Origin of the sequence: Lelliottia sp. F153 (assembly GCF_002870005.1) — a bacterium.
GTDB lineage: Bacteria > Pseudomonadota > Gammaproteobacteria > Enterobacterales > Enterobacteriaceae > Enterobacter > Enterobacter nimipressuralis.
Window position 1 is genome coordinate 287,075 of record NZ_PKFT01000001.1, and the last position, 114,669, is coordinate 401,743.

Consider the following 114,669-nt stretch of genomic DNA (forward strand, 5'->3'; position numbering starts at 1 on the left):
TAAATACTATGAAGGACAAAAAGCCGGGTATCACTACCCGGCTTTTTTTTAACGCACGACTGCGTTTTCGACTTTCTCGTCGGCTTTCCAGACGCGGTATTTCACGTCGATATTCTCGGGCGTGTAAACCACAATCGGTAATTTGCTGTTGTAGCGCAGCAGGCTGTTATCGCCAAGATACGCTGTCACGAACTGCTGCGTTTTTTTCCCGTCCGGGCAGGCCATCATCGTGGAAACAGGAGACGTCACGTTATCGAAGACGTAATAGTCGTAGCCCCAGCCTTCCAGGGTTTTGCTTTCCAGTTTGCCGCCAAGGCGATGACGATTGCAGTCCACTTCCAGGTTCTGTCCAATCAGCAGCTCTACTTTAAACGCAGACTCATCTTCCTGAGCCGGGAGCTGGATAACCTGACGCTTCATGCCTTTTTCCGCCTGCGGGTATGGCGCAATCTTTTCCAGAGGCTGCGCTTTCGGCGTTTCGCTTGCGAAGGCGCTGGTGCTCATGCAGGCAGCAGCCAGAAGGGCGATGGCAAATTTAGGTGTGTTTTTCACAGTCATTCCTTTTATGTCAAACAATCGATGCAAGATTAGCATAGTGCAGACGGCTGCCTGGTGGGATTTACCTATATTTTGATTTCACTCGGTTGATCACACTGCTTTTGTGGTTGTATGGCAGAGATAAATGCTGATATGGAATGAAAGGGGAGATCGTGTTAGGGTTAGCGCTAAATAATGTTATTCATCTGTAAAGGAAAGAGAGACATGGTCCGCGCAAAGCTTAAAACCCCCGAAGGCAGGAAGTTTTTACTGGCGCTGTTTGTGGTGTTTCTGATTGCCGCCGCAGGCGTCGGACGGGCAACAATCGTCGGTGTGATTGAGCAGTACAATATTCCGCTCTCACAGTGGACGACCAGCATGTACGTTCTGCAGTCGGCGATGATTTTTGTTTACAGCATGGTCTTCACCATTTTACTGGCGATTCCGCTGGGGATCTTTTTCCTCGGTGGCCCTGATAAGCATTGAATAATCGCCCATGATAAATAAGCCAACCTTCGGGTTGGTTTTTTTATGCCTGAATCGTTCTGAAAATGTTAAAACGTTACGTTTGCGTTAACCTCATGCATGTCAAAAATATCATTAATTAACACGTATTATGTATACATTAAATAAAGTCAATCCTATAAAAAACTTTCATTGATTGTATTAGAGTGCATAATTGCTTTCCTTTATTAATATCTATAGCCTTTGTCACACAAATTTAATTCTGTTTCGTAAAAGATTAAATGTAAACATTTCTGGCTTCGAAAATAATCATAAACCCGTAACGCTAATTAAAGGCGGGGTTTACTGTTGAATAAATTTAGTGAGTGATGTGATGAAAAAAACAATTATTTCTCTGGTGGTCCTGTATTCTTTTTCTGTTTCAGCTCATGCGATGACAGTTGATGAGGCGAAGGCTGAAGTCGCTCAAGCTGAGCATGCCGTGGAGTCAGCCCACGATCAGGTTATTCACAATAACCACAGTGTGACTCACACTACAATGCAAGACGATCGTGATCTGATGAATGTTGCGGGCCAAATGCGCGCGGAGGCTTATGCCGATCAGCGCGCAGCAGAGCAAGAAGCGCAGAACCAAAAAGATGCTGCGGAGAAAGCGCAGGCCAATGCTGAACGTGATGCGAAAATCGCTGAAGCGCGTTTAAATTCTCCGTCTGCCACTGCCAGCCACAGCAAGGGCTGGGTAATGGCACCGGGCATCATTAAAGAGTCTAATCCTGCGGGTTATCCAACGCATCAGATTGGGCCTGCGACGCATCTGGACAGCAGTGTCGCGGATCAGCAGGCGGCAGCGGTGGCGAAAGCGGAGATGGCACAGCACGAAGCGGAGCTGTCGAATTACGGTGTAAAACGCTCCGGAACGGCCACCTATTCGGAACCAGCGCGTGTAATCAGCTATTCTGGTCCGTCGACGCGCCCAAACACTGGCGCAACCATTACTGGCGCAACCATTAACGTCGCGGCAAATACCCTGAAACCAGATACTCAGGTCCAGATTACGGATACGGCAGGCCATAAAAGTGTGGTTAAGGCTTCGACGCTGACCCCATCCACTCAGGTAAGTATCCCGTTCCACAGTGCTTTCCAGCATGCGAAGAAAGGCGGTAATAACCGTAATACGGCTTCTTCCCAATCCGAACATGGAACCGGAACCGGTGCGGACAATGCGCATGACCACGCCTTTGGCGGGCATGTGGGTGCGGGCGGTGGCTTCCATATGTAACGGGAATCAATGTAAATTAAAAGGCCATCGATTGATGGCCTTTTTAATGACAGAAAACAATAAATAAGGGCTAACGAGGGGTGTCGTTAATAAACGTCAATACACCTCGCTGAATACCGATGATATTTTCGCTTTTCATTTCAGCCAGAATACTCATTACGCCACTGCGGGAAAGCCCTGTTTTTTCCATAATATATTTGCATGAGTTTGTTTTCAGCCGGTATTGCTCACTTTCGTTCATTAAGTCAACCAGACAGTCACGGATAATCTCCCGCGAGCGTAGCCCTATACTGTAATGACTCAAGGCAGAGTGCAGGCCCATAATGTAGAGAAGATAGTTACTGTAATCTTCCCACATTTTCTGCTCTTTAATGATCGTCATGGCGGTTTTGTAAGGCAAAATCGCGACATTCACCGCGGTGACGCTCATCAATCGAAACGCATTCCCCATATATTCTGGATGCGATATTCCGGCCACAAAGGGCGCTTTCAGCGTTCCTTTAAGCGTTCCGTTATCAATACGAGAAATATCCACCAACCCTTCGAGGAGAATTAAGCACAGACGCTCACCCTGGCTATCGAGATGCAGGATACGGTGTGCGGAAAATTGTTTAAGCTGTGCGTGGGGAAGAAAGCGATGGATCAATCGGTCAATCTGCGCGTGCGGTTTAAAACGCGTCAGTGTGTGGATTGGCATGGCAGCTTTGGGATTCATGATGGTGCCCGGCATTTTTAAGTAATTATCGCAGAAGCTGTGAAACGCGCAATCACATGCTCACACTGCGACATAAAACAACTATACGAATGGTGAGCATTGTTTAATGAACCCTGGGATGAGTCGCCAGGGGTCATAGTCGTAAGAAAGAAGTGCAGGGGGGTTACTCAGAAACCATCCACATATCCGCTTCTTCAAACATCTCTTCCAGCATGCGGTTGAGTTTCTCGCGATCGCTTTTGCTGGCATCGCTGTTCAAACCGTTCGCCTGCATAGGTTTCACTTTCACCACTGCCTCCGGGAAGATCCGGTGCACGCGTTTTGTTAATTCATTCAGGATGATGTCACTGGCGCCCGGTAAACCTGCAACGTTGCGCTTGTCATAAACGAGTTCAACAAACATAACTGCCTCATGATAACTGTTTTTATATACAGCATCTTCGCGGTTACGCCCTTAAGAGTCAAGCAGTCCGGATGTTCAGGCAAAAAAAAACCAACCGTAAAAGGTTGGTTTTTTTTACTATTTTGGTCGGCACGGAGAGATTTGAACTCTCGACCCTCGCCACCCCATGACGATGCGCTACCAGGCTGCGCTACGTGCCGACGTATGAAAAAGATACTACCTGTTTGCATTCTGAATGCAAGAGTGTACCACGCTAACTGATTTAAAATTAATCAGTTAGCGATAAACCGTTTCTCGTCAGTGAGCACCTGTAGCAACAGGCTCAGCTGCGGTTTTTGGTCGTGAATTTTCTCACCCTGCAGGTTATACGTCTGGTAATTGCCGTTGCTGTTGAGCACCAGCGTCAGTGCTGGCGTAGTCACTGCCAGGGTGTTGTTGCTGGCTGCCGTCACCCAGTTATGGCGACGCGTAGCGCTGAACAGATCCTGACCCTGAGAATACTCATTCGCCGGTGTGCTGACGTGCAGCAGACGTTGCATCAGCGTGGTCATCACATCTTTGTGATCTGTCAGCATATTGATGCGCTGCGCCGGTGTGCCCGGCCAGTGTACGACCAGCGGAACGTGCAGGTTAGGGCGCGACCAGTTCATGTCCGTCGCTTCATCGCCCAGCGGCACGCCGTGGCCCGCAGTGATAATCACCACGGTATTATCCAGCTTGCCGGATTCGCGCAGGGCGTTAATCACGCGCGCAATCTGATCATCGACATTGCCGGCCGCGCGGCTGTAGCGGCGGACAAAGCCTTTTTGATTGCTGTCATCAAGGTTAGTGCCGTTGAAGGCCACCCATGAGAACCAGCGATTATCTTCTTGCGCGTAACGATTGAGCCAGTTTACCCACTGACCGGCAGTCTGTTCGTCAGTCTGATTTTGCGCAGGCGGCAGTGAGAAATCAGACAGCAGTGCCTGGCGATAGAGCGGGCTACTGAAACCGTCAGAGGAGAACAGTCCCAGCTGGTAACCCTGTTGGTTCAGGGAGGTAATCAGCGCCGCAGGCGTTCGGGCGGAAAGCACGCCGTCCATATAGCCGGCGGATATGCCGTAGAACAGACCAAAAATACCGGCGTCGGTGTTATTTCCCGAGCTCATATGCTGGGTGAAGTTGATGTTCTGCTCGGCAAACTGTGCAAGCGCAGGCATCTGCTTCTCGTAACGGGAGTAGTTCAGACCGTCGACGGTAATAAGCAGAACGTTCTGGCCCTGACCCATATCGCGATAACGTAACTCGCTCAGCGGATACTGGACCGACACGGCTTCCGGATTACCTTGTTCCACCAGACGGCGCTGATATTCCTGCGCATCCAGCAGGCCGTGTTTCTCCAGGAAGCGGCGTGCCGTCATCGGATAGGAGAGCGGCAGGTTGGCGCGCTGCATTGTAATCGGGCGATAGAAGTTCGCATCCGCCCAGATGTACATAATATGGGAGCTGATAAACGCGACGAAAAACAGCGCCGCAACGGGCTGGGCATAGTGGCGACGGCGGGTGAGGCTTCGCAGTTTTTGCCAGCTCCAGGTGGCAAACAGCATCTCAATCAGCAGGATAATCGGCACGCTGATAAACATCAGCTGCCAGTCACGCGCGGTTTCGTTCTGGTCGGGATTGATCACCAGTTCCCAGACGATGGGATTGAGATGGAGGTGAAAACGGGTGAAAACTTCGCTGTCGATCAGCAGCAGGGTCATGCCGACAGTGGCGAGTATTGCGGATAAAAACCGCATCAGCCTCTGCGACATCACGACAAACGTCAGAGGGAACAGAATCAGCAGATAAGTGGCGAAGACCAAAAAGCTAAAGTGCCCGACAACGCTTATCCAGGAGTAAATGCGCCCGGTTAAGGTCGTCGGCCAGTCGGCCACTAACAGATAACGGCTGCCGAGTACCATGGCCAACAGAATGTTGAACAAGGCAAACCAGTGCCCCCAGCTAACCATCTGGGAGACTTTTTCACGGTAGCGCTGACGATTCGTCACCATAGACTGTCGTTCGTTTCCCTTAATGCGCCTGGTCGTCGCTGACGGAGGACTGCAACGCGTGGGCGAATGATTTTGCGATCGCCTGACGTTGGGCCGGAGCAACGCTGGTATTGATAAGGTTGGTGACCATATTTCCCAGAACCATCAGGGAGAGATCGGTCGGCGTTTTATGTTTTTCAAGTACGTTGACCAGCTCACTGAGCAGTTGTTCAACGTGTTCATCACTATAGCGGGAATGTTGTGGCATAAATCGAAATCAGTTTGTTGATGAGAGGGCAACATATTACCGTAGCAACAGCTTTTTTTCCCCTTTTTTATCTTCTATTGCACACATGCGTGGGTGGTGGTTGAATACCGCCCGGTCTTAAAGGAGAGTTTATCATGAGTCTGGATATCAACCAGATTGCCTTGCACCAGCTTATCAAGCGTGATGAGCAAACCCTGGAGCTGGTGCTTCGCGATTCGTTACTGGAACCAACGCCTACCGTTACGGAAATGATGGCGGAGCTACACCGCGTCTACAGCGCTAAAAATAAAGCCTATGGCATGTTCAACGACGAGAGTGAGCTGGCCGAAAGCCTGCGTCTGCAACGCCAGGGCGAAGAGGATTTTCTGGCGTTCAGCCGCGCGGCAACTGGGCGTCTGCGTGACGAGCTGGCAAAATATCCGTTCGCTGACGGCGGTATCGTACTGTTTTGTCAGTACCGCTATCTCGCCGTGGAGTACCTGCTGGTCACGGTGCTCAGCAATCTGAGCAGCATGCGCGTCAACGAGCAGATGGATATCAGCTCCACACATTATCTGGATATCAACCACGCCGATATCGTGGCGCGAATCGATCTGACCGAATGGGAAACCAACCCGGAATCAACGCGATATCTGACGTTCCTGAAAGGGCGCGTGGGCCGTAAAGTCGCCGATTTCTTCATGGACTTCCTCGGCGCCAGCGAAGGTCTGAACGCGAAAGCACAGAACAAAGGGCTGCTGCAGGCCGTGGATGATTTCACCGCGGAAGCGCAGCTCGATAAATCCGAGCGTCAGAACGTGCGTCAGCAGGTTTACAGCTACTGCAACGAACAGCTGCAGGCGGGCGAAGAGATTGAGCTGGAGTCGCTATCCAAAGAGCTTTCTGGCGTCAGCGAGGTCAGCTTCCACGAGTTTACGGCGGATAAAGGCTACGAACTGGAAGAGAGCTTCCCGGCGGATCGCAGCACCCTGCGTCAGCTCACCAAATTTGCCGGTAGCGGCGGCGGGTTAACGGTGAACTTCGATGCTATGCTGCTGGGCGAGCGCATTTTCTGGGACCCGGCGACGGACACCTTAACCATCAAAGGTACACCGCCGAACCTGCGCGACCAGCTGCAACGCCGTACGTCTGGCGGTAAATAACAGCCATAAAAAAACCCCGCAATGCGGGGTTTTTCTCAACTTGTTGGCGATTAAGCGCGAACGAAGTCGACGTGAGACAGTTTTGGCTTGAACGGGTGACGCTGAACAGCCTGAACTTTCACTTTTTCTTCTTTGCCATCGATAACGATAGTCAGAACTTCGGTGTAGAAACCTTCTTTAGTCTGCTGGTTCCAGACTTTGTCCTGGTCCATCTCGATTGCTACTGGAGCAGCATCGCCACCATAGATGATAGCCGGGAATTTGTTAGCTGCGCGCAGGCGGCGGCTCGCACCCTTACCCTGCACAGAACGTACTTCTGCATTGATAGTAAACATTGATTTCTCTCTGTAAATAAGTCCTGCTACAGGCGACCCAGCAGCAGGTGAGTGTTCTGCCTCACGGATGTGAAGCGGGCGGCATTTTATACTCAAACGCCCGTCACATCAATCAAAAGTGCCCTTAACCGCGCAATTCATTGGCCCGACGGAAACGCCCTTCGTAATCGAAGACCTTCTCACGCACCTGCCAGAACTGGCCTTTTTTGCGCGCGACGACAAAATCCGGGTGGCGCAACAATACCTGCTGATGGACGATGTCGGCGACCGTTATCCAGCGCAATGGCACACCTGGCGTGCGGGTATGCGGGCGAATAAACAGCTGTTCAAAAGCCGTGCGCTGGGCGGGCGTATGCAGACGAAAACGCTCGCTGACGTCTGCGCCGTCCTCATCGTAATAGGTGATTTTCAGCCATTCGCCTTTCTCGTCGGCGCCGGGCTGTAGCGCCATGCCCGAGCAGCGTAGCACCAGCGCGTCTTTCAGCTTCAGCGCGGCTTTTAGCATGTCATCGGGATCGACCAGCACCGTGTCACATTCGCGACAGCGCCGCGCGGCAATATCATTTTCGGCGTTACACTGCGGGCAGTTTTTAAAGCGAAAACGGTAATCGCACTGTTCGCGATGACCGTCATCATCCTCAAACCAGCCCTGGCAGCGGCGGCCAAAATGCTCAATCAGGGTTCCGTCGGCAGTGGTTTTTCCCCAGAAGGTATTGGCGAAACCGCAGCCGGGACAGAAAACCTGCACCGGGACGTTCCCGCTTTTGCCCTTTGGCGTACCCACTTCCGGTGAATAGAGATCGTGCGGGTTCCCCGCGTAATCAAGAATCAGACAGTCGGTCTTGCCGGGAGACAGCCGCAGCCCACGGCCAACAATCTGCTGATAGAGGCTGACGGATTCGGTCGGGCGCAAAATCGCAATCAGATCCACGTGCGGGGCGTCAAACCCGGTGGTCAGCACCGAGACATTCACCAGATAGCGGAACTGCTGTGCTTTAAAGGCGTCGATCAGCGTGTCGCGCTCCGGTCCTGGCGTTTCACCGGTGATCAGCGCCGCGTCGTCGGCCGGAAGCAGGCCGGTTATCTCTCTGGCGTGCTCGACGGTGGCCGCGAAAATCATCACCCCTTTGCGCGTCTGGGCGAACTCTTCGATCTGGCTGATGATATGCGGGGTGATGCGCTGCTGTTTTTTCAGCTCCAGGTTCATATCCGCTTCGCTAAACAGCCCGTTACTCTGGGCCTTCAAGCGGCTGAAATCATACTGCACGACCGGCATGTCCAGCCGTTCGGGTGGTGTCAGATAACCGTGCTTAATCATGTAGCGCAGGGGCAGCTCATAGATGCAATCGCGAAACAGGGCTTTTTCGTCGCCACGCACCATGCCGTGATAATGGAACTGATAGATCCAGCCTTTGCCCAGGCGGAAGGGCGTAGCGGTCAGCCCCAGCAGGCGAACCTGCGGGTTTACTGTTTTCAGATGATTAAGGATTTGCTGATACTGGCTCTCATCGTCATCGCTGATCCGATGACACTCGTCGACAATCAATAGCGAGAATTCATTGCGAAAATGCACCATGTTTCGTGCGACCGACTGCACGCTGCCAAACACCACTTTGCCGTGGCTCTCTTTGCGTTTCAGCCCGGCGGCGAAGATATCGGCCTCAAGACCCAAAGCACAGTATTTGGCATGGTTTTGCGCTACCAGCTCTTTGACGTGGGCCAGTACCAACACCCGGCCACGCGCCAGCCGTGCCAGTTCGGCAATTACCAGGCTTTTGCCCGCTCCAGTGGGCAGGACGATGGCGGCAGGTTCAGTGTGCTTGCGAAACCAGGCGAGGGTGGCGTCAACGGCTTCCTGCTGATAGGGGCGAAGTGTAAAAGTCATGAGCTCTCGATTTTGTTATCACGCACATAGTATGCCACGAAACTTTTTCCCTTGAGTGGCGCAACCAGACCGCTATACTGGACCGTTCTTGACTGCTTCTTTTTCGGACATGTTGTCCGACTTCCAGCACCATAAAGGCTATAAGATTTCATGCGACTTGATAAGTTTATCGCTCAGCAACTCGGCGTAAGCCGCGCTATTGCCGGGCGTGAAATTCGCGCCAGCCGCGTTACCGTGGATGGCGATATTGTGAAAGAGAGCGCTTTCAAACTCCAGCCAGAACATGAGGTGGAGTACGACGGCAACACGCTGACCCAGCAGAATGGCCCGCGCTATTTCATGCTCAATAAGCCGGAAGGGTACGTGTGCTCGACGGATGACCCGGATCACCCGACGGTGCTCTATTTCCTGGATGAACCTGTCGCGCACAAGCTGCATGCGGCGGGGCGTCTGGACATTGATACCACCGGTCTGGTGCTGATGACCGACGACGGCCAGTGGTCGCACCGCATTACGTCTCCGCGTCATCACTGCGAAAAAACCTATCTGGTTACGCTCGAATCACCGGTGTCTGACGATACCGCCGAGCAGTTTACCAAAGGCGTGCAGCTGCATAATGAAAAAGATCTGACCAAACCCGCGCAGCTGGACGTGATCACCCCGACCGAAGTGCGTCTGACCATCAGCGAAGGCCGTTACCATCAGGTGAAGCGTATGTTCGCCGCCGTCGGCAACCGTGTGGTTGGGCTGCACCGCGAACGCATTGGTGAAATCGCCCTCGATCCCGAGCTTGAACCCGGTGAATACCGCCCGTTAACGGAAGAAGAGATTGCCAGCGTTGGCATGCCTTCCCGCTAATTTCAGGAGCACACTGTGACCACCAGGCCACACTCGTCAATTAGCATCGTATTTATCCTTGGCCTGCTGGCCATGCTGATGCCGCTGTCGATCGATATGTACCTGCCCGCACTGCCGGTGATTTCCGCGCAGTTTGGCGTTCCGGCAGGCAGCGCGCAAATGACGCTCAGTACCTATATCCTCGGTTTCGCCGTCGGGCAGTTATTGTACGGCCCGATGGCAGACAGCATTGGCCGTAAGCCGGTGATCCTCGGGGGAACGCTGGTGTTTGCAGGGGCGGCGGTGGCCTGTGCGCTGGCGCAGACCATCGATCATCTGATAATCATGCGATTCTTCCACGGCCTGGCGGCTGCGGCGGCGAGCGTGGTGATTAACGCCCTGATGCGCGATATCTATCCGAAAGAAGAGTTCTCGCGCATGATGTCCTTCGTCATGCTGGTCACTACCATCGCGCCACTACTGGCGCCGATGATCGGTGGCGCGGTGCTGGTGTGGTTTAGCTGGCACGCCATCTTCTGGATCCTGGCGATCGCAGCGCTGCTGGCGTCGGCGATGATCTTCTTCTTTATCGACGAAACCTTGCCGGTGGAACGTCGGCAGAAGTTTCATATTCGCACCACCATCGGCAACTTCGCCTCACTGTTTCGCCATAAACGTGTGCTGAGCTATATGCTGGCGAGCGGTTTCAGCTTTGCGGGGATGTTCTCATTCCTGAGCGCCGGGCCGTTTGTTTACATCGAGATCAACCACGTTTCGCCGCAGCATTTTGGCTACTACTTCGCCCTGAACATCGTGTTCCTGTTTGTGATGACCATCATTAACAGCCGCTTTGTTCGCCGGGCAGGGGCGCTGAATATGTTCCGCGCCGGGCTGTGGATCCAGTTTGTGATGGCTGTCTGGATGGTGCTCAGCGCCTTCTTTGGCGTCGGTTTCTGGGCGCTGGTGGTCGGCGTGGCGGCGTTTGTTGGCTGCGTGTCAATGGTGTCATCCAATGCGATGGCCGTTATCCTTGATGAGTTTCCGCATATGGCGGGGACGGCCTCATCGCTGGCGGGAACCTTCCGCTTCGGGATTGGTGCGATTGTCGGGGCGCTGCTCTCCATGGCGACCTTTAACACCGCCTGGCCGATGATTTGGTCAATCGCGTTTTGCGCGACCTGCTCCATTCTCTTCTATCTCTACGCCAGTCGGCCGCGAAAAACGGCAAGCTGATAACAGAAAAGGGGCCAATGCGGCCCCTTTTTTTGATACGCGTCAACCAAACCTGCGTTTGTTTACCCCTTGTTTGTTTCTTTTATGTAAAATCTATTTATGTAAAAAGTCACATCGTTGTAGTTAAAAAGGTTGAGTTAGATCGCAGAAACGGGTACATATACCGCCAAAGCGAGCCTGTAACTCACTAAATAATGCCCTGAAAAATGAGACGCTAAAGCCCGTAACATACGGCTGTGAACGGTTTTTCAGGAAAATAACGGCAGGTTAGCAACGATGTGTTACTATAAATGTAAATAAATTGTGAAGGCTTTTTTGGCTTCCGGGGAAAGAACGTGAATACATTACAACTCTCCATAGTCCATCGCTTGCCCCAGAGCTATCGCTGGTCGGCGGGTTTTGCAGGTTCGAAAGTTGAACCGATTCCGCAAAGTGGAAAAGAGGGCGATAACTGTCTGGTGGCGCTGAAATTGCTCAGCCCGGACGATGAAAACGCATGGCCGGTGATGGAGCGTTTGAGCCAGGCACTGACCGATATCGAAGTCGTCAGCTCCGTGCTGGAGTGTGAAGGCGAACCCTGCCTGTTTGTTAACAGCCAGGATGAATTTGCGGCGACCTGCCGCCTGAAAAACTTTGGCGTCGCGATCGCCGAGCCGTTCTCCGGCCAGCATCCTTTCTGAGCGTCAGCGCAGCGCTAACAGCTGACGCGTGTAGTCATGCGTCGGCGCGGCAAACACGCGCTGACAATCCCCTTGCTCGACCACCTCTCCCTGTCGCAGCACTATCACCTGATGGCATAACGCCCGCACCACCTGCAGATCGTGGCTGATAAAGATATAGGCCAGGCGATGCTTTTCCTGGAGTCCCTTCAATAGCGCCAGAATCTGCGCCTGCACGGTGCGGTCCAGGGACGATGTCGGCTCATCCAGAATAATCAGCTCCGGTTTCAGGATCAGGGCTCTTGAGATGGCGATGCGTTGGCGTTGACCACCGGAAAAAGCCGCCGGGTAGCGATAGCGCGTTTCCGGATCCAGCCCCACCTCCTGCATCACCCGAATCACTTCCTCTTCCCGCTGGCGGGCGCTCAGCGCAGGCTGATGAACGCGCAACCCCTCCTCGATGATTTGCAGTACGTTCAGCCGCGGATTGAGAGACGAGTTCGGGTCCTGAAACACCACCTGCATCCGTGGGCGAACGGGCAACATCTGGCGACGATTCCAGCTGTGCAACGGTTTGCCGTCGAACAGAATCGTCCCCTGAGAATTGATCAGGCGTAACAGCGCCAGACCGATAGTGCTTTTCCCCGAACCCGATTCCCCCACCAGCCCCAGCGTTTCGCCTGGGCGCAGAGAAAAGCTGACGTTCTTCAGCACCGTATTCTCCGCCACCACGCGGCGGAAAATGCCTTTACGCACCGGGAACGCGACGGCCAGGTTTTCGACGTTCAGCAGCGGTTTGCTGCCCGCGGTCAGCGGGACGGGATCGCCCGACGGCTCGCTGTCGAGCAAACGCTGTGTGTAAGGGTGCTGCGGCGCGTGGAACAGGGCGGTCGCCGTGTTCTGCTCCACACAGCGACCGTTTTGCATCACCGCCACGTTATCCGCGAGTTTCTTCACGATGCTGAGGTTATGAGTGATAAACAGCAGGCTCATATTCAGCTCTTCGCGCAGTTCGCGCAAAAGCTGCAGGATTTGCGCCTGCACGGTGACATCCAGCGCAGTCGTCGGCTCATCGGCAATCAGTAGCTCCGGGCGCGTCAGCAGCGCCATCGCAATCATCACACGCTGGCGCTCACCGCCCGACAGCTGATGCGGGAAATCGGTCAGGCGTCTGGCGGCGTTACGGATCCCGGTACGCTCAAGGCAGTCCAGAATCTCGCCGCGTGCGGCCTCTTTACGCATTCCCCGGTGCAGGGATAGTACCTCATAGAGCTGTTTTTCCAGAGTATGCAGCGGGTTGAGGGAGACCATCGGCTCCTGGAAGATCATCGCGATTTTGTTCCCGCGCACGCCGCGAAGAGTGTGTTCATCGGCGTGAAGCAGTGACTGGCCGTGAAACAGAATATCGCCCTGCGGATAGACCACCGGCGGGGAGGGGAGCAGGCGCAGAACAGACAGCGCCGAGACGCTTTTGCCAGAGCCGGATTCGCCCACCAGCGCCAGCGTCTCGCCCGCCTGGATTTGCAGGGATAAATCGCTCACCACTTCGCGCGTTTCACCTTGCTGAGTGAATGCGATGGAGAGATTTTCGATGCTAAGCAGAGGCTGCGTCATCTTATACCGCCTTATTAGGATCAAAGGCATCGCGGACCGCTTCGCCAATAAAAATCAGTAACGAGAGCAGTATGGCCACCGACAGAAACGCCGTAATGCCAAGCCAGGGCGCCTGGAGATTGTTTTTCCCCTGCAGCAACAGCTCGCCCAGTGACGGTGAGCCAAGCGGCAAGCCGAAACCGAGAAAATCAAGAGAGGTGAGGGTGGTTATCGAACTGCACAGAATAAAGGGCAGGAAGGTCAGGGTCGCGACCACCGCGTTGGGCAGCATGTGGCGGAAAATGATGCTGCGATCGCTCACCCCTAGCGCCTGCGCCGCACGAATGTAATCAAAGTTACGGGTGCGCAAAAACTCGGCGCGCACCACGCCCACCAGCGCCATCCAGCCAAACAGCACAGTGATACCGAGCAGCCACCAGAAGTTGGGCTGTAACACGCTCGAGAGCAATATAATCAAAAACAGCGTCGGCATGCCCGACCAGACCTCGATAAAACGCTGGCCCCAGAGATCGATTTTACCGCCGTAATAACCCTGTACCGCGCCCGCGACAACTCCCATTACGCTCGAAAACAGCGTCAGCATCAGGCCGAAGAGAATGGATATCCGCGTGCCGTAAAGGATGCGTGCCAGCACATCGCCGCCGTTGGCATCCGTCCCCAGCCAGTTTTGCGCGGAGGGCGCAGAAGGGAAGGGAGTAGAGGTGGAGAAGTTGATACTGTTCGAGCCAAAGCGAATGGGCGCCCACAACACCCAGCCGTGATTGTCGAGCTGATCGCGCAGCCACGGGTCCTGATAGTCAGCCGGTGTGGCAAAGGGCCCGCCAAAATCACTTTCGCTGTAGTTGGTGAGTACCGGCGTGTACCAGCGATCGTTGAAATGCACCAGCAGCGGTTTGTCGTTGGCAATCAGCTCTGAACAGAGGCTCAGGATAAACAGGATGGCGAAGATCCACAGCGACCAGTAGCCGCGACGATTGTGGCGAAAACGTGCCCAGCGGGCCTGGTTGACGGGGCTTAAATGCGGCATCAGCGGCCCTCAAAATCAATACGAGGATCGACCAGCGTATAGCTGATATCGCTGACAATATTCAGCAGCAGGCCAATCAGGGTGAAAATGTAGAGTGTGCCAAACATCACGGGATAGTCGCGCGACACGGTGGCTTCATAGCCGAGCAGGCCGAGGCCATTGAGGGAGAACATCACCTCAATCAGCAGCGAGCCGGTGAAAAACATGCTGATAAAAGTGGCCGGAAAACCGGCGATGACCAGCAGCATGGCGTTGCGGAACACATGTTTCCACATGATCTGTTTTTCGCTTACCCCTTTAGCCCGCGCGGTTACCACATACTGTTTGCGGATCTCATCCAGAAAGGCGTTTTTGGTCAGCATCGTCAGGGCGGCAAACCCGCCAATCACCGTCGCCAGCACCGGCAGGGTGATATGCCAGAGATAATCGGTGATTTTCTGATACCAGGGCAGCGAGCTGAAATCAGCTGACACCAGTCCACGCAGAGGGAAGAGGTCGAAATAGCTGCCGCCAGCGAAAAAGACAATCAACAGCACGGCGAACAGAAACGCCGGGATCGCGTACCCGATAATGATGAAGGTGCTGCTCCAGATATCGAAACGGCTGCCGTTGTGCACCGCTTTGCGGATCCCAAGCGGAATCGACACCAGGTAGATAATCAGCGTCCCCCACAATCCGAGGGTGATCGACACCGGCAGGCTGTCTTTAATGAGCTGGATCACCGAGGCGCTGCGGAACAGGCTGTCGCCGAAATCGAAGCGGATATAGTCCCAGAGCATTTTGAAATAGCGCTCGTGAATGGGTTTGTCGAAACCGTAGCGGTGGGTGATCTCAGCGATCACCTCAGGATCTAAGCCGCGTCCCCCCCGATAATGGCTTTCACTGATATTTCCGGTGCCGGTTTGTGCGTGGCTGGCGCGCAGGCCTTCGCCTCCGCCGCCCGGTAGGCCGCTGCTGTTGCCAAACTCAATGGCGGCAATGGCCTGATCGACCGGGCCGCCCGGCGCAATCTGCACAATGAAAAAGTTAATGGTGATAATCGCCCACAGGGTGGGGATTATCAGCAGTAAACGGCGAATCAGGTAAGCACCCATCTGTATTCCTTAACGCCGTTCAGCGGGCAGTTTGGCGGCTTTATTGACGTCATACCACCAGTTATCTAGCCCCAGGGAATAGATTGGACGAATGGATGGCTGAGAGAATTTGTCCCAGTAGGCCAGTCGATCTTCCCCCATAAACCACATCGGCAGCATGTAGTAGTTCCAGGTCAGGACGCGATCGAGCGCACGGCCCAGAGGGACCAGCTTCGTCTTATCGCCCTGCGCGGCAATGATTTGGTTTATCAGGTTGTCGATGACCGGGCTTTTAACGCCCGGCGCGTTGTAGGTCGAGTTGATGTATTCCGACGCCCACGAGATACGAAGATTGGTGTTTGGCCACGGCTGTGCCTGCCAGACGCGCGGCATCATGTCGTAATCGCGGTTGCGCATTCGGTTGGTGATTTGCGCGTTATCAACCTGACGAATCTCCACGGTGACGCCCAAACGCTCCAGATTGTGCTGGAACGGCAATACCCACTGATTATTACCGGCGGAGGAGAGCAGCAGCTCAAAGCTGAGGGGTTTACCGGTCTGCGTATTTACCCGTTTCTGGTTTTTAAGCACCCAGCCCGCGTCGTCGAGCAGTTTGCTGGCTTTAAGCAAGTTGTCACGGTCGTAGCCATCCCCTTTTGAGGTTGGTGGCTCAAAGATACTGGTGAAAACCTCCGGCGGTATTTCAGCTTTTAGCGGCGCAAGCAGGGTCAGCTCGGCGGCATCGGGATACTGGCGGGCTGCGTATTCCGTATTCTGGAAATAGCTGTTGGTGCGGCTGTAAGCCCCGTAAAACAGCGCCTTGTTCATCCACTCAAAGTCAAACGCCAGCGTGATTGCCTGACGCACGCGCCGGTCGGCAAAGACCGGACGCTGAATATTGAATGCCAGCCAGCGCGTGTCCTGCGCGGATTCATTTTTTTGCTCGTCTTTGACGATGAAATGGTTAGAAAAATTCTTGCCTATATAGCGCGTCGCCCAGTTTTTCGGGCTGACTTCTGCGCGCAGGTCAAATGCCCCGGCTTTAAACGCCTCGAAGGCGACATTGTCGTCCAGATAGTAGTCGTAGCGAATCATATCGAAATTCCAGCGCCCCCGGTTGACCGGCAAATTAGCCGCCCAGTAGTCTTTGACGCGGGAATAGACCAGATATTGCCCCATCTTCCAGCGGGTGATGCGGTAAGGGCCACCCGCCAGCGGAGGCGTGGCGATCGGGTCGCTCAGCTTATGATTTTTCCAGAACGATTCAGGCATTACCGGGAGTGAGAAAAGACTCAGCATGCTCTCTTTACCCGGCTCTGCCAATTCGATGCGCACGGTCAGCGGGGCGATGGCTTTGACGGTCGCGCCCTTGAATACCAGGCGGAACTGCGGCACCCCTTCAGTCATAAACTTATGGAAGGTAAAGGCCACATCACTGGCTTTTACCGGGGAACCGTCGTGAAAACGGGCGCGTGGGTTGAGGGTGACTTCCGCCCAAGAAAAATCATCCGCGTAGCGCGCGGAATCAGCGATCAGCGGGTAGTAACTGCCTGGCTCATCATCCGAGGTGACAAACAGCGTGTCATACAGGGCATCGGTGCGTTCGGCGGCGACACCGCGCAGGGCGAAACGGTTAAAGTTATCAAACGTCCCGAGGGCGGAGAGGGTGATGGTACCGCCTTTGGGAGCCGCAGGATTGACGTAATCGAAGTGGGTAAAGTTCGCTTCATACTTCGGCTCGCCGAGCACGGCGAACGCGTAGCTCTCTTTAATACTCTGCGCCTGGCAGGTCACGCTGAATAACGCCATTAACAGCAAAACAAAGCGCATAGTCATTGGCAGCGTATCCCTCTTTTATTCTGGCTCACCCATAGTGAGGCGTCTGGTGTAGCTGAATCATAAGTGACGAAACGGTCATTGTGAAATTATTCACTGTCCTTGACGAAATCGGGCTGCCATTTCAGGAATTGTGCCAGCGGCATTGGGCGGCTGATCCAGTAGCCCTGCAGGTAGTTTACCCCATGCTGGCGTAGCCAGGCGGCCTGCTCCGGCGTTTCGACACCTTCAGCAACGGTGACCATGTTCAGCCGTCGGGCGAGCGTCAGCACGGCATCCAGCACCGGAGACGTGACCGTTTCCGTACCAATGGCGTTCACAAAACCGCGATCGATTTTCAGGTAATCCATCGTGAACCGCTCCAGATAAATCAGCGCACTGTGGCCGGTACCAAAATCATCTATCGCGATTTCAAAGCCTTCGTGATGCAACCACTCGAATAACGGGGCCGCTTCGAGCTGATTAATCATGTCGCGTTCGGTAATTTCCAGAACCACCTGGAAGTGGTCTGGCGGCAGCGACGCCGCGAAGTTGCGCATGTCATCTTTAAAACTGTCCGAATGCAGATGGCCCGGCGCGATGTTAATGCCCAGCTTGGCGCCCGGCGGCAGCACGGTTTGCAGCAGCGCCGCGTCGCGGATGATCAGATCGAAAAGATGCAGCGTCAGCGGGACAATCAGTCTTTGCGCTTCTGCGAAGTTGATAAAGGCGTCCGGCGGAATTTCACCCATCGTCGGGTGTTTCCAGCGCATCAGCACTTCGCAGCCCTGCATCTTCAGCTCTTTTGTATCAACAACCGGCTGATACACCACAGAGAACTGACCGTGTTTGATGGCCGAAAGGATCTCTTTTCCGGGATGCAAACGGATGGTGAGAATATAAAAAGAGAGGGTTCCCGCCGCAATACCGCATATCAGGCCGAAGAGCAGGGCGAACAGAATTTCATAGGGCGTCCACTTCTGCGCATACACCTTGATGGTGAGCGGAACCGTTTTCAGCATGGCGGTGCGGATAGCGGTTTCATGCATATCCTGGACGTTCAGCAGATGGTTCGAGAAGGTGGATAACGCTTTATTGCCAATCATCACCGCAATACCGGCAAACTCATCCTGACGTGAGGTATAGAGCAAATAGGGCGTTAAATTGATGTTGATTGACGTAAATACCCCGTCGCCTTTGACCAGCGGGTTTTGATACCAGATGGCGATAGCGGGCTTGTCTGGCAGCATTGGCGTACCGGGCAGCAGCACCATATCAACGGATTTGGTGGTATCCAGATCGGGTATCAGCTCCTTCATCGTGACACGCATTGGCCCGGTGGCGGAAGAACAAAATGCGGTGTTATCGCGGACCAGTAAAAATGCGCGAACGTTAACGCTAAAGGCGGCGCGGGACGTTAGCTCCGCACTCACATCCTGGCAACTGCTCAGCGTGAAGGGTTGGAGGGTATCAATCGAGGTTTTCAGCTCAGAGAAATAGCTCTCCATGTAGACCCGAAGGTCAACGATCAGGGTATCGAATTTCGCTTCCCGCTTATGATAGCTCAGAAAAAACTGCAACATTCCACAGAGTAGGGCAACGATAATGCCCGCGAGGATGCTGCCTGTCAGAACTTTGCGGCTGGTGGAAAAGAAACGAGTGAGCATAAACGTCATTGTTCCTGGATCGTCGTGATTCCGGCAGGACGACTAATCTTACGTATTTACAAGACTATAGCCTGGTTTTTTGCAACCAGTCATCTGTGAAGGCAGAGCGCACGGGGTTAAACGGGCAAAAAAAAACACTGCCGAAGCAGTGCTTATTTTTTATTGTGTTGCCAGCCAAGGGATAACCAACAACACAACAGATTAACTGCGACTCAGTACACGGCGCGCTTCGTTGTAGCGCTTCTTCCAGTAGGGTTCATTCATGCTGGAAATCGTGACACCGCTGCTGGTGGAGGCATGAACAAACTGGTCGTTGCCGATGTAGATACCGACGTGTCGGCCGGTAGAACCTGCACGGAACAGAACCAAATCACCGGTACGCAATTTTGTACGCGAGATGGATTTACCCATTTCCTGCTGTTCGTAAGTCGAACGAGGCAGATCTAAGCCAAACTGCTCGCGGAATGTACGCTGTACAAAACCGGAACAATCGATACCTTTTTTGGTGCTGCCGCCAAGACGATAGCGCACGCCTTTCCAGTCAGCATACTGGTCCATAATGCGGGACTTCACGTCCAGATTACGTACCATGTTCTCAAATTCATCCTGAGAGGCTTGCAGTGACGAGGCATCTTCCATGCCCACAACACGCGTCTCAGGATGCATATTCTTCGCGGTGTTTGTCGAACTACATGCAGACAGCAGTACCGCAACTGCTATTGCCGGGATTCCCCGCAAGATATATCTCAAAATCGGTTGAGATTTGACCATTTTGATTATTTTCCCTTGAAGTCCTTAACGATAAATATCGTTATAAAAATGCCAAACGTGACGAGACTAAATACCTGCGCACAATGAGACAATTCTTTATGGTCAAATCTGTGCTCTAACGCACAAACTTATTCACCCTGAGAATAATTATCTCTGTGAGGCAAAACGAGTTCGAGATTACCCGATCGCCTTAGTCAATGCGAGCAAAAATATCCGATTTTTTATAAGAAATTGTGATAGAGAAAGTGATTAACCGGGATTGCATAAAATAGCGCCAGTTTAGGTTAAAACTCACGCAACGCATTCATTTAGCTGATGAATGATATTACGAGAAGATGACAAAATAGGGCGGTGGCGGCGGGAAAAACATCAGGGATCGAAAATGATCCCTGATGGATAATGTTAATTTAGGTTGGTTATTTGTTTTCTGTTTGTTGCATTTTGCCCGGAAGATAGCGATCAAATAGCGCAATCAGACGGTCGCTGAGTGGTGTCAATAAGACCCACGGTACACCAATCAGCACAGCAGAAAGTGAACCGACGACAATATCCGTTAGCCAGTGAGCGCCGATCATTACGCGCGGGAAGGCAAAAACCACAACAATAATCAGGGCAACCGCAAAGGCTTTTTTGCCAAAATAGCGCAGCATGAAAGAGGCAAAAATAAGCAGCATCATTCCGTGATCGCCAGGGAAACTGTCTTTCGATGCGTCTTTGGTCGAGATATTCAGTAATTCACTCACCCGATGAATATTTGGGAAGAAGAGTGAAGGACTGGAACGCTTGACCGGCATCAGCCCCTGCGCCAGCTGGTTAATCACCACGGCGGTGAGCAGCATCACCAGGCCAATCAGGATGATTCGGCGGCGTCCTGTCGCATCTTCTTTCAGCCAGAATGAGAGCATTAAGCAGCCCATCGCCAGCAGAGAACAGCCATCGAAGGCGCGATTGTTGGTGATTGCCACCAGCCACAGGATCACCTTGCTTTTCACCAGCTGTTCATTGAAGAAGTGGAAAATCCCGGAATCCACCGGGAACCAGAAACCATGGTTCACTGGCAAATACCAGGATAAGAAGAGCGCCAGACCGGCGGCGTTAAGCAGTAATATCAGGGGGATTTTTTTAATCATCGTCATATGCATAGCAGTTAAGTCCCGGCAACGTTAGTGGCTCGAACTTAAACGAAGCTTCAACAAGCTGGCCTGAAGTGCGTTCCAGTCAGTATTAACCGCACTAATTAACTCTATTCGGCTGTCGGGCGGGGCGACATTTTGCGTTTCAATGAAAAAATCGGCGCCCTGACGGTTAATGCGCACCAGCCCGTCCGGTGTGCGCATCACGCCTTTCACGCGATCCACCGGCGCGAGGCGTGCCCATTCCAGAATGCCAATGGTGTCAAAGCAGGTATCGGCATCAAAAATCCAGCCACAGGCTTGATAACCCTGCCCGCTGTTGAGGCTGCGACGCCAGCGCTGATGTTCTGGCAGGCTCAGGGCTGCCAGCCCTTTTTGCGCCACATGCGCGTGTGAGTGCGCGGCACTGGCAGGCAATTCTGTCAAATTCCGACGCGGCAGGTCGAGCAGGGTATTATCAATTTTCCCCTGGGTGGCCAGCACGAACTGGCGATCGTGACCAAAATTCTGCCACCAGAAGTCAAAGGCGTCACGGCTCTCCTGGGATGCGCGATCCTCTTTATTCGCCACAATGACATCGGCGGCAGCCAGCTGGTCGCGGAAGTTTTCATTGCGTACTACTTTCTCTTCCAGTAGCTGGCGTGGGTCGAGGATACACAGCGTCGCACGCAGATCGATCCAGGGCTCATACACCGGAGCAGTAAGCAGATCGAGAATTTGTTTGGGATGGCCTAAACCGGTCGGCTCAATGATCAACCGGTCCGGTTTGCCCTGACGCAGCAGGGTGTTGAGACCGACCTGCATCGGCAAGCCGTTGACGCAACACATGCATCCACCGGGGATCTCTTTGACCAGCGCGCCCGAGTCAGCCAGCAGTGCGCCGTCAATCCCAATCTCGCCGAATTCGTTAACCAGTATGGCCCATTTCTCCGCCGGATTTTTGTTAGCCAGCAGATGAAGGATTGAGGTGGTTTTACCGCTGCCGAGAAAGCCGGTTACCAGGTTAGTTTTGGTCACGTGAACTCCAGGAGATAATCATCATGCACGAACAATGATTATTATCCTGGCGAAAAAAGAGAGTATTGGGAAGGGCAGGAGCGAACGGAGTGTTCCCCGTCCGCTTTAAGCGCATGAACGGTTAAATCGTCACGGCGTCCATCACAGCCTGGCGCGCCCCCTGCTGAGCAATACGTTGATACGCCTTACGAATGGCCTCGAGGAACTGCGGATGCTGGGGCAGATCGGTGCCAAAAATTTCACCCAACGTCAGCAGGGCGTTGACGCGCTCCTCTTCGCTACTGGTTTCTACGAGTGCACGAATTTTATCGCTGAGAGGATCGCGAATATCAATGGCGTTGCCGTTGTCATCCACACCGCTGACGTAGCACATCCAGCCCGCGATACCCAGCGCCAGCAGCGGCCAGCCGCTCTCACGTGCTAAATGAACCCGTACGCCCTCAAGCATACGCTGCGGCAATTTCTGGCTGCCATCCATCGCGATCTGCCAGGTGCGATGCTGCAGAGCAGGGTTGGCAAAGCGGTCGATCAGGCTGTCGGCATATCCCGTCAGGTCAACGTCAGTAATCCGCAGAGTGGGAGCCTGTTCATCCAGCATCAGGCGGCGCGCGGCTTTGCGGAACGCGTCGTCCTCCATGCACTCATTAATGTGAGCATAACCGGCAAGATAACCAAGATACGCCAGGAAGGAGTGGCTGCCGTTAAGCATACGCAGCTTCATCTGTTCCCAGGGTAAAACGTCCTGCACCATCTGCACGCCTGCCAGTTCCCACTCCGGACGACCGGCAACGAAGTTATCTTCCACCACCCACTGGATAAACGGCTCGCAGCTGATGGAACAAGGATCTTCCACGCCCAGTTCCTGGGTGATTTCAGCCAGCGATGCGTCGGTGGCGGCAGGAACAATGCGGTCAACCATGGTACCGGGGAAGCTGACGTGCTCAGCAATCCAGGCGGCAAGTTCAGGCGAGCGTTTCTCCGCCATCCCCAGCACCGCGTTTTTCACGACATGACCGTTGTCGGGAATGTTGTCGCAGGAGAGCACGGTAAAGGGTGCCAGTCCGCGCGCGTGGCGACGGTATAAGGCTTCAACCAGAATCCCCGGCGCCGAGTGCGGCTCAGACGGATTTTCCAGATCGTGGACGATGCGCGCATTTTGCGTATCCAGTCGGCCCGTCGCCGGATCGATGCAATAGCCTTTTTCGGTGATGGTGAGCGACACAATCGCCACCTGCGGCTCGCAGAACTTTTCAATAATGGCTGCCAGCGAATCGAGTTTGGCATTGAGGCACTCATGCACCGCCCCGACGATAATCGGCTGATTACCCTCGGCCCCTTTCTCCAGCACCGTAAACAGATGATCCTGGGCGCGCAGCTGGCTCATCAGCGTATCGCCGCTGAACAGGCTAATTTCACAGATCCCCCAGTCGCCCCCTTTGGCGTTAAGCACGCGGTTTGTTAACAACGCCTGATGCGCGCGATGGAAGGCACCAAAACCGAAATGAACGATGCGGGAGCGCAGCTGCTGACGATTGAACTGCGGCAGTTGCACATGAGAAGGGAGCGCGGTGGAGGCAATTGTCTTCATGAAATACACACCTGATTAACCATTAATTAACAATGGCAGTGTAAAGTTATATGACAGCAAATTGAATTGGTAAGCCGTAAATATCCAGATTCTGTGAGTTCGATCAATCAATGCGGCCGCCTGTATTGACCGTCTGAAACAAACATGTATGGTAGTCGTCATTGCAACAATCATATTGGTATAACAACTTTAGAGGGTGAGGCAATGGAACAAACCTGGCGTTGGTACGGGCCGAATGATCCGGTTTCTCTTGATGATGTGCGTCAGGCTGGCGCAACGGGTGTTGTCACGGCACTGCACCATATTCCGAACGGTCAGGTCTGGCCGCTGGAAGAGATTAAAAAACGGCAGGCTTTGCTGGCGGAAAAAGGGCTGACCTGGTCAGTCGTTGAAAGTATCCCGGTGCACGAAGACATCAAAACCCATTCCGGCGAGTTTGACACTTGGATTGCCAACTATCAGCAAAGCATCCGCAATCTGGCGGCCTGCGGTATTGATACCGTGTGCTACAACTTTATGCCGATTCTGGACTGGACGCGTACCGACCTTGAGTACCAGATGCCAGACGGCTCTAAAGCCCTGCGTTTCGACCAAATTGCTTTTGCCGCTTTTGAGCTGCACATCCTCAAGCGTCCGGGCGCCGACGCGGACTATTCCGCCGAAGAGCAGCAGCAGGCGCTGAAATGGTTTAACGAGGCGACGGAAGCGGATATCGAGAAGCTGACCCGCAATATCATTGCCGGCCTGCCGGGTGCGGAAGAGGGTTACACGCTGGATCAGTTCCGCGCACGTCTGGCGGAATACGGCGACATCGACAAAAATCAGCTGCGCGAAAACATGGCCTACTTCCTGCGCGCGATTGTGCCGGTGGCAGAAGCCTGCGGTTTACGTCTGGCGGTTCATCCGGACGATCCACCGCGCCCAATCCTCGGCCTGCCGCGCATCGTCTCAACCATTGAAGATATGCAATGGCTGAAAGAGACCGTCGACAGCATTAACAATGGTTTCACCATGTGCACCGGTTCTTACGGCGTACGCGCGGATAACGATCTTGTACGCATGATTGAAACATTCGGCGACCGCATTCACTTCACCCACTTGCGCGCGACCTGTCGCGAAGATAACCCGAAAACCTTCCACGAAGCGGCGCATCTTGGCGGTGACGTGAATATGGTGGCGGTGGTTGATGCGATTCTGGGTGAAGAGCAGCGTCGTAAGAAAGCGGGTGATTTGCGTCCGATTCCGTTCCGTCCAGACCACGGACATCAGATGCTGGACGATCTGCGGAAGAAAACCAACCCCGGCTATTCGGCGATTGGTCGCCTGAAAGGCATGGCGGAAGTGCGCGGCGTGGAACTGGCGCTGAAGATGACGAAGTACCCTGAGCTGTTGTAACTGGCATTAATGCCCGGCGGCGCTACGCTGAACGGGCCTACAAAAAAACCGGCGAATTCGCCGGTTTTTTTATGCGTTTTTTATTTAAGCCGGATAAGACGAAGCCGCCATCCGGCAAAACATAATTAGTCAGCACGACCCATATAGCGTTTTTCTTCGATATGGATGCGGATCTTCTCGCCGGCAGACAGATATTCCGGAACCTGTACCACCAGACCCGTAGTCAGCGTCGCAGGTTTGTTACGTGCGCTGGCAGAGGCCCCTTTAATGCCCGGTGACGTTTCCACGATTTCGAGATCCACGGTCTGCGGCAGTTCGAGTGCCAGCAGCTGGCCATCCCAGGTCAGAACCTGCATATCCGGCATTCCGCCTTCAGGAATAAACTGCAGCTCGTCTTCAATCTGGTCTTTAGTGAAGATATACGGCGTATAGTCTTCTTTATCCATGAACACGTATTCGTTGCCGTCGATGTAGGAGAAATCAACGAAACGGCGGGTCAGAGTCACGGTATCAACGATATCGTCGCCTTTGAAACGCTCTTCGACTTTCAGACCGGTACGCACATCGGCAAAGCGCATTTTGTACAGTGTGGCTGCGCCACGGGCGCTTGGGGACTGAACATCGATATCTTTTACAATCAGCAGTTTGCTGTTGTAGTTCAGTACCATACCTTTCTTAATTTCGTTCGCTCTTGGCATTGCAATAATCCTGTCTACTGGGAGGTAAAAAATATCGCGCCAAATTACTCGCGCGCAGCCTTTCAGGCAAGCGGAATTAGTGGCTTTTGCTATCAATACACAAAAGGTGTTACTGTGCGCGCCACGCCCGACCATACGGGCATCCGCCACTGACAGAGAGGGTTTATGGATTGTCGTCCAGACTGTGGCGCGTGCTGCACCGCGCCGTCCATCTCAAGCCCGATCCCAGGCATGCCAGAGGGCAAGCCTGCCAACACCCGCTGCGTTCAGCTTTCTGACACCAATCTGTGCAATATCTTTGGCTCGCCGCTGCGCCCGAAAGTCTGCGGTGCGCTTCAGCCGTTAAAAGAGATGTGCGGCAGCACGCGCGAGCAGGCGATGATCTATTTGATTGAGCTGGAAGCGCTCACTGCGCCCTAAACATCTTTAATTCGCGTCAGGCAGCCGGTGGTAATGATGCACATCACCAGCGCAATCCAGAACACCGTGTGATAGCTCCAAATTTCCGCCACAACCCCTGCCAGCGAGCCCGCAATGATCCAGCCCACGCGGGTGGTATTAGTATAAAGTGTTGTCGCTGCCCCTGCCTGGCCAGGCATTAAGTCCTGGAAATAGAGCATGCCGATCCCCGCGAGAATGCCAATATAGATGGCGTTCAGCAGCTGCAACGCCAGCAGCAACGCCGGGGTGTGCACTGTCAGCATTCCGATGTAAAACAGCAAACCGGCCACGGCCGCAATCCGCATCAAAAAACGCTTTCCGAAACGCTTCGCGTAATAACCGGCGATCAGCATTGTCGGGATTTCCAGGCCTGCCGCTGTACCCATCATGATGCCTGCCAGTTTTTCCGGCAGATGCAGCTCGTCAATAATAAACAGCGGCATATTGATGATATAGAGGCTGTTGGTGCCCCACATCAGCGTGCAGACAATAAATAGAAGAAGGGCATCGCGGCGGTTGCGACGCGGCGCTTCCAGCGTGCCGGTCGACAGTTTTGGCTCCTTGCGCATGGTGGGCAGGAAAAACCAGACCATGATCCCACACACGACAAACGCCACGGCGGCGCTCAGATACATCACCGTAAAACCAAAGCCCATCGCCAGCGCGTAAGCCAGCGGCGGGCCGATTACCCACGCCAGCGACACCTGGGCGCGCAGTATCGAGCTGAACATTACCGCTTCGCGCCCCGTGTGATCCGCGTGTTCCCGTGCAAGGGCAAACATCTGCGGGTTCGCGGTGGAACCAAAGCTACTCAAGAACACGCCGACAAACAGCAGGATAAAATAGTTGCGGTTCCAGGCGAACAGCACGCAGGCAAACACGCCGAGCAGGCAGCAGAAAACAATCAGGCTTTTGCGATCGCCTTTTCGGTCGGAGCGGCCTGCCAGAAACTGGCTGACGAGAATGCCGATAATGGCACTGCCGGTAAAGAAGAAGCCAACCATCGCCGGACGGGCATGAACTTCGTTGGTCAGGAACAGGCTCAGCGTTGGCGTCTGTAACGCGCCGGCGATACCGGTGAGAAAGGCAACAATCAAAAACGCCGATGACGTCAAATCAAAGGGTTTTTGTGAGGCGGCAGCGGGGGAGTTGTGCATGGTTCGCTATCGGTAATGTGAAGAGTCGCGGAGTTTACGCCGCTTGTCAGAAAATAAACAGGTGGTGCGGTCAAATTCCCCACGAAAAATCAAAATGGCATTTCAAAATTAATGTGGCTGAAGTGTGCTGAAGCTGAAGGATGTACGTGACTGTCACGTCAGCAAATGTGGGAGAAATGTGCTGCACTTCTAAATTCTGAAACAGGAAACACGACTTTTCTTGCAAGGCTGAACATTAAGCGTAAGACTTCTTGAAACGTTTCAGCGCTATCTTGTTTTAACTGACGGAGCAGGTTAGCGCATTTTTTCTCATTAAGGCTGAAACGATTCAATTCAGCGAGAGAGGAGAACTATGTTCCAGTTATCAGTGCAAGATATTCATCCGGGCGAACAGGCCGGTAATAAAGAAGAGGCCATTCGCAAGATTGCCGCTGCCCTCGTGCAGGCAGGCAACGTGGCGGACGGCTATGTAGACGGCATGCTGGCGCGCGAACAGCAAACCTCCACCTTCCTCGGCAATGGCATTGCCATTCCACACGGTACAACGGATACCCGCGACCAGGTGCTGAAAACCGGCGTTCAGGTTTATCAGTTCCCGCAGGGGATTTTGTGGGGCGAAGGGCAGGTGGCGTACGTGGCCATCGGGATTGCCGCCAGCAGCGATGAGCACCTGGGCCTGCTGCGTCAGCTGACGCACGTGCTGAGCGATGACTCCGTGGCTGAACAGCTGCAATCTGCCACCACCGCAGAAGAGCTGCGTGCGCTGCTGATGGGTGAAAAACAGAGCGATGCGCTGAAGCTGGATAACGACACGCTGACGCTGGACGTGGTGGCCACCGATCTGGTGACCCTACAGGCGCTGAACGCCGGTCGTCTGAAAGAGGCGGGTGCTGTTGACACCGCCTTCGTTGCCCGCGTGATTAATGATAAGCCGCTGAACCTGGGTCAGGGCGTCTGGCTGAACGACAGTGCGGAAGGTAACCTGCGCAGCGCGATTGCTGTAAGCCGTGCCGCGAGCGCATTTGAAACCGATGGTGAACAGGCCGCGCTGCTGGTGACGGTTGCGATGGCCGATGAACAGCCGGTTGCCGTGCTGAAGCGCCTGAGCGATCTGCTGCTGAACAACAAAGCTGAACATTTGCTGAAAGCGGATGCCGCCACGTTGCTGGCGCTGCTGACCAGTGATGACGCACTGACCGACGACCTGCTGAGCGCTGAGTTTGTGGTGCGTAACGAACATGGCCTGCACGCCCGTCCTGGCACTCTGCTGGTCAACACCATCAAGCAATTCGAAAGTGATATTACCGTGACCAACCTCGATGGGTCCGGCAAACCCGCCAATGGCCGCAGCCTGATGAAAGTCGTCGCGCTGGGTGTGAAAAAAGGCCACCGCCTGCGCTTTACCGCTCAGGGTGCGGATGCTGAACAGGCGCTGAAAGCGATTGGCGAAGCCATCGCGGCAGGTCTGGGGGAGGGCGCATAATGAGCAGACGTGTCGCCACTATTACGCTGAACCCGGCTTACGATCTCGTCGGTTTTTGCCCTGAAATTGAGCGCGGTGAGGTCAACCTCGTGCGCACCACCGGCCTGCACGCAGCCGGTAAAGGCATCAACGTTGCGAAAGTGCTGAAAGACTTAGGCATTGACGTGACCGTGGGCGGTTTCCTTGGGAAAGACAACCAGGACGGCTTTCAGCAGCTGTTCAGCGAGCTGGGCATCGCCAACCGTTTCCAGGTCGTTCAGGGCCGTACCCGTATTAACGTCAAGCTGACGGAAAAAGACGGTGAAGTTACCGACCTGAACTTTTCCGGTTTTGAAGTCACCGGCGCAGACTGGGAGCGTTTCGTGAATGACTCCTTGAGCTGGCTGGGTCAGTTCGACATGGTCTGCGTCAGCGGCAGTCTGCCGTCAGGCGTCAGCCCGGAAGCCTTCACCGACTGGATGCTGCGTCTGCGTAGCCAGTGCCCGTGCATTATTTTCGACAGCAGCCGTGAAGCGCTGGTGGCGGGTCTGAAAGCCTCTCCGTGGCTGGTGAAACCAAATCGCCGCGAACTGGAGATCTGGGCCGGCCGTAAGCTGCCAGAATTGAAAGATGTGATTGAAGCGGCCCATGCGCTGCGTGAACAGGGTATCGCTCACGTGGTGATTTCGCTGGGTGCAGAAGGCGCGCTGTGGGTTAACGCGTCTGGCGAATGGATCGCCAAGCCACCGTCGGTGGAAGTGGTCAGCACCGTAGGTGCCGGGGATTCAATGGTGGGCGGTCTGATCTACGGCCTGCTGATGCGTGAATCCAGCGAGCATACTTTACGTCTTGCTACCGCTGTTGCCGCCCTGGCCGTGAGTCAGAGCAATGTTGGAATTACCGAACGTACCCAGTTGGCCGCGATGATGGCGCGCGTTGACTTAAAACCTTTTAACTAACAGCAGGAGAGGCATAATGAAAACGCTGCTGATCATTGATTCCGGTCTTGGACAAGCTCGCGCCTATATGGCGAAGACCTTGCTGGGCGCGGCGGCACACAAAGCGCATGTTGAACTCGTCGACAACCCAAATGACGCCGAACTGGCGATTGTTCTGGGTGATAAAGTCCCGGCTGACAGTGCGCTGAACGGCAAAAAAGTGTGGCTGGGCGATATCAATCGCGCGGTGGCACATCCCGAACTGTTCCTGAGCGAAGCGAAAGGCCACGCAACTGTTTACAGCGCACCTGTTGCTACCGCAGCAGTGGCGACGGCAACCGGCCCGAAACGCATCGTGGCTATTACTGCCTGCCCGACGGGCGTGGCGCACACCTTTATGGCGGCTGAAGCCATCGAAACCGAAGCGAAAAAACGCGGCTGGTGGGTGAAGGTCGAAACCCGTGGTTCCGTGGGCGCAGGCAATGCGATCACCCCGGAAGAGGTGGCGGAAGCGGATTTGGTCATGGTGGCAGCAGATATTGAAGTGGACCTGGCGAAATTCGCCGGTAAGCCGATGTATCGCACCTCTACCGGCCTGGCGCTGAAGAAAACGGCGCAGGAATTTGATAAAGCACTGGCTGAAGCGAAACCTTATCAGCCAACGGGCAAATCAGAGTCCTCCGCCAGCGAAGGCAAAAAAGAGTCTGCGGGCGCTTATCGTCACCTGCTGACCGGCGTGTCTTACATGCTGCCGATGGTGGTTGCGGGTGGTCTGTGTATCGCACTCTCCTTCGCTTTCGGTATCGAAGCCTTCAAAGAGCCGGGTACGCTGGCGGCGGCGTTGATGCAGATTGGTGGTGGCTCGGCGTTCGCGCTGATGGTGCCTGTTCTGGCGGGTTATATTGCGTTCTCCATCGCTGACCGTCCAGGCCTGACGCCGGGTCTTATCGGCGGTATGCTGGCCGTGAGCACTGGCTCGGGCTTTATCGGCGGTATCATCGCCGGTTTCCTGGCCGGTTACGTCGCGAAGGCTATCAGCTCGAAGCTGAAGCTGCCGCAAAGTATGGAAGCACTGAAACCGATCCTGATCATTCCACTGATCTCCAGCCTGGTGGTTGGCCTGGGTATGATTTACCTGATTGGTAAGCCGGTTGCGGGTATCCTGGAAGGTCTGACCCACTGGCTGCAAACCATGGGGACGGCGAACGCGGTACTGCTGGGCGCAATCCTTGGCGGCATGATGTGTACTGATATGGGGGGGCCGGTCAACAAAGCGGCTTACGCGTTTGGTGTTGGTCTGCTGAGTACTCAGACGTATGCCCCGATGGCCGCTATCATGGCTGCCGGTATGGTGCCACCGCTGGCGCTGGGTCTGGCGACCATTATTGCACGCCGTAAGTTCGATAAGGCGCAGCAAGAGGGCGGTAAAGCGGCGCTGGTACTGGGACTGTGCTTCATCACCGAAGGTGCGATTCCGTTCGCAGCGCGTGATCCGATGCGTGTTCTGCCTTGCTGTATCGCAGGCGGCGCGGTAACCGGTGCGATCTCTATGGCGATTGGCGCGAAACTGATGGCACCGCACGGCGGTCTGTTCGTTCTGCTGATTCCTGGCGCGATTACACCGGTTCTGGGTTATCTGTTCGCGATTATCGCCGGTACGCTGGTGGCGGGTCTGTCTTACGCGGTGCTGAAACGCCCGGAAGCAGAAGTGGTTGCGAAAGTAGCGTAAACGTCTTGTCGGGTGGCGCTTCGCTTACCCGACCGACAAAGTAAAAAGCCGGGTGCTTACGCGACCCGGCTTTTTTTATGCGGCTTGTTCAGCCGTTTGCTGTGCTTTCAGCCAGGCGATCTCTTCCGCCCAGATATCCGGATTCACCGTTTCCAGCACCATTGGGATGCCGTCAAAGCGGGCGTCCTGCATGATAAAGCGGAACGCGTCGTGGCCGATATTGCCCTCACCCAGACTGTGATGGCGGTCCACGCGGCTGCCGAACGCGCTTTTGGCATCATTCAAATGCATGCCGCGCAGATATTTAAAGCCGACAATACGTTCAAACTCCGCGAAGGTTTTCTCGCACTCTTCAACGGTGCGCAGGTCATACCCGGCGGCAAAGGCGTGGCAGGTATCAATGCAGACGCCGACGCGGGATTTATCTTCCACACCGTCGATAATCGCCGCCAGATGCTCAAACTTGAATCCCAGATTGCTGCCCTGGCCTGCGGTGTTTTCGATTACCGCGGTGACGCCGGTGGTCTGCGCCAGCGCAATATTGATGGATTCGGCGATCCGTGCCAGACACGCCTCTTCCTCTATCTGCATCAGATGGCTACCAGGATGGAAGTTCAGCAGCGTCAGGCCAAGCTGTTCGCAGCGCTGAAGTTCATCCAGAAACGCCTCGCGCGATTTATCCAGCGCCTCCTGAACCGGATGGCCCAGGTTGATGAGGTAACTGTCATGCGGAAGGATCTGGCCCGGCCCGAAGTGATACTTCTCGCAGGCGGATTTGAAATCATCAATCACTTCAGTGGTGAGCGGCGCAGCGCGCCACTGGCGCTGATTTTTGGTGAACAGGGCGAAAGCGGTCGCCTCGATTTCGGCGGCGCGAATGGCGGCATTCGCAAGACCACCTGCTGCGCTCACATGCGCTCCAACGTATTTCATAAGGGACTCCTGTTAACCCGAAACGCTTATGATAGCGGGTTAACAGATTTTTTACGCCCCCCAACAAGAAGATCGTAGTAGCCGCCAGACCCTCGTTGGCTGCATATCTCTTTGCTTTTGGCATAGCGACTGCCGGAGGAAATAATGCTTGTCGAGTGGCACTTATAGTAGTCAGTGCCGAGAAGGTAAAAGGAGATAATAAAACAGTCGCTCCTACCTGCCCGGTTGGGACGGTAAAAAATGAAAACTGCCGCCTTCAAAGAAGACGGCAGTTCAACATGGTTACCCGAGCAAAACTGAGAGTGGGTTACGAGATAGTCGCAATTCAGAATTAATTTATATTCATCAAATGGATGCATTAAGCTAACGCATAATGTACCGCCAGGTTGATCGCCCCGCCGCCCACAATCAGCCAGACAAACAGTACCAGTGCCATCAGTAGCGGTTTTGCCCCGGCTTTTTTCAGCGCGCTGACGTGGGTGGTGACGCCCAGAGCGGCCATCGCCATCGCCAGCATGACGGTATCCAGTGTAATCAGCATGTCGACCACCGCTTTTGGCAGCAGATGGAACGAGTTAAACACCGCTACCACAATAAACAGAACGGCGAACCATGGAATGGTGATTTTGCTTTTCTCGCCTTTGCCTGCTGGCGAAAGTTGTTTTACGCGTGCCGCCAGAATAATCAGGAACGGGGCCAGCATCATCACGCGCAGCATTTTGGCAATCACCGCCGCATTTTCGGCATCCGGATTGATGGCATGACCGGCTGCCACAACCTGCGCCACTTCATGCATGGTCGAACCAATATAGATCCCGTAGGCCTCCGGCGTGAACCAATGCGCCAGCAGCGGGTACATGGCCGGATAAAGGAAAATCGCCAGCGTACCGAAGATCACCACCGTCGCCACCGCAACGGTCACTTTACTCGACTCGGCTTTCACCACCGGTTCTGTCGCCAGCACGGCCGCGGCCCCACAAATACTGCTCCCCGCGCCAATCAGCCAGCTGGTTTGTTTGTCGAGGCCAAAGACCTTTTGCCCGATAAAGCAGGCCAGCATAAAGGTGCTGGTCAGCGTTAACACGTCGATGGCAATGCCGCTCACGCCAACGTCGGCAATCTGCGCAAAGGTGAGGCGAAAACCATAAAGAATGATACCCAGACGCAGCAAATGCTGTTTGGCAAACAGCACACCCCCGTCGCAGGCGGACCAGATTTTTGGGTAAACCGTATTCCCGACCACCATCCCCAGCAGGATCGCCAGCGTCAATGCGCTAAACCCTGCCCCGGCGACGGCCGGAATACTGCCACCCCATAATGCCACCCCGGTGATCAATGCACTTAGCGCAAGTCCCGGAACGTAATGCCACAGTGTTCGATGATGATGCACAGTGAGTTCAGTCATAGCCTTCTCCTTTCAATGGTTAAAAGGTTACGGCGCTCTGGCTTAAAAATAAAATTGATTATATATTTATAATTAATCTTTATAAGTGGTAAGCAGCGCGCTTACCGGGTGGAAGGCCACGATGCACATAACATTACGTCAACTGGAAGTTTTCGCCGAAGTGCTGAAAAGCGGATCGACCACCCAGGCTTCGCAGCGGCTGGCCTTGTCTCAGTCGGCGGTCAGCGCCGCGCTGACGGATCTGGAAGGGCAGCTCGGCGTGCAGCTTTTCGACAGGGTAGGGAAGCGGCTGGTGGTGAACGAACACGGGCGTCTGCTTTACCCGCGCGCGCTGGCGCTACTTGAGCAGGCTGTCGAAATTGAACAGCTGTTCCGGGAAGACAACGGGGCGATCCGTGTGTATGCCAGCAGCACCATCGGTAACTATATTCTCCCGGAAGTGATTGCCCGCTATCGCCGCGATTTCCCGACATTGCCGCTGGAGATGAGCGTCGGCAACAGCCAGGATGTGATTAATGCGATTATTGATTTCCGCGTGGACATCGGGCTTATCGAAGGGCCGTGCCATAACGTGGATATCATTGCTGAACCCTGGCTGGAAGATGAGCTGGTGGTATTTGCCTCTCCCGCCTCTTCCTTATTACAGGGCGAGGTGACGCTGGAACGCCTGGCGCAGGCGCCGTGGATTTTACGCGAGCACGGTTCAGGCACGCGCGAAATCGTCGATTATCTTTTGCTCTCACATTTGCCGCAGTTTCAGCTGGGCATGGAGCTGGGTAATTCCGAGGCGATTAAACACGCCGTGCGGCACGGTCTTGGGATCAGCTGTCTCTCCCGTCGCGTCATCGCCGAGCAGCTCGAAAGCGGTTCCTTGATTGAAATTCCGGTTCCGCTGCCGAAGCTGGTGCGCACCCTGTGGTGTATTCATCACCGCCAAAAACACCTTTCGAATTCGTTGCAGCGGTTTTTGCGCTATTGCGAAATCTAGTCCAGGCTCTGCTTTACTTATAATTCCGGAGCCGTCATGAAGCTCTCTTATAACAGAGCATTTCTGCCGGAAGGTTCGCGGATCGTCTGCTACAATCTCGCCTCATTTTTTGAATGGACAGCATTTTCATATGGTTTCCGAAACTAAAACCACAGAAGCGCCCGCGCTACGCCGCGAACTCAAGGCGCGTCACCTGACGATGATCGCCATTGGCGGTTCTATCGGTACAGGTCTTTTTGTTGCCTCTGGTGCAACTATTTCAGCGGCAGGCCCGGGTGGCGCGCTGTTTTCTTACATGCTGATTGGCCTGATGGTGTACTTCCTGATGACCAGTCTGGGCGAACTGGCAGCTTACATGCCGGTATCCGGCTCTTTCTCCACTTACGGCCAAAAATACGTTGAAGAAGGCTTCGGCTTCGCGCTGGGCTGGAACTACTGGTACAACTGGGCGGTGACCATCGCCGTTGACCTCGTGGCCGCACAGTTGGTCATGAACTGGTGGTTCCCGGACACGCCAGGCTGGATCTGGAGCGCGCTCTTCCTGGCCGTGATTTTCCTGCTGAACTACATCTCCGTGCGCGGTTTTGGCGAAGCGGAGTACTGGTTCTCGCTGATTAAAGTCGCGACCGTTATCATCTTTATCGTCGTCGGCGTGGCGATGATTGTCGGCATCTTCAAAGGGGCGCAGCCAGCGGGCTGGAGCAACTGGCAGATTGGCGAAGCGCCGTTCGCCGGTGGTTTTGCGGCAATGATCGGTGTGGCGATGATCGTCGGCTTCTCCTTCCAGGGCACCGAGCTGATTGGTATCGCGGCGGGTGAATCTGAAGATCCCGAGAAGAACATTCCGCGTGCCGTGCGTCAGGTGTTCTGGCGTATCCTGCTGTTCTATGTGTTCGCGATCCTGATTATCAGCCTGATTATTCCTTACACCGATCCAAGCCTGCTGCGTAACGATGTTAAAGACATCAGCGTCAGCCCGTTCACGCTGGTCTTCCAGCATGCGGGTCTGCTCTCTGCGGCAGCGGTGATGAACGCGGTGATCCTGACGGCGGTGCTGTCGGCGGGGAACTCAGGGATGTACGCTTCAACGCGTATGCTCTACACCCTGGCCTGCGACGGTAAAGCGCCACGTATTTTCTCTAAACTGTCTCGCGGCGGTGTTCCGCGCAACGCGCTATATGCAACCACGGTGGTGGCGGGGCTGTGCTTCCTGACGTCGATGTTCGGCAACCAGACGGTTTACCTGTGGCTGCTGAACACCTCCGGTATGACCGGCTTTATCGCCTGGCTGGGGATTGCGATTAGCCACTATCGTTTCCGCCGCGGCTATGTGAAGCAGGGGCACGATATTAACGATCTGCCGTACCGCTCTGGTTTCTTCCCGTTAGGGCCAATCTTCGCCTTCATTCTGTGCCTGATCATTACCCTCGGCCAGAACTACGAAGCCTTCCTGTCAGACACCATCGACTGGGGCGGCGTCATGGCGACGTACATTGGTATCCCTCTGTTCCTGATCATCTGGTTTGGTTACAAACTGACGAAAGGAACCCGATTCGTCCGCTACAGCGAAATGGAATTCCCTGGACGAATCAAACAATAATCGCACTTCCTCTCTTTTAGCCCGCTCACTCGAGCGGGTTTTTTTATCCCCACAGTATGCATAAATGACATAATTGTTAACAATTGAATTGATAATAATTATCGTTTGTTTTATCGTTATCGCCGTTATCAAAAGGATGAAGGAGTCAGCGTCGCGTTTTTGAAAAGACGATGACGTTACTGCCACACCTGCAAAGAAACACACAGCCGACTGGCCAAAGAAGCCGGCGGTATGCAATGCACTGTGAGCAATAATTATTTGATATTGTTGTGTTTACCTCATGGAGATATGGAATGTTTAGGTTAAATCCCTTCGTACGGGGAGGACTCTGTGCGTCTGCACTGTCCCTGGCGTTACCGGTTATTGCGGCTGAGTCCGGCGATACCCTGGTTGTCACGGCGTCTGCCACTGAACAAAACCTCAAAGATGCACCGGCCAGTATCAGCGTCATTACTCAGGAAGATCTGCAGCGTAAACCCGTTCAGAACCTGAAAGATGTGTTACAGGACGTGCCAGGTGTGCAACTCACCAACGAAGGGGATAACCGTAAAGGGGTCAGTATCCGTGGGCTGGACAGCAGCTACACCCTGATTCTGGTGGACGGTAAGCGCGTCAACTCCCGCAATGCCGTCTTCCGCCATAACGATTTCGATCTCAACTGGGTTCCGGTCGATGCCATCGAGCGTATCGAAGTGGTGCGCGGCCCGATGTCATCGCTGTACGGGTCCGATGCGCTGGGCGGGGTGGTAAACATCATCACCAAAAAAATCGGCCAGAAATGGACCGGCACTCTGACCGCTGACACCACGATTCAGGAACATCGCGATCGCGGTGACACCTACAACGGTCAGTTCTTTACCAGCGGTCCGCTGGTGGATGGCGTGCTGGGGCTGAAAGCCTACGGTAGCCTCTCTAAACGCGAAAAGGATGACCAGCAGGAATCCTCAACCTCTGCGACGGGCGAAACGCCCCGCATTGAAGGATTCACCAGCCGCGACGCTAACGTCGAATTCGCCTGGACGCCGAATCAAAATCACGATTTCACCGCAGGCTACGGTTTCGATCGTCAGGATCGCGATTCAGACTCTCTCGACCAGAACCGCCTCGAACGCCAGAACTACTCCCTGAGCCACAACGGGCGCTGGGATGTCGGCAACAGCGAGCTGAAATTCTACGGCGAGAAAGTCGATAACAAAAACCCTGGTAATAGCAGCCCGATTACCTCCGAAAGCAACAGTATCGACGGGAAGTATGTCCTGCCGCTTAGTGAAATTAACCAGCTGCTGACCTTCGGCGGCGAATGGCGACACGACAAACTGAAAGATCCGGTGAACCTGACCGGCGGCTCCAGCAGCAACACCTCTGCCAGCCAGTACGCGCTGTTTATTGAAAACGAATGGCGTATTTTTGAACCGCTGGCGTTGACCACTGGCGTGCGTATGGACGATCACGAAACCTACGGCGACCACTGGAGCCCGCGTGCGTACCTGGTCTATAGCGCAACAGACACCGTGACGGTGAAAGGCGGCTGGGCGACGGCCTTCAAAGCTCCCTCCTTACTGCAGTTAAGCCCGGACTGGACCACCGGTTCGTGCCGTGGTGCCTGTGAAATTGTCGGTAGCCCGGATCTGAAACCTGAAACCAGCGAAAGCTTTGAGCTGGGTCTTTACTATGCCGGGGAAGAGGGCTGGTTAGAGGGCGTTCAGGCCAGTATTACCACCTTCCAGAACGATGTGGATGACCGCATCAGCATCCTCCGCACCGCAAATGTAAATCAGGCGCAGAGCTATCCAAACTACGTTGGGCTGAATGCCGACGGTGAGCCGATTTTCCGCTACTACAACGTCAACAAAGCGCGTATTCGCGGCGTGGAAACCGAGCTGAAATTCCCGCTGGCCGAAGACTGGAAAGTGACGCTGAATTACACCTATAACGACGGGCGTGATATCAGCAACGGCGGCAATAAACCGCTTTCCGAGCTGCCTTTCCATACCGCGAACGGAACCGTGGACTGGCAGGCAACGCAGGACTGGTCCTTCTATATGCAGGGTAACTACTCCGGCGAAAAACGTGCCATTACCGCCGGCGATGCAACGCCAGGCGGGTATGTTGTCTGGAATACCGGTGCAGCGTGGCAGGCAACGAAAAATGTCAAACTGCGTGCAGGCGTGCAAAACCTGCTGGATAAAGATCTCAGCCGCGACGATTACAGCTATACGGAAGATGGCCGCCGTTACTTTATGGCAGTGGATTACCGCTTCTGATAGCGAGCAGGCCGGGTGAAGGTTATGCCTTTCCCGGCCAACGCTTGCGCTCTGTATTGGCCCGGTTTGCGTAGCGCACCGGGCAACAGGCTGGGTTATTTCAGTAAATACTCCGCATGGAAGCGGAGATGATCCTCGATAAACGAGGCAATAAAGTAATAGCTATGATCGTGCCCCGGCTGGATGCGCAGGGTCAAAGGCCAGCTTTTCTGCCGCGCCACTTCAGCCAGCACTGCGGGCTGCAGTTGATCGGCGAGGAACTGATCGGCATCACCCTGATCGATAAGCGTCGGGATCGCCTGTTGCGGAAGGCTTGCCTGCATCAGCGCACAGCTATCCCATTCCTGCCAGGTGGTGACATCATCGCCCAGATAATTCGAAAACGCTTTCTGCCCCCAGGGCACCTGAGTCGGGTTCACAATCGGCGCAAAGGCGGAGACGCTGGTGAATTTATCCGGATTTTTAAGCGCCATAATTAACGCGCCGTGTCCGCCCATCGAATGCCCGCTGATGGCCGCGCGGTCACTCACGGCAAACTGCGCCTGGATCAGAGCAGGCAGCTCGTCGCGAATGTAATCGTACATCCGGTAGTGGCTCGCCCACGGCTGTTGGGTCGCATTCAGATAGAAACCCGCCCCTTTACCCAGATCGTATCCGGCGTCGTCAGCGACATCATCGCCGCGCGGGCTGGTGTCAGGCATCACCAGCGCAATGCCTAATTCAGCCGCAACGCGCTGTGCACCCGCTTTGGTGGTGAAGTTCTCATCGTTGCAGGTCAGGCCGGAGAGCCAGTACAGCACCGGTGGCTTAACGTTACCGGTGACCGGTGGCAGAAAGATGCTGAACGTCATCGCGCAGTTCAGCGTGGTGGAGTCGTGCCGCCAGCGCTGCTGCCGACCTTCAAAACAACGGTGCTCTTCGAGCAGTTCCATGCAAGGCTCCTGATTTTGTGTCGATATTCACTCAATCCATAATACAGATTATTCATTCCCCTGTGAGCAACTTTCACTTCCGCATTAAGTCGATATGTTGCATCATGAATTAACTAAATTTTAACAATTGGGGCGATCATGGCGCTGCGTATCGCGCTCAGCGGATTTGTGGTTTTGGTGGTGGCGATGGGGATAGGGCGCTTTGCTTTTACGCCTCAGGTTCCGCTGATGATTTCGGCCGGACAGCTGACGCTGACCAGCGCCGGGCTGGTGGCCGCCATGAACTATCTGGGCTATTTAGTTGGTGCGTGGGATGCCATGCGGGCGCACCGCTTTGTTGAAGGGCGTCTCTATCTCGGGATCTTCGGCGCGGTAGCGCTGACGCTGCTGTCAGCCGTCGCGGATAACGCCATCATTCACGGCCTGATTCGTTTCGCGATCGGCTGCATGAGCGGCTGGTCGATGGTGCTGATTGCCGCCTGGACTAACGAACGGCTGGCCCATTTTGGTAAGCCGGGACTTAGCGCGGCGGTCTTTGCCGGGCCGGGGGCGGGCATTGCCTTAAGCGGCCTGCTGGCGGTCTATATTCAGGCACGCTCGCTTTCAGCAGGCGCGGCGTGGCAGATTTATGGCGTGCTGGCGCTGATTCTTATCGTGCTGGTGGCGCGTTATCTCCCGCGCGGCGGGCAGTTGCATCGGCCGGGAACGGCGCCGGAGCCGCTGGTGCTGACCACCGATTTGCGTCGCCTGGTCTGGAGCTACAGCCTGGCAGGGTTTGGCTACATTCTTCCGGCTACCTTTTTATCGCAAATGGCGGCCGTGCGTTTCCCTGGCAGCCTGTTTGCGCAGTTTGTCTGGCCCGTCTTTGGCGCGGCGTCTGTCATCGGGATCGCGCTGAGTATCGCCCTTCGCCACGTCTCGACGTCGAACCGCCGTCTGTCGATTGTCCTGTGGCTGCAGGGGCTGGGCGTGTTTGCCGCCTGGCTGATGCCGGGGATCGGTGGCCTGATAACGGGCGCACTGCTGGTGGGCGGTGGGTTCCTCTGTGCCGTGCAGCTCTCCCTGTTGTGCGGCCGCGAACTGGCCCCAAACCACACCCGTTATATGGCTGGTTTACTGACTACGGGGTATGCGCTCGGTCAATTGGTTGGGCCGGTCACGTCGGCGCTCTCGACCTGGCTTACCCATCAGCTTGAGCCGGCGCTGGGCCTTGCAGGGCTGGCGTTGTTTGTCGGCGGAGCACTGGTCTGGGATCGTCAGGCCGAAAGGCAGCAGCAATTGCAATAATTATCGCTGTGAATACTGGATTATGTGCGCCACCTCACGCACAATGAGCGCACACTTTTGCTTCAAAGAGGGCAAAAGGCAGCCACACCTGCAGGAGAAAAATAATGCCATCACTCAGTAAAGAAGCCGCTCTCGTTCACGAAGCTTTAGTCGCGCGTGGTCTTGAAACCCCGCTGCGTCCGCCTGTTAATGAACTGGACAACGAAACACGCAAACGTCTTATTTCCGGGCACATGACCGAGATCATGCAGTTGCTGAATCTCGACCTGAGCGACGACAGCCTGATGGAAACTCCGAATCGCATCGCCAAGATGTATGTCGATGAGATTTTTTCCGGTCTCGATTACGCCAATTTCCCAAAAATCACCGTCATCGAAAATAAAATGAAAGTCGATGAAATGGTGACCGTGCGTGATATCACCCTGACCAGCACCTGCGAACACCATTTCGTGACCATCGACGGCAAAGCGACCGTGGCCTATATCCCGAAAGATACGGTGATTGGTCTGTCCAAGATCAACCGCATTGTGCAGTTCTTTGCCCAGCGTCCGCAGGTGCAGGAGCGCTTAACGCAGCAGATTCTGACGGCGCTGCAAACGCTGCTTGGCACCAACAATGTGGCTGTATCTATTGATGCCGTCCATTATTGCGTCAAAGCGCGCGGCGTTCGCGATGCAACCAGCGCGACCACCACCACCTCGCTGGGTGGCCTGTTTAAATCCAGCCAGAACACCCGCCAGGAGTTCCTGCGCGCCGTGCGTCACCACAACTAACCACAGGGCAGGATAAATGGAGCGTAATGTCACGCTGGATTTTGTACGTGGCGTTGCCATTCTCGGTATCCTGCTACTGAATATCGCCGCTTTTGGACTGCCCAAAGCGGCGTATCTCAATCCCGCCTGGTATGGCGATATTACCCGCAGCGACGCCTGGACATGGGCGATTCTCGATCTCTTCGCGCAGGTTAAATTCCTCACGCTCTTCGCGCTCCTCTTCGGCGCAGGGCTGCAACTGCTCCTCAAACGTGGCAAACGCTGGATCCAGTCGCGACTGACGCTGCTGGTACTGCTCGGCTTTATCCATGGCCTGTTTTTCTGGGATGGCGATATTCTGCTGGCCTATGGATTAGTCGGTCTGATTTGCTGGCGAATGATCCGCGATGCCCACGACGTAAAAAACCTGTTCAATACGGGTGCGATCCTCTATCTGATTGGCATCGGCGTACTGTTGCTGCTGGGAATGATCTCCGGCGGGTCGACCAACCGCTCATGGACCCCGGATGCGGCGAATCTGCAATATGAACAGTTCTGGAAGCTAAAAGGCGGCGTGGAGGCGATCAGCAATCGCGCGGATATGCTCGGCGATAACCTGATCGCCCTCGGTGCGCAGTACGGCTGGCAGCTGGCGGGAATGATGCTGATGGGCGCGGCACTAATGCGCACCGGCTGGCTGAAAGGGGAATTTAGTCTCACTCATTACCGCCGGACCGGGTGTGCGCTGGTGCTGACTGGCGTCATCATCAATCTGCCTGCGATTGTCGCGCAGTGGATGCTGGGCTGGGATTACCGCTGGTGCGCGTTCCTGTTACAGGCCCCGCGTGAGCTGAGCGCCCCGTTCCAGACCATCGGCTATGCGGCGCTGATTTTCGGCTTCTGGCCGCAGATAGCCCGTTTCCGACTGGTGGCTGCCGTCGCCTGCGTTGGCCGGATGGCGCTGAGCAATTATCTGCTGCAAACTCTGATCTGCACCACGCTGTTCTATCATTTCGGCCTGTTTATGAAATTCGACCGCCTTCATCTGCTGGCGTTTGTTATTCCGGTCTGGGCAGTAAATCTGGTGTTTTCCGTCATCTGGCTGCGTTTCTTCCGCCAGGGACCGCTGGAATGGTTGTGGCGCCAATTAACCGCACGTGCTGCAGGTGTATCATTGACTAATACATCCAGATAACGATCTGGATCACAATCATTAACAAAACGGATGTAAACGTTTTCATCTGTGTGAGCTTCTTCACGTAGTCCCCTCCTTGTCACTGCCAGAATAGCCTCCTTGCTAAACACAGGGGGTGTCTGTGAGTTGCTGCAATCCTTTAAAGGATGGTGAATATGATCACCATTCGTGACGTAGCCCGCATCGCGGGTGTTTCTGTTGCTACCGTCTCCCGCGTGCTGAATAACAGCGCGCTGGTCAGCCCTGAAACGCGTGAAACCGTGATGAAAGCGGTGACGCAGCTCGGCTATCGGCCCAACGCCAATGCGCAGGCCCTCGCCACCCAGGTGAGCGACACCATTGGCGTGGTGGTGATGGATGTATCGGATGCCTTCTTTGGTGCGCTGGTGAAAGCCGTGGACGTTGTCGCCCAGCAGCACCACAAATATGTGCTGATCGGTAACAGCTATCACGAGGCTGAAAAAGAACGTCACGCCATTGAGGTGTTGATCCGCCAGCGATGTAACGCCCTGATTGTCCACTCAAAAGCCTTGAGCGATGAGGAGCTGGCGGGGTTTATGGATCAAATTCCTGGTATGGTGCTCATCAACCGCGTGGTGCCGGGGTACGCCCACCGCTGCGTCACGCTGGACAACGTCAGCGGGGCGATGATGGCGACGCGCATGCTGCTCAATAACGGCCATCAGCGCATCGGTTATCTCGCCTCCAGCCACCATATTGAAGATGACGATATGCGACGGGAAGGCTGGCAAAACGCCCTGAAAGAAGCCGGGATTGTGCCGTCAGACAGCTGGATTGGCACCGGTTCGCCGGACATGCCGGGAGGGGAGGCCGCGATGGTCGAACTGCTCGGACGGAATCTGCAATTGACCGCCGTCTTTGCCTACAACGACAGCATGGCCGCCGGGGCGCTTACTGCGCTGAAAGACAACGGCATTGCGGTGCCGCAGCATCTGTCATTGATTGGTTTTGATGATATTCCGATTGCCCGTTACACGGACCCGCAGCTCACTACCGTGCGCTATCCGATTGCGTCCATGGCCCGTCTGGCAACGGAGCTGGCGTTACAGGGCGCCGCAGGGCAGCAGGATTTGAGCGCAACACACTGTTTCATGCCGACTTTAGTACGCCGCCATTCGGTGGCTGTTAAACAAATTGTGGCTCCGATCACTAACTGATTACGTCAGGTGATGTAACCGTTTTCAATCTGTGAGTAAATTCACAGTATCTTAACAAGCCGCTGACTATGATGTCAGCGTTTTAGGAGCTGAAACGCTATGTAACGGTGATTAATCACTTTCACTATAGCCAAAGTGCCCCAAACGACAAATAAAACGCATTACTGGAGCGTTACCGAACACGGAAGATAGAAATTTTATAAGTGAACTTCGGCTGTCAGTAACGTTTTTCTAACATCTGCCCGCCGACCGTTATTCACAAGAACTACCCTGCATAAAAAAAACCGGAGATACCATGAATAAGAAGGTGTTGACTCTGTCTGCTGTTATGGCAAGCATGCTTTTTGGTGCAGCTGCGCACGCTGCGGATACCCGTATTGGTGTGACAATCTATAAATACGACGACAACTTTATGTCTGTTGTTCGTAAAGCTATCGAGAAAGATGCTAAAGCAGCGCCAGACGTTCAGCTGCTGATGAATGACTCCCAGAACGACCAGTCCAAACAGAACGACCAGATCGACGTTCTGCTGGCGAAAGGCGTGAAAGCCCTGGCCATCAACCTGGTTGACCCGGCAGCTGCAGGCACCGTTATTGAAAAAGCACGCGGCCAGAATGTGCCTATCGTCTTCTTCAACAAAGAGCCTTCCCGCAAAGCGCTGGACAGCTATGACAAAGCCTTCTATGTCGGTACTGACTCTAAAGAGTCCGGTATTATTCAGGGCGATCTGATCGCGAAACACTGGGCAGCGAACCCGAACTGGGACCTGAACAAAGACGGTCAGATTCAGTTCGTTCTGCTGAAAGGCGAGCCGGGCCACCCGGATGCTGAAGCACGTACCACGTATGTGATCAAAGAGCTGAACGACAAAGGTCTGAAAACCCAGCAGCTGGCGTTAGATACCGCGATGTGGGATACCGCTCAGGCGAAAGATAAGATGGACGCATGGCTGTCTGGCCCGAACGCTAACAAAATCGAAGTGGTTATCGCCAACAACGATGCGATGGCAATGGGTGCTGTTGAAGCACTGAAAGCGCACAACAAATCGTCTATTCCTGTCTTCGGCGTGGATGCTCTGCCAGAAGCGCTGGCACTGGTTAAGTCTGGCGCAATGGCCGGTACCGTTCTGAACGATGCGAATAACCAGGCTAAAGCGACCTTCGATCTGGCGAAAAACCTGGCCGATGGCAAAGGTGCGGCTGATGGCACCAACTGGAAAATCGAGAACAAAATCGTTCGCGTTCCTTACGTGGGCGTAGACCAGTCAAACCTGGCTGAGTTTATCGGTAAATAAGTTAGAGATTGCATGTTCTCACAGGGCGCAATTCGTTGCGCCCTTTTATAACGCGATATGCGAGGCCGTCAAGGTATAATTATGGTCAGCACAAATACTCAGTCGTCAGGCGAATTCTTGTTAGAAATGAGCAATATTAACAAGTCTTTTCCCGGCGTTAAGGCTCTCGACAATGTTAATTTAAAAGTACGTCCTCACTCTATTCATGCGTTGATGGGGGAGAATGGTGCGGGTAAATCAACATTATTAAAATGCCTTTTTGGGATCTATCAAAAAGATTCTGGTAGCATTCTTTTTCAGGGGAAAGAGATCGACTTCCATTCCGCCAAGGAAGCACTGGAGAATGGTATTTCGATGGTTCACCAGGAATTAAACCTGGTGCTTCAGCGTTCTGTTATGGACAATATGTGGCTGGGTCGTTACCCAACCAAAGGCGTATTTGTCGATCAGGACAAAATGTATCGCGACACCAAAGCGATTTTTGATGAACTGGATATTGATATTGACCCGCGCGCCCGCGTAGGCACCTTATCCGTTTCACAAATGCAGATGATTGAAATTGCCAAGGCATTCTCCTATAACGCGAAAATCGTGATTATGGATGAGCCAACGTCATCCCTGACGGAAAAAGAGGTGAACCACCTTTTCACCATTATCCGTAAGCTGAAAGAGCGTGGCTGTGGCATCGTCTATATCTCGCATAAAATGGAAGAGATCTTCCAGCTGTGCGATGAAATCACCATTCTGCGTGACGGCCAGTGGATCACCACTCAGCCTCTCGAAGGGCTGGATATGGACAAGATCATCGCCATGATGGTCGGCCGCTCCCTGAACCAGCGCTTCCCGGACAAAGAGAACAAGCCGGGCGAAGTGATTCTGGAAGTTCGCAACCTTACGTCTTTGCGCCAGCCCTCTATCCGCGATGTCTCCTTCGACCTGCATAAGGGCGAAATTCTGGGTATTGCAGGACTGGTTGGTGCGAAACGTACCGATATCGTGGAAACCTTATTTGGTATCCGTGAAAAATCGGACGGCACCATTACGCTGCACGGTAAGCGCATTAATAACCATAACGCCAACGAAGCGATTAACCATGGCTTTGCCCTGGTAACCGAAGAGCGTCGTTCGACGGGGATTTATGCTTATCTGGATATTAACTTCAACTCGTTAATCTCCAATATTCGTAACTATAAAAATAAGATGGGCCTGCTGGATACTTCCCGCATGAAAAGCGATACCCAGTGGGTTATCGACTCGATGCGTGTAAAAACCCCAGGACACCAGACGCAAATCGGTTCACTTTCCGGCGGTAACCAGCAGAAGGTTATTATTGGTCGCTGGTTATTAACGCAGCCAGAAATTTTAATGCTTGATGAACCGACGCGCGGTATTGACGTGGGTGCAAAATTTGAAATCTATCAGCTGATTGCTGAACTGGCTAAAAAGAATAAAGGGATCATTATTATTTCTTCCGAAATGCCGGAATTGTTAGGGATCACAGATCGTATTCTGGTTATGAGCAATGGTCTCGTTGCCGGAATTGTTGACACCAAAACGACAACGCAAAACGAAATTCTCCGTCTTGCGTCTTTGCACCTTTAAGATCAGGGGCTCCTCATGAGTGCGTTAAATAAAAAAAGTTTTCTCACTTATCTGAAAGAGGGCGGTATTTACGTCGTTCTTTTAGTATTACTGGCCATTATTATTTTCCAGGACCCTACGTTCTTAAGTTTGCTTAACTTGAGTAACATTTTGACCCAATCCTCCGTGCGTATCATCATCGCGCTGGGCGTGGCGGGGCTTATTGTGACTCAGGGTACGGACCTGTCAGCAGGGCGCCAGGTGGGTCTGGCGGCGGTTGTGGCCGCCACGCTGTTGCAGTCGATGGAAAACGCCAACAAGGTGTTCCCGGAAATGGCCACCATGCCAATTATTGTGGTGGTGCTGATTGTCTGTGTGGTGGGTGCCATCATCGGTCTGATCAACGGTATTATCATCGCCTATCTCAACGTGACGCCGTTTATCACCACGCTGGGTACGATGATTATCGTTTACGGTATCAACTCACTGTACTACGACTTCGTGGGCGCATCCCCGATTTCCGGTTTCGACAGCGGCTTCTCGACCTTCGCGCAGGGCTTTGTGGCGCTGGGCAGTTTCCGCCTCTCCTACATCACCTTCTACGCGCTGATCGCCGTGGCCTTTGTCTGGGTGCTGTGGAACAAAACGCGCTTCGGTAAAAACATCTTCGCTATCGGCGGCAACCCGGAAGCAGCAAAAGTGTCCGGCGTTAACGTGGCCCTGAACCTGCTGATGATTTATGCCCTGTCCGGCGTGTTCTATGCCTTCGGCGGTTTGCTGGAAGCGGGTCGTATCGGCTCAGCGACGAACAACCTCGGCTTCATGTACGAACTGGATGCTATCGCAGCCTGCGTGGTGGGCGGCGTCTCCTTCAGCGGCGGTGTAGGTACGGTGGTGGGCGTGGTGACGGGTGTAATCATCTTTACCGTTATCAACTACGGATTGACCTATATCGGTGTGAACCCGTACTGGCAGTACATTATCAAAGGGGCGATTATCATCTTTGCGGTGGCGTTGGATTCCCTGAAATACGCGCGCAAGAAGTAATCTTGCCAAAACGAAAAACCCGCTCACGAGCGGGTTTTTTTATCTCTTCTCTTTCTTCTGCAATTCCAGCAGTTGGTCCGGGGTAACCGCCGGATAATCCTGCGCATCCTCAGGCACCTGATGCATCTCCGGAATCGGCACCAGCGGGCCTAAAAAGCGCGGTTCACGTTTGAAGAGATAGAGATCCGCCAGCGCGCCAAAGCGTGCGCCAAACTCACGCACACGAACGCTCCACATATCTTTCGGAGAAGGAACCGCATAGCACTGCGCCTGAATCCCCATATGCAGGGCAATAAACAGCGCGCGCTCGCAGTGGAAGCGCTGAGTGATGATAATAAAATCGTTAGTATCAAAGACTTTACGCGTACGCACAATGGAGTCCAGGGTGCGGAATCCGGCATAGTCGAGAACGATATCCGCCGGATCGACGCCAGCGGCAATCAAATCTTTGCGCATGGTCATCGGTTCGTTATAGCTTTGCTGGGCGTTATCGCCGCTCAGCAGCAGGTAATTGACCTTGCCGCTGTTGTAGGCGTTCAGCGCCCCCTGAATGCGGTAGCGATAGTACTGATTAATCACGCCGGTACGATAATACTTGGCCGTCCCCAGCACGACACCCACCTGGCGATAAGGCAAATCCTGCAGATCGTCAAAGATATAGGGGGCGGTTTTCCAGCTCATCCAGCGGTCGAGGCCGAGCACAGTCAACAGCAGAATGCCGACCAGGACACACAGGCTGTAAAACACGCGCTTTAACATGAAGATGGCTCGTTCCGTGGAGGGAAATTTCACTCAGGCTACTTTACCCGCCTGGTAATCGCAAGAAACAGCGGTTTGATTGGGGGGAATTTCATCAGCAGGGCGGGCATTTCTGCCCGCACAGGTCTATTACGCCAGCAGCGTACGGTCGATACTGGTACAGCCGAGTGCCTTGAGGGTGGCGGCGGTGGCGTCCCACTGGATCAGCGGTGCATCGGCTTTTTCTGCCAGAATCGCACGCTGAATATCCGGGTAGTCGTACCCATTGAGGCTCAGCAGGTTCAGGGCGCCTTGCAGCGGTGGCAGCGTTGGGTTGAATGCCGCGTTTTCGGCATAGCTGCCGCTGAAGATTTTGCCATCACGTAGCTCCAGCGCCACGCCGCTCGGCGACTTGCTGTACGGCGTATGACTTTTGTTTGCCGCGGCAATGGCCGCTTGCGCCAGTTCATCGCCCGCTAACGCATAGCCATGATCCTGGTCGTCCATCAGCAGGGTTTTAATATCCAGGTCTTTCGGGCCAAAGGCATCCGGCAGGTAATCGCCCAGCGTATGCGGCTCACGGCCTGGCAGGTTGATGCGCAGTTGCAGACCGCTGTTCAGCTCATTCATAAACTGACGGCAGTGACCGCAAGGGGTGTAGTTCACGGTGATGGCCTGCAGCGCTTTTTCCCCACGCAGCCAGGCATGGCTGATGGCGCTCTGTTCTGCATGGACGGTCTGTTGCATGGTCGCACCAAGGAACTCCATGTTTCCGCCGAAATACCATGTCCCGCTCACGCCGCGCGCAATCGCGCCAACGTTAAAGTGGGAGAGATCGGCTCTGGCGCAGGCAGCAGCCAGCGGCAGTAGTGCGAAAGCCAGCGCGTCTTCGTCCAGTCCCGTAGCCTGTTTAAGCGTCGTGACCTGCTCCGCAGTCAGCAGGGCGGGGAAGTGCGTATCCGCCAGAACCGGAGCCAGGGCTGATTGCAAATTCTCTGCGAGCTGGGCAAAAGCAGTTTGAAAACGTGGGTGCATGGCAATGCCTCATAAAGGTTAATGGATCGGTAGTGTACGGAGCCAATAGCGCTTTATATGTGATCTACTTCTCATTATGTATGCAACTTATGAAATCAAAATGAAATTTGCGCGACGCATCGCAAATTTTAGCCCACTACCGCCAGAATAATCGGGAACAGGAACGGAGCGATCAGCGAGGTCATGATCCCGCAAATCACCAGCGCCAGCGAACTGAACGCGCCTTCCTGATAGTCCAGCTCGGCGCAGCGCGCAGTGCCGAGGGCGTGGGAGGCCGTACCCATCGCCAGCCCGCGGGCGGCCTTGGTGCGGATACGCATGACATTGAGCAACGTATGGCCAAACACCGCACCCAGAATCCCGACAAAAATCACGCACATGGCGCTAATGGCCGGGATACCACCGATGCTGCCGCCCACGGCCATCGCAATCGGCGTGGTCACAGATTTCGGCAGAATAGAGGCGGCGATTTGCGGCGACGCCCCCATCAGCAGCGCCACTGACGTTCCCGTTACCATGGCGACGACGCTACCAATCAGACAGATGGTGATGATCGATTTCCAGCGCGCGCGGATCTGATGCAGCTGCTCGTAAAGCGGAAACGCCAGCGCCACGACGGCAGGCTGGAGCAGATCGTTTAAAATTTTGCTGCCCGCAAAATAGCGTTCGTAAGGAATGCCGGTGAGCAGCAGGAACGGAATAATCACCACCATCGCCACCAGCAGCGGGTTGAGAAGCGGCATCTTGAAACGCGCGGCAAGTTTACGTGCGGCGAAAAACACCACCAGTGTCAGTGGCAGCGACCACCAGATATTGGCCATCATTTTTTACTTCCTTTCTGCCCAACGACTTTGCGTTCGCCATGTACCAGATGCGAACTCCAGCTCACGACCAGGAACACGACCAGTGTACTCACCGCGCAGGAGACCAGAATCGGGCCGTACTGCGCTTTAAGCAGATCGTAATATTGCATCACGCCCACGCCTATCGGCACAAACAGCAGCGCCATATAGCGGATCAGCACGAAGCAGCCAGGGTTGACCCACTTCGCGGGGAGAATTTGCAGCGCCAGCAGCAGAAAAAGAATCAGCATGCCGATAATGCTGCCGGGAATGGTGATCGGTAGCAGGGACGAAATGAAAATCCCGGCATACAGGCAGGCATAGATCAGAATAAAAGCACGCAGGTACTGCCAGAGGGTATTCAGAGTTTTGATCATGGTGAAAGTCCTTGATGGAACGCATTCATCATACAATTAAACATAGAAACGTGCTACGGATCACATCATGATTTTTGAGCATACCAGACATTCCTTTTTGGAACGTTAGGCAATTCCCAAGCATTCACAGCAAAAGCCATACAAAACAGTGTAGTTGCGGTGACTATTTTTGAAGCAGTGATATGATAAAAGCCATTCCCGCGATCAGGAGATTCTAATGTCAGAATTCATTTTTTTCCGGAAAGGGACACAGATTTTCGCCGTGGAGAAGGGCAATGCGGAAGGCTCATCGCACCTGGAAGCACAGGGCTATGAGCAGGAGTTTGAAGAGATCACGGCGCCCGATGCCCAAAGTGCGCTGGCGCGTTACAACGATATCAAAAAAGAAGATGAGCTGAACGTCTACGCCTTCGCGCTGGGCCCGACATTCACGCTGCTCATCGTGGTCGTTCTGACGGCGGTGGCCTACGTCGTGATGAAATAGACGCGCGTTAAGCCCTTTGCACCTTTATAGAGAGCGGCTACTATAGCGGGTCTTTTTTCACAGGGTTTTAGAATGCGTGTTTTACTGGCGCCGATGGAAGGCGTGCTCGACTCATTAGTGCGCGAGCTGCTGACTGAGGTAAATGATTACGATCTCTGCGTCACCGAGTTTTTGCGGGTGGTCGATATGCTGTTGCCAGTAAAGTCGTTTTATCGACTCTGCCCGGAGCTGCATCGTCAGAGCCGGACTACCTCCGGTACGTTGGTGCGTATCCAGCTGCTGGGGCAGTACCCGGAATGGCTGGCGGAGAACGCGGCCCGTGCGGTAGAACTGGGTTCCTACGGTGTCGATCTCAACTGCGGCTGTCCGTCGAAAATGGTCAACGGCAGCGGCGGGGGCGCAACGTTGCTAAAAGATCCTGAGCTGATCTATCGCGGCGCGAAAGCGATGCGTGAGGCGGTGCCTGCCCATCTCCCGGTGACGGTAAAAGTGCGTCTGGGCTGGGACAGTCACGACCGCCAGTTTGAGATTGCCGATGCGGTGCAGCAGGCCGGGGCGACGGAGCTGGTGGTTCACGGGCGCACCAAAGACGACGGCTATAAAGCAGATCGCATCAACTGGCAGGCGATTGGGGAGATCCGCAAGCGTCTGTCGATTCCGGTGATCGCGAATGGCGAAATCTGGGACTACGAAAGTGCGCAGGCCTGTATAAAAGAGACGGGCTGCGATTCGGTGATGATCGGGCGCGGGGCGCTGAACGTGCCTAACCTGAGCCGGGTGGTGAAGTACAACGAGCCGCGTATGCCGTGGCCGGATGTGGTCACGCTGCTGCAAAAATATTCGCGTCTGGAAAAGCAGGGCGACACCGGGTTGTACCACGTGGCACGTATCAAACAGTGGCTGAGCTATTTACGCAAAGAATATGACGAAGCGCTGGGGTTATTTCAGGAAATTCGGACTCTGCAGACATCAGCCGACATTGCGCGGGTCATTCAGGCCAAATAATAGTGTCGGGATCGTCGCGTTACTGCCCTCGCAGGCTTTCATAGGGCATAAAAATTTCATTAAAGGCGATGTGCGCTACGTTTAGCGATATGTTCCGCTGGCGCAGGAGAGCGGGGTGGTGGAACTGAAAACTGCTTCAATAACGATCTGTATCACGTTTTTACGCGTAGTACATTGAGGCTGCGATTGAAACTGATAGAGTGCGAAAACTGGATTGTTACTGCTGCGGCAGGCAAAACCTGATTTTCTGGCATCCGCCGGAGGTCAGGTTTTTTTGTTTCTGGGGTTCTGATGAAAATCGCCAAAATTCTCAATAATAATGTGGTGGTTGTTCTGGATGAGCACATGCGCGAACAGGTCGTTATGGGGCGCGGGCTGGCCTTCCAGAAACGCATCGGTGACGATCTTGACGCTGAGAAAGTGGAAAAGGTTTTCGCACTGCAAAGCGATGAGCTGGCGCGTCGACTGGGGGAATTACTCAGTCAGATCCCCCTTGAGGTGATGACCACCTGCGACCGCATTATTGGGCTGGCGGCGCAGCGGCTGGGGAAATTGCAGGACAGTCTCTACATCACGTTGACCGACCACTGCCATTTTGCCATCGAACGGCAAAAGAAAGGCCTGGCGATCAAAAACGTGCTGTTGTGGGAGATCAAACGTCTGTACCCGAAGGAGTTTGAGCTGGGGCAGGAAGCAAGGGCGATTATCGCCAGCAGGCTGGGGGTGAAGCTTGCCGAAGATGAGGCGGGGTTTATCGCGCTTCACCTGGTCACGGCGCAACTGAACAGCGAAATGCCCGAAGTGATGCACGTCACCCGCGTTATGCAGGAGATCCTGCAGCTGGTGAAGTATCAGCTTCAGCTGGAATATGACGAAGAGTCGCTCAGCTATCAGCGCTTTGTCACCCACCTGAAGTTCTTTGCTCAACGGATGCTGACCCGCACCGTGGTGGAAGATGACGATGTGACGCTGCATACGGCGGTAAAAGACAACTACGCGAAAGCCTGGATTTGCGCCGAGAAAATCGCGCAGTATCTGCAAAAAAGTTATCAGCGCGAGCTGACGACGGAAGAAATTATGTTTCTCACCATTCATATTGAGCGAGTGAGAAAAGAGGGGCGTTAAGCTTCAAAATCTGGATTGTTACTGCATAACGCAGGCAAAACCTGAGCGCGGCATCTGAAGAGATGCCGTTCTCGGGTTTTTTTTATCCCTGCATGAACACCACCTCCTATGGAGGTGGTCAGCAATAAGTTGGCTCTGCCAATAATGCTACTCATGGGAAAATCCGAATCTGTTATCCCCATAACTGATAAGGATTTAACCATGAGTAGATTCCAGAAAGCATCTCATGTGCTCTGGTGTTGTCAATATCATATCGTATGGACACCCAAGTACCGATTTCGCATCCTTAGGAACAATGTTGGTAAAGAGGTCTACAGGCAGATAAGGATCTCAAGCGAGCAGCTCGGGATAGAAGTGGTAGAGCTGAATGTTCAGATAGATCATGTCCATCTACTGGTAAAAGTCCCGCCACGTCTTTCTATTTCACATGTGATCGGTCATTTGAAAGGTAAAACAGCCCTTAGGTTGTTCAGCAAATTTCCCCACCTGCGGAAGAACAAGCTGTGGGGAAATCACTTTTGGGCACGAGGTTACTGCGTGGATACCGTAGGTATAAATGAAGAAATGATCAGAAAGTACGTGAAATATCAGGAAAAGCATGAAGTTGAAGAGAGCCAGCTTCCACTAAAAGAGGTGTGAAGGGAAGGCTCTCAGAGTCTGGACTTAGTACGCCCCTATGGGGCGTTATCAATGCCACCTGCTATGCAGGTGGTTTTTTACTGGTCGTTATTATTTTTTGTTCCGTACTATACACTCGGGCTATAAATGATATAGTGGTTATAGTTAACCCCTTTCTTATTATTAAATCGTCTTAAGCGATTATCCCTGTGCGCTAAATCGGATGGTCAGGCATGAAACTACAACAGCTTCGTTATATCGTTGAGGTGGTCAACCACAACCTTAACGTCTCTTCGACCGCAGAAGGTCTTTATACGTCTCAGCCCGGCATCAGTAAGCAGGTGCGTATGCTGGAAGATGAACTGGGTATTCAGATTTTTGCCCGCAGCGGTAAGCATCTGACGCAGGTCACTCCGGCCGGTCAGGAGATTATTCGTATCGCCCGCGAAGTGTTGTCGAAGGTTGATGCAATTAAATCCGTTGCCGGGGAACACACCTGGCCCGATAAAGGCTCACTTTATATCGCCACCACCCATACGCAGGCACGTTACGCGCTGCCAGGGGTGATTAAGGGCTTTATTGAGCGTTACCCGCGCGTCTCGCTGCATATGCATCAGGGCTCGCCGACACAAATCGCGGAAGCGGTCTCAAAAGGTAATGCCGACTTTGCGATTGCAACCGAAGCGCTGCACCTCTATGACGATCTGGTGATGTTGCCTTGCTACCACTGGAATCGTTCGATTGTGGTCACGCCGGAACATCCGCTGGCAGGAAAGGGATCGGTCACCATTGAAGAGCTGGCACAGTACCCGCTGGTGACTTACACCTTCGGCTTTACAGGACGTTCTGAGCTCGACACCGCGTTTAATCGTGCAGGGCTGACGCCGCGCATCGTTTTCACCGCAACCGACGCCGACGTTATAAAGACTTATGTGCGTCTGGGATTAGGCGTGGGGGTGATTGCGAGTATGGCCGTAGACCCGGTCTCTGACCCGGATCTGGTACGCCTTGACGCCCATGATGTCTTTAGCCACAGCACCACCAAAATCGGTTTCCGCCGTAGCACCTTCCTGCGCAGCTATATGTATGATTTCATTCAACGCTTCGCGCCACACTTAACCCGTGATGTGGTGGATACCGCGGTAGCGTTACGCTCGAATGAAGATATTGAAGCGATGTTCCAGGACATTAAGCTTCCGGAAAAATAATCACACCCGGTATCTTTCCTTCCGGAAAGATACCGAAATAATGTCTTAAAGCTAAATTAGAATTATCATCATCCCCATTCTCTGCCGCATATAACCGCATAAACGTTATAAGTTTAGGGTTAAACTGTCGCAAATTTGCGACAAAAGTAGAAAGTAAATTCCCGCTACGCAAATTCCTCGTTTCAATTATTTATTTCTGGTCAAAAGATTAATTAATTCCCTGGAAACGATCGTAAATTCACTGGCTTTTCGACTAAAGTTTCTTTAGGATTTATCTCAACTCATGATTACTTGTACCGATTGTTTGGTATCGAAATGATAAGCGAAGTCGATTGTATGAGGTTAGCAATGCCGTCAGGAAGTGAAGATCCGCAAAGGGACCCAGCGCTTAAGCGTAAAGCCTGGCTGGCGGTATTTCTTGGCTCCGCCCTGTTCTGGGTGGTGGTAGCGTTACTGGTCTGGAAATATTGGGGATAGCGATGGCAGTTCACATGCGTACTGAACCGGTTAAAAAGATGTGTCAGCCAGGTGACAACGGCCACAAAGCACGTAAAGAGCCTGTAACAGTCGTTCCGGCATCCTGGAAGCTCTCCGCACAGCAACAAGCCTTTATTGATACGTTCGCAGAAGACGAACCCAAAAAACAATAATTGATAATACGGTTAGCCTGCGAATATCAGGTGAGAACCGTGTACTTTTGTACTCTTTAATAAATACACATCAGCAATAAAGAACGGGGATCACCCCAAGTTACCACAGAAATATAAAGCCTGGTGTCAGATGATGAATACCCTACAAAACATGAAATACTGGTCCTGGATGGGGGCTTTTACCGTATCCGTCCTGTTCTGGGCGCAGCTAATCTGGCTGGCCTTAAACTAAATAGCAAAACCTCGCTCCGGCGAGGTTTTTTGTTTTCGTGCCCCTTCATCGATAATCCCGATTTATCAATTCGGGTTGTTATCAAAACGTTACGACATCTTTGTGTTATCTTTAATTACAGCCCCGATGATTGTCGGGGTATCCCTGTCATTAAGGAGGAGCTTATGTCGTTAACCCTACGCGAAGCCAGTAAGGACACGTTGCAAGCCGAGAATAAGACCTATCACTACTACAGCTTGCCGCTGGCCGCCAGGACACTTGGGGACATCGCGCGCTTACCCAAGTCACTGAAAGTTTTACTGGAAAATCTCTTACGCTGGCAGGATGACGAGTCTGTCACTGCCGATGATATCCACGCGCTGGCGGGGTGGCTGAAAAACGCCCATGCCGACCGTGAAATCGCCTATCGTCCGGCGAGGGTGTTGATGCAGGACTTCACCGGCGTACCGGCGGTGGTGGATCTGGCGGCGATGCGCGAAGCCGTTAAACGTCTCGGCGGCGATACCGCCAAAGTGAACCCGCTTTCTCCCGTCGATCTGGTGATTGACCACTCTGTCACCGTTGACCATTTTGGCGATGACGACGCCTTCGAAGAGAATGTGCGTCTGGAGATGGAGCGCAACCACGAACGCTATGTATTTTTGAAATGGGGCCAGCAGGCCTTTAGCCGTTTCAGCGTCGTACCGCCCGGCACCGGGATTTGCCATCAGGTAAACCTGGAGTATCTGGGCAAAGCGGTGTGGAGCGAGCTGCAGGACAAAGAGTGGATCGCTTATCCCGACACGCTGGTCGGGACCGACTCGCACACCACGATGATTAACGGACTTGGGGTTCTGGGGTGGGGTGTCGGCGGCATTGAAGCCGAAGCCGCGATGCTTGGACAGCCCGTCTCGATGCTGATCCCAGATGTGGTGGGCTTTAAGCTGTTGGGCAAGTTGCGCGAAGGAATTACCGCCACAGACCTGGTGCTGACCGTCACTCAGATGCTGCGTAAACATGGCGTGGTCGGCAAGTTTGTTGAATTCTACGGCGATGGTCTGGACTCTCTACCGCTGGCCGATCGTGCGACCATCGCCAACATGGCACCCGAATACGGCGCGACGTGTGGCTTCTTCCCAATCGATGGCGTGACGCTGGAATATATGCGCCTGAGCGGGCGTAGCGACGAGCAAGTGGCGCTGGTCGAGGCCTATGCCAAAGCACAGGGGATGTGGCGCAATACGGGCGATGAGCCGGTCTTCACCAGCACGCTTGAGCTGGACATGAATGAAGTCGAGGCGAGCCTCGCCGGGCCAAAACGCCCGCAGGATCGCGTCGCGCTGCAAAACGTACCGAAAGCCTTTGCCGCCAGTAACGAGCTGGAACTTAATAACGCGCAAAAAGACCGCCATCCGGTCGATTATGTTATGAACGGGCATCAGTATCAGCTGCCTGACGGTGCCGTGGTGATTGCGGCCATTACCTCCTGTACCAACACTTCCAACCCGAGCGTGCTGATGGCGGCGGGTCTGCTGGCGAAAAAAGCGGTAACGATCGGGCTGAAACGTCAGCCTTGGGTCAAAGCGTCGTTAGCGCCGGGGTCGAAAGTTGTTTCGGACTATCTGGCGAAAGCCAAACTGACGCCATACCTCGACGAGCTGGGCTTTAACCTGGTGGGATATGGATGCACGACCTGTATCGGTAACTCAGGACCGCTGCCGGACCCCATCGAGCAGGCGATCAAGCAGGGCGATCTCACGGTGGGTGCCGTACTTTCGGGTAACCGTAACTTTGAAGGCCGTATTCATCCGCTGGTGAAAACCAACTGGCTGGCCTCTCCGCCGCTGGTGGTCGCCTACGCCCTGGCGGGCAACATGAACATTAATCTGGCCAGCGATCCTCTCGGCCACGATCGGAAAGGCGATCCGGTGTATCTGAAAGATATCTGGCCCTCGGCGCAAGAAATTGCCCGTGCCGTGGAGCAGGTTTCCACCGAGATGTTCCGCAAGGAGTATGCCGAGGTGTTTGAAGGTACGCCGGAGTGGAAAACCATCAAAGTGGAACGGTCTGACACCTACGGCTGGCAGAGTGACTCCACCTATATCCGACTGTCGCCATTCTTCGATGACATGGAAGCCCAGCCGAAACCGCTGGTCGACATCCAGGGCGCGCGCATTCTGGCGATGCTGGGGGACTCCGTCACCACCGACCACATCTCCCCGGCGGGCAGTATTAAACCCGACAGCCCGGCAGGACGTTACCTGCAGGGACGTGGCGTTGAGCGTCGCGACTTTAACTCCTACGGCTCACGTCGCGGCAACCACGAAGTGATGATGCGCGGTACGTTCGCCAACATCCGTATTCGCAACGAAATGGTGCCAGGTGTTGAGGGCGGAATGACGCGCCACCTTCCTGGTAGCGAAGTTGTGTCGATCTACGATGCAGCGATGAAATACCAGCAGGAAGGCACGCCGCTGGCGGTCATTGCCGGTAAAGAGTATGGCTCTGGCTCAAGCCGTGACTGGGCAGCGAAAGGGCCGCGTCTGCTGGGCGTGCGGGTGGTGATTTCGGAATCGTTTGAACGTATTCACCGCTCGAATCTGATTGGGATGGGGATCCTGCCGCTGGAGTTCCCGCAGGGCGTGACGCGTAAAACGCTGGGGTTAACGGGGGAAGAGCGGATTGATGTTCGCGATCTGCAGAACCTGAAACCGGGGGCGACCGTTCCGGTACAGCTCACACGCGCGGACGGTAAAACCGAAGTGCTCGATTGCCGCTGTCGTATCGACACGGCGACGGAACTGACCTACTACCAGAATGACGGCATTCTGCACTATGTGATTCGTAATATGCTGAACTAACGGCACAGGCCCGGCGTAAGCCGGGCCATATTTTTACTCGCTGAGAAGATGACCCATCTTCGCGGCTTTAGTATCGAGGTAATGCGCATTTTTCGGGTTACGGCCCACAATCAGCGGCACACGTTCCACGATATTGATCCCGGCTTCGGTAAGGATCTCCACTTTGCGCGGGTTGTTCGTCAGCAGACGCACTTCGTCCACGCCCAGCAGTTTGAACATATCCGCACACAGAGTGAAATCGCGTTCATCGGCGGCAAAGCCGAGCTGATGGTTGGCTTCGACGGTATCGTAGCCCTGATCCTGCAGCGCATAGGCGCGGATTTTGTTCAGCAGACCAATGTTACGACCTTCCTGGCGATGGTAGAGCAGCACGCCACGGCCTTCTTCGGCGATATGAGAAAGCGCCGCTTCGAGCTGGAAACCGCAATCACAGCGCAGGCTGAACAAGGCATCACCCGTCAGACACTCGGAATGGACACGAGCCAGTACCGGTGTTTGCCCTGAAATGTCGCCAAACACCAGTGCTACGTGGTCCTGTCCGGTTGCCAGTTCTTCAAAACCCACCATCAGGAAATCGCCCCATGGGGTTGGCAGATTGGCTTCTGCCACGCGTTTAAGCTGCATGTGATTCTCCAGAGTATGCTGACACGTTTCGTGTCAGTCGCCCTTCGGCTTTAGTATCTCGCTATTTTGCCACAAGCCGACGGCGTTCACCTAGCTGAGGGCATACTATACGGACGTTAAACGCACAATCCGACATTTTCACGAATTGCGATAAATTCAGTTATGATTGTTGAGCTTAGCGAAAAAGGAGAGAACATGCTTTCAATTGCCCGTCGCACGGCTGCCGGTGCCGCCATTTTACTCATTATGCCCGTCGCGGTATGGATTTCGGGCTGGGCCTGGCAACCGGGACATAACAGCGCGTGGCTGAAAGCGCTGTACTGGCTGACGGAAACCGTTACCCAGCCGTGGGGGATCATTACCCACGGGATCCTCTGTGCGTGGTTTTTATGGTGCCTGCGTTTTCGGCTGCGTCCGGCGATCATGCTGTTTGTCATTCTGGGTGGGGCAATCGTTGTTGGCCAGGGAATAAAGTCGTGGGTCAAAGATCACGTCCAGGAGCCGCGCCCCTTTGTGGTCTGGCTTGAAAAAACGCATCATATTCCGGTAGATACCTTCTACAATTTAAAGCGTAAAGATCGCGGGCATCTGGTGAAAGATCAGCTGGCTGAAGCGCAGGAAATTCCGAAATTTTTACGCAAACACTGGCAAAAAGAGACCGGTTTCGCGTTCCCATCCGGGCATACCATGTTTGCGGCGAGTTGGGCGCTGTTAGCCGTGGGTTTACTCTGGCCGCGTCGTCGTACCGTGACCATTGCGATTTTACTGGTCTGGGCGACGGGCGTAATGGGCAGCCGTCTGCTGCTGGGGATGCACTGGCCGCGGGATTTGGTGGTGGCAACGCTTATCTCATGGCTGCTAGTGACGTTCGCGACCTGGCTTGCGCAACGGCTCTGTGGACCGCTGACGCCACCGCCGGAAGAGAACAAAGAGATCGCACAAAGAGAGCAGGAAGAGGGCTGATGGTTGAAATTCGCCGTTTAGCCCACAAATCATCATGGACCCTATCACTTTTTCCGTTTCGCGCTTGCGGCTAAAATGGTAGTTTATAAGGCTGATTGCGGCGAGTTGAACAGACTTTATTCGCTTAAACCACATAACGGGACGTCATGTGAAATATCTACTCATATTCTTACTGGTGTTAGCGATTTTTGTTATTTCGGTCACGCTGGGTGCGCAAAACGATCAACTGGTGACATTCAACTACCTGCTGGCGCAGGGCGAGTATCGCGTATCGAGCTTGCTTGCTGTTTTATTCGCCGCGGGGTTTATCATCGGCTGGCTGGTTTGTGGCCTGTTCTGGCTGAAAGTTCGTGTTTCTCTGGCGCGCGCCGAACGTAAAATCAAACGTCTTGAAAATCAAATTGCGCCTGTGAGCGACGTGCCGGTTAATACTGGTGTGCCGGTCGTGAAGGAATAAACGAATATGCTGGAGTTGTTGTTTCTGCTTTTGCCTGTAGCCGCAGCCTATGGCTGGTATATGGGCCGCAGAAGTGCGCAACAAAATAAGCAGGACGAGGCAAACCGGCTTTCCCGCGACTATGTGGCGGGGGTTAACTTCCTTCTGAGCAACCAACAGGATAAAGCGGTAGACCTGTTCCTCGACATGTTAAAAGAGGACACCGGTACCGTTGAGGCGCATCTCACCCTCGGAAACCTGTTCCGCTCGCGTGGCGAGGTCGATCGCGCCATTCGCATCCACCAGACATTGATGGAAAGCGCCTCTCTCACCTACGATCAACGTCTGCTGGCAGTCCAACAGCTGGGCCGTGATTACATGGCCGCCGGCCTTTACGATCGCGCTGAAGACATGTTCAGTCAGCTGGTCGATGAAACCGATTTTCGCATCAGCGCTTTACAGCAACTCCTGCAAATTTATCAGGCAACCAGCGACTGGCAAAAAGCCATCGATACCGCAGAACGTCTGGTGAAGCTCGGGAAAGACAACCAGCGCGTTGAAATCGCCCATTTCTACTGTGAGTTGGCCTTACAGCAGATGGGTAGCGATGATATGGACAAAGCCATGTCGCTGCTGAAAAAGGGCGCATCTGCCGATCGTAACAGCGCTCGTATCTCCATTATGATGGGGCGCGTGTTCATGGCGAAAGGCGAGTTTGGCAAAGCCGTCGAATGCCTTCTGCGGGTGATCGATCAGGATAAAGAGCTGGTCAGTGAAACTCTGGAAATGCTGCAAACCTGTTATCAGCAGCTTGGGCGTCCGGATGAGTGGGTGAGCTTCTTACGTCGCTGCGTCGAAGAGAACACCGGTGCGACGGCGGAGCTGATGCTGGCGGATGTCGTGGAGCAGCACGAAGGCAACGATACTGCCCAGGTCTATATCACCCGTCAGCTGCAGCGTCACCCGACCATGCGCGTCTTCCACAAGCTGATGGACTACCATCTGAACGATGCGGAAGAAGGGCGCGCGAAAGAGAGCCTGATGGTGCTGCGTGACATGGTTGGCGAACAGGTGCGCAGCAAGCCGCGCTATCGCTGCTCAAAATGCGGATTCACCGCCTACACGCTCTACTGGCATTGTCCTTCCTGCCGCGCCTGGTCAACCATTAAGCCGATACGCGGTCTGGACGGGCAGTAATTTTTTAAAACACTGCATATTAGTTACAACATACTCTTTACCTTTTATGACCTGTTATACCCCGTGCGGTCTGCCGTCATGCAGGAGGGTAAATCGATTCTGTCAATTTCTGGCGCCGACAGGTAGAATGCTCGCCGTTTATCTATCCCGCGCCGCTGCGGCGCCCATAGACGAAAAGGGCTGGTCATGACGTCTGTTGCATCCTCTTCTTCCCGCGTAGTTACCGAATCTCCTGTTGTTGTTGCACTCGACTATAACAATCGCGACAGCGCACTCGCGTTTGTTGATCGCATCGACCCACGCGACTGCCGTCTGAAAGTCGGCAAAGAGATGTTCACCCTGTTTGGACCGCAAATCGTGCGCGACCTGCAACAGCGTGGCTTCGAGGTATTTCTCGACCTGAAATTCCATGACATCCCAAACACCACTGCCCACGCGGTAGCAGCTGCGGCTGAACTGGGCGTCTGGATGGTGAACGTGCATGCATCAGGCGGGGCGCGAATGATGACCGCCGCTCGCGAAGCGCTGGTGCCGTTTGGCAAAGACGCACCGCTGCTGATTGCCGTTACCGTACTCACCAGTATGGAAGCGAGTGATTTACGGGATCTTGGCGTGACGTTGTCACCGGCTGAGCACGCTGAACGCCTTGCGCGCCTGACGCAAAATTGCGGGCTGGATGGCGTGGTATGCTCCGCTCAGGAAGCCGTGCGTTTCAAAGCTGAACTGGGGCAGGCATTCAAACTGGTTACCCCGGGCATTCGTCCTCAGGGCAGTGATGCGGGCGATCAGCGCCGTATCATGACGCCAGAGCAGGCGCTGGCGGCAGGCGTTGACTACATGGTGATTGGTCGTCCGGTCACGCAATCTGCCGATCCGGCGCTAACCTTAAAAGCAATCAATGCATCTCTTGGTAAGGGGGCGTAATGAGCGACTCTAACAGCCGTCTGGTCTATTCGACGGACAGTGGCCGTATCGATGAGACAAAAGTGGCCGTGCAGCGTCCGAAGGGCGATGGCATTGTGCGTATCCAGCGCCAGACCAGTGGTCGTAAGGGCAAAGGCGTCTGCCTGATCACCGGCATTGACGAGGATGACGCAGCGCTGGCAAAACTGGCCGCAGAGCTGAAAAAGCGATGCGGATGCGGTGGCGCGGTCAAAGACGGCGTAATCGAAATTCAGGGCGACAACCGCGAGTTAATTAAAACCCTGCTCGAAGCCAAAGGGATGAAAGTCAAACTGGCAGGCGGCTAAAATAATAAGCCACGGTATTTACCGTGGCTTTTTTCTTGGTGCGTAAGTCAGAAAATTGCGTTCTGAATTAATCAAATCAAACAGTGGCTATTTAATATATCTTATTTACCGACCTGATGGCCGATAACACCACCTACGGCGGCACCACCTAATGTACCCAGCGTGCTACCATCGGTTAAGACTGCACCACCGAGAGCACCGGCACCTGCCCCGATCGCGGTGTTACGGTCACGTTTAGACCAGTTAGAACATGCGCTCAGAGACATTGCGAGGGTTACTGCCAAAACAGCTGCGGCTAATTTTTTGCTGGTTAAATTCATCATACTTTCTCCTGAATTATTGATTCACGGAAATAAGCTATCTGTAAGTATAGTCAAAAGAATACTTCAGCGTCATATTCCGTGAAACCTGGTCGCGCAGGTGTTACACAATCACGCAGGTGATAGTCACTTCCTGTTATATCGCTAATAGTAATTTTAAGTTTTTGGTATCGAAACGACAGGTAAATAATCTTAAAGGGATGTTCAGAATTATCTCAGATGCCAGAATAGGCTATGCGCCCGAGATGACGGGCGCAGGAGAGCGTCAGACAGAGTGTTTGACGATATCGACGGCCAGGCCATCGCGCTGCAGTTGCTCGCGGTGCGCATCGCTCAGCCGTTCATCGGTGATGACGCGGCTAAAGCGGGAGATCGGTCCCATCATGTAGGGATGCACCGCGCCAAATTTCGAGCTGTCTGTCAGCACAATGGCTTCACAGCCTTTTTCCAGAACCGCGTTTACCACATCGGAACGCATCATATCGCGGCCGGTAAAGCCGGTTTCCGGCTGCCAGCCGTCAATCCCGATAAAGGCCTTGCTGAAGTGAACCTGCTGAACATACTGACGCGTCAGCGGCCCGACCATGCTTTCGCTTTTTTTCTGGTAGATACCGCCCAGCAGAATCACCTCGCATCGCGTCTCTTTCAGCAAATGGGCGATATAGCTGCTCACGGTAATGATCGTGATGTCTTTCTGCTCCGCGAGCGTGCGGGCCAGCAGGGCGTTGCTGCTGCCGTTCTCGATAAACACGGTTTCACCGTTGTTGACCAGCGAGGCGGCAAACTCCGCCAGTTCACGTTTTAGTGCGAAATTGGTCATCATGCGCGTTTCAACGTCTTCACTGTCCAGCGGTACGGCGTAACCGTGAGCACGGCGCAGATAACTCTGTTTTTCAAGCAGATTCAGATCCTGACGAATAGTGACCTCTGAAACGCCGGTCGTTTTGGCCAGCTCGACGACACTCACGCGTCCTTTGTCGATCACCATCTGCAGAATGATTTGTTGTCGGGAATTCATAGCATCCATATAAACGCGGCGAGCGCCGCGGGTTGAAAGTACGACAAAACGAAAAAGGGGTAAACGTTACACTTCCCAGGGGGCTTTAGACGGGTCGGGATCGGGCGAATGGCCCATACCGTTCTGCGCCAGTAATTCAGATTTCAGGATCTCAAGATTACGGATCGCGGAGTGGTAATCGCCAGCGACCAGAATATCCAGCACCGTATCAATACGTTGTGCCACTCTCTGCGCGTCAACTTCAGACATCATCTCACCCTCAGAACGAAAAGTTAATAATTTCAATGATGCAGAAATTGCTTCCAAAAGAGAAGGGAAAAAATGCACTAACCAAATTACATAAATGAAAGTGATAAATTTATCCCTCCGCATACAGACGAGTTGGGTGGTGGATTAGTCTAAAACTGCGCGCAAGGCGCTTTTTTATATGAGGAATTAGACTATGACAGTCATCAACCAAGCAACCTGCAAACTGTTCACCGATCCTGAACGTTTTACCCAACTCGCAGGCTATTACGAGGAGGAACGGCGCACTGTGTGGATGCTGCTACGCGCCCAGCCGCGTCCTTGCTTTAATCACGCATTAATTGAGGAGATCATGAATATGTCGTGGCTGGTGCGGCAATCCGGTTTTGCCGTCGACTTCTGGGTTACCGGCTCACTGGTTCCGGATATGTACAACACGGGAGGGGATTTACGCTTCTTTGTGGAGTGCATTCAAAACGGACGCCGCGAAGCGTTGCGCGCCTACGCTCGCGCCTGCGTCGATTGCGTTCACGCGGCGTCGCGCGGGTTTGATACAGGCGCCATTACGCTGGCGATGGTGGAGGGCAGCGCGCTCGGCGGGGGATTTGAGGCCGCGCTGGCACACCATTTTGTGCTGGCGCAGCGCGATGCGCGGCTGGGCTTTCCGGAAATTGCTTTTAACCTGTTCCCCGGCATGGGCGGATATTCGCTGGTCGCTCGCCGCGCAGGTATGAAGCTGGCCGAGGAGTTGATCTACCGAGGTGAGTCGCACACGGCGGAGTGGCACGAGCAGTTTGGTCTGGTGGATGTGCTGTTTGAGCCGGGACAGGGATACGTATCGACACGCACGTTCATCGATACCTTACAGCCGAAGCTGAACGGCGTTCGGGCAATGCTTCGCGCCCGTCAGCGTGTGTTGCGGCTGCCGCGCAGTGAGTTAATGGATATCACTGAGGACTGGGTGGATGCGGCGTTCTGCCTGGAGTCGAAAGACATTGCTTATATGGAACGTCTGGTGATGCTGCAAAACCGTCATAATGCGGCTGGCATGCGCAAAGCCAGTTAACGCATTTTCTTCGCCTGATAACGCTTGAGCCAGCGCTCGAATGCGGCAGCGGGCATCGGCTTAGCAAACAGAAAACCCTGCCGTTCGTTGACGCCGTTCTTGGTCAGAAAGGCGTCTTCTTTCGCGCTCTCCACACCTTCTGCGATGACCTGTAAATTCAGCGCCTGAGCCACGGCCACAATGGCGCGCACCAGCGACTGTGAAATCGACTGCTTATGGATGTCGCGCACAAACACCTGGTCGAGCTTAATGGCGTCAATCGGGAAGCGGGCTAGTTGTGACAGAGAGGAATAGCCGGTGCCGAAGTCATCGAGGTGAATTTGTGCCCCCAACTGACTGAACTGTTGGATCACCGACAGGGCCAGCTCCTCGTTTTCAATCAGGCAGCTTTCCGTCAGTTCCACATCAATCGGGCAGTATTCGAAATGAAGATCTTTCAGCGCCTGCTTGAGATCGCTGAATATCGTCTGGTCGGCGAGTTGTCGCGCAGAGACGTTTACCGCCACCCGCAGGTTGATACCTTTATCACGCCATTTCGCGACCTGACGTACCACGTCGAGCATGACCCAGCGCCCGAGGGGGACAATCAGCCCCGACTCTTCGGCGTAAGAGATAAACTCCAGCGGCGGGATCAGCCCGCGCTCTGGCGACTGCCAGCGCACCAGCGCTTCGAGGCTACGCACTTCGCCCCGCCAGGTGATTTTCGGCTGGTAGTGAATCAGGAGCTGATCGTTATCCAGCGCTTTGCGCAGGTTCGTATCCAGCCACAGGTATTCGAATACCCGCTGGTTCATTTCAGGCGAGAAGACGCAGAACTTGCCGCGGCCGCTCTCTTTGGCTGTGTACATCGCCGTATCGGCGTTGCGAATAATGCTCTCACGATCGGTGCCGTGCTGCGGCGCCAGGGAGATCCCCAGCGAACAGCCGGTGTAGATTTCGATAAGACCGATGCGGAAGGGCTGACGCAGACGCGTCAGGATGCGCGAAGCCATCGCCTCAAGGGTGCTTTGTGAGGTGTTGGTCGCCAGCACGATAAACTCATCGCCGCCGAGACGCGCCAGCACCTGGCCCTCTTCCAGACAGCTTAAAATCGCCAGGGCGACTGCCTGCAGCAACTGATCGCCAAACATATGCCCGTAGGCATCGTTCACTTTTTTAAAGTTATCGAGATCAAGATACACCACGCCGACCTGAGCCTCGCCGCGCGTATCGATCGCGTCGCTGATCAACTCATGAATGGCGTTGCGGTTGGGGAGGCCGGTAATGGTGTCGGTATTGGCCAGCACGCGCAGACGCTCCTGCGCGCGGCGTTCTTCAGTGATATCTGTGCCGGAACAGATAAGAAAAATTTCATTTTTCCCGCTGCCGCTGTGGACAAATTTGTTTCTGAACAGAAACAATCGTTGGCCTTTTCGGGTCTTGATCCAGCGCTCGACTTCGTAAGAACTGCCGTTACGGAAAAAACCGGAAATATTTCGTTTAGATGCTGCCGCTTCGCTGCGGCTCATGAACAGCTTAAAGACGTTTTGCCCGATTACTTCCTGCTCTTTCATGCCGGTATATTCTTCGCTCAGACGATTAAAGCGCTGAATATTGCCCTGCTGATCGAGGATCACAATTACCGAGTTAGCTTCAGAAACCACCTGTTCGGCAAAGGATAACCCCTGCACCAGGTCGCGCGCGACGGAAGGGGTGTCGTTCCAGGCAGAGGCCGTACCTGCCCACTCTTTTTTGTTGATTTTGCGCCCCACCAGATGGACGGGAACATCGGTGCCGTACAGGGAAAGGGTCAGGGTGATGCTGGAGGTAATAACGGTGAGCTGGCGAATCAGTTCTGCTTGATCGTCGCTTAAGGCGATGACCTGGGTCGTGTCCGAGTTTTCACTGGCGGCGAGATGGAGAGCATTACTGTCCGCTGTAAGACGCCACCAGGGGCTGTGTGTGCCCATGTAACGAAACAGCAAATTATGCTCCAGATCGTCAATCATGTTTTCTCCCGGACCTGCTCAATGGCGCAAAATTATGCATTTGCATTCGACTTTTCCGTAGTGACACAGCGGCATAACCGAGCTGAACTTATTGTTTTTCCCTACATTCTTATATTAAAACGAGAAGCGATAAAAAGGATACACGTGGATAAAAATTCCCGTAACCAAAGATGACGGTCTTCTTTTACTGTAGATAATTGTGATTGTTTTTGTGGGCTTCGAGAGGAATATATTAAGAAAAAGTGATGAATACACGATTTAGCAAGGGAAGAAAAATGTCGGCGTTCCTAAAAAGAAACCGCCGACATATTTAAGGCTTATCAGGCAACAGGGCGCGCGATAATACTGCGCGTTTCCATGCGCACTTCTGCAATATTGACATCAATCACATCGGTGACCTTGTAAACCGTCTCACCCTTGATCTGCACCGCGCCATTTTCCTGGCTGCAGGTCAGCTCATCGCGAACCGCATGCAGGAACGGGGCAGGGATAAAGGCAACGGCGCCATTGTCCACCAGACGTACGCGCATACCGCCGCGGCTAACGTCAATGATCTCTGCCGCGAAACGGGTCTCCGTTCCGGCTTTATCATTCAGGAAGCGTGCGTACAGCCAGTCACCGACATCGCGTTCAGCCATGCGGTTCAGGCGGCGTCGCTCTGCCATCTGGATGGTTGTCTCTTCCTGCGGACGGGCGATGGTTTCACCCTTGATGATCGCTTTCAGCAGACGGTGGTTCACCATGTCGCCGTATTTACGAATCGGTGAGGTCCAGGTCGCGTAAGCGTCGAGACCGAGGCCAAAGTGCGGGCCAGGTTCGGTGCTGATTTCGGCGAAGGACTGGAAGCGACGGATGCGGCTGTCGAGGAAACCAGACGGCTGTGCGTCCAGTTCACGGCGCAGTTTGCAGAAGCCGTTCAGCGTCAGCACTTCCTGCGGATCGACGTGTACGTCATGCGTTTTCAGCAGGGCAGCCAGCGCTTCGGTGTTCGCCGGATCAAAACCGGTATGAACGTTGTAAATGCCAAAGCCCAATTTGTCGCGCAGCACACGGGCGGCACAAATGTTGGCGGCAATCATCGACTCTTCAACGATGCGGTTAGCGATACGACGCGGTTCAGCAACGATATCCAGCACTTCGCCTTTTTCGCCCAGTACAAAGCGGTAATCCGGACGATCTTTAAACACCAGCGCATGGGTTTTACGCCATTCGCCACGGCTCAGGCAGAGGCGCTGCAGCAGGGTAATTTGCTGAGCAATTGCTTCGCTTTCCGGCTTCCAGCTGCCGGTGTTCTCCAGCCAGTCGGAGACATCGTCATACGCCAGCTTCGCTTTGGATTCGATGGTCGCGGCGAAGAATTCGATATCGTCTTCAATCGTGCCGTCTGCGGCAACGGTCATGCGACAGGCGAGTACCGGGCGGACTTCGTTCGGATGAAGAGAGCAGAGATCGTCGGAAAGTTCACGCGGCAGCATCGGGATATTGAAGCCCGGCAGATAGTTAGTGAACGCGCGAATTTTCGCTGAGTCGTCCAGCTTGCTGCCTTCAGCAATCCAGGCGGTCGGATCGGCAATCGCGACGGTCAGGTGCAGTTTGTCGTCACTGCCTTCTTCGATATACAGCGCATCATCCATATCCTGGGTGCTGGCGCTGTCGATAGTGACAAAGTTCAGGGCGGTCAGATCGCGACGCGCCAGGCCTTCATCCATCATCTCTGTCGCAACGCCGTTTGGCGCTTCTTTTTCCAGATTATGACGGGCAAGCGTTACCCACCACGGCACGAAATGATCGTCGCTGTAGGTAATAAAATGAGTCAGTTCTGCGTAGAAACCGCGATCGCCTTTCAGCGGATGGCGACGCATCTGGGCAACGGCCCAGTCACCTTCTTTAAAATCGTGTTCAACGCCGCGTTCTGCGCGGCAAGGGATAGCATCTTTGAGCAGTGGATGGTCCGGCACAATAGACAGACGATCGTCTTTGCGATGCACTTTACCGACAAAACGGGTCAGGAAAGGTTCGATCAATTCTTCTGGCTCGGCGGATTCACGATCTTTTTCGGTGTGAATCACTGCCGTCACACGATCGCCGTGCATCACTTTTTTCATCTGCGGAGGCGGGATGAAATAGCTTTTCTGTGCATCGACTTCCAGGAAGCCAAAGCCCTTTTCCGTGGCTTTTACCACCCCTTCAGCACGTGGCGTCTGGGAATGCAGTTGCTGTTTAAGCTGCGCTAGCAGCGGGTTGTCCTGAAGCATAGTGTTCTATTTTCGTGGCCATTGAGCGGCTGACAGTTTTACGCGAATCTCACTGCTACAGCAAGCGCATTTCGGGATTGTGCAGGGTTATTGGCCCTTGCTTAAGGCGATTTTCAGGCGGTTGATCCAGCCCAAAAAAGCACTCCAGGTCAGTAAATGGATGGCGTCGGCGGCGGGAATACCCTCTTCAATAAGAGGGGAAAACTGCGCGGCGCTAAAGCGATCGGGAGAGCGGCTCAACAGTTCGGTCGCGGCAAGCACAGACGCCAGCGCGCGATAACGCGAATTTGCCGCGTACATATCGCTTTGCAGGAATTCACCCACGCATTCGAGCAGCGCCGGTTCGTGGCACAGGAGTGGCGTTAGCTCACGTAACAGTGGCTCTGCCTGCCAGCGGGAGAGCGATTCCAGCTGCTGAGCGGTGGCGTAGCGTAACTCTACACCCGAGAAAATCGGCTCCCACGCGTTCATATCCACATCAGTAATCAGCGCATGCGGCGGAATATGGTGTCCAGGCAGCCAGCGCACAGGGTGCCCCAGCAGTGCCTGAAATGCCGCTACCACACGGGCCTGAAAACCGATAAAGCCAATAATCTGGTTGATGACAATGACGTCGTAGGTCGTCAGGCCGACCTCATCGAGCTGCAGCTGCGCTTTGCCGTCGATAATATCCGGCGAACTGGCCAACTGGCGGGCGTACTGGGTGATTTGGGCGAGGCGTTGATTACTTTCACGCGAGGAGTCAGGGCCGGGAAGTGGGGCGAGCAGGGCGGCATAGTGGTTACACAGTCGCTGAACACCACAGGCCTGTGCCACGGTCAACGCGGTGCTCAGGCGGTCATAGGCGCTGAGCGTGTGCAGGCGATTCACCGCGATGTGCAACGGGAACAGCAAATCGCACAGCGCACGCGCCGGTTTCAGCCAGCTTTCGCACGGGGTCACAATCTCTGTGGGCAAGGCTAAATCGAGCAGAAAACGATCGTCGACATGAGCGGCCTCGGGAACCAACGGCAAAACATCATCCCGACAGTGATTTGTCTGGGTCTCGTGATACCAGTGGCCTTTGCCGGTAAAGCGGCGTTGTTCCATGTGCGTTCCTTGATCTCAAATGGCGATCAATATCCTGGCGCATGGCTTTCAGTGCGAAAAATATTGTTAGGTGATAACAAATAGCGGAACGGAATAACGACGGGAAAAAGGGCGGTTCTGGCGGGAGAAACACTCTCTTCCCGTGCGGGAAGAGAGTGAAACACTTATTTGATTTCCAGCTCGTTCATTGCCGCGATGTTGAAACCGCCGTCAACGTGAACCACTTCGCCGGAAATACCCGCAGAGAGGTCAGAGCACAGGAAGGCTGCGGAGTTACCCACGTCTTCGATGGTGACGGTACGACGAATCGGCGTAACCGCTTCGCAATGCGCCAGCATTTTACGGAAATCTTTGATACCGGATGCCGCCAGCGTACGGATTGGGCCAGCAGAGATACCGTTAACACGCACGCCTTCAGGACCCATCGCGTTCGCCATGTAGCGCACGTTAGCTTCCAGAGAGGCTTTCGCCAGGCCCATCACGTTGTAGTTAGGGATAGCGCGCTCAGCACCCAGGTAAGACAGGGTCAGCAGAGCGGAGCCTGGGTTCAGCATGGTGCGGCAGGATTTAGCCATCGCCACAAAGCTGTAAGAGCTGATGTCGTGAGCGATTTTGAAGCCTTCACGGGTTACCGCATTCACGTAGTCGCCGTCCAGCTGATCGCCCGGTGCAAAACCGATTGAGTGAACGAAGCCGTCGAATTTCGGCCAGACTTTTGAAAGCTCAGCAAACATGCCATCGATGCTTTCGTCTTGTGCAACGTCGCATTCCAGAATGATGCTGGAACCCAGCTGCGCGGCGAACTCTTCAACGCGGCCTTTCAGCTTGTCGTTCTGGTAGGTGAACGCCAGCTCAGCGCCTTCGCGGTGCATAGCCTGTGCAATGCCGTAGGCGATGGACAGTTTGCTGGCAACGCCAGTCACCAGAATGCGCTTACCGGAAAGAAAACCCATAGCTTAGATCCTTATATTCATTGTTATGGCGAACGCCCTCTCATCGTGGCGATCGTCGTTAAAACGCGGCGATAATAGCACGTGTCGCGTTCAGAGTTAATCCGACCACTTTATATGGCCGGTGTCATTTATCCTTGCGCCAGGCATCAGCCGTCAGCGCCTCACCGAAATGCCCGGCGATCAGGCGCTTGGTCAGGTCGTGCAGCGGGGAGGCCAGCACATCGGCGGTGCTTCCGCGCTCCACCACTTCACCCTGATGCATTACCAGCACCTGGTCGCTGATGTGTTTCATCATTCCTAAATGCTGGGTCACATAGATATACGAAATACCCTGTTTCTCCTGCAATTCAAGCATCAGGTTGATGAGCTGTGAACGCATCGACATATCGAGTGATGCCAGCGCTTCGTCGGCGATAATCACCTTCGGGCGCAGGATCAACGCGCGCGCAAGCCCAAGACGCTGTTTCTGCCCCGGTGCCAGCATGTGCGGATAATAGCTGACGTGATCGGGCAGCAGGCCGACCATGCGCAGCGTTTCGATAATACGTTTACGCCGCTCTTCTGGCTCCAGATCGGTATTCAGGCGGAGCGGGAAATCCAGAATCTGCGAGATACGCTGACGCGGATTGAGCGACGTCGACGGGTCCTGGAAAATCATACGAATGCGCTGACTGCGGAACGAATAGTCGCCAAACGACAGAAAATGGTCGTCGATCAGCACATCACCCGCCGTCGGCTCGACCATCCCCGCCAGCATCTTCGCGAGCGTAGATTTCCCCGATCCGTTTTCGCCGATAATCGCCAGCGTCTGCTTCTCGCGCAGGGTAAAGCTGAGAGGCTTCACCGCTTCGACGGTTTGACGATGAAACAGCCCCGTGCGATAGCGAAAGGTCTTACTCAGGTTGCGAACTTCCAGCAACGTTTCGACCATTTACTCTCTCTCCATGTTCAGCGGGAAATGACAGGCGTACAGATGATTTTTCGCGCCGGTCAGACGTGGCGTTTCAATGCATTCGCGCTGGGCGTACGGGCAGCGAGGGCCAAGTCGACAGCCAATCGGCAGCGACTCCAGCAGCGGGATAGCGCCCGGCAGGGTATTCAGTCGGCTTTTATGCGGCATCGCGCTGCCAAAATCCGGGATCGCGCGAATCAGTGCCTGGGTATACGGATGGTGCGGCGTCGTCACCAGATCTTCGCTGATGGCCGTTTCTACCGTTTGACCGCAGTACATCACGTCGATCTTGTCCGCCCATTTGCTCAGCATCTGCAGGTCATGGCTGATAAGCAGAATGGTGGTGTTGTTGTTCTGATTCAGACGCGACAGCAGGCGGAAAATCTGCGCCTGGGTGGTCGGCTCCATGGCATTGGTCGGCTCATCGGCGATCAGCAGGCGCGGCTGATTGGCAAGCGCAATAGCGATCATCACCTTCTGGCACTCACCGTCCGTCAGCTCGTAAGGGAAACTGCGCATCGCATCTTTATGGTCTTTAATCCCCACGCGGTGCAGCAGCTCAATCGCGCGGCGTTTACGCCAGCCGACACGCTGCCACCAGCGGCCTTTATAGGTCCAGCCTGGGATATTCTGCATCAGCTGTTTCCCGACGCGTTCCGACGGATCCAGACACGACTGCGGCTCCTGGAAGATCATCGACACGTTATGACCCACCAGCTTGCGCCGTTCGCGAGGCGACAGGCGCAGGAGATCGATATCGTCGAAACGCATACGGTCTGCGGTCACGCGCCAGTTATCTTTGGCGACACCGCAGATTGCTTTCGCGATCAGGCTTTTACCTGAACCGGATTCGCCCACCAGCCCACGGATTTCACCCTCGGCCAGGGTAATACTGATGCGGTCGACCGCTTTCACCCAGCCTTCGCCGGTCTTAAATTCAATGGTCAGATTGCGGATATCAAGTAACGGCATTATTGCACCCCCGCATTAATGGCGCGGCGAATACCGTCGCCCAGCAGGTTGATCAGCAGCACGCTCACCATAATGGCGGCACCGGGCAGCATCACCGTCCACGGCGCGACATAGATCAGTTCGAGCGCATCGCCGAGCATTGCCCCCCATTCAGGCGAGGGCAGCTGCGCGCCGAGATCGAGAAAACCGAGCGCGGCAATATCCAGAATCGCCATCGACAGGGCGCGGGTGATTTCGGTCACCAGCCCCGAGGCGATATTCGGCATCACCGCGAACCACAAAATATTCAGCGTAGTGGCGCCATCAAGACGCGCTGCCACCACGTACTCTTTTTCCAGTTCATCGTGCACCATGCTGTAAACCGAGCGCACCATGCGCGGCAGCAGCGCCAGCCAGACGGCAAACATCGCATGGGACAGGTGCGGCCCGGCGAACGCCACCACGATAATCGCCAGCAGCAGAGACGGGATCGACAGCAGGGTATCGAGAATATGGTTCAGCACCGCGGAACGCAGGCCGTGCGTGGCGCCCGCAAACACCCCGAGCGCCAGGCCAAAGAAGGTCGCGGCGAACGTAACGACGAACGCGCCGCCGACGGTCGGGGCCGCACCACTTAACAGGCGACTCAGCACATCGCGACCTAAATCGTCCGTGCCCAGGAAGAACGACACTTCGCCGTAGCGCGACCACGACGGTGGTAACAACTGATAGCCGAGGAACTGCTGATCAAGCCCGTAAGGGGCAAACCAGCCGCCAAAAATACAGAGCAGCGCCAGGCCGCCACAGCCGTACAAACCGATCATCGCTGTGGTGTCGCCGTAGAATTTGCGCCATACGGTACGGACTACGCCGGGCGTGCGCTTCTCCCGGTATACGCTATCGTAAGGCATACGATTCCTTATGTTTCAGCGGGTTGGCCATCGCACCCAAAATGTCAGAAATCACGTTCACGATAATGACCAACGAACCGATCACCATCACACCGGCAGATATCGCCGCATAGTCTTGCTGACGAATGGCGTTGATCATCCAGCGGCCCAGACCCGGCCAGCTAAACACCATTTCGGTAATCATCGCCAGGGTCAGCATGGTGGAGAATTGCAGCCCCAGGCGCGGAATAACCGGCGGAAGGGCGTTATGCAGGACGTGACGACGTAAAACCGTCAGGCGAGACAGGCCGCGAGTGGCAGCCGCTTTCACGTAGTTTTGCTCAAACACATCGATAGTGCTGGTGCGCATCAGGCGAATCACTTCCGTGGTTGGCGCGACCGCCAGCGTCAGCACCGGCAGCACCATGTGGCGCAGGGTACTGATGATCATTTCGTGACGCCAGACGGAGTCAGAAAGCCAGGCGTCGATAATCGCAAATCCGGTGACGGTTTTGACGGTATAAAGCAGATCAAAGCGGCCCGAGACCGGCAGCCAGCCCAGCGTAAGAGAGAAGAACAGCGTCAGCAATAGCGCCAGCCAGAACACCGGAATCGAGAAGCCAAGCAGCGCGAGGGCGCTAATTAGCTTATCCTGCCATTTATTGCGAGTGATCCCCGCCAGCATCCCCACCGGAATGCCCACCAGCAGGGCAAAACCAAAGGCCAGAATGCACAGCTCCATGGTCGCTGGGAACACCTCTTTCAGCTGCTCAGAGATCAGCTGGCCGTTAATGCTGGAGACACCAAAGTCCCAGTGCAAAACGCCGTTAAACCAGAACATCCAGGCATCCCAGAAGGACGATCCCTGCAGCGGGGCATGGGGCGTGAAATAGCTCAGGCTAAAGCCGATAAAGGTCAGAAAAAACAGCGTCACTGCCAGCAGCAAAAGACGGCGTAAGGTAAAAATAATCATGGTTTTTTCACCTCATCTTGTTTCTCACGCGACACGCCTGCGAACGAAGCGTTGCCGAATGGGCTGAGCACCAGACCTTTAATATCATAGCGATAGGCCTGCAATCGCAGAGAAGAGGCCAGCGGTAACACCGGCAGTTCGCGGGCCAGAATGTTCTGCGCTTCGTCATACGCCTCTATACGCGAAGCCAGTTGCTGGGACGACAATGCTTTTTGCAGCACCGTATCAAATTCACGGTTACACCAGTGAGCGTAGTTGGTCTGGGAACGAATAGCGGCACAGCTCAGCAGCGGGCGGAAGAAACTGTCGGGATCGTTACTGTCCGTCGACCAGCCAGAGAGCGTCAGATCGTGATTCATATCCATCAGGCGCGCCTCCTGGAAGCGGCCTTCGACGGGGACGATCACCACTTTCACGCCGATCTGAGCCATATCCGCCTGGATCAGTTCCGCCGTTTTTAATGGACTCGGGTTCCACGCCTGCGAACTGGTCGGGACCCAAAGCTGCAACGTGAGGTTGGTCGCACCCAGCGCTTTAAGCTGCTCGCGCGCTTTAGCCGGATCGTATTCGGTAATTTTCGCTTCGTTGTCATAGGCCCAGGACGCACGCGGCAGAATCGACGCCGCCGTTTCAGCGGTACCGTAATAAATAGACTGCATCAGGCGCTGGTTATTGATCGCCAGTGCGAGGGCGTGACGCACGGCGGGGTTATTCAGCGGCGGCTTATCCGTATTAAAGGCCAGATAAGCGATATTCATACCGGGGCGCAGGGTCAGACGTAAGCGCGGATCGTCGCGCAGTATCGTCAGCTGGCTGGCGGCAGGCCACGCGAGCACATCGCATTCGCCGGTCAGCAGCTTGGACAATCTGCCCGTCCCGCCTGAGCCGAGATCGACCACCACCTGCGGCATCAGCGGCGTACCGCGCCAGAAGTGTTCGTGACGTTGTAACCGAATATACTGACCAGCCCGGTATTCCGCCATCTGGAACGGGCCGGTGCCGACCGGCTGGCGGTCGAGCAGCTCCTGATGATCCACTTTTGTCAGCTTATCGGCATACTCGGCCGACATGACCGACGCATAGTGGGTAGCCAGGTGCCATAAGAAAGAGGCGTCAGGGCGCACCAGACGAAACTCCACCGTCCGGCTGTCCAGCTTACGCACGTCTTTTACCGTATCGGCAAACTGCAGGCTGTCGAAATAGGGGAAACTGCCGCCGTTGACGTTATGCCACGGGTGATTGCGGTTAAAAATACGCTGGAAGGTAAACACCACATCATCGGCGTTCAGCTTACGGGTCGGTTTAAACCACGGCGTCGACTGAAACGCCACGTCGTCGCGCAGATGGAAACGGTAGGTTGCGCCGTTATCAAGCACTTCCCAGCTCTCGGCAAGTTCCGGCACCAGGCGGTAGGTATAAGGGTCAACATCAAGCAGGCGATCGTAAAGCTGTGCGGCGAGGGTGTCGACAATCAGGCCGCTGCCTGCTTTTTGTGGGTTCAGGGTGTCGACTTGCCCGTTCACGCAATAGACAAAACCACTGTCGCGAATATCAGGAAGCGCAGTCTGTTCGGGCGCAGCAAAGACCAGGCGGCTAAACAGACCGAGTGCAATCAGGGACGATAAAACCAGACGCATAATTTTCAGGGTTTTAAGATTCGATCTGCAAAGTGTATCGCACTTACCCCTGATTCGTAAAAATGTCTGCAGGTAAGTGCCGATAATGTCAGCGCATTTGATGCTTTTTGAGCAATGCCCTTAATTGATGGTAGGTCAGACCCAGCAGTTCGGCTGCCTGCTTCTGGTTATATTTTGCCTCTTTCAGGCTCAGTTCGAGCAACTGGTGTTCCTGTTTGTGCTGAAACTGGCGCAAATCGAGCGGCAGTGAAGGGGTATCGGCGTGCGGCGTCGGTTCCGGCTTTGTCGGCGCGGCGCGGTAAAAGGGATCGATAATGATGTTATCCAGCTCTGTCTCACTGCTGGCGTGGCGATATACGGAACGCTCCACGACGTTTTTCAGCTCACGAATATTGCCCGGCCAGCGGTAGTCCAGCAGCGTTTCCCGCGCATAATCGCTAAAGCCGGGGAACAGCGGCATTCCCAGCTCGCGGCACATCTGAATGGCGAACTGCTCGGCCAGCAGCATGATATCGCTGCGGCGCTCGCGCAGGGGCGGGAGCTGCACCACGTCAAAGGCCAGACGATCGAGAAGATCCGCGCGGAATTTCTCCTCCGCCACCATTTCCGGCAAATTGGCATTGGTGGCGCACACCAGGCGCACATTCACCTGCAACGGCTGGCTGCCGCCCACGCGCTCCAGCTCGCCGTACTCAATCACGCGCAGCAGTTTTTCCTGCACCAGCATTGGGGCGGTGGCCAGTTCATCAAGAAACAACGTCCCGCCGTCTGCACGCTCAAAACGTCCGGGGTGGCGTTTTTGCGCGCCGGTAAAGGCCCCCGCCTCATGGCCGAACAGCTCCGTATCCAGCAAATTCTCGTTCAGCGCCGCGCAGTTTAAGGAGATAAACGGCCCGTCCCATCGCCCGGACAGATAATGCAGACGGTTGGCGATAAGCTCCTTCCCGGTGCCGCGCTCACCGATTATCAGTACCGGCTTATTGAGCGGGGCCAGGCGCGAAACCTGCTCCAGCACCTCAAGAAAACTGTTCGCTTCGCCCAGTAAATTGTCTTTGTAATCAGCCATGATGAAATTAACCACTCGTTAGCGATATTCACCAGGTGAGAGTAGGATGTCCGTGGTGTAAAATCAACCACAATCATATAAATCAATAAGATAAAAACTTGGCACGGGAATTGTATTAGCTCAACAGCAGGGCATCGCCCGATAACAGAAATGTGAGGATTGAATTATGGGTATTTTTTCTCGTTTTGCCGACATCGTGAACGCCAACATCAACTCGCTGCTGGAGAAAGCGGAAGACCCGCAGAAGCTGGTGCGTCTGATGATTCAGGAAATGGAAGACACGCTGGTTGAAGTCCGTTCCACCTCTGCGCGTGCGCTGGCTGAAAAGAAACAGCTGTCACGTCGTATCGAGCAGGCTACCGCTCAACAGAACGAGTGGCAGGAAAAAGCGGAACTGGCGCTGCGTAAAGATAAAGACGATCTGGCCCGTTCGGCGCTGATCGAAAAACAAAAGCTGACCGACATCGTTGCGACGCTGGAGCATGAAATCACGCTGGTGGATGAAACGCTCACCCGCATGAAAAAAGAGATCGCAGAGCTGGAAAACAAACTCAGCGAAACGCGTGCCCGCCAGCAGGCTCTGACGCTGCGCCACCAGGCGGCCAGCTCATCCCGCGACGTTCGCCGTCAGCTGGATAGCGGTAAACTGGATGAGGCGATGGCGCGTTTCGAATCTTTTGAACGCCGTATCGACCATATGGAAGCCGAGGCCGAGAGCCACAGCTTTGGCAAACAGAAAACGCTGGATCAGCAGTTTGCCGATTTAAAAGCGGATGACGAAATCAGCGAGCAACTTGCGGTGCTGAAAGCCAAAATGAAGCAAGACAACCAATAATAATGAATGCGGCACCTCAGCGTGCCGCAACGCATCGTAAGACAAGGAGACCCTATGAGTGCGCTGTTTCTGGCTATTCCCCTGACCATTTTCGTGCTTTTCGTTCTGCCGATCTGGTTATGGCTGCACTACAGCAACCGCTCTTCCCGGGGCGAGCTCTCGCAAAGCGAGCAGCAACGGCTGTTGCAGCTCACCGATGACGCGAAAAAAATGCGTGAACGCATCCAGGCGCTCGAATCCATTCTGGACGCGGAACATCCAAACTGGAGGGAGAATTAATGGGCGGACTGAATTTAAATAAAAAACTGTGGCGCATCCCCCAGCAGGGGATGGTGCGCGGCGTGTGCGCCGGGCTGGCGCGCTATCTGGATGTGCCAGTGAAACTGGTGCGTGTGGTCACCGTGCTGTCGATCTTCTTTGGTCTGGCATTCTTTACCCTGGTGGCGTACATCATTTTGTCCTTCGTGCTCGATCCGATGCCGGACAGCGCCATGTCATCGGAAGATGCGCCGACCAGCAGCGATTTGCTCGACTCGGTGGACGCCGAACTGGCCTCCGGCGAGAAGCGTCTGCGCGAAATGGAACGTTATGTCACGTCCGACACGTTCACGCTGAGAAGTCGTTTTCGTCAGCTTTAACAGAGAGATAAAAATATGAATCGCAACTGGCAGCAGGCCGGTCAGAAAATGAAACCGGGCCTTAAAATTGCAGGCAAATTCGTTTTACTGACCGCGCTACGTTATGGCCCTGCAGGTGTGGCGGGTTGGGCGGTGAAATCTGTTGCCCGGAAACCGATCAGAATGTTACTGGCCGTGGCACTGGAGCCGCTGCTCAAGAAGGTCGCTGGCCGTTTTTCCCGCCGTTATTTTTCCTGACGCTCCCCTCATTTAATGCCTTCTCTCATCGCGAGAGAGGGCATCAGCCCCGTTTTGAATACCATTATCGTTGTTTCATCCTTTCTTTGCGTTAGCTCACATTAATGAGCAGAGCCGCTTTTTATTTGCACTTTTGATCCCTGAGGTTCGTTGATAGAAATTTTTATGGGGAGTAGATTGCTTTCCGTGGGACCGCTACCATGGAAATCAACGTGAACAATAAAATAACGCATTTAATTAATCTTATTTATGGCGATTCTTTTTCTCATAAGGATTTTAGTATTCTTCAGGAAAAGATAGGAAACGCGCGGAAGGTTATTAGTCATCAGCGTAAGGCGAACTGGGATGAAAAGGATGTGGTATTAATTACCTATGCCGATCAGTTTCAAAAACGCAACGAAAAAGCGCTGCCTGTCTTGACGCGATTTTATAATCGCTGGCTTTCTGATTCATTTTCTCACGTCCATCTTTTGCCTTTTTATCCGTGGTCTTCGGACGACGGATTCTCGGTCGTCGATTATCACCACGTGGCGCCAGAAACAGGTGAGTGGGGCGATGTGGCTGAGTTAAAAAAATCAACGAATCTGATGTTTGATTTTGTCTGCAACCATATGTCAGCCAAAAGTGAGTGGTTCAACAATTATTTAAACCAGGTTCCCGGCTATGAAGAATTTTTTATCGCCGTAGACCCGGCTACGGATTTATCAGCCGTTACTCGTCCGCGCGCACTGCCGCTGTTAACACCGTTCACAATGGCAGAGGGCACGGTGCGCCACCTGTGGACCACCTTCAGCGAAGACCAGGTTGACCTTAACTTTGCCAGCCCGCAGGTCCTTATCGCCATGGTCGATGTGCTACTGAAGTATCTGGCTGAAGGTGCCGATTACATCCGCCTGGATGCGGTCGGGTTTATGTGGAAAATTCCAGGAACGACCTGTATTCATCTGGAGCAAACTCACCGCCTGATTCAGCTGTTCCGCGCGATCACCGAAGAGGTTGCGCCCGGTACGGTCATCATCACTGAAACCAATGTCCCCCATAAAGACAACATTTCTTACTTCGGCGATGGCACCAACGAAGCGCAGATGGTCTATCAGTTTTCACTGCCGCCGCTGGTGCTTCACAGCGTGCATAGCCAAAACGTTGAGGCCCTTTGCCAGTGGGCGCAGCAGCTTAAGCTGCCTTCATCGAAGACCACCTGGTTTAACTTCCTCGCCTCCCACGACGGTATCGGCCTGAATCCAGTGCGCGGGATTATTCCTGAGAGCGATATTCTGGCACTGGTCGAAAAACTCCAGCATGAAGGCGCGCTGGTAAACTGGAAAAATAATCCGGACGGCAGCCGTAGCCCCTATGAAATTAATGTGACTTATCTGGATGCATTAAGTCGAGAAGACAGTTCAGATGACGAACGTATTGCCCGGTTCCTTCTGGCTCATGCCGTGTTATTAAGTTTTCCAGGCGTGCCCGCAATTTATATTCAAAGCATTATTGGCTCTCGTAACGATTATGATAACGTTGAGCGGTTGGGGTATAACCGGGCGATAAATCGGCGGAAATATCACGAGGGTGAAATTGATAACGAGCTGGAATGTCATAGTAGTCTTAGATACAAAATTTATAGTGCATTAAAAAATATGCTTTCACTGCGCCGTCAGCAAAAAGCATTTCATCCTGACAGCACAGCATTTTATGACGCACCGAATCAGCATGTTCTTAGAATCATTCGTGTCGCAGATAATGGTGAGCGGATCGCGGCGCTATTTAACTTTAATGAGCATGCGCAAATTATTTCCTCGGGAATTCACTCTGGGGTGGAATTACTTACGGGAACGCCTGTTAACGGAGATTCTGTAACCCTTAATCCGTGGCAGGTTATGTGGATTAAAGAAATCTAAAAGGACGATAAAAATGAAGATGCCTAAAATTGTGCTGTTATCAGCACTGGTTTCGTGCGCCCTGTTGTCAGGCTGTCGGGATGACAACAATAAAGTAGTCGCCATTGAATTCATGCACTCGTCGGTGGAGCAGGAGCGCCAGGCGGTAATCCCTCAACTTATTGAACGCTTCGAGAAAGACAACCCGTCCATCAAGGTAAAACAGGTTCCGGTGGAAGAGGATGCCTATAACACCAAGGTGATTACATTGGCCCGTACAGGCGCTTTGCCTGAGGTGATCGAAGTCAGTCACGACTACGCCAAAGTGATGGACAAAGAACAGCTACTCGACCGCGATGCCATCAGCGCCGCGATTGGTGCTGTCGGTGAAAACACGTTCTATGACGGCATTCTGCGCGTGGTGCGCACGGAAGACGGTAAGGCGTGGACAGGTGTTCCGGTTAGCGCGTGGCTTTCCGGCGTCTGGTACCACAAATCGGTGCTGGCCGCTGCGGGGATTCAGGAGCCTGCGACCTGGGAGCAACTGCTCAAAGCCAGTCAGACCCTGAATCACCCCGAGAAAAAACAGTACGGTATCGCCTTACCGACGGCGGAAAGTGTCATGACCGAACAGGCATTCTCTCAGTTTGCGCTGTCGGGTGGTGCGAACGTCTTCGATGCGAAAGGGGATGTGGTCATCAATACGCCAGAGATGGCGAAAGCGCTGGCGTTCTATCGCGATCTGGCGGCAACCACCATGCCGGGCTCCAACGATGTGATGGAAATTAAAGACGCCTTTATGAACGGCTCCGCGCCAATGGCGATCTACTCCATCTATATCCTTCCTGCAGTGTTTAAAGATGGCAATCCGGCCGATCTCGGGTTTGTTGTGCCGACGGAAAAATCCTCGGCGGTTTACGGCATGGTGACGTCACTGACCATCACCAACGGGCAAACCGAGGAAGAAACCAAAGCGGCAGAAACCTTCGTCACCTGGATGGAGCAGGCTCAAAACGCAGCCGACTGGGTGATGATGTCGCCGGGTGCGGCGCTTCCGGTCAACAAACGGGTGGTGGATACCGCATCGTGGAAAAACAACAACGTCATACAGGCGTTTGGTCAGCTTCCGTATGAGCTGATAGCCCAGTTCCCCAACGTGCAGGTCTTTGGTGCTGTCGGCGACAAAAACTTTACACGTATGGGCGACGTCACCGGTTCGGGTGTGATCAGTTCGATGGTGCATGACGTGACGGTCGGGAAGAAAGATCTCTCCACCACGTTAAACGATAGCCAGAAGCGTCTGGCCGATCTGATTTCACAACGATAGGAGCGCACCGCGAAGGGAATTATGAAGAGGTTGTTTACTGGCCGTTCCGATCTGCCTTTCGCCATGCTGCTGTTGGCCCCCAGCCTGATATTGCTGGGGGGCCTGGTAGCCTGGCCGATGATTTCGAATATTGAAATCAGTTTTTTACGCCTGCCGCTGAATCCGCGTATCAGCGCCACCTTTGTCGGTCTGGATAATTATATCCGGATTCTGGGGGATTCCGCGTTCTGGCACTCATTGTGGATGACCTTCTGGTATACGGCGCTGGTGGTGCTTGGCAGCACTGGCCTGGGTCTGGCCGTGGCGATTTTCTTCAATCGCGAGTTTCGCCTGCGTAAAACGGCGCGTTCACTGGTGATCCTCTCGTACGTTACACCGTCCATCTCGCTGGTGTTCGCCTGGAAATACATGTTCAACAACGGCTACGGCATCGTGAACTATCTGGGCGTTGATGTGCTGCACCTGTACGACCAGGCACCGCTGTGGTTTGACAACCCCGGCAGCAGCTTTGTGCTGGTGGTGCTGTTCGCTATCTGGCGTTATTTCCCGTACGCATTTATCTCGTTTTTAGCGATTTTACAGACCATCGATAAATCGCTGTACGAGGCGGCAGAGATGGATGGTGCGAACGGCTGGCAGCGTTTTCGGATCGTGACGCTTCCCGCGATCATGCCGGTGCTGGCAACCGTGCTGACGCTGCGGACCATCTGGATGTTCTACATGTTCGCGGACGTTTATCTGCTCACCACTAAGGTCGATATTCTCGGCGTCTATCTCTACAAAACGGCGTTTGCTTTTAACGATCTGGGGAAAGCGGCTGCCATCTCAGTGGTGCTGTTTGTGATTATTTTCGCCGTCATCCTGCTGACCAGAAAAAGGGTAAACCTCAATGGCAACAAGTAAACGCACCCTCAGTCGCGTCGGTTTTTACGTCGGACTGGCGCTGTTTCTGCTCATCACGCTGTTTCCGTTCTTCGTGATGCTCATGACCTCGTTCAAAAGTGCGAAAGAGGCGATTTCTCTGCATCCGACGATCCTGCCGCAGGCATGGACGTTGCAGCACTATATCGACATCTTTAACCCGCTGATTTTCCCGTTTGTGAACTATTTCAGGAACAGTTTGCTGGTCTCCCTGAGTTCGTCGGTTATTGCGGTATTCCTCGGGACGCTCGGGGCCTACGCGCTATCGAAACTTCGCTTTAAAGGGCGGGCCACTATCAATGCCAGCTTCTATAGCGTCTATATGTTCTCCGGGATTTTACTGGTGGTGCCGCTGTTCAAAATTATTACCGCGCTCGGCATTTACGACACCGAACTGGCACTGATCATCACAATGGTGACTCAGACGTTACCGACGGCTGTTTTCATGCTCAGAAGCTATTTCGACACCATACCGGACGAAATTGAAGAAGCGGCGATGATGGATGGGCTAAACCGTCTGCAAATTATCTTCCGTATCACCATCCCGCTTGCCATCTCCGGCCTGGTCTCGGTGTTTGTCTATTGCTTCATGGTGGCCTGGAACGACTACCTGTTTGCATCGATTTTCCTCTCAAGCGCCAGCAACTTCACATTGCCGGTCGGCCTGAACACGCTCTTTAGTACGCCGGACTATATTTGGGGCCGCATGATGGCCGCGTCGCTGGTGACGGCATTGCCGGTGGTTGTGATGTATGCGCTTTCTGAACGATTCATTAAAAGTGGTTTGACCGCCGGTGGCGTAAAGGGCTGAGGCGGCCAGTTTTTAACAAGGAGTAGTCATGAAAAAATTAGTTGCGACAGCGCCGCGCGTAGCCGCGCTGGTCCATTACGAAGATCGCCCTGTGGCGGCAAATGAAGTCAAGATCCGTGCCCGTTACGGCGCGCCAAAGCACGGAACAGAAGTGGTCGATTTCCGGGCGGCAAGCCCCTTTATTGACGAAGAGTTCAATGCTGAGTGGCAACTCTTCACACCGCGTGCTGAAGGCGCTGCGCGTGGTATCGAGTTCGGCAAATTCCAGCTGGGCAACATGATCGTCGGGGACATCATCGAATGCGGCTCAGAGGTCACGGATTACCAGATCGGGGATTCCGTTTGCTGCTACGGGCCGCTTCAGGAGACGGTAATCGTCAATGCCGTCAACAACTACAAGCTGCGTAAAATGCCGCAAGGCGCATCCTGGAAAAACGCCGTCTGCTATGACCCGGCACAGTTCGCCATGAGCGGGGTACGTGATGCTAACGTTCGCGTCGGAGATTTTGTGGTGGTCGTGGGGTTAGGTGCCATCGGTCAGATCGCTATCCAGCTGGCAAAAAAAGCGGGTGCATCCATTGTGATTGGCGTTGACCCTATCGACCACCGCTGCGACATCGCCCGTCGCCACGGCGCGGATTTCTGCATCAACCCGATCGGCAATGACGTTGGGCTGGAGATTAAACAGCTCACCGGAAAGCAGGGTGCCGACATCATTATCGAAACCAGCGGCTTCGCCGATGCGCTGCAATCCGCACTGCGCGGACTGGCCTACGGCGGAACCCTCTCTTATGTCGCATTCGCGAAACCCTTTGCCGAAGGATTCAACCTGGGACGCGAAGCGCATTTCAATAACGCGAAGATCGTCTTCTCACGCGCCTGCAGCGAGCCGAACCCGGACTACCCGCGCTGGAACCGTAAACGCATCGAAGAAACCTGCTGGGAGTTGCTGATGAATGGCTACCTCAACTGCGACGATCTGATCGATCCGATCGTGAGCTTCGAAACCAGTGCGGAAAGCTACATGACGTATGTCGATAAGCATCCGGAACTGAGCATCAAAATGGGCGTGACTTTTTAAGCAAGCGAGAACAAAAGATGAAAATTGCAACACAAAATCAGGCCTTTTTCCCGACCAATATTCTTGAAAAATTCCAGTACATCAAGGCAATGGGCTTTGATGGCTATGAAATCGACGGCAAGCTTTTGGTTGATAATCTGGCGGAAGTGAAAGCCGCCATAAAAGCCACCGGGTTGCCAGTGACCACCGCCTGTGGCGGCTACGACGGCTGGATCGGTGATTTTATCGAAGAGCGCCGTCTGAATGGTTTGCAGCAAATCGAACGTATTCTTAAAGCGCTGAGCGACGTGGGTGGAAAGGGCATTATCGTGCCTGCAGCCTGGGGGATGTTTACCTTCCGACTGCCGCCGATGACCTCGCCGCGCAGTCTGGCGGGCGATCGCAAAGCGGTCAGTGCGTCCTTGCGCTGGTTAGATGACGTAGCCGCGCGTACCGGAACCCTCGTTTACCTTGAGCCGTTGAACCGCTATCAGGATCACATGATCAACACGCTGGCGGATGCGCGTCGCTATATCGAAGAAAATGCGCTCAAGCACGTGCAGATTATCGGCGATTTCTACCATATGAATATCGAAGAGGATTCGCTGACCGGCGCACTTCACGAAAATCGTGACAGGCTTGGGCATGTTCATATCGCCGACAATCACCGTTATCAGCCAGGCAGCGGCACGCTCGATTTTGCTGCGCTGTTTGACCAGCTCCGCGCCGATGATTATCAAGGCTACGTTGTATATGAGTGCCGCGTGCGCGCGGAGGATCCGGCCAAAGCCTATCAGGCTTCGCTCAACTATTTACGTGGCTGCTGAGGATGACGAGCGTGATGAGTGCTTCTACACCTTTGCCTCTGCGCGTCGCCATCATTGGCGCCGGGCAGGTTGCAGACAAAGTGCATGCCTCGTATTACGCCACGCGCAGCGATCTGCAGATGGTGGCTGTCATGGACAGCCGCCTAGATCAGGCGCAGGCATTTGCTGAGCGCCACGCTATCGCAGGTGTGTATCAGGACGCGAGGTTGATGTTGCAGGAGGCAAAACCTGACATCGTGAGCGTTTGCTCGCCGAATCGTTTTCACTATGAACATGTGATGGCGGCGCTGGAGGCGGGTTGCCACGTGATGTGCGAAAAGCCACCCGCTATGACACCTGCACAGGCAGACGAAATGCGTCTGGCGGCCCGGCATGCCGGAAAAGTGTTGGCCTACGATTTTCACCATCGTTTCGCGCTGGATGCGCAGCTGCTGCGTGAAGCGGTTCAGAACGGCACCTTTGGCGAGATTTATGTCACCAGCGCGCAGGCGTTACGTCGTTGCGGTGTTCCCGGCTGGGGTGCTTTTACCAATAAGTCGCTACAAGGCGGTGGGCCATTGATTGATATCGGCATCCATATGCTCGATGTGGCGATGTATGTGTTGGGGTTCCCGGCGGTGAAACGCGTGACAGCACACAGTTTCCAAAAGCTGGGCACCACTAAGCACTGCGGCCAGTTTGGCGAATGGGACCCCAAAGGTTATACCGTTGAAGATGCGCTGTTTGGCACTATTGAGTTTTGCAACGGGGGGATCTTACGTCTCGATACATCGTTTGCCCTTAACATCCGTGAGAAATCGATCATGAACGTCTCATTTTGCGGTGAAAAAGCGGGCGCGACATTATTCCCGGCGCATATTTATGACGACGTGGGGGGCGAGTTACAGACGATTTTAAGCCGCGACGACGCGGACGATCAGCGCCATTTACGCAGCATGGAAGCATTTGTGCGCCATGTGCTGGGCGAGCCGGTCATGATTGCCGATGCCGAGCAGGGGGTGGTGATCCAGCAGCTTGTGGCGGCGCTCTATGAATCGGCAGAAACACGGGAGAGCGTAGAATTATGCTGAACCTCTCTCGTCTTTCAGAACCCACGTTCAGCCCGCACAGTCTGAACAAGTACGCGTCGATCATGGCCTGTGGCAATGGCTATATGGGCATTCGCGCCAGTCATGAAGAGGACTATACACAGCAAACGCGCGGCATGTATCTGGCGGGGGTTTACCACCGCGCAGGGCGCAACGAAACGAAGGAACTGGTGAACCTCCCCGATGTGATGGGGATTGAACTGCAGCTGGACGGCGAACATTTTTCGCTACTGGCAGGTGAGCTTCTTTGCTGGGAGCGTGAGTTAGCGTTCTCTAACGGCGAGCTACGCCGCAGCCTGGTCTGGCGTTCAACCAGGGGAAAACGTTTTCGCATCGACAGCCGCCGCTTTGTCTCGCTGGATCAGCTGCCATTGGTGGCGCTGCAATTTTCCGTCACTCCCCTGGACGGTGCTGCGCGCATCAGCTTCTCGACGGGAATCGACGCGACGCAAACCAACAGCGGTCGACAGCATCTGGATGAAATCTCTGTTCAGGTGTTTGATCAGCATTTCATGCAAGGCGTATATGAAACTCAGGATCGCTCGACTGACGTCGTGATCTCCGCGAGCTGTCAGCTGGATACGCCGAGTGAAAACTGTTTTACCGCCAAAAACCGGCGTCTGAACTGCCACCATGCGCTGGAGGCAGAAGAGGGGCAGAAAGTTACGCTGGAGAAAATCGTCTGGATAACCCATCGCCACGATAAAGCACTTGAGCAGTCTGCCTTTGCACAAAAAGGCCTGGCCGAGCTAAAACGCTGCGCGGAGCAGGGCTACGACGCATTGCTGGAACAGTCTGCACTTGCCTGGGACACGCACTGGCAAGCCAGCCGCGTTAGCGTGCAGTCCGACGATCCTCAGGATCAGCTCGCCCTCGACTATGCGGTCTGGCATTTGACGACCATGACGCCTGCGCACAACGAGCGTTGCAGTATCGCGGCGAAAGGGCTGACCGGCGAAGGCTATAAAGGCCACATTTTCTGGGACACTGAGATCTTCCTGTTACCGTTCCACCTCTTTACGCGGCCGCAAACGGCCCGCAGCTTGCTGCGTTATCGCTGGCTGAACCTTGCCGGAGCCCGTGAGAAAGCACAGCGCAACGGCTGGGCGGGAGCGCTGTTTCCGTGGGAGAGCGCAGACAGCGGACAGGAGGAAACGCCTGAATTCGCGGCCATCAATATTCGCACCGGCCTGCGGCAAAAAGTGGCGTCGGCGCTGGCGGAGCACCATATCGTCGCCGATATCGCCTGGGCCGTCGTGGCCTACTGGCAAGCGACGCGCGACAGCGACTTCATGCGCAGTGAGGGGCTGGCGCTGCTCATGGAAACCGCGTCGTTCTGGATCTCGCGGGCCACAGACGTGAATGGCCGGCTTGAGATCCATGACGTTATCGGCCCGGACGAGTATACCGAGCATGTGAACAACAATGCCTTTACCAACTATATGGCCTGGCAAAACGTCCATGATGCCCTGACGCTGATGGAGCAATTTAATCGGCAGGACGATGCATTTATAGAAGCGGCGCAGAAATTCCTGGCACGGCTGTGGCTGCCTTCCGCTGATGCGCAGGGGGTTATCCAGCAGGATGACACCTTTATGGCGAAACCTGCGATTGATCTACGCCGTTACAAGGCGCAGGCCGGTAAGCAAACCATTCTGCTGGACTACTCCCGAGCGGAGGTCAATGAAATGCAGATCCTCAAGCAGGCGGACGTGGTGATGCTCAACTATCTGTTGCCAGATAAGTTCGACCGCAAGCAATGTGCGGCGAACCTGGCCTTCTATGAGCCGCGCACGATCCATGACTCCTCATTGAGTCAGTCGATTCATGGCATTGTGGCTGCTCGCTGCGGTGATACTGAGCGCGCCTATGCGTTCTGGCGGGCGGGTGCGGCGATTGATTTGGGTGACGATCCTCACAGTTGCGACGATGGGATCCACGCCGCCGCAACGGGGGCAATCTGGTCGGGTGTCGTTCAGGGCTTTGCAGGGATGCAGATTATTGATGGCGAACTGCATCTGACGCCGCAACTGCCGACACACTGGCAGCGACTGCAATTCTCTCTTCAGTGGCGCGGTGCACGCCTTGATATTCTGGTTGAGGGCGCATCAGTGACGCTCCGTTCCAGCGCACCGATTGCAGTGACGCTTTGGGGGAAAACACACCACCTTTTAGCCCTTGAAACGCGCACTGTTGATTTATCTGAATTTGGGACCGCTACCACGGAGGGCGGCAACAATGTTTAAGGCGGTGATTTTCGATTTAGACGGGGTGATTACCGACACGGCGCATCTGCATTTTCTGGCCTGGCAGAGCGTGGCGTCAGAGATAGGTATCCCGATTGACGAGGCGTTCAATGCCGGGCTGAAGGGCATTAGCCGGATGGACTCACTCGCCCGTATTTTGCGCCACGGTGGAATGGAAGAGACGTTCAGTCAGAAAGAGCGCGAGCAACTGGCGCAGGCCAAAAATGCGCTGTACATCGAATCGCTTAAGGGGTTAACCCGCGATTCACTTCTGCCGGGTATTGCGCAGCTACTGGCGGAAATCCGTGCGAACAAGGTGCGCATCGGGCTGGCTTCAGTCTCCCTTAACGCGCCCACGATCCTCCAGGCACTGGGTATCGCCAACGCTTTCGATTTTTGCGCCGACGCATCGCGCATTCAGCTCTCGAAACCGCATCCTGACATTTTCCTGGCGGCCTGCGCAGGATTAGGCGTCACACCGGAGCAGGCGATTGGGATTGAAGATGCGCAGGCGGGTATTGAGGCGATCAATGCCGCAGGCATGCTGTCGGTTGGGATCGGCGGCGAGTTATCTGGCGCAGATTTAACACTTTCTTCCACGGATGAACTGTCCTGGCCGCGTTTATCCGATTTCTGGCAGGCCATGCGCGGCCATAACGGGCATCACTTAAGGGGGCATAATGGCTCAGCTATCGCTTAAACATATTCAAAAAATCTACGACAACCAGGTTCATGTGGTGAAGGATTTTAGCCTCGAAATCGCAGATAAAGAGTTTATCGTCTTTGTCGGTCCGTCGGGCTGTGGCAAATCGACAACATTGCGCATGATTGCCGGGCTGGAGGAGATCAGCGCGGGTGAGCTGTTTATCGACGGGGTGCGGATGAACGACGTTCCGGCCAAATCGCGCGATATCGCAATGGTGTTCCAGAACTACGCCCTGTATCCGCATATGACCGTCTACGACAACATGGCGTTTGGTCTGAAGATGCAAAAAATAGCGCCAGCGGTCATTGAGGAAAGGGTCAGCTGGGCGGCGCAAATTCTCGGGCTGCGTGATTATTTGAAGCGAAAACCCGGGGCGTTATCCGGTGGCCAGCGCCAGCGTGTGGCACTCGGAAGGGCGATTGTGCGCGAGGCGGGAGTGTTCCTGATGGATGAACCCCTGTCTAACCTCGATGCCAAGCTGCGTGTGCAGATGCGTGCAGAGATCAGCAAGCTGCACCAGAAACTGAACACCACCATGATTTACGTGACTCACGATCAAACGGAAGCCATGACCATGGCGACGAGAATTGTGATTCTCAAGGACGGTTATATTCAGCAGGTGGGCGCACCGAAGCAGGTCTATAACGAACCGGCCAATATGTTTGTTGCTGGTTTTATCGGATCACCGGCCATGAATTTTATTCGCGGGGCAATTGATGGCCGTTATTTCGTCACTGAAACGCTGCGTCTTGAGATCCCCGAAACGAAACTCGCTGTGCTGAATGCGATGGGATATCAGCGCAAGGCGGTGGTCTTTGGCATCCGGCCCGAAGACATTCTCACGTCATCAGGCATCCCCATGGATATCACAGCCAAAGTCAGCGTGGCAGAACTCACCGGAGCAGAGTTTATGCTCTACGCCACAGTGGGGGGGCATGAGCTGGTTCTGCGCGCCGGCGCGGCCAACGATTACCGTGCCGGGGATAACCTGGCTATTCAATTTGAAATGGATAAATGTCACTTCTTCGACGCTGATAGCGAAATAGCGCTGAGATAAAAGATTTCGTTGCCGGGAATTTTCTTTCCGGCTTTTTTAGTAGTTATTTTATAAAGGAATATACAAATGAGTACTCTACACAGAAGTGCTGCGCTTTTATTATGCGCAGGGGTAACGTGCGCCCAGGCGGCTGACAATCAAGAAAAATGGCATTTTAATATAGGTGCTATGTATGAGATTGAAAACGTCGAAGGGCAGGGCGAAGATAAAGATGGATTATATGAACCTTCCGTCTGGTTTAATGCCACCTGGGACGCATGGACTATTTCACTGGCCATGTATCAGGAAGGTCCGGTGGATTACAGCAGCATGACACGCGGGACCTATTTTGATCGCCCGGAATTTGAGCTGCGCTATCGTATTATCGGCAGCGACGATTTCACCCTCGGTTTGACCGGTGGCTTCCGCAATTATGGCTACCATTTTAAAGATGAACACGGCGCGAAAGACGGCACCGCCAATATGCAGCGCTATAAAATTCAGCCAGACTGGGATCTGAAACTTAGCGATGACTGGCGTTTTAGCGGCTGGTTTGCGATGTATCAGTTTGCCAACGATCTTGAAAAAACCGGTTATTCCGACAGTCGTGTCGAAACCGAAACCGGATTTACCTGGACCATCAACGAAACCTTTTCGGCTAAAGCGAACTACTATTTAGAGCGCGGGTTTAATATGGACGGCGGCCGGAATAACGGTGAATTCTCGACGCAGGAAATTCGAGCTTATTTACCGATTTCGTTAGGGAACACCACGCTGACGCCGTATACCCGAATTGGTCTGGATCGCTGGTCGAACTGGGACTGGCGGGACGATCCAGACCGCGAAGGGCATGATTTTAACCGCCTGGGTATGCTCTACGCGTACGATTTTATGAATGGATTATCCATGACGCTGGAATACGCGTACGAATGGGAAAATCACGACGAAGGCAAAAACGACCGCTTCCACTATGCGGGCGTCGGCGTGAACTACGCATTCTGACGGGGTGACTGCCAGGGGCTTTGACGCCCCTGGATTCAGCGAAGAGAGGGCGTTTCAGAGAGTGCCGTGTCGACAATGACCTGGCGTGGTGCCTCTTTTCCGGCGATACGTTTGAACAGGACATCGCAACTCTTTTCGCCCAACTGGCGGGTAGGGATTTCGAAGCCAGCCGGTGCAGGGGTCAATATCAACGACAGCAACGGATCCGTATAACCGGCGATCGCCAGCTGTTCCGGGATCATCAGGTTTAATTCCTCCGCTGCGCGATACAGAGCGAGAAGTTTCATACTGTCCGTGGCGAAAACGGCACGCGGTGGCTGTGCTGAGGAGAGTAATTGACAGGCCGCGTCCAGCGCACTTTCGTGGGTATATCCGCCGTCGACAACCCAGTCAGCATTAAAGACAATGTTGTGTTTCTCCAGGCTGGCTTTATAACCCGCGAGACGGTCGATTGAGACGTGGTAATCAACGGGCGCATGCAGACAGGCGATTTTACGGTGGCCATTGCGAATAAACGTATCGGTTAACGTCATGCTGCCGTGGAAATTATCCGTATCGACTGAATAGATATTCTGGAAATCGCCTTCGACTTTACCAATTACCACGACGGGAATGCCATAGGTATCAAGCCGTGGGAAAAAAGATTCATTGGCCGGGGAACTGAGCATAATAATTCCCTTAACCATTTTTTGCTTAATTTTATTTTCGCATTTCTGCAAATCATCTTCGCTACTTTTCGACGTTTGAAGAATAACGTCAAAACCTTCCTCTTCGGCTTTTTCCGTAATGGTATGTAAAACGTCAGAGAAAAAAGGATTACCGGCTGTGGTCTTGGCTGAGCGTGTGGAAATAACCATGATCGCGTCAAAACCTGAAGAGGTCAGGGCACGGGCCAGCTTGTTGGGTTGATAATTTAATTCATCAATCGCTTTTTGCACTTTTTCAAGTGCTTCCGGGGAGATATTTGTTTGCTTGTTTAGAACCCTGGACACGGTTGATTTTGATACGCCAGCAACACGTGCAATATCATAAATGGTGGGTGACATACACCTTACAACTCCATGATAGCGGTAGTGGGATTATATTACGGGAGAAAAAACGGGAATGACAGTGACAATGAATTGAAAATCAACGATCTGCCCCAATTTATTGTATTCTGAAGCTGATATCAGCGGTCTTCGGGGCAAAACAGGATGGCGATGAAGCGACTTAAAAACGAATTCAACTCACTGGTTAACCGTGGCGTAGACCGCCATTTGCGTCTGGCGGTGACGGGACTTAGCCGCAGCGGCAAAACCGCATTTATCACCGCGATGGTCAACCAGCTTCTCAATTTACACGCCGGGGCGCGACTGCCGCTGCTGAGTGCCGCGCGCGAAGAGCGCCTGCTCGGCGTGAAGCGTGTACCGCAGCGCGACTTTGGCATCCCGCGTTTTACTTATGATGAAGGGCTGGCACAGCTGTACGGCACGCCGCCCGCCTGGCCGACGCCGACGCGCGGGGTGAGCGAAATCCGTCTCGCGCTGCGCTTTCGTTCTAACGAATCCGTATTACGCCATTTTAAAGACACATCCACGCTCTATCTGGAAATTGTCGATTATCCCGGTGAATGGTTGCTCGATTTGCCGATGCTGGCCCAGGACTACCTGAGCTGGTCGCGGCAAATGACCGGACTGCTGCAGGGGCAGCGCGCGGAGTGGTCGGCAAAATGGCGTGAGCTGTGCGCCGGGTTAGACCCGCTGGCTCCGGCCGACGAGAACCGTCTGGCGGCAATTGCGCAGGCCTGGACCGATTATCTCCATCAATGTAAACAGCAGGGGCTACATTTTATCCAGCCTGGGCGATTTGTCCTGCCGGGCGAAATGGCGGGCGCGCCTGCGCTACAGTTCTTCCCGTGGCCAGATGTCGATAGCTGGGGTGAATCAAAACTGGCGATGGCGGATAAACACACCAACGTCGGAATGCTCCGCGATCGCTTTAACTACTACTGCGAGAAGGTGGTGAAGGGGTTCTACAAAAATCACTTCCTGCGCTTCGATCGCCAGATTGTGCTGGTGGATTGTCTGCAGCCCTTGAACAGCGGGCCGCAGGCTTTCAACGATATGCGCCTCGCCCTCACGCAGCTGATGCAAAGTTTCCATTACGGACAGCGCACTCTGTTCCGCCGCCTGTTTTCACCGGTGATCGACAAACTGCTGTTTGCGGCGACCAAAGCCGATCATGTCACGGTCGATCAGCACGCGAATATGGTATCGCTGCTGCAACAGCTGGTGCAGGACGCCTGGCAAAATGCGGCGTTTGAAGGGATTAGCATGGACTGTCTGGGGCTGGCCGCGGTGCAGGCGACGCAGAGCGGGCTGATTGATGTCAACGGTGAGAAAATTCCGGCCCTGCGCGGTAATCGTCTGAGCGACGGAGAGCCGCTGACGGTCTATCCTGGCGAAGTGCCCGCCCGTCTGCCGGGGCAGGCGTTCTGGGAAAAGCAGGGTTTTCAGTTTGAAGCGTTTCGCCCTCAGGCGATGAACGTCGATCAGCCGTTACCGCATATTCGCCTGGATGCGGCGCTGGAGTTTTTAATAGGAGATAAACTGCGATGAGTGAACCCTTAAAGCCACGCATCGATTTTACCGGCACGCTTGAGCAGGCGCGCGACGAAGCCTTTAAATCTGCCCAGGCTTTCAGTGGCCCGGAGGCCGAGAAATTCGCGCCTGTCGTCGCTGACGAACTGCTGTCGGACGAAGGGCCGGCCGAAGCGGTTGTTGAGGCCGCCCTGCGGCCTAAACGCAGCCTGTGGCGCAAAATGGTTACCGCCGGTTTGACGCTCTTTGGTGTGAGCGTGGTCGGTCAGGGCGTGCAGTGGACGATGAATGCCTGGCAAACCCAGGACTGGGTGGCCCTTGGGGGCTGCGCGGCCGGTGCGCTTATCGTCGGGGCGGGCGTTGGGTCGATTGCGACCGAGTGGCGTCGTCTGTGGCGACTGCGCCAGCGCGCCCATGAGCGCGACGAAGCGCGCGATCTGTTGCACAGTCATGCCACCGGAAAAGGGCGCGCATTCTGTGAAAAACTGGCGAGCCAGGCCGGGATTGACCAGTCCCATCCGGCTCTGCAGCGCTGGTACGCGGCGATCCATGAAACGCAAAACGACCGTGAAATCGTGAGTCTCTACGCGAGTATCGTTCAGCCCGTGCTTGATTCTCAGGCTCGGCGTGAGATTAGCCGCTCGGCGGCGGAGTCTACGCTGATGATTGCTGTCAGCCCGCTGGCGCTGGTGGATATGGCCTTTATCGCGTGGCGAAATCTGCGGCTTATCAACCGCATTGCCACGCTGTATGGCATTGAACTGGGCTATTACAGCCGTCTACGCCTTTTCCGCCTGGTTCTGCTGAACATGGCCTTTGCCGGTGCCAGTGAACTGGTCCGTGAAGTGGGGATGGACTGGATGTCTCAGGATCTTGCCGCACGACTGTCTACCCGCGCAGCACAGGGGATCGGTGCGGGTCTGTTAACCGCGCGTCTGGGGATCAAAGCCATGGAATTATGCCGCCCCCTGCCATGGATGAATGACGATAAACCGCGTCTCGGGGATTTCCGTCGTGAACTGATTGGCCAGTTGAAAGAGACATTGAGCAAAAAACCGCAGTAAACGCTGAAGAATTCACCTCGCTGTCAATATTTGTTGACAGCGAGCTTCCAGCCAGACGATATCTGACATATCATTTTAAGGTTACTGGCTAAAGAGTGAATTTCCCATGCGTCTGGAAGTGTTCTGTCAGGACCGTATCGGCCTGACCCGCGAATTACTCGATCTCCTTGTTTTGCGTGACATTGATTTGCGCGGCATCGATATCGACCCTATCGGGCGAATTTATCTCAATTTTGCCGAAATCGAATTTAATACCTTCAGCAGCCTGATGGCGGAAATCCGCCGTATCGCTGGCGTTACGGATGTGCGTACCGTGCCGTGGATGCCGTCAGAGCGCGAGCATCTGGCGTTAAGTGCGCTGCTCGAAGCGATGCCTGAACCGTTTTTATCCCTCGATCTGAAAGGCAAAGTGGAGCGCACCAACCAGGCGAGCTGCCAGCTGTTCGGCCAGAGTCAGGAAAAACTGAGCAACCATCACGCGGCGCAGCTGATCGCCGGTTTCAATTTCCAGCGCTGGCTCGACAGCAATCCGCAGGGCACGCACAGCGAACATGTGGTGATCGGCGGCCAGAACTTCCTGATGGAGATCACTCCGGTGCATCTGCGCGGTGAGAATGACGTCAGCGTGCTGACAGGCGCGGTAATCATGTTGCGCTCGACCATCCGTATGGGACGCCAGCTGCAGAATCTCTCCAACCAGGATGTCGGCGCCTTCAGCCAGATTATTGCCGTTAGCCCGAAAATGAAGCATGTGGTGGATCAGGCGCGTAAGCTTGCGAATCTCACTGCGCCGCTGCTGATCACCGGCGAAACGGGAACCGGCAAGGATTTACTGGCACATGCGGTTCATACCGCCAGCCCACGCGCGGCAAAACCCTATCTGGCCCTGAACTGCGCGTCTATCCCGGAAGATGCCGTTGAGAGCGAGTTGTTCGGCCACGCGCCGGAAGGCAAAAAAGGCTTCTTCGAGCAGGCCAACGGCGGCTCGGTCTTGCTGGATGAGATTGGCGAGATGTCGCCGCGGATGCAGGCTAAACTGCTGCGCTTCCTCAACGATGGCACTTTCCGCCGCGTCGGGGAAGATCACGAGGTTCATGTCGATGTGCGCGTCATTTGCGCGACGCAGAAAAACCTCGTCGAACTGGTGCAAAAGGGCGTATTCCGGGAAGATCTCTATTATCGACTCAACGTACTGACCCTGAATATTCCGCCGCTGCGCGACTGTCCGCAGGACATTATGCCGCTGACCGAACTGTTCGTGGCGCGCTTCGCCGACGAGCAGGGCGTGCCGCGTCCGAAGCTCTCGGCGGATTTGGGTTCGATGCTGACGCGCTACGGCTGGCCGGGCAACATCCGCCAGCTGAAAAACGCCGTCTACCGTGCGCTCACGCAGCTGGAAGGCTACGAGCTGCGCTCGCAGGACATTCTGTTGCCGGATTACGATGCGGGAACCGTGTCGGTTGGTGAAGAGGCGATGGAAGGCTCGCTGGATGACATCACCAGCCGTTTTGAGCGTTCTGTGCTGACCCAACTTTATCGCAACTATCCGAGCACCCGTAAACTGGCGAAACGCCTGGGCGTGTCGCACACGGCCATCGCCAATAAATTGCGTGAGTACGGTCTGAATCAGAAGAAAGCGGACGACCAGAACTGAGAAATCCCGCGCGGGCGGGGTTTTTGCTATCCAAACATTAAGGCTTAACGTATGAGCAATGAAATACCATTAAAGTTTTATGACATCGCGGATGAATATTCAAAGGAATCCGCAAAGCCCGTCAGCGAAGCAGAGCGCGACGCGGTGGCCTATTATTTCCAGTCGCTGATTACGCGTTTAATGAATAACGAGGAGATCAGCGAAGAGGCGCAGAGTGAGATGGCTCGGGAAGCCGGTATCGATGAAACGCGGATCGATGAGATCGCAGAGTTTTTGAATACGTGGTGATGATCGCGTTCTGATATCGCCGTATTGAGTGCGATGTTCGCATGCTGCGCGACGCTGGCGTCGGACATCCGCATTTCGCTCAGGGGAGTCATCTCAATGAGCGAGATGCGGCTCAGAAAGATTTACATCCTCCTCAGATTTTATAACTCACGCCTTGCAAAACCGAATCCTGTTACCAAACGGATCATACCCTTCCAGAATTTTCCCCCACGCCTGCTCCACAATTAAGTTCATCCCGCAACCGTTCGATAGTGTGCACAGGGACAAAGAGTGTCGTTGCTGGGCAGACGTCAGATAAAAGAAAGCCCCGCATCAGCGAGGCTTTGAATATCTGAGCGCTGAGCGATGTTATTACGCTTTCAGCACATCCAGCGCAGCGGTGTAGTCTGGCTCGTTGGTGATTTCGTTGACCAGCTCGCTGAAGATCACGGTGTCGTTTTCGTCGATCACCAGGACTGCACGGGCAGCCAGACCTTTCAGTGGGCCTTCTGCGATGCCTACGCCGTAGTTTTCGAGGAAATCAGGGCTACGCAGGGTAGAAAGCGTGATAACGTTGCTCAGACCTTCTGCGCCACAGAAACGGGACTGGGCAAACGGCAGATCCGCGGAAACGCACAGCACCACGGTGTTATCGACTTCGGTCGCCAGCTGGTTGAATTTACGCACGGACGCAGCGCAAACGCCGGTGTCGATGCTTGGGAAAATGTTCAGGACTTTGCGTTTACCGGCGAACTGACCCAGTGTTACGTCAGACAAATCTTTTGCCACGAGGGTAAAAGCCTGTGCTTTGCTGCCTGCCTGCGGAATGGAACCTGCAACAGAAACCGGGTTGCCCTGGAAATGAACGAGTTGTGACATAGATATCTTCCTGTTTACATATAGTTAACGTCGCGGCTAGTGTATGACAACAGCGGATAACACGGCAAACCTATTTTTCCCTACAGGAGTGAGTGATGAGAACCGTCAAGGTCTATGAAGAAGCGTGGCCACTGCATACCCCGTTTGTGATCTCTCGCGGGAGCCGTAGCGAAGCCAGCGTAGTCGTCGTTGAGATTGAAGATGACGGTGTGAAGGGCGCGGGCGAATGCACACCTTATCCTCGCTACGGCGAGAGTCTCGCGTCGGTGATGGCGCAGATCATGACTATCGTTCCTGAACTGGAAAAGGGGCTGACACGCGAAGCGCTGCAACAGGCGCTACCGGCGGGTGCGGCGCGTAATGCGGTCGACTGTGCTCTGTGGTCGCTGGAGGCGCATCGGCAGAATCATACGATTAGCGACTCGCTTGGCGTGGTGCTGCCACAGACCATTGTGACGGCGCAAACGGTGGTAATTGGCGAGCCTGCGCAGATGGCGTCAAGTGCTAAAGCGCTGTATGAGGCCGGGGCGCGGTTGTTGAAAGTGAAGCTTGACGATCATTTGATTAGCGAGCGGATGGTGGCAATCCGCAGCGCGGTTCCTGATGCGACCCTCATTGTCGACGCCAACGAATCCTGGAAGAGTGAAGGGCTGGCCGCGCGCTGTCAGCTGCTGGCTGATTTGGGCGTGGCGATGCTGGAGCAGCCGCTGCCGTCGGCACAAGACGCCGCGCTGGAAAACTTTATCCACCCGTTGCCTATCTGCGCCGATGAGAGCTGCCATACGCGTGACAGCCTGGCCGGGCTGAAAGGGCGCTACGAGATGGTGAATATTAAACTTGATAAGACGGGTGGATTAACCGAAGCGCTGGCGTTGGCGAAACAGGCGCGGGCTGAAGGGTTCGCGCTGATGCTTGGCTGTATGCTCTGCACTTCAAGAGCCATCAGCGCCGCACTGCCGCTGACAGAGCAGGTGAGCTACGCCGATCTTGATGGGCCAACCTGGCTCGCCGTGGATGTCTCACCTGCGCTGAATTTTACTACCGGGACCCTTCACCTCTGAGATTGCCAGCGCAGCAGGCCGGTCATCGCTTTCAGGTATTTCTCGCTCGCTTCATCAGAGGAGACGGGCGGGAACTCGGCGGTAATGCAGTGCAGGCCGAGGTCTGCGCACCAGCTGCCAAACGAGCCTGGCGTTTCGTATCCGACGCTGGTGACCAGCGGCAGCGCGAAGGCGTCGGCCAGCCACTCGCCTAACCCCGTGTGGCGTGGATCTTCGATGCAGGCCAGCGGATCGTGAAACGACACCACCCACGCCGGTTGAAGATGATGAATGAGCTGGCACAGCCCCTGGGTTTCAGGCTCTGAGCCGGGTTTTTCACCGGTGAGGAGCACCACGTCACGCTCATCCGCCGCGCTGTTCCAGCGATAAACCGTCTCTCCCGCTCGCCAGTTGGCCGCCGGGAAATTGCGGTTCAGATCGACACCGCGCGCGTTGGCCCGCAGCCCTAACTGGCACCCGTCCGGATTCACCGTTAACACCACGTGATGACGACGCAGATCGGGCGCCAGCGTACGCAGCGCGCAGGAGAGGGTGACGATGGAGGAGTTCTCATCCCCGTGCGTCCCGGCGATGATAAGCCCGCTGTGGCGGTCGGCCTGCGGGGCAGGAAACCAGATCAGCGGGGCACCCAGAAATGAGCGGCCATAATGTTCCGTTCCGGGCGGGAAAGCGCCACGTTCCGTTCTTGGGCGGGTAAGTGACATATGAAATCCTGATAGCGAGTTCTTTATAGCCAGTGTTGTGTAAAACACGCGCTTAATCAAATAGTTTCACGGGTCGGAGAAACTGATCCGATCTCAACTTTCCGCGCGAAGGTGTTTGCATTTCTCTGTTCTGAAACAAATAATTACGCATCTGCTTGTCACCCATCATTCCAAAGGGGATCTCATGAAGCATCCTGTTTCGCTGCTCTGTACTGCGCTGTGGCTGTGTGGACTCACTTCTGTTTCTTATGCAGCTGATATTCCTCAGGGAACGAAGCTGGCGGAAAAACAGGAACTGGTCCGCCATATCAAGGACGAACCCGCCTCGCTCGATCCGGCGAAAGCCGTCGGCTTACCGGAAATTCAGGTGATCCGCGATCTGTTCGAAGGGCTGGTGAATCAGAATGAAAAGGGCGAACTCGTCCCCGGTGTCGCGACGAAGTGGCAGAGCAATGACAACCGTATCTGGACATTTACCTTACGCGACAACGCGAAGTGGTCAGACGGTACGCCGGTAACGGCGCAAGATTTTGTCTACAGCTGGCAGCGCCTGGTGGACCCGAAAACGACGTCGCCATTCGCCTGGTTTGCGGCGCTGGCGGGGATCACTAATGCCCAGAGCATTATCGACGGCAAAGCCCAGCCTAATACGCTCGGTATCACCGCCGTGGACGCCAAAACCCTTCGCGTACAGCTCGATAAACCGCTGCCCTGGTTCGCTAATCTGACCGCCAGCTTTGCTTTTTATCCGGTGCAGAAAGCCAACGTTGAGAGCGGGAAAGAGTGGACTCGCCCAGGCGCACTGGTTGGCAACGGTGCCTATGTTCTGAAAGATCGCGTGGTGAATGAGAAGCTGGTGGTTGAGCCGAATACGTCCTACTGGGACAACGCCCAGACGGTACTGAAAAAAGTGACTTTTATTCCGATCAACCAGGAGTCATCGGCCACTAAACGCTATCTGGCGGGGGATATTGATATCACCGAATCCTTCCCAAAAAATCTCTATCAGAAGCTGCTCAAAGATATTCCGGGGCAGGTTTATACGCCGCCGCAACTGGGCACCTATTATTACGCGTTTAACACTCAGAAAGGGCCAACGGCCGATCAGCGTGTGCGACTGGCACTGAGCATGACCATCGATCGTCGGATTATGGCGGAGAAAGTGCTCGGAACGGGCGAGAAACCGGCGTGGCACTTTACGCCGGATGTGACCGCTGGCTTTACGCCAGAAAAGTCACCGTTCGAGCAGATGTCGCAGGCAGAGCTGAATGCGCAGGCCAAAATGCTGTTACAGGCTGCCGGATACGGCCCGCAGCGACCGCTGAAACTGACGCTGCTCTATAACACTTCAGAAAACCATCAGAAAATCGCGATTGCGGTGGCGTCGATGTGGAAGAAAAACCTCGGCGTGGATGTGAAGCTGCAGAATCAGGAGTGGAAAACCTATATTGATAGCCGCAACACCGGTAACTTCGACGTGATCCGCGCCTCCTGGGTGGGGGATTACAATGAGCCGTCCACTTTCCTGTCACTGTTAACATCCACACACAGCGGCAATATTTCGCGCTTCAGCGATCCGGCGTACGACAAGATTATCAACCAGGCGACGCTGGAAACGACGGCCAAAGCGCGCAATGCGGATTACAACGCGGCTGAGAAAATCCTTGCCGAAAAAGCCCCGATCGCGCCGATTTATCAATATACCAACGGTCGCCTGATTAAGCCGTGGGTGAAAGGGTATCCGATAAATAACGCGGAAGATGTGGCGTATAGCCGGACGATGTATATCGAGAAGCATTAATATGAATAACAAGGCCCGTCTGAGAACGGGCCTTTTTTTGATTCGTCAGTCAGGGCGCGTCAATCGCCGGGTAGAGGCTGCTTTCCAGATACCCCACCATGTGCCACATCTCACCGCTAAAAATAAACCATAAGCCAAATATAATAACGCTGAGAATAATTAGGATGAGTATGACTTCTGTTTTCCCCATAGCAAAAGTGACCCACCTGACCGCTGTTAATTCGAGGGGGGCATTGTAGCGGGGCTTTAATCAATACTCCAGTTTTCAGGCGGCGAGCACTTTATTGCGGCCATTGTTTTTGGCGCGGTATAAGGCGTCGTCTACGCGTTTTAACAGATCGTCGATGCTCTCGTCCGGATTATGTCGCGCGACGCCAATACTCACGGTAAAGCGGGGCAGGCCGGGGATGACAATGCGCGCCACTTCGGCACGAATGGTTTCGGCCACCTGCATCGCAGCCTCGAGCGTGGTACGCGGCAGCAGGATCACAAACTCTTCGCCGCCCCAGCGGAACACAAAATCATCTTTACGGCTGCAGGCTTCGAGCATGCGCGACAGGGAAATCAGCACCTCGTCGCCCCTGGAATGGCCGAATACGTCATTGATATTCTTGAAATGATCCATGTCGACCAGTAACAGGCTGAACTGCTGCTGGGCGGGCAAATGGGACGGATGAGTCTGTTCAGTGATGAGATAAAACTGTCGACGATTTAGCAGGCCGGTCATGGAGTCCCGCAGGGCGGCGTGCTCCAGCTCGTGCTCAAGCCTTTTTTGCTCGGTGATATCGTGAACGATGCACAGCATGAGCTTGTCGCCGTAAATCTCAATCGGACCCGCGTACGTTTGCACGTGGCGGGTAGATCCATCGGCCAGCCGGTGGACAAAATTAAGGGGTTTATGCCCGCCGGGAAGACGGGCGATCTCCGTCATAATCGGCAGGATATCGCGCCCCAGGGTGTTAATTTCCCATGTGTGTTTTGTGCACATGTCATCGTGGCCGTAACCGTAAAAATTGAGGGCCGCCAGATTCGCGTCGACAATCTGCCCGTCACGCGCGGTATCTATGAGCAGCATGGGTGCGCTGTTTGTCTGGAAAAAGCGGGCGTAGAAACCCTGTTTTTTACGCTGGTAGTTGGCAGAGCGGCTCGCTTTCAGGCCGGAGGGGGCCTGGGAAATCAGCCCTTCAAACACAATGATTTCACCCGCACTTTCATGCTCGGTGAGGGACAGGCGACAGCTCAGCGTGGTTTCCTGATCATTGCGCCAGACGGTCCAGATTTCGACAATTTCCAGCTCGGATTTGAGATCAGGAACGTACATTGCCAGCTGCTGCTGTGCACTGGCGGAATAAGCGCCCTGACGCATGTCATTCAGCGTTTTATTACGCATCATGTCGCTCGCCGCACTATTGGCGAAAATAACCTGCTCAGAGACGGGTGAGACTAACCAAACCGGTGTTTTGACGAAATTCAGCGCATCAAAGCTGTGTGGCAACATAGAGTCTTCCCAGTCATCGGCAGCCAACGCTCATGAAATTTGCAGTATCACGGTTATACACACGTGGGCATATTTCAAAACATACTCCACTTCATCACATCAGGCATGATTTTTTTGTGAATGAAGTGGGGGTTCTATTTGATTTTTACCAATTGGAATAATTTGTTTGTCAGATTTATTCTGTAATACCAGCCACGGCACCTGTTCTGCAGGAAGCGGGCGGGAAAAATAATAGCCCTGCAAATAATCACATCCCAGATTTGCCAGCATTTGCTGCTGCTGTTGGGTTTCAATACCTTCGGCGACCACCACCATATCCATGGTCCGGGCAACGTGAATAATGGTTTCGACAATCTTTTTGCTTTTATCGTTTTCCCGCATGCTATCAATAAAACTTTTATCTATTTTAAGTTCTTTGGCGGGAAGCACATTCAGCATCAGCAGGTTAGAGTATCCGGTCCCAAAGTCGTCGATGGAAACGGTAAAACCGGCGTGGTTAAACATATCTAATAATTCAATACTGCGTTCCAGGTTTTTCAGGGCCGTGCTTTCGGTGACTTCGAGGATCAGTCGTGAAGGTTCGAGATTGTATTTCTGCATGGTGCCGGAAATCACCTCGAATATATCCTGTTGCTCAAACTGAATAGGGGACAAATTAAACGACAGCGTCCACTGGCTGAATCCCTGTTCCGTCCAGAAGCGCAGTTGTCTGCAGGCCTGATCAATGGCCCACACCCCCACCGGAATGATTAAGCCTGTTTTTTCCAGCGATGGCAGGAATACGTTCGGCAGCAGCACACCCTGTTCAGGATGGTGCCAGCGCAACAAAGCTTCAAAGCCGTGAATCTCATTCACTGCGGCGTGGTAGGTGGGCTGATACCAAAGGTCAAACTGCTCGCGCTCCAGCGCCTGGGTGAGATCCTGTAGGAAAGACGGCTCTGCTGAGATGCTTTTCGACATCTCCGGGCGATAAATCGCCCAGCCGTTGCGCCCTTCCTGTTTAATGTGATGCATCGCGGCATCGGCTTTAAATTTCAGTTCGTGGAGGGTTTCACCGTGCTGAGGATAGAGGCTCACGCCAAGGCTTAAGGTGATATTCAGCGCGTGGCCGCCAATGGCGAAAGGGCGGCGAATATCGTCGAGCAGGGTCGTGGAGAGTTCGATAATTTTCTCGTCATCGCAGTCGGGCAGCAGCAGGATAAACTCATCGCCGCCGAGCCTGGCGAGACTCATTCCCGGCGTCAGTCGGGCGGTAATGCGCTGCGCGACGCTTACCAGCAGCTCATCGCCAACCTGATGCCCCCAGGCGTCGTTCACCAGTTTGAAATGGTCGATATCCAGAAACATTACCGCAAACAGTTTTTTATTCAGCAGTGAACCGTGCAGGCAATCCTGCAGGCTGAGATCCATTTGCGTGCGGTTGGCAAGCCCGGTAAGGGCGTCAAAGCGTGCTTTACGCTCCAGTTGGGTGTTGAGCTGGCGCAGGTTTTCCGTCAGGCGATGAGTGCGAAAATGGGAGTCCACCAGCGAGATAATCAGCATGATACCCAGTAGCACGAGCGTGGTAGTGGAGACCCAAATCGACAGCCCTAACTCGCTTACTCCGCCCGGCATCATGTGCGCGGCGTGTTGAAAATTGGCTGCGCTCATTCCCGTGTAATGCATCGCGCAAATGGCAACGCCCATCACCACGGCCGCGGCGACGCGGTTGATAAACACGCCTTTGTGCCGACGGCGCAGGTGAAAGGCAAGCCAGAGGGCGGCACCCGAGGCGACAATGGCGATCGCGACGGAGATCGTCACGAGGGTCATGTTCCAGCGAATGTCATCACTTAGCATCAGCGCCGCCATCCCGGTATAGTGCATGGCCACGACGCCTGCGCTAAGGATCAGCGTGGAAAACAACCAGCAAAAAAAGGAGAGAGAATCACCCGGAACGGCAATATTAATGGCGCTGGTGGCCGCGACAATGGCGATGCCCAGTGAGCCGACGGTAAGCCAGACGTGATAGCTCATGTCGATCGGCATTTTCATCGACAGCATACCGATGAAATGCATTGACCAGATACCTATCCCCAGCGTGACGCCCCCGGCCATGCGCCACCAGAGAGCGGCTTTGCGGCTGGCACCCGATATTTTTCCGGCGCTGTCGAGCGCCACAAATGAAGCGATAAACGCCACCAGGAATGAGATGGCAATGAGAACGGGGTCCCAGGACACATCGAGCATTATGCAATCCCACGCTAAAAAGTCGTTATTGAGTTCATCCGGTGCGTGACTCATCACCGCCGTGGCTTACTCTAACTAATTCCAAGATTAGTTGCTTATCAAAAATCAACAACAAACGCGTTATTTTTACGTGCAGGAACGCATCGAAGATATATTCTCTCATTAATGACTTAAGTAGCGCTACATGATTTTAATCAGCAGTAGCATTCGCTCTTAATAAACGTTGCGTTAATATTTAATCATCTGTTTGCTAACTATTGTTGTCACAAAGAAAATAGGTTTGAAAAGAATAAAACACCCATGATTGAGGCTAAGCTGATTCTACGTGCTGACTTAAGGTAAATTTACGGTATCCGAAGGTGAATAATAAATGCCACTTAAAATGTGGTGGAAAAAGAAAATGCGAATGCTATAACCAATATACCTCCTCCGACTTGTTGTATGGGATCAATTATGCTTAGAAATATTAGCGTAAGAACCTTTATTATATATTTTCTGCTGGTCGTGCTTTTAATCATTGATGGTTTAGTTTGGACTTTATCGGAAAGTACAACGCTTTTTATCGCAGTAAATATTATTAATGTGCTTGCGGTCATGTTGCTGTGGTCCTACATGACAAAATATCTTGTGACGCCGATCAACACCGTGAAAAAAAGTATCGAAGAGGTCACCTCAGGCAATCTTGCCGTTTCTATCCCCGAGTTTGGCAACAACTGTGCAGGGCGTTTAATTCCTGGGATCAACAGCTTATCCAGTAACATCGCCACGCTGGTGCGGGAAATACGCGCCTCGTCGCAAACCGCGATGACCCTCTCAGAACAACTCTCCTCACGCAGCGCGGAATTGTCGGTGAAGACAGAGCAGCAATCCGCTTCACTTATTCAGACCGCCGCCAGCATGGAGCAGATGGCGGCCAGCACCCGTAACAACGCCGATAACACCCGTCTTGCCAGCGAGCGCGCGAACCACGCGACGGTGCAGGCGCGCAAAGGGGGCGAGCTGATGGGGCAGGTGGCAAATAATATGCAGTCGATTACGGAATGCGCGCAGCAAATGACCGAGATCATCTCTCTGATCGACGGCATCGCGTTCCAGACCAATATTCTGGCGCTGAACGCGGCGGTCGAGGCGGCAAGGGCTGGGGATCACGGCAAAGGTTTCTCCGTGGTCGCCGGTGAAGTGCGTAATCTTGCCCATCGCAGTGCAGAAGCGGCGAAAAGTATTAAGTCGCTGATCGACGTGACGAGCAATAACGTGACGCAGGGCGTGACGGTGGTCGCGGAAGCCGAGAAAAATATGCACGAAATCGTTAACGGTTCCGGGCATGTCAGCAAACTGATGGATGAGATTTCGGCGAGTACCTCTGAACAGGAAAAAGGGATTTCGCAAATCACGCAGGCGCTGTCTGAGCTGGAGCGTGTGACGCAAAGCAACGTGGCGATGGTGGATGAACTGTCAGGCTCCTCCGATGTGCTGAAAAACCAGGTGATTGAACTTCAGACGCGCACCCGGAATTTCAGGCTGGAGGGTGGCTCGCAACCTGACTGGCAGGAGAGTGTGCGCCAGGAGCGCAGCGCCTTTCCCCGCCACGCAGAACACTCATACTGACTGACTGACTGATTGACTGGAAAAGCCTGGTTCGCCAGGCTTTATACTTTGTAGCGGTTTCGTCCTGCCTGTTTCGCCTGATACAGCGCTTTGTCCGCCCTCGCTATCAGTTCCCGCGCGGTCACACCGGGTTTCCATAACGCCAGCCCCTGGCTCACCGTCACGCGGTCGCTGACGGGAGAACCCGCGTGAGGAATATTCTGCGCCTGAAGCACCGCCGCAATATTCTGTGCAGCCGACTGTAACGCCTGCGAGTCCGCATCGGGCAGCAGCAAAACAAACTCCTCGCCACCAAAACGCCCGACAATGCCGCTTGAGGTCAGCGCGGCGGATTCCAGCGCCCTGGCGATGGCCATCAGGCACAGGTCGCCTTTTTGATGCCCGTAATAATCGTTGTAAAGTTTAAAGTGATCGACATCGAGCATGATCAGCCCAAAGCTGTTTCCATCCTGCTGATGGCGCAGGATGGCCTGATCCATCTGCGCTTCAAATGACCGACGGTTCGCAATCCCGGTCAGCGGGTCGTTGTTGGCCAGCAGGCCCAGTCGCTGAATCAAATCAGCATTTTCCTGCTCGCGGCGCAGGGCGAGCAGAAACCAGCTGTTGAGAATACGTCGGCCTGATTCAATCAGTCCCGCCAGCAAAATCCACTGCAATCCATTCATGACCGTCAGGCCATTGCGGTAAAAAAGTGAGGTGATAAGAATCGTCAGCCAGACCGGCAGAATAAAGCTCAGCAGGACTTTGGGATCAAAGTAGAGTGAGATCAGCGCGGTAAACAGCAGTAATGCGGCAGAGGGGAAGATGATGCGCAGATCGTTGCTGACGATCAGGACAAAGAAACAGCCCGCCCAGCACAGACTGAGGGCCACCACGGTCCACTTTGCTAACGTACCGAGCCACTGTGCGTTTTGCAGGGGTGCCATCCGCATGATGAATAACACGGCAGCGGAGAGGGTCAGGTCGGCCACCATCATGGTTTCCAGCACTGCCGCAGGGTGGTGGAAAAGGACCTCTGACTCGAAGGCGGAGAAATAGTTACGCCCCAGGATGAAAGAGGAGAACAACATATTTACCCACAGGAACCATGTCACACTGGTTTTAATGGCAATGGTCCGCATTTCTGCAAGACGAACATCGAAGGCCACACAGGGCTTTTTCATCGTCACACTCGTAAAAGATACATTTAAAAACAAAATGGCAGCATTTCTGTAACTCTACTGTTTTGCATCTTTCTGTCCAGTGGTTAGAGTAGGAAAAGGGTTAATTCATGAGCAAATTCAGCGCTATGCTGTCGGTAGATGTTGAATAACCTTTCGGGAAGGCTAGACTGACGATGTTCATGACAAAAAGGGGGAGTCACTGTGGAAGGCATTAAGGGATCGGACGTTAATGTTCCGGATGCGGTATTTGCGTGGCTGCTGGACGGTAAAGGCGGGGCGCGACCCCTTGAAGATGACGATATTATCGACAGCGAGCACCCCTGCTGGTTGCATCTGAACTACACCCATCCGGACAGTGCGCAGTGGCTTTCATCGACGCCGCTGCTGCCAAACAGTGTGCGCGACGCGCTGGCCGGGGAGAGCCTGCGACCGCGCGTCAGCCGTCTCGGGGAGGGCACGCTGATTACGCTGCGCTGCATCAATGGCAGCACCGACGAGCGCCCGGATCAGCTGGTCGCCATGCGTCTTTATATGGATGAACGTCTGATTGTCTCCACCCGGCAGCGCAAAGTGCTGGCGCTGGATGATGTGGTCAACGATCTGAAAGAGGGGACCGGGCCGGTCGACTGCGGCGCGTGGCTGGTCGATGCCTGCGATGCGCTGACGGATCACGCCAGTGAATTTATCGAAGAGCTGCACGACAAAATTATCGATCTCGAAGATAACCTGCTCGATCAGCAAATTCCGCCTCGCGGTTATCTTGCTCTGCTGCGTAAACAGCTCATTGTGATGCGTCGCTACATGACCCCGCAGCGTGATGTCTACGCGCGGCTCGCCAGCGAACGTCTGCCGTGGATGAATGACGATCAGCGACGTCGTATGCAGGATATCGCCGATCGGCTCGGGCGCGGACTGGATGAGATCGACTCCTGTATTGCGCGAACGGCGGTAATGACCGATGAAATCGCAACGGTGATGCAGGAGTCACTTTCGCGCCGGACGTACACCATGTCGCTAATGGCGATGGTCTTTTTACCCAGCACGTTTTTGACCGGGCTGTTCGGTGTGAATCTCGGGGGCATACCGGGCGGGGCATACCGGTTCGGCTTTTCCGCTTTTTGCATCATGTTAGTTGTTTTGATTGGTGGTGTTGCGTGGTGGTTGCATCGCAGTAAATGGCTGTAAATTTACACATTTTCTGGCTTCAAAACGCGTTTTTGTTTGAGCGAAGTCAATAAACGGCTACCCCGTTCGGTGCAGTATTACTCCCGCAGGTGAATGCAACGTCAAGCGATGGGCGTTGCGCTCCATATTGTCTTACTTCCTTTTTTGAATTACTGCATAGCACATATTGATTCGTACGACGCCGACTAAATTAGTCGGCTTTTTTTTGCCTCCAGAATCTCAGCGTCTACCCTAAAAGGGTCACCCCGATAAACTGGAGGGAAACATGAGCTATCTGCTTTCACTGCTTTACACGCAACTGTCGGTACCTGACTCGATACCCATCGATCCGGTTCCTGTCCCCGATCCGATTCCCCGTCCGCAGCCAATGCCCGACCCGCCGCCGGATGAAGAACCGATTAAATTGTCGCATCGGTAGCGCAGATCTGCGAGGATACGCGCCAACTGACTGTGATTTTTTACCTTGAGAGTACATTGTGACCGCTTTTTCTACGCTGAACGTTCTGCCTGCCGCCCAACTCGACAATCTTACCGAGTTGGGATATCTCTCGATGACCCCTGTACAAGCTGCCGCGCTTCCGGCGATTCTGGAAGGACGAGACGTTCGCGTGCAGGCTAAAACGGGCAGTGGAAAAACGGCCGCCTTTGGCCTGGGATTGCTCCAGCAGATTGATGCGGGCCTGTTCCAGACGCAGTCCCTGGTGCTCTGTCCGACGCGCGAGCTGGCGGACCAGGTGGCAGGGGAGTTACGTCGTCTGGCGCGCTTCCTGCCTAACACCAAAATTCTGACCCTCTGCGGTGGCCAGCCGTTCGGTGCGCAGCGCGACTCGCTGCAGCATCCGCCGCACATTATTGTCGCCACGCCTGGCCGTCTGCTCGATCACCTGCAAAAAGGCACCGTTTCGCTGGATGCCCTGCAAACGCTGGTGATGGATGAAGCGGATCGCATGCTGGATATGGGCTTTACCGATGCCATCAATGAAGTGATTCGTTTTGCGCCCGCGACGCGCCAGACGCTGCTGTTTTCCGCGACCTGGCCAGAAGCGATTGCGGCAATCAGCGGACGGGTGCAGAACAACCCGGCTACCATTGAAATCGACGCGGTGGATGCGCTGCCGTCCATCGAGCAGCAGTTCTACGAAACCTCGCAAAACGGCAAGATTCCGCTGCTGCAAAAGCTGCTGAGCAAACATCAGCCGGCCTCCTGCGTGGTGTTCTGTAATACGAAGAAAGATTGCCAGGCCGTCTGTGACGCGCTTGCAGAGGCGGGGCAGAGTGCGCTCGCCCTGCATGGCGATCTGGAACAGCGCGACCGCGATCAGACGCTGGTGCGTTTCGCCAACGGCAGCGCACGCGTGCTGGTGGCAACGGACGTGGCAGCGCGCGGCCTGGACATCAAATCCCTGGAGCTGGTGGTTAACTACGAGCTGGCGTGGGACCCGGAAGTCCACGTACACCGTATTGGTCGTACAGCGCGAGCGGGCAACAGCGGTCTGGCGATCAGCCTGTGCGCACCGGAAGAGGCGCAGCGCGCCAACATTCTGTCTGAAATGCTGCAGCTGAAACTCAACTGGATGCCTGCTTTGGGTAGCGTCAGTATCACGCCACTGGCCGCTGAAATGGCGACTCTGTGCATCGACGGCGGCAAAAAAGCCAAAATGCGTCCTGGAGATGTATTAGGCGCGCTGACCGGGGATATCGGACTCGAGGGTGCGGATATCGGCAAAATTGTGGTGCATCCGGCACATGTCTATGTAGCGGTGCGTCAGAAAGTGGCGAATAAAGCGTGGAAACAGCTGCAGGGCGGGAAGATTAAAGGCAAAACCTGTAAGGTGCGTTTGCTGAAATAAGGCACAAAGAAAAGCGTCTCAGAGAGTCTCTGAGACGCCAGAGTATTACTTCACTTCCAGAACGTTCAGTCGCATTTCATCCAACTGAGACTCATCTTCTTCCGGCTGCCAGCCCGCAGGCTGCATCGGGATCTCTTCGCGGTCGAACGCCAGGTCGCCACCGTTCACCACTTCCGCGCCGTGCTTAATGCCTTTGAAATCGAACAGTTCAGTATCACACAGGTGAGAAGGCACAACGTTTTGCATCGCGCTGAACATGGTCTCAATGCGGCCCGGATAACGTTTATCCCAGTCGCGCAGCATATCGCCAATCACCTGACGCTGCAGGTTCGGCTGGGAGCCGCACAGGTTACAAGGGATGATCGGGTATTCGCGTGCCTGCGCAAAACGTTCGATATCTTTTTCACGACAGTAGGCCAGCGGGCGAATGACGATGTGTTTGCCGTCGTCGCTCATCAGCTTCGGCGGCATCCCTTTCATTTTGCCGCCGTAGAACATGTTCAGGAACAGGGTCTGCAGGATATCGTCACGGTGATGGCCGAGAGCGATTTTCGTCGCGCCCAGCTCGGTGGCGGTGCGATACAGAATACCGCGGCGCAGACGGGAACACAGAGAACAGGTGGTTTTCCCTTCCGGGATTTTTTCTTTCACGATGCCGTAGGTATTCTCTTCGACAATCTTATATTCGACGCCCTGTTGCTCAAGGTATTCCGGCAGGATGTGCTCCGGGAAGCCAGGCTGTTTCTGGTCCAGGTTGACCGCCACCAGGGAAAAGTTCACCGGTGCGCTTTGCTGCAGATTGCGCAGGATCTCCAGCATCGTGTAGCTGTCTTTACCGCCTGACAGGCAGACCATAATGCGGTCGCCTTCTTCAATCATGTTGAAGTCTGCAATGGCTTCACCGACGTTGCGGCGCAGGCGCTTTTGCAGTTTGTTCAGGTTGTATTGCTCTTTCTTATTAACTGATTGATTATCTTGCATTTATACTTTACTCAAATATCAAATGGGGCACCAGTGGGACAAAACCATTTTAACGCGCCAGCGTCATGAGGCGCATTTCGACCTGCTCGCTGTTCACTACTTCTATCCATGAAGCATATATTTCATACACCCTCTGCGCATTTTCGTGCCCCATCTGATTGGCAATAGAAGACGGGTTAGCGCCTGCTGATAGCAACCAGCATGCGAAAGTGTGCCGTGTATGGTACGGATTGCGGCGACGAATGCCAGCACGTTTTGCAGCAGAAGCTCATCGCGCCCCGATACGGCCCGTGAGGAGTGGGGTTTCTGAGTACCAGGCCATACCAAACCTCAGGCCAAAAAAAGGCCTGCAGGCGTGCTCAATGCACGGCGGCAGGCCGATTATTTACCAACAAACGAATTTAGGGTTGCTGATCAGCAATCACCGTCAATTTTTCGTCAGTGGCTTTCTCTTCCTTGAGGGTTTCTTCCAGCAGCCTTGCCGCATCTTTGTATCCCAGCTTTTTCGCAAGTGCATGCAGTGTGCCGTAAGTGGCGATTTCATAGTGTTCCACTTTTTGGGCGGCGCCAATCAGACCCGCATCGCGAACCGGTCCCGCTTCGACGGAGTCGATGATTTCCTGCGCCTCTTCTGCCAGCCCTTCAAGGGCGTGGCATTTCATGCGCTTGATTCGCACACCTTCTGTGCTTTCTACCAACTGATCAAGCCGTTCAATCTGGCCGTGGGTTTCTTCAAGGTGCTGATTAAAAGCAGCA

110 protein-coding genes, 1 tRNA gene and 1 pseudogene (2 of these 112 only partly in view) are annotated in these 114,669 nt (G+C 54.3%); 62 read left to right on the forward strand and 50 right to left on the reverse strand.

Features of this window, described 5'->3' with window-relative positions; all coding sequences use genetic code 11:
• A protein-coding gene (gene mqo, locus F153LOC_RS01335; RefSeq protein ID WP_102104882.1) for a malate dehydrogenase (quinone) crosses the window boundary here: on the forward strand, positions 1-3 show its end. Its footprint begins 1,653 nt before the window's first position; only the last 3 of its 1,656 coding nucleotides appear in the window; the start codon falls outside the window, past its left edge; it ends in the stop codon at positions 1-3.
• A 45-nt stretch (positions 4-48) separates the two neighbouring features.
• Here the strand turns inward: mqo and eco are convergent, their stop codons facing one another.
• Positions 49-558: a serine protease inhibitor ecotin gene (gene eco / locus F153LOC_RS01340; protein ID WP_100779488.1), complete on the reverse strand. Its 510-nt coding sequence runs from the start codon at positions 556-558 to the stop codon at positions 49-51.
• A gap of 204 nt (positions 559-762) precedes the next feature.
• On the opposite strand from eco, the gene F153LOC_RS01345 reads away from it, so the two are divergent.
• Positions 763-1,023: a DUF2534 family protein gene (locus F153LOC_RS01345; RefSeq protein ID WP_100779489.1), complete on the forward strand. Its 261-nt coding sequence runs from the start codon at positions 763-765 to the stop codon at positions 1,021-1,023.
• A 352-nt stretch (positions 1,024-1,375) separates the two neighbouring features.
• Positions 1,376-2,281 (forward strand): hypothetical protein, encoded by a 906-nt coding sequence (locus F153LOC_RS01350; RefSeq protein ID WP_146003448.1) that lies wholly within the window; start codon positions 1,376-1,378, stop codon positions 2,279-2,281.
• Between the two features lie 70 nt (positions 2,282-2,351).
• Here the strand turns inward: F153LOC_RS01350 and F153LOC_RS01355 are convergent, their stop codons facing one another.
• From F153LOC_RS01355 to F153LOC_RS01375, 5 genes are all read right to left on the reverse strand, one after another.
• Complete coding sequence (locus F153LOC_RS01355) at positions 2,352-2,996, reverse strand: helix-turn-helix domain-containing protein (RefSeq protein ID WP_107703206.1); 645 nt, start codon at positions 2,994-2,996, stop codon at positions 2,352-2,354.
• Between the two features lie 163 nt (positions 2,997-3,159).
• Complete coding sequence (locus F153LOC_RS01360) at positions 3,160-3,399, reverse strand: DinI family protein (protein ID WP_100779492.1); 240 nt, start codon at positions 3,397-3,399, stop codon at positions 3,160-3,162.
• A gap of 123 nt (positions 3,400-3,522) precedes the next feature.
• Positions 3,523-3,599: transfer RNA gene (locus tag F153LOC_RS01365), tRNA-Pro, on the reverse strand.
• A gap of 72 nt (positions 3,600-3,671) precedes the next feature.
• Positions 3,672-5,432 carry an LPS biosynthesis-modulating metalloenzyme YejM gene (gene yejM / locus F153LOC_RS01370; protein WP_102104879.1) on the reverse strand — a complete coding sequence of 587 codons (1,761 nt, stop codon included), beginning with the start codon at positions 5,430-5,432 and terminating at the stop codon, positions 3,672-3,674.
• Positions 5,433-5,451: 19 nt separating this feature from the next.
• Positions 5,452-5,679 (reverse strand): YejL family protein, encoded by a 228-nt coding sequence (locus F153LOC_RS01375; RefSeq protein WP_100779494.1) that lies wholly within the window; start codon positions 5,677-5,679, stop codon positions 5,452-5,454.
• A gap of 134 nt (positions 5,680-5,813) precedes the next feature.
• On the opposite strand from F153LOC_RS01375, the gene yejK reads away from it, so the two are divergent.
• Positions 5,814-6,821 (forward strand): nucleoid-associated protein YejK, encoded by a 1,008-nt coding sequence (gene yejK / locus F153LOC_RS01380; RefSeq protein ID WP_100779495.1) that lies wholly within the window; start codon positions 5,814-5,816, stop codon positions 6,819-6,821.
• A gap of 50 nt (positions 6,822-6,871) precedes the next feature.
• On the opposite strand, the gene rplY is transcribed toward yejK, so the two are convergent.
• A complete protein-coding gene (gene rplY, locus F153LOC_RS01385) occupies positions 6,872-7,156 on the reverse strand; it encodes a 50S ribosomal protein L25 (RefSeq protein WP_100779496.1) in 285 nt (94 codons plus the stop codon).
• A gap of 124 nt (positions 7,157-7,280) precedes the next feature.
• Complete coding sequence (locus F153LOC_RS01390; protein WP_102104878.1) at positions 7,281-9,041, reverse strand: DEAD/DEAH box helicase; 1,761 nt, start codon at positions 9,039-9,041, stop codon at positions 7,281-7,283.
• 150 nt (positions 9,042-9,191) lie between these two features.
• Here F153LOC_RS01390 and rsuA point away from each other — a divergent pair, with 150 nt between their 5' ends.
• From rsuA to F153LOC_RS01405, 3 genes are all read left to right on the forward strand, one after another.
• Positions 9,192-9,899, forward strand: coding sequence for a 16S rRNA pseudouridine(516) synthase RsuA (gene rsuA, locus F153LOC_RS01395; protein WP_102104877.1), 708 nt, complete (start codon positions 9,192-9,194; stop codon positions 9,897-9,899).
• A gap of 15 nt (positions 9,900-9,914) precedes the next feature.
• Entirely contained in the window at positions 9,915-11,111 is a 1,197-nt protein-coding gene (locus tag F153LOC_RS01400; protein WP_100779499.1) for a Bcr/CflA family multidrug efflux MFS transporter, read from the forward strand.
• A 335-nt stretch (positions 11,112-11,446) separates the two neighbouring features.
• Positions 11,447-11,791, forward strand: coding sequence for a YejG family protein (locus F153LOC_RS01405; RefSeq protein WP_100779500.1), 345 nt, complete (start codon positions 11,447-11,449; stop codon positions 11,789-11,791).
• Positions 11,792-11,794: 3 nt separating this feature from the next.
• Here F153LOC_RS01405 and yejF read toward each other — a convergent pair whose 3' ends face one another.
• The 9 genes from yejF to F153LOC_RS01450 all read right to left on the reverse strand — a co-directional run bounded on the left by yejF (position 11,795) and on the right by F153LOC_RS01450 (position 23,475).
• Positions 11,795-13,384: a microcin C ABC transporter ATP-binding protein YejF gene (gene yejF, locus F153LOC_RS01410; RefSeq protein ID WP_102104876.1), complete on the reverse strand. Its 1,590-nt coding sequence runs from the start codon at positions 13,382-13,384 to the stop codon at positions 11,795-11,797.
• A gap of 1 nt (position 13,385) precedes the next feature.
• Entirely contained in the window at positions 13,386-14,411 is a 1,026-nt protein-coding gene (locus tag F153LOC_RS01415; RefSeq protein ID WP_102104875.1) for an ABC transporter permease, read from the reverse strand.
• On the reverse strand, positions 14,411-15,505 hold the full coding sequence (locus tag F153LOC_RS01420) for a microcin C ABC transporter permease YejB (protein ID WP_100779503.1): 1,095 nt from the start codon (positions 15,503-15,505) through the stop codon (positions 14,411-14,413). The genes F153LOC_RS01415 and F153LOC_RS01420 overlap by 1 nt, the downstream gene beginning before the upstream one ends.
• A 9-nt stretch (positions 15,506-15,514) precedes the next feature.
• Entirely contained in the window at positions 15,515-17,320 is a 1,806-nt protein-coding gene (locus tag F153LOC_RS01425; protein WP_102104874.1) for an extracellular solute-binding protein, read from the reverse strand.
• 89 nt (positions 17,321-17,409) lie between these two features.
• Entirely contained in the window at positions 17,410-18,966 is a 1,557-nt protein-coding gene (locus F153LOC_RS01430; protein ID WP_102105007.1) for a cyclic di-GMP phosphodiesterase, read from the reverse strand.
• A gap of 201 nt (positions 18,967-19,167) precedes the next feature.
• Positions 19,168-19,737: a bifunctional murein DD-endopeptidase/murein LD-carboxypeptidase gene (mepS, locus tag F153LOC_RS01435; protein WP_100779505.1), complete on the reverse strand. Its 570-nt coding sequence runs from the start codon at positions 19,735-19,737 to the stop codon at positions 19,168-19,170.
• A 416-nt stretch (positions 19,738-20,153) separates the two neighbouring features.
• A complete protein-coding gene (locus tag F153LOC_RS01440) occupies positions 20,154-20,867 on the reverse strand; it encodes a phosphatase PAP2 family protein (RefSeq protein WP_102105006.1) in 714 nt (237 codons plus the stop codon).
• A 33-nt stretch (positions 20,868-20,900) separates the two neighbouring features.
• Positions 20,901-21,887 (reverse strand): GTP-binding protein, encoded by a 987-nt coding sequence (locus F153LOC_RS01445; RefSeq protein WP_102104873.1) that lies wholly within the window; start codon positions 21,885-21,887, stop codon positions 20,901-20,903.
• Positions 21,888-22,008: 121 nt separating this feature from the next.
• Positions 22,009-23,475 (reverse strand): mannitol dehydrogenase family protein, encoded by a 1,467-nt coding sequence (locus tag F153LOC_RS01450; RefSeq protein ID WP_102104872.1) that lies wholly within the window; start codon positions 23,473-23,475, stop codon positions 22,009-22,011.
• Between the two features lie 204 nt (positions 23,476-23,679).
• Between F153LOC_RS01450 and uxuA the strand changes: the two genes are divergently transcribed.
• The gene (gene uxuA, locus F153LOC_RS01455) at positions 23,680-24,870 is read left to right on the forward strand and encodes a mannonate dehydratase (RefSeq protein ID WP_102104871.1); all 1,191 of its coding nucleotides are present in this window, start codon (positions 23,680-23,682) and stop codon (positions 24,868-24,870) included.
• A 125-nt stretch (positions 24,871-24,995) separates the two neighbouring features.
• Here the strand turns inward: uxuA and yeiP are convergent, their stop codons facing one another.
• Positions 24,996-25,568 carry an elongation factor P-like protein YeiP gene (yeiP, locus tag F153LOC_RS01460; RefSeq protein WP_095282688.1) on the reverse strand — a complete coding sequence of 191 codons (573 nt, stop codon included), beginning with the start codon at positions 25,566-25,568 and terminating at the stop codon, positions 24,996-24,998.
• 165 nt (positions 25,569-25,733) lie between these two features.
• Between yeiP and F153LOC_RS01465 the strand changes: the two genes are divergently transcribed.
• Positions 25,734-25,988, forward strand: coding sequence for a YkgJ family cysteine cluster protein (locus F153LOC_RS01465; RefSeq protein WP_100779509.1), 255 nt, complete (start codon positions 25,734-25,736; stop codon positions 25,986-25,988).
• Here the strand turns inward: F153LOC_RS01465 and setB are convergent.
• Positions 25,985-27,166 (reverse strand): sugar efflux transporter SetB, encoded by a 1,182-nt coding sequence (gene setB / locus F153LOC_RS01470; protein ID WP_102104870.1) that lies wholly within the window; start codon positions 27,164-27,166, stop codon positions 25,985-25,987. The two genes, F153LOC_RS01465 and setB, sit on opposite strands and share 4 nt — an antisense overlap.
• 352 nt (positions 27,167-27,518) lie before the next feature.
• Here setB and fruB point away from each other — a divergent pair, with 352 nt between their 5' ends.
• Genes fruB through fruA form a run of 3 tightly spaced genes read left to right on the forward strand, consistent with a single transcriptional unit; the run spans position 27,519 to position 31,295 of the window.
• Positions 27,519-28,649, forward strand: coding sequence for a fused PTS fructose transporter subunit IIA/HPr protein (gene fruB, locus F153LOC_RS01475; RefSeq protein ID WP_102104869.1), 1,131 nt, complete (start codon positions 27,519-27,521; stop codon positions 28,647-28,649).
• Positions 28,649-29,587 carry a 1-phosphofructokinase gene (gene fruK, locus F153LOC_RS01480; RefSeq protein WP_100779512.1) on the forward strand — a complete coding sequence of 313 codons (939 nt, stop codon included), beginning with the start codon at positions 28,649-28,651 and terminating at the stop codon, positions 29,585-29,587. The genes fruB and fruK overlap by 1 nt, the downstream gene beginning before the upstream one ends.
• Before the next feature lie 16 nt (positions 29,588-29,603).
• Positions 29,604-31,295 carry a PTS fructose transporter subunit IIBC gene (fruA, locus tag F153LOC_RS01485; RefSeq protein ID WP_102104868.1) on the forward strand — a complete coding sequence of 564 codons (1,692 nt, stop codon included), beginning with the start codon at positions 29,604-29,606 and terminating at the stop codon, positions 31,293-31,295.
• A gap of 75 nt (positions 31,296-31,370) precedes the next feature.
• Here fruA and nfo read toward each other — a convergent pair whose 3' ends face one another.
• Positions 31,371-32,228 carry a deoxyribonuclease IV gene (gene nfo / locus F153LOC_RS01490; RefSeq protein ID WP_102104867.1) on the reverse strand — a complete coding sequence of 286 codons (858 nt, stop codon included), beginning with the start codon at positions 32,226-32,228 and terminating at the stop codon, positions 31,371-31,373.
• A gap of 358 nt (positions 32,229-32,586) precedes the next feature.
• The gene (locus F153LOC_RS01495; RefSeq protein ID WP_102104866.1) at positions 32,587-33,633 is read right to left on the reverse strand and encodes a YeiH family protein; all 1,047 of its coding nucleotides are present in this window, start codon (positions 33,631-33,633) and stop codon (positions 32,587-32,589) included.
• Between the two features lie 121 nt (positions 33,634-33,754).
• On the opposite strand from F153LOC_RS01495, the gene yieE reads away from it, so the two are divergent.
• The 3 genes from yieE (at position 33,755) to cirA (ending at position 38,485) form a co-directional block, all read left to right on the forward strand.
• A complete protein-coding gene (gene yieE / locus F153LOC_RS01500) occupies positions 33,755-34,621 on the forward strand; it encodes a DNA-binding transcriptional regulator YeiE (RefSeq protein ID WP_102104865.1) in 867 nt (288 codons plus the stop codon).
• 130 nt (positions 34,622-34,751) lie between these two features.
• Positions 34,752-36,221 carry a lysine-specific permease gene (gene lysP / locus F153LOC_RS01505; protein ID WP_100779517.1) on the forward strand — a complete coding sequence of 490 codons (1,470 nt, stop codon included), beginning with the start codon at positions 34,752-34,754 and terminating at the stop codon, positions 36,219-36,221.
• A gap of 293 nt (positions 36,222-36,514) precedes the next feature.
• Entirely contained in the window at positions 36,515-38,485 is a 1,971-nt protein-coding gene (cirA, locus tag F153LOC_RS01510; protein WP_102104864.1) for a catecholate siderophore receptor CirA, read from the forward strand.
• Between the two features lie 95 nt (positions 38,486-38,580).
• On the opposite strand, the gene fghA is transcribed toward cirA, so the two are convergent.
• On the reverse strand, positions 38,581-39,417 hold the full coding sequence (fghA, locus tag F153LOC_RS01515; RefSeq protein ID WP_102104863.1) for an S-formylglutathione hydrolase: 837 nt from the start codon (positions 39,415-39,417) through the stop codon (positions 38,581-38,583).
• Between the two features lie 138 nt (positions 39,418-39,555).
• On the opposite strand from fghA, the gene F153LOC_RS01520 reads away from it, so the two are divergent.
• The 7 genes from F153LOC_RS01520 to mglC all read left to right on the forward strand — a co-directional run bounded on the left by F153LOC_RS01520 (position 39,556) and on the right by mglC (position 47,751).
• Positions 39,556-40,704 carry a YbfB/YjiJ family MFS transporter gene (locus tag F153LOC_RS01520; protein WP_102104862.1) on the forward strand — a complete coding sequence of 383 codons (1,149 nt, stop codon included), beginning with the start codon at positions 39,556-39,558 and terminating at the stop codon, positions 40,702-40,704.
• Between the two features lie 104 nt (positions 40,705-40,808).
• A complete protein-coding gene (folE, locus tag F153LOC_RS01530) occupies positions 40,809-41,477 on the forward strand; it encodes a GTP cyclohydrolase I FolE (RefSeq protein ID WP_100779522.1) in 669 nt (222 codons plus the stop codon).
• 16 nt (positions 41,478-41,493) lie between these two features.
• Positions 41,494-42,651, forward strand: coding sequence for a DUF418 domain-containing protein YeiB (gene yeiB / locus F153LOC_RS01535; RefSeq protein WP_102104861.1), 1,158 nt, complete (start codon positions 41,494-41,496; stop codon positions 42,649-42,651).
• A 155-nt stretch (positions 42,652-42,806) separates the two neighbouring features.
• Positions 42,807-43,829 (forward strand): HTH-type transcriptional regulator GalS, encoded by a 1,023-nt coding sequence (gene galS / locus F153LOC_RS01540; protein WP_100779524.1) that lies wholly within the window; start codon positions 42,807-42,809, stop codon positions 43,827-43,829.
• A gap of 295 nt (positions 43,830-44,124) precedes the next feature.
• Positions 44,125-45,123, forward strand: coding sequence for a galactose/glucose ABC transporter substrate-binding protein MglB (mglB, locus tag F153LOC_RS01545; protein ID WP_063143782.1), 999 nt, complete (start codon positions 44,125-44,127; stop codon positions 45,121-45,123).
• An 81-nt stretch (positions 45,124-45,204) separates the two neighbouring features.
• Positions 45,205-46,725: a galactose/methyl galactoside ABC transporter ATP-binding protein MglA gene (mglA, locus tag F153LOC_RS01550; protein ID WP_100779525.1), complete on the forward strand. Its 1,521-nt coding sequence runs from the start codon at positions 45,205-45,207 to the stop codon at positions 46,723-46,725.
• 15 nt (positions 46,726-46,740) lie between these two features.
• Positions 46,741-47,751, forward strand: coding sequence for a galactose/methyl galactoside ABC transporter permease MglC (mglC, locus tag F153LOC_RS01555; protein WP_100779526.1), 1,011 nt, complete (start codon positions 46,741-46,743; stop codon positions 47,749-47,751).
• A gap of 39 nt (positions 47,752-47,790) precedes the next feature.
• Here mglC and sanA read toward each other — a convergent pair whose 3' ends face one another.
• From sanA to F153LOC_RS01575, 4 genes are all read right to left on the reverse strand, one after another.
• Positions 47,791-48,510 (reverse strand): outer membrane permeability protein SanA, encoded by a 720-nt coding sequence (gene sanA, locus F153LOC_RS01560; protein ID WP_102104860.1) that lies wholly within the window; start codon positions 48,508-48,510, stop codon positions 47,791-47,793.
• A gap of 129 nt (positions 48,511-48,639) precedes the next feature.
• Positions 48,640-49,524, reverse strand: a complete 885-nt coding sequence (cdd, locus tag F153LOC_RS01565) for a cytidine deaminase (RefSeq protein WP_102104859.1) — start codon at positions 49,522-49,524, stop codon at positions 48,640-48,642.
• Between the two features lie 128 nt (positions 49,525-49,652).
• On the reverse strand, positions 49,653-50,348 hold the full coding sequence (locus F153LOC_RS01570; protein WP_100779529.1) for a CidB/LrgB family autolysis modulator: 696 nt from the start codon (positions 50,346-50,348) through the stop codon (positions 49,653-49,655).
• Complete coding sequence (locus F153LOC_RS01575; protein WP_100779530.1) at positions 50,345-50,743, reverse strand: CidA/LrgA family protein; 399 nt, start codon at positions 50,741-50,743, stop codon at positions 50,345-50,347. Before F153LOC_RS01575 ends, F153LOC_RS01570 begins: the two co-directional genes overlap by 4 nt.
• A 217-nt stretch (positions 50,744-50,960) precedes the next feature.
• On the opposite strand from F153LOC_RS01575, the gene F153LOC_RS01580 reads away from it, so the two are divergent.
• The 9 genes from F153LOC_RS01580 (at position 50,961) to acnA (ending at position 58,905) form a co-directional block, all read left to right on the forward strand.
• Positions 50,961-51,227, forward strand: coding sequence for a hypothetical protein (locus F153LOC_RS01580; protein WP_100779531.1), 267 nt, complete (start codon positions 50,961-50,963; stop codon positions 51,225-51,227).
• Positions 51,228-51,299: 72 nt separating this feature from the next.
• A complete protein-coding gene (gene dusC, locus F153LOC_RS01585; RefSeq protein WP_102104858.1) occupies positions 51,300-52,232 on the forward strand; it encodes a tRNA dihydrouridine(16) synthase DusC in 933 nt (310 codons plus the stop codon).
• Between the two features lie 291 nt (positions 52,233-52,523).
• Entirely contained in the window at positions 52,524-53,357 is an 834-nt protein-coding gene (gene licT, locus F153LOC_RS01590) for a BglG family transcription antiterminator LicT (RefSeq protein WP_102104857.1), read from the forward strand.
• A gap of 201 nt (positions 53,358-53,558) precedes the next feature.
• Positions 53,559-53,996 (forward strand): IS200/IS605 family transposase, encoded by a 438-nt coding sequence (gene tnpA, locus F153LOC_RS01600; protein ID WP_102105814.1) that lies wholly within the window; start codon positions 53,559-53,561, stop codon positions 53,994-53,996.
• Positions 53,997-54,208: 212 nt separating this feature from the next.
• Complete coding sequence (gene cysB / locus F153LOC_RS01610) at positions 54,209-55,183, forward strand: HTH-type transcriptional regulator CysB (protein ID WP_095282217.1); 975 nt, start codon at positions 54,209-54,211, stop codon at positions 55,181-55,183.
• A gap of 336 nt (positions 55,184-55,519) precedes the next feature.
• The gene (locus F153LOC_RS01615; protein ID WP_213015984.1) at positions 55,520-55,660 is read left to right on the forward strand and encodes a YmiA family putative membrane protein; all 141 of its coding nucleotides are present in this window, start codon (positions 55,520-55,522) and stop codon (positions 55,658-55,660) included.
• Positions 55,661-55,674: 14 nt separating this feature from the next.
• Entirely contained in the window at positions 55,675-55,833 is a 159-nt protein-coding gene (locus tag F153LOC_RS21640; protein ID WP_164971785.1) for a hypothetical protein, read from the forward strand.
• 133 nt (positions 55,834-55,966) lie between these two features.
• Complete coding sequence (gene ymiC, locus F153LOC_RS21705) at positions 55,967-56,065, forward strand: small membrane protein YmiC (protein WP_331251887.1); 99 nt, start codon at positions 55,967-55,969, stop codon at positions 56,063-56,065.
• 164 nt (positions 56,066-56,229) lie between these two features.
• Positions 56,230-58,905 carry an aconitate hydratase AcnA gene (gene acnA / locus F153LOC_RS01620; protein WP_102103846.1) on the forward strand — a complete coding sequence of 892 codons (2,676 nt, stop codon included), beginning with the start codon at positions 56,230-56,232 and terminating at the stop codon, positions 58,903-58,905.
• Between the two features lie 33 nt (positions 58,906-58,938).
• On the opposite strand, the gene ribA is transcribed toward acnA, so the two are convergent.
• Positions 58,939-59,529, reverse strand: a complete 591-nt coding sequence (gene ribA, locus F153LOC_RS01625) for a GTP cyclohydrolase II (RefSeq protein ID WP_100779972.1) — start codon at positions 59,527-59,529, stop codon at positions 58,939-58,941.
• Positions 59,530-59,724: 195 nt separating this feature from the next.
• Here ribA and pgpB point away from each other — a divergent pair, with 195 nt between their 5' ends.
• The 5 genes from pgpB to yciH all read left to right on the forward strand — a co-directional run bounded on the left by pgpB (position 59,725) and on the right by yciH (position 63,375).
• Positions 59,725-60,492 carry a phosphatidylglycerophosphatase B gene (gene pgpB, locus F153LOC_RS01630; RefSeq protein WP_102103845.1) on the forward strand — a complete coding sequence of 256 codons (768 nt, stop codon included), beginning with the start codon at positions 59,725-59,727 and terminating at the stop codon, positions 60,490-60,492.
• Positions 60,493-60,640: 148 nt separating this feature from the next.
• Positions 60,641-60,949 (forward strand): LapA family protein, encoded by a 309-nt coding sequence (locus F153LOC_RS01635; RefSeq protein ID WP_100779974.1) that lies wholly within the window; start codon positions 60,641-60,643, stop codon positions 60,947-60,949.
• 6 nt (positions 60,950-60,955) lie between these two features.
• Positions 60,956-62,125 (forward strand): lipopolysaccharide assembly protein LapB, encoded by a 1,170-nt coding sequence (gene lapB, locus F153LOC_RS01640; protein WP_100779975.1) that lies wholly within the window; start codon positions 60,956-60,958, stop codon positions 62,123-62,125.
• A gap of 186 nt (positions 62,126-62,311) precedes the next feature.
• The gene (gene pyrF, locus F153LOC_RS01645; RefSeq protein ID WP_102103844.1) at positions 62,312-63,049 is read left to right on the forward strand and encodes an orotidine-5'-phosphate decarboxylase; all 738 of its coding nucleotides are present in this window, start codon (positions 62,312-62,314) and stop codon (positions 63,047-63,049) included.
• Positions 63,049-63,375 (forward strand): stress response translation initiation inhibitor YciH, encoded by a 327-nt coding sequence (gene yciH, locus F153LOC_RS01650; protein ID WP_102103843.1) that lies wholly within the window; start codon positions 63,049-63,051, stop codon positions 63,373-63,375. Before pyrF ends, yciH begins: the two co-directional genes overlap by 1 nt.
• Positions 63,376-63,476: 101 nt before the next feature.
• Here the strand turns inward: yciH and osmB are convergent, their stop codons facing one another.
• The 3 genes from osmB to F153LOC_RS01665 all read right to left on the reverse strand — a co-directional run bounded on the left by osmB (position 63,477) and on the right by F153LOC_RS01665 (position 64,962).
• On the reverse strand, positions 63,477-63,695 hold the full coding sequence (gene osmB / locus F153LOC_RS01655; RefSeq protein WP_100780870.1) for an osmotically-inducible lipoprotein OsmB: 219 nt from the start codon (positions 63,693-63,695) through the stop codon (positions 63,477-63,479).
• A gap of 265 nt (positions 63,696-63,960) precedes the next feature.
• A complete protein-coding gene (locus F153LOC_RS01660) occupies positions 63,961-64,713 on the reverse strand; it encodes a DNA-binding transcriptional regulator YciT (protein ID WP_102103842.1) in 753 nt (250 codons plus the stop codon).
• A 66-nt stretch (positions 64,714-64,779) separates the two neighbouring features.
• Positions 64,780-64,962, reverse strand: a complete 183-nt coding sequence (locus F153LOC_RS01665; protein ID WP_100779979.1) for a hypothetical protein — start codon at positions 64,960-64,962, stop codon at positions 64,780-64,782.
• 193 nt (positions 64,963-65,155) lie between these two features.
• Here F153LOC_RS01665 and F153LOC_RS01670 point away from each other — a divergent pair, with 193 nt between their 5' ends.
• The gene (locus F153LOC_RS01670) at positions 65,156-66,025 is read left to right on the forward strand and encodes a crotonase/enoyl-CoA hydratase family protein (protein WP_102103841.1); all 870 of its coding nucleotides are present in this window, start codon (positions 65,156-65,158) and stop codon (positions 66,023-66,025) included.
• Here F153LOC_RS01670 and pdeR read toward each other — a convergent pair.
• From pdeR to pspF, 10 genes are all read right to left on the reverse strand, one after another.
• The gene (gene pdeR / locus F153LOC_RS01675) at positions 66,022-68,013 is read right to left on the reverse strand and encodes a cyclic di-GMP phosphodiesterase (protein WP_100779981.1); all 1,992 of its coding nucleotides are present in this window, start codon (positions 68,011-68,013) and stop codon (positions 66,022-66,024) included. The genes F153LOC_RS01670 and pdeR overlap by 4 nt on opposite strands.
• Before the next feature lie 320 nt (positions 68,014-68,333).
• A complete protein-coding gene (locus tag F153LOC_RS01680; RefSeq protein ID WP_102103840.1) occupies positions 68,334-70,268 on the reverse strand; it encodes an exoribonuclease II in 1,935 nt (644 codons plus the stop codon).
• Between the two features lie 87 nt (positions 70,269-70,355).
• Positions 70,356-71,357 carry a CMD domain-containing protein gene (locus tag F153LOC_RS01685; protein ID WP_102103839.1) on the reverse strand — a complete coding sequence of 334 codons (1,002 nt, stop codon included), beginning with the start codon at positions 71,355-71,357 and terminating at the stop codon, positions 70,356-70,358.
• 164 nt (positions 71,358-71,521) lie between these two features.
• Positions 71,522-72,310 (reverse strand): enoyl-ACP reductase FabI, encoded by a 789-nt coding sequence (gene fabI / locus F153LOC_RS01690; protein WP_100779984.1) that lies wholly within the window; start codon positions 72,308-72,310, stop codon positions 71,522-71,524.
• A 124-nt stretch (positions 72,311-72,434) separates the two neighbouring features.
• Complete coding sequence (gene sapF, locus F153LOC_RS01695; RefSeq protein WP_100779985.1) at positions 72,435-73,241, reverse strand: putrescine export ABC transporter ATP-binding protein SapF; 807 nt, start codon at positions 73,239-73,241, stop codon at positions 72,435-72,437.
• Positions 73,242-74,234, reverse strand: a complete 993-nt coding sequence (sapD, locus tag F153LOC_RS01700; RefSeq protein ID WP_102103838.1) for a peptide ABC transporter ATP-binding protein SapD — start codon at positions 74,232-74,234, stop codon at positions 73,242-73,244.
• Positions 74,234-75,124, reverse strand: coding sequence for a putrescine export ABC transporter permease SapC (sapC, locus tag F153LOC_RS01705; RefSeq protein ID WP_100779987.1), 891 nt, complete (start codon positions 75,122-75,124; stop codon positions 74,234-74,236). The genes sapD and sapC overlap by 1 nt, the downstream gene beginning before the upstream one ends.
• Positions 75,111-76,076, reverse strand: coding sequence for a putrescine export ABC transporter permease SapB (gene sapB, locus F153LOC_RS01710; RefSeq protein WP_102103837.1), 966 nt, complete (start codon positions 76,074-76,076; stop codon positions 75,111-75,113). Before sapB ends, sapC begins: the two co-directional genes overlap by 14 nt.
• On the reverse strand, positions 76,073-77,713 hold the full coding sequence (sapA, locus tag F153LOC_RS01715; protein WP_100779989.1) for an ABC transporter substrate-binding protein SapA: 1,641 nt from the start codon (positions 77,711-77,713) through the stop codon (positions 76,073-76,075). The genes sapB and sapA overlap by 4 nt, the downstream gene beginning before the upstream one ends.
• 88 nt (positions 77,714-77,801) lie before the next feature.
• The gene (gene pspF / locus F153LOC_RS01720) at positions 77,802-78,794 is read right to left on the reverse strand and encodes a phage shock protein operon transcriptional activator (protein WP_164971786.1); all 993 of its coding nucleotides are present in this window, start codon (positions 78,792-78,794) and stop codon (positions 77,802-77,804) included.
• 151 nt (positions 78,795-78,945) lie between these two features.
• Between pspF and pspA the strand changes: the two genes are divergently transcribed.
• The 15 genes from pspA to F153LOC_RS01795 all read left to right on the forward strand — a co-directional run bounded on the left by pspA (position 78,946) and on the right by F153LOC_RS01795 (position 93,390).
• Positions 78,946-79,614 (forward strand): phage shock protein PspA, encoded by a 669-nt coding sequence (pspA, locus tag F153LOC_RS01725; RefSeq protein ID WP_100779991.1) that lies wholly within the window; start codon positions 78,946-78,948, stop codon positions 79,612-79,614.
• 54 nt (positions 79,615-79,668) lie between these two features.
• The gene (pspB, locus tag F153LOC_RS01730; RefSeq protein ID WP_100779992.1) at positions 79,669-79,893 is read left to right on the forward strand and encodes an envelope stress response membrane protein PspB; all 225 of its coding nucleotides are present in this window, start codon (positions 79,669-79,671) and stop codon (positions 79,891-79,893) included.
• Positions 79,893-80,252: an envelope stress response membrane protein PspC gene (gene pspC / locus F153LOC_RS01735; protein ID WP_100779993.1), complete on the forward strand. Its 360-nt coding sequence runs from the start codon at positions 79,893-79,895 to the stop codon at positions 80,250-80,252. Before pspB ends, pspC begins: the two co-directional genes overlap by 1 nt.
• Before the next feature lie 15 nt (positions 80,253-80,267).
• Positions 80,268-80,489 carry a phage shock protein PspD gene (gene pspD / locus F153LOC_RS01740; protein ID WP_100779994.1) on the forward strand — a complete coding sequence of 74 codons (222 nt, stop codon included), beginning with the start codon at positions 80,268-80,270 and terminating at the stop codon, positions 80,487-80,489.
• A 200-nt stretch (positions 80,490-80,689) separates the two neighbouring features.
• Complete coding sequence (locus F153LOC_RS01745) at positions 80,690-82,387, forward strand: sugar phosphorylase (protein ID WP_102103835.1); 1,698 nt, start codon at positions 80,690-80,692, stop codon at positions 82,385-82,387.
• A gap of 13 nt (positions 82,388-82,400) precedes the next feature.
• The gene (locus F153LOC_RS01750; protein ID WP_102103834.1) at positions 82,401-83,693 is read left to right on the forward strand and encodes an ABC transporter substrate-binding protein; all 1,293 of its coding nucleotides are present in this window, start codon (positions 82,401-82,403) and stop codon (positions 83,691-83,693) included.
• A 21-nt stretch (positions 83,694-83,714) separates the two neighbouring features.
• The gene (locus tag F153LOC_RS01755; protein WP_102103833.1) at positions 83,715-84,596 is read left to right on the forward strand and encodes a carbohydrate ABC transporter permease; all 882 of its coding nucleotides are present in this window, start codon (positions 83,715-83,717) and stop codon (positions 84,594-84,596) included.
• Positions 84,583-85,425, forward strand: coding sequence for a carbohydrate ABC transporter permease (locus tag F153LOC_RS01760; RefSeq protein WP_102103832.1), 843 nt, complete (start codon positions 84,583-84,585; stop codon positions 85,423-85,425). The genes F153LOC_RS01755 and F153LOC_RS01760 overlap by 14 nt, the downstream gene beginning before the upstream one ends.
• A 28-nt stretch (positions 85,426-85,453) precedes the next feature.
• Positions 85,454-86,506 (forward strand): zinc-binding alcohol dehydrogenase, encoded by a 1,053-nt coding sequence (locus F153LOC_RS01765; protein ID WP_102103831.1) that lies wholly within the window; start codon positions 85,454-85,456, stop codon positions 86,504-86,506.
• Positions 86,507-86,523: 17 nt separating this feature from the next.
• Entirely contained in the window at positions 86,524-87,312 is a 789-nt protein-coding gene (locus tag F153LOC_RS01770) for a sugar phosphate isomerase/epimerase (RefSeq protein WP_102103830.1), read from the forward strand.
• An 11-nt stretch (positions 87,313-87,323) separates the two neighbouring features.
• Positions 87,324-88,382 carry a Gfo/Idh/MocA family protein gene (locus F153LOC_RS01775; protein WP_102103866.1) on the forward strand — a complete coding sequence of 353 codons (1,059 nt, stop codon included), beginning with the start codon at positions 87,324-87,326 and terminating at the stop codon, positions 88,380-88,382.
• On the forward strand, positions 88,376-90,646 hold the full coding sequence (locus tag F153LOC_RS01780; RefSeq protein ID WP_102103829.1) for a glycoside hydrolase family 65 protein: 2,271 nt from the start codon (positions 88,376-88,378) through the stop codon (positions 90,644-90,646). Before F153LOC_RS01775 ends, F153LOC_RS01780 begins: the two co-directional genes overlap by 7 nt.
• A complete protein-coding gene (pgmB, locus tag F153LOC_RS01785) occupies positions 90,639-91,346 on the forward strand; it encodes a beta-phosphoglucomutase (RefSeq protein WP_102103828.1) in 708 nt (235 codons plus the stop codon). The genes F153LOC_RS01780 and pgmB overlap by 8 nt, the downstream gene beginning before the upstream one ends.
• Positions 91,327-92,409 carry an ABC transporter ATP-binding protein gene (locus tag F153LOC_RS01790; RefSeq protein WP_102103827.1) on the forward strand — a complete coding sequence of 361 codons (1,083 nt, stop codon included), beginning with the start codon at positions 91,327-91,329 and terminating at the stop codon, positions 92,407-92,409. Before pgmB ends, F153LOC_RS01790 begins: the two co-directional genes overlap by 20 nt.
• 66 nt (positions 92,410-92,475) lie before the next feature.
• On the forward strand, positions 92,476-93,390 hold the full coding sequence (locus F153LOC_RS01795; protein ID WP_102103826.1) for an OmpG family monomeric porin: 915 nt from the start codon (positions 92,476-92,478) through the stop codon (positions 93,388-93,390).
• Between the two features lie 35 nt (positions 93,391-93,425).
• On the opposite strand, the gene F153LOC_RS01800 is transcribed toward F153LOC_RS01795, so the two are convergent.
• Positions 93,426-94,436, reverse strand: a complete 1,011-nt coding sequence (locus F153LOC_RS01800; RefSeq protein WP_102103825.1) for a LacI family DNA-binding transcriptional regulator — start codon at positions 94,434-94,436, stop codon at positions 93,426-93,428.
• Between the two features lie 153 nt (positions 94,437-94,589).
• Between F153LOC_RS01800 and F153LOC_RS01805 the strand changes: the two genes are divergently transcribed.
• From F153LOC_RS01805 to F153LOC_RS01820, 4 genes are all read left to right on the forward strand, one after another.
• Positions 94,590-95,987: a YcjX family protein gene (locus tag F153LOC_RS01805; RefSeq protein ID WP_100780006.1), complete on the forward strand. Its 1,398-nt coding sequence runs from the start codon at positions 94,590-94,592 to the stop codon at positions 95,985-95,987.
• Positions 95,984-97,033, forward strand: coding sequence for a YcjF family protein (locus F153LOC_RS01810; protein ID WP_102103824.1), 1,050 nt, complete (start codon positions 95,984-95,986; stop codon positions 97,031-97,033). The genes F153LOC_RS01805 and F153LOC_RS01810 overlap by 4 nt, the downstream gene beginning before the upstream one ends.
• Before the next feature lie 106 nt (positions 97,034-97,139).
• Positions 97,140-98,687, forward strand: a complete 1,548-nt coding sequence (gene tyrR / locus F153LOC_RS01815; RefSeq protein ID WP_100780008.1) for a transcriptional regulator TyrR — start codon at positions 97,140-97,142, stop codon at positions 98,685-98,687.
• Between the two features lie 51 nt (positions 98,688-98,738).
• A complete protein-coding gene (locus F153LOC_RS01820; protein WP_102103823.1) occupies positions 98,739-98,975 on the forward strand; it encodes a DUF2543 family protein in 237 nt (78 codons plus the stop codon).
• 351 nt (positions 98,976-99,326) lie between these two features.
• Here F153LOC_RS01820 and tpx read toward each other — a convergent pair whose 3' ends face one another.
• Positions 99,327-99,833, reverse strand: coding sequence for a thiol peroxidase (tpx, locus tag F153LOC_RS01830; protein WP_102103822.1), 507 nt, complete (start codon positions 99,831-99,833; stop codon positions 99,327-99,329).
• Positions 99,834-99,928: 95 nt separating this feature from the next.
• Here tpx and ycjG point away from each other — a divergent pair, with 95 nt between their 5' ends.
• A complete protein-coding gene (gene ycjG, locus F153LOC_RS01835) occupies positions 99,929-100,894 on the forward strand; it encodes an L-Ala-D/L-Glu epimerase (protein ID WP_102103821.1) in 966 nt (321 codons plus the stop codon).
• Here the strand turns inward: ycjG and mpaA are convergent.
• Entirely contained in the window at positions 100,885-101,598 is a 714-nt protein-coding gene (mpaA, locus tag F153LOC_RS01840) for a murein tripeptide amidase MpaA (RefSeq protein ID WP_102103820.1), read from the reverse strand. The two genes, ycjG and mpaA, sit on opposite strands and share 10 nt — an antisense overlap.
• A 184-nt stretch (positions 101,599-101,782) precedes the next feature.
• On the opposite strand from mpaA, the gene F153LOC_RS01845 reads away from it, so the two are divergent.
• On the forward strand, positions 101,783-103,399 hold the full coding sequence (locus tag F153LOC_RS01845; protein WP_100780014.1) for an ABC transporter substrate-binding protein: 1,617 nt from the start codon (positions 101,783-101,785) through the stop codon (positions 103,397-103,399).
• 49 nt (positions 103,400-103,448) lie between these two features.
• On the opposite strand, the gene F153LOC_RS21580 is transcribed toward F153LOC_RS01845, so the two are convergent.
• The 3 genes from F153LOC_RS21580 to F153LOC_RS01855 form a co-directional block, all read right to left on the reverse strand.
• On the reverse strand, positions 103,449-103,589 hold the full coding sequence (locus F153LOC_RS21580; protein WP_158238451.1) for an Ecr family regulatory small membrane protein: 141 nt from the start codon (positions 103,587-103,589) through the stop codon (positions 103,449-103,451).
• Positions 103,590-103,664: 75 nt separating this feature from the next.
• Positions 103,665-104,897, reverse strand: a complete 1,233-nt coding sequence (locus F153LOC_RS01850) for a sensor domain-containing diguanylate cyclase (protein ID WP_102103819.1) — start codon at positions 104,895-104,897, stop codon at positions 103,665-103,667.
• A 99-nt stretch (positions 104,898-104,996) separates the two neighbouring features.
• Positions 104,997-107,126, reverse strand: a complete 2,130-nt coding sequence (locus F153LOC_RS01855) for a bifunctional diguanylate cyclase/phosphodiesterase (RefSeq protein WP_102103818.1) — start codon at positions 107,124-107,126, stop codon at positions 104,997-104,999.
• Between the two features lie 453 nt (positions 107,127-107,579).
• Between F153LOC_RS01855 and F153LOC_RS01860 the strand changes: the two genes are divergently transcribed.
• Positions 107,580-108,734, forward strand: a complete 1,155-nt coding sequence (locus F153LOC_RS01860; protein WP_228483282.1) for a methyl-accepting chemotaxis protein — start codon at positions 107,580-107,582, stop codon at positions 108,732-108,734.
• Positions 108,735-108,775: 41 nt separating this feature from the next.
• Here F153LOC_RS01860 and F153LOC_RS01865 read toward each other — a convergent pair whose 3' ends face one another.
• A complete protein-coding gene (locus F153LOC_RS01865) occupies positions 108,776-109,897 on the reverse strand; it encodes a GGDEF domain-containing protein (RefSeq protein WP_233210346.1) in 1,122 nt (373 codons plus the stop codon).
• 201 nt (positions 109,898-110,098) lie between these two features.
• Between F153LOC_RS01865 and zntB the strand changes: the two genes are divergently transcribed.
• The 3 genes from zntB to dbpA all read left to right on the forward strand — a co-directional run bounded on the left by zntB (position 110,099) and on the right by dbpA (position 112,932).
• Entirely contained in the window at positions 110,099-111,082 is a 984-nt protein-coding gene (zntB, locus tag F153LOC_RS01870) for a zinc transporter ZntB (RefSeq protein WP_100780017.1), read from the forward strand.
• A gap of 265 nt (positions 111,083-111,347) precedes the next feature.
• Positions 111,348-111,500 carry a hypothetical protein gene (locus F153LOC_RS21585; protein WP_157809239.1) on the forward strand — a complete coding sequence of 51 codons (153 nt, stop codon included), beginning with the start codon at positions 111,348-111,350 and terminating at the stop codon, positions 111,498-111,500.
• A 58-nt stretch (positions 111,501-111,558) separates the two neighbouring features.
• Positions 111,559-112,932 carry an ATP-dependent RNA helicase DbpA gene (dbpA, locus tag F153LOC_RS01880; protein WP_102103817.1) on the forward strand — a complete coding sequence of 458 codons (1,374 nt, stop codon included), beginning with the start codon at positions 111,559-111,561 and terminating at the stop codon, positions 112,930-112,932.
• A 45-nt stretch (positions 112,933-112,977) separates the two neighbouring features.
• Here dbpA and ttcA read toward each other — a convergent pair whose 3' ends face one another.
• The 3 genes and pseudogenes from ttcA to F153LOC_RS01895 form a co-directional block, all read right to left on the reverse strand.
• Entirely contained in the window at positions 112,978-113,913 is a 936-nt protein-coding gene (gene ttcA, locus F153LOC_RS01885; RefSeq protein ID WP_100780019.1) for a tRNA 2-thiocytidine(32) synthetase TtcA, read from the reverse strand.
• A 49-nt stretch (positions 113,914-113,962) separates the two neighbouring features.
• A pseudogene (locus tag F153LOC_RS01890) lies at positions 113,963-114,178 on the reverse strand (tyrosine-type recombinase/integrase); the annotation flags it as partial.
• Between the two features lie 136 nt (positions 114,179-114,314).
• Positions 114,315-114,669, reverse strand: the 3' portion of a protein-coding gene (locus F153LOC_RS01895) for a ferritin-like domain-containing protein (RefSeq protein ID WP_100780020.1). 122 nt of this gene lie beyond the right edge of the window; 355 of the gene's 477 nt are visible here — the last part of the coding sequence; its start codon lies off the right edge, out of view; its stop codon occupies positions 114,315-114,317.

Excerpts from the sequence above, each read along its gene's own strand:
- F153LOC_RS01575 (WP_100779530.1), bottom strand. The coding sequence starts at position 50,743 with ATGATCAAAACTCTGAATACCCTCTGGCAGTACCTGCGTGCTTTTATT.
- sapD (WP_102103838.1), bottom strand. The coding sequence starts at position 74,234 with ATGCCGTTACTTGATATCCGCAATCTGACCATTGAATTTAAGACCGGC.
- yeiP (WP_095282688.1), bottom strand. The coding sequence starts at position 25,568 with ATGCCAAGAGCGAACGAAATTAAGAAAGGTATGGTACTGAACTACAAC.
- F153LOC_RS01355 (WP_107703206.1), bottom strand. The coding sequence starts at position 2,996 with ATGAATCCCAAAGCTGCCATGCCAATCCACACACTGACGCGTTTTAAA.
- pyrF (WP_102103844.1), top strand. The coding sequence starts at position 62,312 with ATGACGTCTGTTGCATCCTCTTCTTCCCGCGTAGTTACCGAATCTCCT.
- yejF (WP_102104876.1), bottom strand. The coding sequence starts at position 13,384 with ATGACGCAGCCTCTGCTTAGCATCGAAAATCTCTCCATCGCATTCACT.
- pspA (WP_100779991.1), top strand. The coding sequence starts at position 78,946 with ATGGGTATTTTTTCTCGTTTTGCCGACATCGTGAACGCCAACATCAAC.
- F153LOC_RS01865 (WP_233210346.1), bottom strand. The coding sequence starts at position 109,897 with ATGAAAAAGCCCTGTGTGGCCTTCGATGTTCGTCTTGCAGAAATGCGG.
- F153LOC_RS01425 (WP_102104874.1), bottom strand. The coding sequence starts at position 17,320 with ATGACTATGCGCTTTGTTTTGCTGTTAATGGCGTTATTCAGCGTGACC.
- sapA (WP_100779989.1), bottom strand. The coding sequence starts at position 77,713 with ATGCGTCTGGTTTTATCGTCCCTGATTGCACTCGGTCTGTTTAGCCGC.
- mglC (WP_100779526.1), top strand. The coding sequence starts at position 46,741 with ATGAGTGCGTTAAATAAAAAAAGTTTTCTCACTTATCTGAAAGAGGGC.
- yejM (WP_102104879.1), bottom strand. The coding sequence starts at position 5,432 with ATGGTGACGAATCGTCAGCGCTACCGTGAAAAAGTCTCCCAGATGGTT.
- rplY (WP_100779496.1), bottom strand. The coding sequence starts at position 7,156 with ATGTTTACTATCAATGCAGAAGTACGTTCTGTGCAGGGTAAGGGTGCG.
- rsuA (WP_102104877.1), top strand. The coding sequence starts at position 9,192 with ATGCGACTTGATAAGTTTATCGCTCAGCAACTCGGCGTAAGCCGCGCT.
- setB (WP_102104870.1), bottom strand. The coding sequence starts at position 27,166 with ATGCACAACTCCCCCGCTGCCGCCTCACAAAAACCCTTTGATTTGACG.
- cysB (WP_095282217.1), top strand. The coding sequence starts at position 54,209 with ATGAAACTACAACAGCTTCGTTATATCGTTGAGGTGGTCAACCACAAC.
- F153LOC_RS01810 (WP_102103824.1), top strand. The coding sequence starts at position 95,984 with ATGAGTGAACCCTTAAAGCCACGCATCGATTTTACCGGCACGCTTGAG.
- F153LOC_RS01670 (WP_102103841.1), top strand. The coding sequence starts at position 65,156 with ATGACAGTCATCAACCAAGCAACCTGCAAACTGTTCACCGATCCTGAA.
- F153LOC_RS01805 (WP_100780006.1), top strand. The coding sequence starts at position 94,590 with ATGAAGCGACTTAAAAACGAATTCAACTCACTGGTTAACCGTGGCGTA.
- F153LOC_RS21585 (WP_157809239.1), top strand. The coding sequence starts at position 111,348 with ATGAGCTATCTGCTTTCACTGCTTTACACGCAACTGTCGGTACCTGAC.
- F153LOC_RS01390 (WP_102104878.1), bottom strand. The coding sequence starts at position 9,041 with ATGACTTTTACACTTCGCCCCTATCAGCAGGAAGCCGTTGACGCCACC.
- F153LOC_RS01350 (WP_146003448.1), top strand. The coding sequence starts at position 1,376 with ATGAAAAAAACAATTATTTCTCTGGTGGTCCTGTATTCTTTTTCTGTT.
- F153LOC_RS01375 (WP_100779494.1), bottom strand. The coding sequence starts at position 5,679 with ATGCCACAACATTCCCGCTATAGTGATGAACACGTTGAACAACTGCTC.
- lapB (WP_100779975.1), top strand. The coding sequence starts at position 60,956 with ATGCTGGAGTTGTTGTTTCTGCTTTTGCCTGTAGCCGCAGCCTATGGC.
- pgpB (WP_102103845.1), top strand. The coding sequence starts at position 59,725 with ATGCTTTCAATTGCCCGTCGCACGGCTGCCGGTGCCGCCATTTTACTC.
- licT (WP_102104857.1), top strand. The coding sequence starts at position 52,524 with ATGAAAATCGCCAAAATTCTCAATAATAATGTGGTGGTTGTTCTGGAT.
- F153LOC_RS01860 (WP_228483282.1), top strand. The coding sequence starts at position 107,580 with ATGCTTAGAAATATTAGCGTAAGAACCTTTATTATATATTTTCTGCTG.
- mglB (WP_063143782.1), top strand. The coding sequence starts at position 44,125 with ATGAATAAGAAGGTGTTGACTCTGTCTGCTGTTATGGCAAGCATGCTT.
- dusC (WP_102104858.1), top strand. The coding sequence starts at position 51,300 with ATGCGTGTTTTACTGGCGCCGATGGAAGGCGTGCTCGACTCATTAGTG.
- F153LOC_RS01580 (WP_100779531.1), top strand. The coding sequence starts at position 50,961 with ATGTCAGAATTCATTTTTTTCCGGAAAGGGACACAGATTTTCGCCGTG.
- F153LOC_RS01795 (WP_102103826.1), top strand. The coding sequence starts at position 92,476 with ATGAGTACTCTACACAGAAGTGCTGCGCTTTTATTATGCGCAGGGGTA.
- F153LOC_RS01765 (WP_102103831.1), top strand. The coding sequence starts at position 85,454 with ATGAAAAAATTAGTTGCGACAGCGCCGCGCGTAGCCGCGCTGGTCCAT.
- fabI (WP_100779984.1), bottom strand. The coding sequence starts at position 72,310 with ATGGGTTTTCTTTCCGGTAAGCGCATTCTGGTGACTGGCGTTGCCAGC.
- tnpA (WP_102105814.1), top strand. The coding sequence starts at position 53,559 with ATGAGTAGATTCCAGAAAGCATCTCATGTGCTCTGGTGTTGTCAATAT.
- cirA (WP_102104864.1), top strand. The coding sequence starts at position 36,515 with ATGTTTAGGTTAAATCCCTTCGTACGGGGAGGACTCTGTGCGTCTGCA.
- F153LOC_RS01750 (WP_102103834.1), top strand. The coding sequence starts at position 82,401 with ATGAAGATGCCTAAAATTGTGCTGTTATCAGCACTGGTTTCGTGCGCC.
- F153LOC_RS01430 (WP_102105007.1), bottom strand. The coding sequence starts at position 18,966 with ATGCTCACTCGTTTCTTTTCCACCAGCCGCAAAGTTCTGACAGGCAGC.
- uxuA (WP_102104871.1), top strand. The coding sequence starts at position 23,680 with ATGGAACAAACCTGGCGTTGGTACGGGCCGAATGATCCGGTTTCTCTT.
- F153LOC_RS01760 (WP_102103832.1), top strand. The coding sequence starts at position 84,583 with ATGGCAACAAGTAAACGCACCCTCAGTCGCGTCGGTTTTTACGTCGGA.
- F153LOC_RS01780 (WP_102103829.1), top strand. The coding sequence starts at position 88,376 with ATGCTGAACCTCTCTCGTCTTTCAGAACCCACGTTCAGCCCGCACAGT.
- pspD (WP_100779994.1), top strand. The coding sequence starts at position 80,268 with ATGAATCGCAACTGGCAGCAGGCCGGTCAGAAAATGAAACCGGGCCTT.
- sanA (WP_102104860.1), bottom strand. The coding sequence starts at position 48,510 with ATGTTAAAGCGCGTGTTTTACAGCCTGTGTGTCCTGGTCGGCATTCTG.
- yieE (WP_102104865.1), top strand. The coding sequence starts at position 33,755 with ATGCACATAACATTACGTCAACTGGAAGTTTTCGCCGAAGTGCTGAAA.
- sapC (WP_100779987.1), bottom strand. The coding sequence starts at position 75,124 with ATGCCTTACGATAGCGTATACCGGGAGAAGCGCACGCCCGGCGTAGTC.
- ttcA (WP_100780019.1), bottom strand. The coding sequence starts at position 113,913 with ATGCAAGATAATCAATCAGTTAATAAGAAAGAGCAATACAACCTGAAC.
- F153LOC_RS01800 (WP_102103825.1), bottom strand. The coding sequence starts at position 94,436 with ATGTCACCCACCATTTATGATATTGCACGTGTTGCTGGCGTATCAAAA.
- pdeR (WP_100779981.1), bottom strand. The coding sequence starts at position 68,013 with ATGATTGACGATCTGGAGCATAATTTGCTGTTTCGTTACATGGGCACA.
- F153LOC_RS01685 (WP_102103839.1), bottom strand. The coding sequence starts at position 71,357 with ATGGAACAACGCCGCTTTACCGGCAAAGGCCACTGGTATCACGAGACC.
- F153LOC_RS01615 (WP_213015984.1), top strand. The coding sequence starts at position 55,520 with ATGAGGTTAGCAATGCCGTCAGGAAGTGAAGATCCGCAAAGGGACCCA.
- F153LOC_RS01440 (WP_102105006.1), bottom strand. The coding sequence starts at position 20,867 with ATGATTAAAAAAATCCCCCTGATATTACTGCTTAACGCCGCCGGTCTG.
- yciH (WP_102103843.1), top strand. The coding sequence starts at position 63,049 with ATGAGCGACTCTAACAGCCGTCTGGTCTATTCGACGGACAGTGGCCGT.
- F153LOC_RS01665 (WP_100779979.1), bottom strand. The coding sequence starts at position 64,962 with ATGTCTGAAGTTGACGCGCAGAGAGTGGCACAACGTATTGATACGGTG.
- F153LOC_RS01415 (WP_102104875.1), bottom strand. The coding sequence starts at position 14,411 with ATGCCGCATTTAAGCCCCGTCAACCAGGCCCGCTGGGCACGTTTTCGC.
- F153LOC_RS21580 (WP_158238451.1), bottom strand. The coding sequence starts at position 103,589 with ATGGGGAAAACAGAAGTCATACTCATCCTAATTATTCTCAGCGTTATT.
- osmB (WP_100780870.1), bottom strand. The coding sequence starts at position 63,695 with ATGAATTTAACCAGCAAAAAATTAGCCGCAGCTGTTTTGGCAGTAACC.
- yeiB (WP_102104861.1), top strand. The coding sequence starts at position 41,494 with ATGGAGCGTAATGTCACGCTGGATTTTGTACGTGGCGTTGCCATTCTC.
- ymiC (WP_331251887.1), top strand. The coding sequence starts at position 55,967 with ATGAATACCCTACAAAACATGAAATACTGGTCCTGGATGGGGGCTTTT.
- F153LOC_RS01465 (WP_100779509.1), top strand. The coding sequence starts at position 25,734 with ATGGATTGTCGTCCAGACTGTGGCGCGTGCTGCACCGCGCCGTCCATC.
- sapB (WP_102103837.1), bottom strand. The coding sequence starts at position 76,076 with ATGATTATTTTTACCTTACGCCGTCTTTTGCTGCTGGCAGTGACGCTG.
- F153LOC_RS01570 (WP_100779529.1), bottom strand. The coding sequence starts at position 50,348 with ATGATGGCCAATATCTGGTGGTCGCTGCCACTGACACTGGTGGTGTTT.
- acnA (WP_102103846.1), top strand. The coding sequence starts at position 56,230 with ATGTCGTTAACCCTACGCGAAGCCAGTAAGGACACGTTGCAAGCCGAG.
- cdd (WP_102104859.1), bottom strand. The coding sequence starts at position 49,524 with ATGCACCCACGTTTTCAAACTGCTTTTGCCCAGCTCGCAGAGAATTTG.
- F153LOC_RS01680 (WP_102103840.1), bottom strand. The coding sequence starts at position 70,268 with ATGCTTCAGGACAACCCGCTGCTAGCGCAGCTTAAACAGCAACTGCAT.
- F153LOC_RS01345 (WP_100779489.1), top strand. The coding sequence starts at position 763 with ATGGTCCGCGCAAAGCTTAAAACCCCCGAAGGCAGGAAGTTTTTACTG.
- F153LOC_RS01360 (WP_100779492.1), bottom strand. The coding sequence starts at position 3,399 with ATGTTTGTTGAACTCGTTTATGACAAGCGCAACGTTGCAGGTTTACCG.
- pgmB (WP_102103828.1), top strand. The coding sequence starts at position 90,639 with ATGTTTAAGGCGGTGATTTTCGATTTAGACGGGGTGATTACCGACACG.
- fghA (WP_102104863.1), bottom strand. The coding sequence starts at position 39,417 with ATGGAACTGCTCGAAGAGCACCGTTGTTTTGAAGGTCGGCAGCAGCGC.
- F153LOC_RS01495 (WP_102104866.1), bottom strand. The coding sequence starts at position 33,633 with ATGACTGAACTCACTGTGCATCATCATCGAACACTGTGGCATTACGTT.
- F153LOC_RS21640 (WP_164971785.1), top strand. The coding sequence starts at position 55,675 with ATGCGTACTGAACCGGTTAAAAAGATGTGTCAGCCAGGTGACAACGGC.
- mglA (WP_100779525.1), top strand. The coding sequence starts at position 45,205 with ATGGTCAGCACAAATACTCAGTCGTCAGGCGAATTCTTGTTAGAAATG.
- F153LOC_RS01745 (WP_102103835.1), top strand. The coding sequence starts at position 80,690 with ATGGAAATCAACGTGAACAATAAAATAACGCATTTAATTAATCTTATT.
- galS (WP_100779524.1), top strand. The coding sequence starts at position 42,807 with ATGATCACCATTCGTGACGTAGCCCGCATCGCGGGTGTTTCTGTTGCT.
- tyrR (WP_100780008.1), top strand. The coding sequence starts at position 97,140 with ATGCGTCTGGAAGTGTTCTGTCAGGACCGTATCGGCCTGACCCGCGAA.
- lysP (WP_100779517.1), top strand. The coding sequence starts at position 34,752 with ATGGTTTCCGAAACTAAAACCACAGAAGCGCCCGCGCTACGCCGCGAA.
- fruB (WP_102104869.1), top strand. The coding sequence starts at position 27,519 with ATGTTCCAGTTATCAGTGCAAGATATTCATCCGGGCGAACAGGCCGGT.
- pspB (WP_100779992.1), top strand. The coding sequence starts at position 79,669 with ATGAGTGCGCTGTTTCTGGCTATTCCCCTGACCATTTTCGTGCTTTTC.
- ycjG (WP_102103821.1), top strand. The coding sequence starts at position 99,929 with ATGAGAACCGTCAAGGTCTATGAAGAAGCGTGGCCACTGCATACCCCG.
- fruA (WP_102104868.1), top strand. The coding sequence starts at position 29,604 with ATGAAAACGCTGCTGATCATTGATTCCGGTCTTGGACAAGCTCGCGCC.
- F153LOC_RS01520 (WP_102104862.1), top strand. The coding sequence starts at position 39,556 with ATGGCGCTGCGTATCGCGCTCAGCGGATTTGTGGTTTTGGTGGTGGCG.
- folE (WP_100779522.1), top strand. The coding sequence starts at position 40,809 with ATGCCATCACTCAGTAAAGAAGCCGCTCTCGTTCACGAAGCTTTAGTC.
- F153LOC_RS01420 (WP_100779503.1), bottom strand. The coding sequence starts at position 15,505 with ATGGGTGCTTACCTGATTCGCCGTTTACTGCTGATAATCCCCACCCTG.
- mepS (WP_100779505.1), bottom strand. The coding sequence starts at position 19,737 with ATGGTCAAATCTCAACCGATTTTGAGATATATCTTGCGGGGAATCCCG.
- F153LOC_RS01450 (WP_102104872.1), bottom strand. The coding sequence starts at position 23,475 with ATGAAGACAATTGCCTCCACCGCGCTCCCTTCTCATGTGCAACTGCCG.
- pspC (WP_100779993.1), top strand. The coding sequence starts at position 79,893 with ATGGGCGGACTGAATTTAAATAAAAAACTGTGGCGCATCCCCCAGCAG.
- F153LOC_RS01845 (WP_100780014.1), top strand. The coding sequence starts at position 101,783 with ATGAAGCATCCTGTTTCGCTGCTCTGTACTGCGCTGTGGCTGTGTGGA.
- nfo (WP_102104867.1), bottom strand. The coding sequence starts at position 32,228 with ATGAAATACGTTGGAGCGCATGTGAGCGCAGCAGGTGGTCTTGCGAAT.
- F153LOC_RS01770 (WP_102103830.1), top strand. The coding sequence starts at position 86,524 with ATGAAAATTGCAACACAAAATCAGGCCTTTTTCCCGACCAATATTCTT.
- sapF (WP_100779985.1), bottom strand. The coding sequence starts at position 73,241 with ATGGTCGAAACGTTGCTGGAAGTTCGCAACCTGAGTAAGACCTTTCGC.
- F153LOC_RS01850 (WP_102103819.1), bottom strand. The coding sequence starts at position 104,897 with ATGTTGCCACACAGCTTTGATGCGCTGAATTTCGTCAAAACACCGGTT.
- F153LOC_RS01820 (WP_102103823.1), top strand. The coding sequence starts at position 98,739 with ATGAGCAATGAAATACCATTAAAGTTTTATGACATCGCGGATGAATAT.
- ribA (WP_100779972.1), bottom strand. The coding sequence starts at position 59,529 with ATGCAGCTTAAACGCGTGGCAGAAGCCAATCTGCCAACCCCATGGGGC.
- fruK (WP_100779512.1), top strand. The coding sequence starts at position 28,649 with ATGAGCAGACGTGTCGCCACTATTACGCTGAACCCGGCTTACGATCTC.
- yejK (WP_100779495.1), top strand. The coding sequence starts at position 5,814 with ATGAGTCTGGATATCAACCAGATTGCCTTGCACCAGCTTATCAAGCGT.
- mpaA (WP_102103820.1), bottom strand. The coding sequence starts at position 101,598 with ATGTCACTTACCCGCCCAAGAACGGAACGTGGCGCTTTCCCGCCCGGA.
- F153LOC_RS01855 (WP_102103818.1), bottom strand. The coding sequence starts at position 107,126 with ATGCTCGATGTGTCCTGGGACCCCGTTCTCATTGCCATCTCATTCCTG.
- tpx (WP_102103822.1), bottom strand. The coding sequence starts at position 99,833 with ATGTCACAACTCGTTCATTTCCAGGGCAACCCGGTTTCTGTTGCAGGT.
- F153LOC_RS01790 (WP_102103827.1), top strand. The coding sequence starts at position 91,327 with ATGGCTCAGCTATCGCTTAAACATATTCAAAAAATCTACGACAACCAG.
- F153LOC_RS01755 (WP_102103833.1), top strand. The coding sequence starts at position 83,715 with ATGAAGAGGTTGTTTACTGGCCGTTCCGATCTGCCTTTCGCCATGCTG.
- F153LOC_RS01660 (WP_102103842.1), bottom strand. The coding sequence starts at position 64,713 with ATGAATTCCCGACAACAAATCATTCTGCAGATGGTGATCGACAAAGGA.
- eco (WP_100779488.1), bottom strand. The coding sequence starts at position 558 with ATGACTGTGAAAAACACACCTAAATTTGCCATCGCCCTTCTGGCTGCT.